This window comes from Nonomuraea sp. NPDC050310 (assembly GCF_040655795.1).
Taxonomy (GTDB): domain Bacteria; phylum Actinomycetota; class Actinomycetes; order Streptosporangiales; family Streptosporangiaceae; genus Nonomuraea.
On record NZ_JBFAKP010000021.1, the window covers coordinates 1 to 112,373 of the forward strand.

The 112,373-nt window shown below is 71.0% G+C and carries 109 protein-coding genes, 1 tRNA gene and 2 pseudogenes (1 of these 112 running past the window's edge); 62 read left to right on the forward strand and 50 right to left on the reverse strand.

The annotated features are described in order from the left end of the window. The first annotated feature begins 150 nt into the window (after positions 1–150). From AB0I67_RS33990 to AB0I67_RS34000, 3 genes are all read left to right on the forward strand, one after another. Positions 151–486, forward strand: coding sequence for a hypothetical protein (locus tag AB0I67_RS33990; protein WP_357932162.1), 336 nt, complete (start codon positions 151–153; stop codon positions 484–486). 350 nt (positions 487–836) lie between these two features. Then, on the forward strand, positions 837–2,345 hold the full coding sequence (locus AB0I67_RS33995) for a M28 family metallopeptidase (protein ID WP_357932164.1): 1,509 nt from the start codon (positions 837–839) through the stop codon (positions 2,343–2,345). Between the two features lie 106 nt (positions 2,346–2,451). Beyond that, on the forward strand, positions 2,452–3,348 hold the full coding sequence (locus AB0I67_RS34000) for a hypothetical protein (protein WP_357932167.1): 897 nt from the start codon (positions 2,452–2,454) through the stop codon (positions 3,346–3,348). Here the strand turns inward: AB0I67_RS34000 and AB0I67_RS34005 are convergent. The 4 genes from AB0I67_RS34005 to AB0I67_RS34020 all read right to left on the reverse strand — a co-directional run bounded on the left by AB0I67_RS34005 (position 3,345) and on the right by AB0I67_RS34020 (position 7,031). Continuing rightward, positions 3,345–4,235 (reverse strand): sigma-70 family RNA polymerase sigma factor, encoded by an 891-nt coding sequence (locus AB0I67_RS34005; RefSeq protein ID WP_357932170.1) that lies wholly within the window; start codon positions 4,233–4,235, stop codon positions 3,345–3,347. The two genes, AB0I67_RS34000 and AB0I67_RS34005, sit on opposite strands and share 4 nt — an antisense overlap. 64 nt (positions 4,236–4,299) lie before the next feature. Continuing rightward, positions 4,300–4,677, reverse strand: coding sequence for a VOC family protein (locus AB0I67_RS34010; protein ID WP_357932173.1), 378 nt, complete (start codon positions 4,675–4,677; stop codon positions 4,300–4,302). Positions 4,678–4,804: 127 nt separating this feature from the next. Continuing rightward, on the reverse strand, positions 4,805–5,773 hold the full coding sequence (locus tag AB0I67_RS34015) for a hypothetical protein (RefSeq protein ID WP_357932176.1): 969 nt from the start codon (positions 5,771–5,773) through the stop codon (positions 4,805–4,807). Between the two features lie 292 nt (positions 5,774–6,065). Continuing rightward, positions 6,066–7,031, reverse strand: coding sequence for an alpha/beta hydrolase (locus AB0I67_RS34020; RefSeq protein WP_357932179.1), 966 nt, complete (start codon positions 7,029–7,031; stop codon positions 6,066–6,068). Positions 7,032–7,205: 174 nt separating this feature from the next. On the opposite strand from AB0I67_RS34020, the gene AB0I67_RS34025 reads away from it, so the two are divergent. Continuing rightward, a complete protein-coding gene (locus tag AB0I67_RS34025; protein ID WP_357932182.1) occupies positions 7,206–8,081 on the forward strand; it encodes an SDR family oxidoreductase in 876 nt (291 codons plus the stop codon). 425 nt (positions 8,082–8,506) lie between these two features. Here AB0I67_RS34025 and AB0I67_RS34030 read toward each other — a convergent pair whose 3' ends face one another. Both AB0I67_RS34030 and AB0I67_RS34035 read right to left on the reverse strand, forming a co-directional pair. Beyond that, positions 8,507–11,107: a Tex family protein gene (locus AB0I67_RS34030; protein ID WP_357932185.1), complete on the reverse strand. Its 2,601-nt coding sequence runs from the start codon at positions 11,105–11,107 to the stop codon at positions 8,507–8,509. 40 nt (positions 11,108–11,147) lie between these two features. Continuing rightward, positions 11,148–12,350, reverse strand: coding sequence for an amidohydrolase (locus AB0I67_RS34035; protein ID WP_357932188.1), 1,203 nt, complete (start codon positions 12,348–12,350; stop codon positions 11,148–11,150). A 147-nt stretch (positions 12,351–12,497) separates the two neighbouring features. On the opposite strand from AB0I67_RS34035, the gene AB0I67_RS34040 reads away from it, so the two are divergent. Next, the gene (locus AB0I67_RS34040; RefSeq protein WP_357932190.1) at positions 12,498–14,117 is read left to right on the forward strand and encodes an ABC transporter substrate-binding protein; all 1,620 of its coding nucleotides are present in this window, start codon (positions 12,498–12,500) and stop codon (positions 14,115–14,117) included. Here the strand turns inward: AB0I67_RS34040 and AB0I67_RS34045 are convergent. After that, positions 14,109–14,465, reverse strand: coding sequence for a DUF742 domain-containing protein (locus tag AB0I67_RS34045; RefSeq protein WP_357932193.1), 357 nt, complete (start codon positions 14,463–14,465; stop codon positions 14,109–14,111). The two genes, AB0I67_RS34040 and AB0I67_RS34045, sit on opposite strands and share 9 nt — an antisense overlap. Further along, positions 14,458–16,335: a nitrate- and nitrite sensing domain-containing protein gene (locus tag AB0I67_RS34050; RefSeq protein ID WP_357932195.1), complete on the reverse strand. Its 1,878-nt coding sequence runs from the start codon at positions 16,333–16,335 to the stop codon at positions 14,458–14,460. The genes AB0I67_RS34045 and AB0I67_RS34050 overlap by 8 nt, the downstream gene beginning before the upstream one ends. 91 nt (positions 16,336–16,426) lie before the next feature. Here AB0I67_RS34050 and AB0I67_RS34055 point away from each other — a divergent pair, with 91 nt between their 5' ends. Then, positions 16,427–18,007, forward strand: a complete 1,581-nt coding sequence (locus AB0I67_RS34055) for an ABC transporter substrate-binding protein (protein WP_357932198.1) — start codon at positions 16,427–16,429, stop codon at positions 18,005–18,007. Here the strand turns inward: AB0I67_RS34055 and AB0I67_RS34060 are convergent. Next, positions 17,983–18,162, reverse strand: coding sequence for a hypothetical protein (locus tag AB0I67_RS34060; RefSeq protein WP_357932201.1), 180 nt, complete (start codon positions 18,160–18,162; stop codon positions 17,983–17,985). The two genes, AB0I67_RS34055 and AB0I67_RS34060, sit on opposite strands and share 25 nt — an antisense overlap. A 32-nt stretch (positions 18,163–18,194) precedes the next feature. Between AB0I67_RS34060 and AB0I67_RS34065 the strand changes: the two genes are divergently transcribed. Then, positions 18,195–18,824 carry a hypothetical protein gene (locus tag AB0I67_RS34065; protein WP_357932204.1) on the forward strand — a complete coding sequence of 210 codons (630 nt, stop codon included), beginning with the start codon at positions 18,195–18,197 and terminating at the stop codon, positions 18,822–18,824. Here the strand turns inward: AB0I67_RS34065 and AB0I67_RS34070 are convergent. Beyond that, a complete protein-coding gene (locus AB0I67_RS34070; protein ID WP_357932206.1) occupies positions 18,821–21,337 on the reverse strand; it encodes a LuxR C-terminal-related transcriptional regulator in 2,517 nt (838 codons plus the stop codon). The two genes, AB0I67_RS34065 and AB0I67_RS34070, sit on opposite strands and share 4 nt — an antisense overlap. A gap of 55 nt (positions 21,338–21,392) precedes the next feature. On the opposite strand from AB0I67_RS34070, the gene AB0I67_RS34075 reads away from it, so the two are divergent. Further along, positions 21,393–22,427 carry a hypothetical protein gene (locus AB0I67_RS34075; protein ID WP_357932209.1) on the forward strand — a complete coding sequence of 345 codons (1,035 nt, stop codon included), beginning with the start codon at positions 21,393–21,395 and terminating at the stop codon, positions 22,425–22,427. Here the strand turns inward: AB0I67_RS34075 and AB0I67_RS34080 are convergent. The 3 genes from AB0I67_RS34080 to AB0I67_RS34090 form a co-directional block, all read right to left on the reverse strand. Further along, positions 22,424–22,804 (reverse strand): RNHCP domain-containing protein, encoded by a 381-nt coding sequence (locus AB0I67_RS34080; RefSeq protein WP_357932212.1) that lies wholly within the window; start codon positions 22,802–22,804, stop codon positions 22,424–22,426. The genes AB0I67_RS34075 and AB0I67_RS34080 overlap by 4 nt on opposite strands. Next, positions 22,804–23,160: an RNHCP domain-containing protein gene (locus AB0I67_RS34085; protein WP_357932215.1), complete on the reverse strand. Its 357-nt coding sequence runs from the start codon at positions 23,158–23,160 to the stop codon at positions 22,804–22,806. The genes AB0I67_RS34080 and AB0I67_RS34085 overlap by 1 nt, the downstream gene beginning before the upstream one ends. 61 nt (positions 23,161–23,221) lie before the next feature. Beyond that, positions 23,222–23,587: a DUF1992 domain-containing protein gene (locus tag AB0I67_RS34090; RefSeq protein WP_357932582.1), complete on the reverse strand. Its 366-nt coding sequence runs from the start codon at positions 23,585–23,587 to the stop codon at positions 23,222–23,224. Between the two features lie 173 nt (positions 23,588–23,760). Between AB0I67_RS34090 and AB0I67_RS34095 the strand changes: the two genes are divergently transcribed. Further along, positions 23,761–24,606: a helix-turn-helix transcriptional regulator gene (locus AB0I67_RS34095; protein ID WP_357932218.1), complete on the forward strand. Its 846-nt coding sequence runs from the start codon at positions 23,761–23,763 to the stop codon at positions 24,604–24,606. A 101-nt stretch (positions 24,607–24,707) separates the two neighbouring features. Here the strand turns inward: AB0I67_RS34095 and AB0I67_RS34100 are convergent, their stop codons facing one another. The 3 genes from AB0I67_RS34100 to AB0I67_RS34110 form a co-directional block, all read right to left on the reverse strand. Further along, entirely contained in the window at positions 24,708–25,781 is a 1,074-nt protein-coding gene (locus AB0I67_RS34100) for a cobalamin biosynthesis protein (protein WP_357932221.1), read from the reverse strand. Next, positions 25,744–26,526 (reverse strand): phosphotransferase, encoded by a 783-nt coding sequence (locus AB0I67_RS34105; RefSeq protein WP_357932224.1) that lies wholly within the window; start codon positions 26,524–26,526, stop codon positions 25,744–25,746. Before AB0I67_RS34105 ends, AB0I67_RS34100 begins: the two co-directional genes overlap by 38 nt. 283 nt (positions 26,527–26,809) lie before the next feature. Continuing rightward, positions 26,810–27,412 (reverse strand): PadR family transcriptional regulator, encoded by a 603-nt coding sequence (locus AB0I67_RS34110; RefSeq protein WP_357932227.1) that lies wholly within the window; start codon positions 27,410–27,412, stop codon positions 26,810–26,812. Positions 27,413–27,544: 132 nt separating this feature from the next. Here AB0I67_RS34110 and AB0I67_RS34115 point away from each other — a divergent pair. After that, positions 27,545–27,618, forward strand: a tRNA-Arg gene (locus AB0I67_RS34115). A 234-nt stretch (positions 27,619–27,852) separates the two neighbouring features. Here the strand turns inward: AB0I67_RS34115 and AB0I67_RS34120 are convergent. Then, a pseudogene (locus AB0I67_RS34120) lies at positions 27,853–28,170 on the reverse strand (tyrosine-type recombinase/integrase); the annotation flags it as partial. A gap of 1,197 nt (positions 28,171–29,367) precedes the next feature. On the opposite strand from AB0I67_RS34120, the gene AB0I67_RS34125 reads away from it, so the two are divergent. The 3 genes from AB0I67_RS34125 to AB0I67_RS34135 all read left to right on the forward strand — a co-directional run bounded on the left by AB0I67_RS34125 (position 29,368) and on the right by AB0I67_RS34135 (position 31,723). Next, positions 29,368–29,892 (forward strand): recombinase family protein, encoded by a 525-nt coding sequence (locus AB0I67_RS34125; RefSeq protein ID WP_357932585.1) that lies wholly within the window; start codon positions 29,368–29,370, stop codon positions 29,890–29,892. A 420-nt stretch (positions 29,893–30,312) separates the two neighbouring features. Beyond that, positions 30,313–30,876 carry an RNA polymerase sigma factor gene (locus AB0I67_RS34130; RefSeq protein ID WP_357932230.1) on the forward strand — a complete coding sequence of 188 codons (564 nt, stop codon included), beginning with the start codon at positions 30,313–30,315 and terminating at the stop codon, positions 30,874–30,876. Next, positions 30,869–31,723, forward strand: coding sequence for a CU044_5270 family protein (locus AB0I67_RS34135; RefSeq protein ID WP_357932232.1), 855 nt, complete (start codon positions 30,869–30,871; stop codon positions 31,721–31,723). The genes AB0I67_RS34130 and AB0I67_RS34135 overlap by 8 nt, the downstream gene beginning before the upstream one ends. A 54-nt stretch (positions 31,724–31,777) precedes the next feature. Here the strand turns inward: AB0I67_RS34135 and AB0I67_RS34140 are convergent, their stop codons facing one another. Next, complete coding sequence (locus AB0I67_RS34140) at positions 31,778–34,822, reverse strand: S8 family serine peptidase (RefSeq protein ID WP_357932235.1); 3,045 nt, start codon at positions 34,820–34,822, stop codon at positions 31,778–31,780. An 899-nt stretch (positions 34,823–35,721) separates the two neighbouring features. After that, entirely contained in the window at positions 35,722–36,441 is a 720-nt protein-coding gene (locus AB0I67_RS34145) for a DinB family protein (RefSeq protein WP_357932237.1), read from the reverse strand. 246 nt (positions 36,442–36,687) lie between these two features. Between AB0I67_RS34145 and AB0I67_RS34150 the strand changes: the two genes are divergently transcribed. The 12 genes from AB0I67_RS34150 to AB0I67_RS34205 all read left to right on the forward strand — a co-directional run bounded on the left by AB0I67_RS34150 (position 36,688) and on the right by AB0I67_RS34205 (position 53,252). Continuing rightward, complete coding sequence (locus AB0I67_RS34150; protein WP_357932240.1) at positions 36,688–37,119, forward strand: MmcQ/YjbR family DNA-binding protein; 432 nt, start codon at positions 36,688–36,690, stop codon at positions 37,117–37,119. A gap of 1,276 nt (positions 37,120–38,395) precedes the next feature. Beyond that, positions 38,396–38,707: a hypothetical protein gene (locus AB0I67_RS34155; protein WP_357932242.1), complete on the forward strand. Its 312-nt coding sequence runs from the start codon at positions 38,396–38,398 to the stop codon at positions 38,705–38,707. Positions 38,708–39,092: 385 nt separating this feature from the next. Beyond that, a complete protein-coding gene (locus AB0I67_RS34160) occupies positions 39,093–39,683 on the forward strand; it encodes a sigma-70 family RNA polymerase sigma factor (RefSeq protein ID WP_357932244.1) in 591 nt (196 codons plus the stop codon). After that, on the forward strand, positions 39,680–40,216 hold the full coding sequence (locus AB0I67_RS34165) for a hypothetical protein (protein WP_357932247.1): 537 nt from the start codon (positions 39,680–39,682) through the stop codon (positions 40,214–40,216). Before AB0I67_RS34160 ends, AB0I67_RS34165 begins: the two co-directional genes overlap by 4 nt. An 884-nt stretch (positions 40,217–41,100) precedes the next feature. Then, a complete protein-coding gene (locus AB0I67_RS34170) occupies positions 41,101–41,520 on the forward strand; it encodes a hypothetical protein (protein WP_357932250.1) in 420 nt (139 codons plus the stop codon). An 11-nt stretch (positions 41,521–41,531) separates the two neighbouring features. After that, the gene (locus AB0I67_RS34175; protein ID WP_357932253.1) at positions 41,532–43,274 is read left to right on the forward strand and encodes an Hsp70 family protein; all 1,743 of its coding nucleotides are present in this window, start codon (positions 41,532–41,534) and stop codon (positions 43,272–43,274) included. Next, a complete protein-coding gene (locus AB0I67_RS34180) occupies positions 43,261–44,742 on the forward strand; it encodes a hypothetical protein (protein WP_357932255.1) in 1,482 nt (493 codons plus the stop codon). The genes AB0I67_RS34175 and AB0I67_RS34180 overlap by 14 nt, the downstream gene beginning before the upstream one ends. Next, positions 44,739–46,277, forward strand: a complete 1,539-nt coding sequence (locus AB0I67_RS34185; protein ID WP_357932257.1) for a hypothetical protein — start codon at positions 44,739–44,741, stop codon at positions 46,275–46,277. The genes AB0I67_RS34180 and AB0I67_RS34185 overlap by 4 nt, the downstream gene beginning before the upstream one ends. Next, complete coding sequence (locus AB0I67_RS34190; protein ID WP_357932260.1) at positions 46,274–46,513, forward strand: hypothetical protein; 240 nt, start codon at positions 46,274–46,276, stop codon at positions 46,511–46,513. Before AB0I67_RS34185 ends, AB0I67_RS34190 begins: the two co-directional genes overlap by 4 nt. A gap of 9 nt (positions 46,514–46,522) precedes the next feature. Beyond that, positions 46,523–48,052, forward strand: a complete 1,530-nt coding sequence (locus tag AB0I67_RS34195) for a tetratricopeptide repeat protein (protein WP_357932263.1) — start codon at positions 46,523–46,525, stop codon at positions 48,050–48,052. Beyond that, positions 48,049–49,716 (forward strand): toll/interleukin-1 receptor domain-containing protein, encoded by a 1,668-nt coding sequence (locus tag AB0I67_RS34200; protein ID WP_357932265.1) that lies wholly within the window; start codon positions 48,049–48,051, stop codon positions 49,714–49,716. Before AB0I67_RS34195 ends, AB0I67_RS34200 begins: the two co-directional genes overlap by 4 nt. Beyond that, on the forward strand, positions 49,713–53,252 hold the full coding sequence (locus AB0I67_RS34205; RefSeq protein WP_357932268.1) for a hypothetical protein: 3,540 nt from the start codon (positions 49,713–49,715) through the stop codon (positions 53,250–53,252). The genes AB0I67_RS34200 and AB0I67_RS34205 overlap by 4 nt, the downstream gene beginning before the upstream one ends. A 406-nt stretch (positions 53,253–53,658) precedes the next feature. On the opposite strand, the gene AB0I67_RS34210 is transcribed toward AB0I67_RS34205, so the two are convergent. Beyond that, positions 53,659–53,991, reverse strand: coding sequence for a hypothetical protein (locus tag AB0I67_RS34210; protein WP_357932271.1), 333 nt, complete (start codon positions 53,989–53,991; stop codon positions 53,659–53,661). Between the two features lie 375 nt (positions 53,992–54,366). On the opposite strand from AB0I67_RS34210, the pseudogene AB0I67_RS34215 reads away from it, so the two are divergent. Next, positions 54,367–54,471, forward strand: a pseudogene (locus tag AB0I67_RS34215) (IS5/IS1182 family transposase); the annotation flags it as partial. Between the two features lie 38 nt (positions 54,472–54,509). Here the strand turns inward: AB0I67_RS34215 and AB0I67_RS34220 are convergent. Continuing rightward, a complete protein-coding gene (locus AB0I67_RS34220) occupies positions 54,510–55,520 on the reverse strand; it encodes a helix-turn-helix domain-containing protein (protein WP_357932274.1) in 1,011 nt (336 codons plus the stop codon). Between the two features lie 120 nt (positions 55,521–55,640). Here AB0I67_RS34220 and AB0I67_RS34225 point away from each other — a divergent pair, with 120 nt between their 5' ends. Then, positions 55,641–56,483 carry an alpha/beta hydrolase gene (locus tag AB0I67_RS34225; RefSeq protein ID WP_357932277.1) on the forward strand — a complete coding sequence of 281 codons (843 nt, stop codon included), beginning with the start codon at positions 55,641–55,643 and terminating at the stop codon, positions 56,481–56,483. A gap of 32 nt (positions 56,484–56,515) precedes the next feature. Here the strand turns inward: AB0I67_RS34225 and AB0I67_RS34230 are convergent, their stop codons facing one another. Next, positions 56,516–57,151 (reverse strand): TetR/AcrR family transcriptional regulator, encoded by a 636-nt coding sequence (locus AB0I67_RS34230; RefSeq protein WP_357932280.1) that lies wholly within the window; start codon positions 57,149–57,151, stop codon positions 56,516–56,518. 251 nt (positions 57,152–57,402) lie between these two features. On the opposite strand from AB0I67_RS34230, the gene AB0I67_RS34235 reads away from it, so the two are divergent. Beyond that, positions 57,403–58,302, forward strand: a complete 900-nt coding sequence (locus AB0I67_RS34235; RefSeq protein WP_357932283.1) for an NAD(P)-dependent alcohol dehydrogenase — start codon at positions 57,403–57,405, stop codon at positions 58,300–58,302. 87 nt (positions 58,303–58,389) lie between these two features. Beyond that, positions 58,390–58,866, forward strand: coding sequence for a DUF6326 family protein (locus AB0I67_RS34240; RefSeq protein ID WP_357932286.1), 477 nt, complete (start codon positions 58,390–58,392; stop codon positions 58,864–58,866). A 26-nt stretch (positions 58,867–58,892) separates the two neighbouring features. On the opposite strand, the gene AB0I67_RS34245 is transcribed toward AB0I67_RS34240, so the two are convergent. The 5 genes from AB0I67_RS34245 to AB0I67_RS34265 form a co-directional block, all read right to left on the reverse strand. Then, positions 58,893–59,246, reverse strand: a complete 354-nt coding sequence (locus AB0I67_RS34245; protein ID WP_357932289.1) for a VOC family protein — start codon at positions 59,244–59,246, stop codon at positions 58,893–58,895. A 114-nt stretch (positions 59,247–59,360) separates the two neighbouring features. After that, a complete protein-coding gene (gene blaOXA, locus AB0I67_RS34250; protein WP_357932291.1) occupies positions 59,361–60,230 on the reverse strand; it encodes a class D beta-lactamase in 870 nt (289 codons plus the stop codon). A gap of 100 nt (positions 60,231–60,330) precedes the next feature. Then, the gene (locus tag AB0I67_RS34255; RefSeq protein WP_357932293.1) at positions 60,331–60,678 is read right to left on the reverse strand and encodes an STAS domain-containing protein; all 348 of its coding nucleotides are present in this window, start codon (positions 60,676–60,678) and stop codon (positions 60,331–60,333) included. Then, complete coding sequence (locus tag AB0I67_RS34260; RefSeq protein WP_357932296.1) at positions 60,675–61,769, reverse strand: cobalamin B12-binding domain-containing protein; 1,095 nt, start codon at positions 61,767–61,769, stop codon at positions 60,675–60,677. The genes AB0I67_RS34255 and AB0I67_RS34260 overlap by 4 nt, the downstream gene beginning before the upstream one ends. A gap of 18 nt (positions 61,770–61,787) precedes the next feature. Continuing rightward, on the reverse strand, positions 61,788–63,317 hold the full coding sequence (locus tag AB0I67_RS34265) for a PP2C family protein-serine/threonine phosphatase (protein WP_357932299.1): 1,530 nt from the start codon (positions 63,315–63,317) through the stop codon (positions 61,788–61,790). An 807-nt stretch (positions 63,318–64,124) separates the two neighbouring features. Between AB0I67_RS34265 and AB0I67_RS34270 the strand changes: the two genes are divergently transcribed. Further along, on the forward strand, positions 64,125–65,945 hold the full coding sequence (locus tag AB0I67_RS34270) for an ABC transporter ATP-binding protein (RefSeq protein WP_357932301.1): 1,821 nt from the start codon (positions 64,125–64,127) through the stop codon (positions 65,943–65,945). Positions 65,946–65,949: 4 nt separating this feature from the next. Here the strand turns inward: AB0I67_RS34270 and AB0I67_RS34275 are convergent, their stop codons facing one another. Continuing rightward, positions 65,950–66,834, reverse strand: a complete 885-nt coding sequence (locus tag AB0I67_RS34275; protein WP_357932304.1) for an alpha/beta hydrolase — start codon at positions 66,832–66,834, stop codon at positions 65,950–65,952. Positions 66,835–67,034: 200 nt separating this feature from the next. Between AB0I67_RS34275 and AB0I67_RS34280 the strand changes: the two genes are divergently transcribed. Beyond that, the gene (locus AB0I67_RS34280) at positions 67,035–68,084 is read left to right on the forward strand and encodes a hypothetical protein (RefSeq protein ID WP_357932307.1); all 1,050 of its coding nucleotides are present in this window, start codon (positions 67,035–67,037) and stop codon (positions 68,082–68,084) included. Positions 68,085–68,158: 74 nt separating this feature from the next. On the opposite strand, the gene AB0I67_RS34285 is transcribed toward AB0I67_RS34280, so the two are convergent. Next, complete coding sequence (locus tag AB0I67_RS34285) at positions 68,159–68,923, reverse strand: SDR family oxidoreductase (RefSeq protein ID WP_357932309.1); 765 nt, start codon at positions 68,921–68,923, stop codon at positions 68,159–68,161. A gap of 71 nt (positions 68,924–68,994) precedes the next feature. Between AB0I67_RS34285 and AB0I67_RS34290 the strand changes: the two genes are divergently transcribed. Continuing rightward, positions 68,995–69,612, forward strand: a complete 618-nt coding sequence (locus tag AB0I67_RS34290; RefSeq protein WP_357932312.1) for a helix-turn-helix domain-containing protein — start codon at positions 68,995–68,997, stop codon at positions 69,610–69,612. A 28-nt stretch (positions 69,613–69,640) separates the two neighbouring features. On the opposite strand, the gene AB0I67_RS34295 is transcribed toward AB0I67_RS34290, so the two are convergent. Together AB0I67_RS34295 and AB0I67_RS34300 are read right to left on the reverse strand one after the other, a co-directional pair. Beyond that, positions 69,641–71,071 (reverse strand): M81 family metallopeptidase, encoded by a 1,431-nt coding sequence (locus AB0I67_RS34295; RefSeq protein ID WP_357932315.1) that lies wholly within the window; start codon positions 71,069–71,071, stop codon positions 69,641–69,643. A gap of 41 nt (positions 71,072–71,112) precedes the next feature. Then, the gene (locus tag AB0I67_RS34300) at positions 71,113–72,249 is read right to left on the reverse strand and encodes an ROK family transcriptional regulator (protein WP_357932317.1); all 1,137 of its coding nucleotides are present in this window, start codon (positions 72,247–72,249) and stop codon (positions 71,113–71,115) included. A 203-nt stretch (positions 72,250–72,452) separates the two neighbouring features. On the opposite strand from AB0I67_RS34300, the gene AB0I67_RS34305 reads away from it, so the two are divergent. The 4 genes from AB0I67_RS34305 to AB0I67_RS34320 are packed head-to-tail and all read left to right on the forward strand — an operon-like array spanning position 72,453 to position 78,043. Beyond that, positions 72,453–74,180: a peptide ABC transporter substrate-binding protein gene (locus AB0I67_RS34305; protein WP_357932320.1), complete on the forward strand. Its 1,728-nt coding sequence runs from the start codon at positions 72,453–72,455 to the stop codon at positions 74,178–74,180. 2 nt (positions 74,181–74,182) lie between these two features. Next, complete coding sequence (locus AB0I67_RS34310; RefSeq protein ID WP_357932323.1) at positions 74,183–75,142, forward strand: ABC transporter permease; 960 nt, start codon at positions 74,183–74,185, stop codon at positions 75,140–75,142. After that, positions 75,139–76,017 (forward strand): ABC transporter permease, encoded by an 879-nt coding sequence (locus AB0I67_RS34315; RefSeq protein WP_357932326.1) that lies wholly within the window; start codon positions 75,139–75,141, stop codon positions 76,015–76,017. The genes AB0I67_RS34310 and AB0I67_RS34315 overlap by 4 nt, the downstream gene beginning before the upstream one ends. A gap of 16 nt (positions 76,018–76,033) precedes the next feature. Beyond that, the gene (locus tag AB0I67_RS34320) at positions 76,034–78,043 is read left to right on the forward strand and encodes an ABC transporter ATP-binding protein (protein ID WP_357932329.1); all 2,010 of its coding nucleotides are present in this window, start codon (positions 76,034–76,036) and stop codon (positions 78,041–78,043) included. Between the two features lie 24 nt (positions 78,044–78,067). Here AB0I67_RS34320 and AB0I67_RS34325 read toward each other — a convergent pair whose 3' ends face one another. Continuing rightward, positions 78,068–78,955, reverse strand: a complete 888-nt coding sequence (locus AB0I67_RS34325; RefSeq protein ID WP_357932331.1) for an endo-beta-N-acetylglucosaminidase H — start codon at positions 78,953–78,955, stop codon at positions 78,068–78,070. 281 nt (positions 78,956–79,236) lie between these two features. On the opposite strand from AB0I67_RS34325, the gene AB0I67_RS34330 reads away from it, so the two are divergent. Further along, positions 79,237–79,593, forward strand: coding sequence for a DUF2809 domain-containing protein (locus AB0I67_RS34330; RefSeq protein ID WP_357932333.1), 357 nt, complete (start codon positions 79,237–79,239; stop codon positions 79,591–79,593). Between the two features lies 1 nt (position 79,594). On the opposite strand, the gene AB0I67_RS34335 is transcribed toward AB0I67_RS34330, so the two are convergent. Beyond that, positions 79,595–80,449: a LysR family transcriptional regulator gene (locus AB0I67_RS34335; RefSeq protein ID WP_357932336.1), complete on the reverse strand. Its 855-nt coding sequence runs from the start codon at positions 80,447–80,449 to the stop codon at positions 79,595–79,597. A gap of 58 nt (positions 80,450–80,507) precedes the next feature. On the opposite strand from AB0I67_RS34335, the gene AB0I67_RS34340 reads away from it, so the two are divergent. Further along, positions 80,508–81,326 carry an alpha/beta fold hydrolase gene (locus AB0I67_RS34340; RefSeq protein WP_357932339.1) on the forward strand — a complete coding sequence of 273 codons (819 nt, stop codon included), beginning with the start codon at positions 80,508–80,510 and terminating at the stop codon, positions 81,324–81,326. A gap of 5 nt (positions 81,327–81,331) precedes the next feature. On the opposite strand, the gene AB0I67_RS34345 is transcribed toward AB0I67_RS34340, so the two are convergent. Continuing rightward, complete coding sequence (locus AB0I67_RS34345; protein WP_357932341.1) at positions 81,332–81,925, reverse strand: TetR/AcrR family transcriptional regulator; 594 nt, start codon at positions 81,923–81,925, stop codon at positions 81,332–81,334. Positions 81,926–82,002: 77 nt separating this feature from the next. Here AB0I67_RS34345 and AB0I67_RS34350 point away from each other — a divergent pair, with 77 nt between their 5' ends. Continuing rightward, complete coding sequence (locus AB0I67_RS34350; protein ID WP_357932344.1) at positions 82,003–82,380, forward strand: DUF4345 domain-containing protein; 378 nt, start codon at positions 82,003–82,005, stop codon at positions 82,378–82,380. Between the two features lie 17 nt (positions 82,381–82,397). On the opposite strand, the gene AB0I67_RS34355 is transcribed toward AB0I67_RS34350, so the two are convergent. Continuing rightward, positions 82,398–82,607 (reverse strand): hypothetical protein, encoded by a 210-nt coding sequence (locus AB0I67_RS34355; RefSeq protein WP_357932346.1) that lies wholly within the window; start codon positions 82,605–82,607, stop codon positions 82,398–82,400. On the opposite strand from AB0I67_RS34355, the gene AB0I67_RS34360 reads away from it, so the two are divergent. Continuing rightward, entirely contained in the window at positions 82,600–82,806 is a 207-nt protein-coding gene (locus AB0I67_RS34360; protein ID WP_357932349.1) for a hypothetical protein, read from the forward strand. The genes AB0I67_RS34355 and AB0I67_RS34360 overlap by 8 nt on opposite strands. On the opposite strand, the gene AB0I67_RS34365 is transcribed toward AB0I67_RS34360, so the two are convergent. Then, complete coding sequence (locus AB0I67_RS34365) at positions 82,760–83,437, reverse strand: helix-turn-helix domain-containing protein (protein ID WP_357932352.1); 678 nt, start codon at positions 83,435–83,437, stop codon at positions 82,760–82,762. The two genes, AB0I67_RS34360 and AB0I67_RS34365, sit on opposite strands and share 47 nt — an antisense overlap. Positions 83,438–83,502: 65 nt before the next feature. On the opposite strand from AB0I67_RS34365, the gene AB0I67_RS34370 reads away from it, so the two are divergent. Further along, positions 83,503–83,883 carry a hypothetical protein gene (locus tag AB0I67_RS34370; RefSeq protein ID WP_357932355.1) on the forward strand — a complete coding sequence of 127 codons (381 nt, stop codon included), beginning with the start codon at positions 83,503–83,505 and terminating at the stop codon, positions 83,881–83,883. Here the strand turns inward: AB0I67_RS34370 and AB0I67_RS34375 are convergent. The 3 genes from AB0I67_RS34375 to AB0I67_RS34385 form a co-directional block, all read right to left on the reverse strand. Beyond that, positions 83,823–84,413 carry an ATP-binding protein gene (locus AB0I67_RS34375; RefSeq protein ID WP_357932358.1) on the reverse strand — a complete coding sequence of 197 codons (591 nt, stop codon included), beginning with the start codon at positions 84,411–84,413 and terminating at the stop codon, positions 83,823–83,825. The two genes, AB0I67_RS34370 and AB0I67_RS34375, sit on opposite strands and share 61 nt — an antisense overlap. A 79-nt stretch (positions 84,414–84,492) precedes the next feature. Next, positions 84,493–84,780: a DUF6204 family protein gene (locus AB0I67_RS34380; protein ID WP_357932361.1), complete on the reverse strand. Its 288-nt coding sequence runs from the start codon at positions 84,778–84,780 to the stop codon at positions 84,493–84,495. Beyond that, complete coding sequence (locus tag AB0I67_RS34385) at positions 84,768–85,421, reverse strand: TetR/AcrR family transcriptional regulator (RefSeq protein ID WP_357932365.1); 654 nt, start codon at positions 85,419–85,421, stop codon at positions 84,768–84,770. Before AB0I67_RS34385 ends, AB0I67_RS34380 begins: the two co-directional genes overlap by 13 nt. A gap of 75 nt (positions 85,422–85,496) precedes the next feature. Between AB0I67_RS34385 and AB0I67_RS34390 the strand changes: the two genes are divergently transcribed. The 3 genes from AB0I67_RS34390 to AB0I67_RS34400 all read left to right on the forward strand — a co-directional run bounded on the left by AB0I67_RS34390 (position 85,497) and on the right by AB0I67_RS34400 (position 87,175). Beyond that, entirely contained in the window at positions 85,497–86,021 is a 525-nt protein-coding gene (locus AB0I67_RS34390; protein ID WP_357932367.1) for a DinB family protein, read from the forward strand. A gap of 40 nt (positions 86,022–86,061) precedes the next feature. Further along, a complete protein-coding gene (locus AB0I67_RS34395; RefSeq protein ID WP_357932370.1) occupies positions 86,062–86,469 on the forward strand; it encodes a Rid family hydrolase in 408 nt (135 codons plus the stop codon). Between the two features lie 79 nt (positions 86,470–86,548). After that, a complete protein-coding gene (locus AB0I67_RS34400) occupies positions 86,549–87,175 on the forward strand; it encodes a DedA family protein (protein WP_357932372.1) in 627 nt (208 codons plus the stop codon). On the opposite strand, the gene AB0I67_RS34405 is transcribed toward AB0I67_RS34400, so the two are convergent. Beyond that, a complete protein-coding gene (locus tag AB0I67_RS34405; RefSeq protein ID WP_357932375.1) occupies positions 87,156–88,190 on the reverse strand; it encodes an alpha/beta hydrolase in 1,035 nt (344 codons plus the stop codon). The genes AB0I67_RS34400 and AB0I67_RS34405 overlap by 20 nt on opposite strands. 80 nt (positions 88,191–88,270) lie before the next feature. Between AB0I67_RS34405 and AB0I67_RS34410 the strand changes: the two genes are divergently transcribed. Both AB0I67_RS34410 and AB0I67_RS34415 read left to right on the forward strand, forming a co-directional pair. Beyond that, positions 88,271–88,897: a GNAT family N-acetyltransferase gene (locus AB0I67_RS34410; protein WP_357932377.1), complete on the forward strand. Its 627-nt coding sequence runs from the start codon at positions 88,271–88,273 to the stop codon at positions 88,895–88,897. Beyond that, positions 88,894–89,778: a PaaX family transcriptional regulator C-terminal domain-containing protein gene (locus AB0I67_RS34415; RefSeq protein WP_357932380.1), complete on the forward strand. Its 885-nt coding sequence runs from the start codon at positions 88,894–88,896 to the stop codon at positions 89,776–89,778. Before AB0I67_RS34410 ends, AB0I67_RS34415 begins: the two co-directional genes overlap by 4 nt. Here the strand turns inward: AB0I67_RS34415 and AB0I67_RS34420 are convergent. From AB0I67_RS34420 to AB0I67_RS34445, 6 genes are all read right to left on the reverse strand, one after another. Next, a complete protein-coding gene (locus AB0I67_RS34420) occupies positions 89,768–90,982 on the reverse strand; it encodes an MFS transporter (RefSeq protein WP_357932383.1) in 1,215 nt (404 codons plus the stop codon). The genes AB0I67_RS34415 and AB0I67_RS34420 overlap by 11 nt on opposite strands. Further along, entirely contained in the window at positions 90,979–91,968 is a 990-nt protein-coding gene (locus tag AB0I67_RS34425) for an ABC transporter substrate-binding protein (RefSeq protein WP_357932386.1), read from the reverse strand. Before AB0I67_RS34425 ends, AB0I67_RS34420 begins: the two co-directional genes overlap by 4 nt. Continuing rightward, positions 91,965–92,750, reverse strand: a complete 786-nt coding sequence (locus AB0I67_RS34430) for an ABC transporter ATP-binding protein (RefSeq protein ID WP_357932389.1) — start codon at positions 92,748–92,750, stop codon at positions 91,965–91,967. Before AB0I67_RS34430 ends, AB0I67_RS34425 begins: the two co-directional genes overlap by 4 nt. Further along, positions 92,750–93,784: an iron ABC transporter permease gene (locus AB0I67_RS34435; RefSeq protein WP_357932391.1), complete on the reverse strand. Its 1,035-nt coding sequence runs from the start codon at positions 93,782–93,784 to the stop codon at positions 92,750–92,752. Before AB0I67_RS34435 ends, AB0I67_RS34430 begins: the two co-directional genes overlap by 1 nt. 107 nt (positions 93,785–93,891) lie before the next feature. Then, on the reverse strand, positions 93,892–94,527 hold the full coding sequence (locus tag AB0I67_RS34440) for a transcriptional regulator (protein ID WP_357932394.1): 636 nt from the start codon (positions 94,525–94,527) through the stop codon (positions 93,892–93,894). Then, complete coding sequence (locus tag AB0I67_RS34445) at positions 94,527–94,919, reverse strand: DNA-binding protein (protein ID WP_357932397.1); 393 nt, start codon at positions 94,917–94,919, stop codon at positions 94,527–94,529. The genes AB0I67_RS34440 and AB0I67_RS34445 overlap by 1 nt, the downstream gene beginning before the upstream one ends. Positions 94,920–94,977: 58 nt before the next feature. Between AB0I67_RS34445 and AB0I67_RS34450 the strand changes: the two genes are divergently transcribed. From AB0I67_RS34450 to AB0I67_RS34465, 4 genes are all read left to right on the forward strand, one after another. Then, positions 94,978–96,279 carry a PEP/pyruvate-binding domain-containing protein gene (locus AB0I67_RS34450; protein ID WP_357932399.1) on the forward strand — a complete coding sequence of 434 codons (1,302 nt, stop codon included), beginning with the start codon at positions 94,978–94,980 and terminating at the stop codon, positions 96,277–96,279. Positions 96,280–96,364: 85 nt separating this feature from the next. Then, positions 96,365–96,973, forward strand: coding sequence for a histidine phosphatase family protein (locus tag AB0I67_RS34455; RefSeq protein ID WP_357932402.1), 609 nt, complete (start codon positions 96,365–96,367; stop codon positions 96,971–96,973). 31 nt (positions 96,974–97,004) lie between these two features. After that, positions 97,005–97,706 carry a helix-turn-helix domain-containing protein gene (locus tag AB0I67_RS34460; protein ID WP_357932404.1) on the forward strand — a complete coding sequence of 234 codons (702 nt, stop codon included), beginning with the start codon at positions 97,005–97,007 and terminating at the stop codon, positions 97,704–97,706. 56 nt (positions 97,707–97,762) lie between these two features. After that, entirely contained in the window at positions 97,763–98,308 is a 546-nt protein-coding gene (locus tag AB0I67_RS34465) for a dihydrofolate reductase family protein (protein ID WP_357932407.1), read from the forward strand. A gap of 13 nt (positions 98,309–98,321) precedes the next feature. Here AB0I67_RS34465 and AB0I67_RS34470 read toward each other — a convergent pair whose 3' ends face one another. Beyond that, on the reverse strand, positions 98,322–98,714 hold the full coding sequence (locus AB0I67_RS34470; RefSeq protein ID WP_357932409.1) for a hypothetical protein: 393 nt from the start codon (positions 98,712–98,714) through the stop codon (positions 98,322–98,324). Positions 98,715–98,801: 87 nt separating this feature from the next. Between AB0I67_RS34470 and AB0I67_RS34475 the strand changes: the two genes are divergently transcribed. The 8 genes from AB0I67_RS34475 (at position 98,802) to AB0I67_RS34510 (ending at position 105,396) form a co-directional block, all read left to right on the forward strand. Further along, a complete protein-coding gene (locus AB0I67_RS34475) occupies positions 98,802–99,617 on the forward strand; it encodes a siderophore-interacting protein (RefSeq protein WP_357932412.1) in 816 nt (271 codons plus the stop codon). Positions 99,618–99,668: 51 nt separating this feature from the next. Next, positions 99,669–100,667 carry an ABC transporter substrate-binding protein gene (locus tag AB0I67_RS34480; RefSeq protein WP_357932414.1) on the forward strand — a complete coding sequence of 333 codons (999 nt, stop codon included), beginning with the start codon at positions 99,669–99,671 and terminating at the stop codon, positions 100,665–100,667. Further along, positions 100,664–101,653 carry an iron chelate uptake ABC transporter family permease subunit gene (locus AB0I67_RS34485; protein ID WP_357932417.1) on the forward strand — a complete coding sequence of 330 codons (990 nt, stop codon included), beginning with the start codon at positions 100,664–100,666 and terminating at the stop codon, positions 101,651–101,653. The genes AB0I67_RS34480 and AB0I67_RS34485 overlap by 4 nt, the downstream gene beginning before the upstream one ends. Next, positions 101,650–102,669, forward strand: coding sequence for an iron chelate uptake ABC transporter family permease subunit (locus AB0I67_RS34490; RefSeq protein ID WP_357932420.1), 1,020 nt, complete (start codon positions 101,650–101,652; stop codon positions 102,667–102,669). Before AB0I67_RS34485 ends, AB0I67_RS34490 begins: the two co-directional genes overlap by 4 nt. Next, positions 102,666–103,454 (forward strand): ABC transporter ATP-binding protein, encoded by a 789-nt coding sequence (locus AB0I67_RS34495; RefSeq protein WP_357932423.1) that lies wholly within the window; start codon positions 102,666–102,668, stop codon positions 103,452–103,454. The genes AB0I67_RS34490 and AB0I67_RS34495 overlap by 4 nt, the downstream gene beginning before the upstream one ends. 86 nt (positions 103,455–103,540) lie before the next feature. Continuing rightward, positions 103,541–104,059: an RICIN domain-containing protein gene (locus AB0I67_RS34500; RefSeq protein ID WP_357932426.1), complete on the forward strand. Its 519-nt coding sequence runs from the start codon at positions 103,541–103,543 to the stop codon at positions 104,057–104,059. A 92-nt stretch (positions 104,060–104,151) separates the two neighbouring features. Then, the gene (locus tag AB0I67_RS34505; RefSeq protein ID WP_357932427.1) at positions 104,152–104,502 is read left to right on the forward strand and encodes a hypothetical protein; all 351 of its coding nucleotides are present in this window, start codon (positions 104,152–104,154) and stop codon (positions 104,500–104,502) included. A 138-nt stretch (positions 104,503–104,640) separates the two neighbouring features. Continuing rightward, positions 104,641–105,396, forward strand: a complete 756-nt coding sequence (locus AB0I67_RS34510; protein WP_357932430.1) for an ABC transporter permease — start codon at positions 104,641–104,643, stop codon at positions 105,394–105,396. A gap of 37 nt (positions 105,397–105,433) precedes the next feature. On the opposite strand, the gene AB0I67_RS34515 is transcribed toward AB0I67_RS34510, so the two are convergent. Together AB0I67_RS34515 and AB0I67_RS34520 are read right to left on the reverse strand one after the other, a co-directional pair. Then, a complete protein-coding gene (locus AB0I67_RS34515; RefSeq protein WP_357932433.1) occupies positions 105,434–106,654 on the reverse strand; it encodes a serine hydrolase domain-containing protein in 1,221 nt (406 codons plus the stop codon). A gap of 3 nt (positions 106,655–106,657) precedes the next feature. Further along, positions 106,658–107,095, reverse strand: a complete 438-nt coding sequence (locus AB0I67_RS34520) for a hypothetical protein (protein WP_357932436.1) — start codon at positions 107,093–107,095, stop codon at positions 106,658–106,660. 93 nt (positions 107,096–107,188) lie between these two features. Here AB0I67_RS34520 and AB0I67_RS34525 point away from each other — a divergent pair, with 93 nt between their 5' ends. Then, positions 107,189–108,124, forward strand: coding sequence for a helix-turn-helix transcriptional regulator (locus tag AB0I67_RS34525; RefSeq protein WP_357932437.1), 936 nt, complete (start codon positions 107,189–107,191; stop codon positions 108,122–108,124). A 78-nt stretch (positions 108,125–108,202) separates the two neighbouring features. Continuing rightward, positions 108,203–109,306 carry a serine hydrolase domain-containing protein gene (locus AB0I67_RS34530; RefSeq protein ID WP_357932440.1) on the forward strand — a complete coding sequence of 368 codons (1,104 nt, stop codon included), beginning with the start codon at positions 108,203–108,205 and terminating at the stop codon, positions 109,304–109,306. Between the two features lie 68 nt (positions 109,307–109,374). On the opposite strand, the gene AB0I67_RS34535 is transcribed toward AB0I67_RS34530, so the two are convergent. Continuing rightward, complete coding sequence (locus tag AB0I67_RS34535; RefSeq protein ID WP_357932442.1) at positions 109,375–109,929, reverse strand: DoxX family protein; 555 nt, start codon at positions 109,927–109,929, stop codon at positions 109,375–109,377. Positions 109,930–110,135: 206 nt separating this feature from the next. Between AB0I67_RS34535 and AB0I67_RS34540 the strand changes: the two genes are divergently transcribed. Then, a complete protein-coding gene (locus AB0I67_RS34540) occupies positions 110,136–111,245 on the forward strand; it encodes an ROK family protein (protein WP_357932444.1) in 1,110 nt (369 codons plus the stop codon). A gap of 102 nt (positions 111,246–111,347) precedes the next feature. Continuing rightward, positions 111,348–112,373, forward strand: partial view of a right-handed parallel beta-helix repeat-containing protein gene (locus AB0I67_RS34545; protein ID WP_357932447.1) — the 5' portion only. The gene runs 999 nt beyond the window's last position; only the first 1,026 of its 2,025 coding nucleotides appear in the window; the start codon lies at positions 111,348–111,350; the stop codon falls past the right edge of the window.

Sequence of the window (112,373 nt, forward strand, 5' to 3'; positions counted from 1 at the left end):
TTTTTTTTTTTGTCTTTTATTTGTTTTTTGACTTGGCGGGGGCCCAATATTATTTCCAGCGGCCGTCGGGCCGCGGGGGGGGCCGCGGCTCGCCCCCCCACGACGCTGATCGCCGCCCAGCCGGCGGCCGCGGCCGCACCGGCCGTCTCGGTGGAGTTATCGGACGGTTCGCAGAGCCGGCACATCCGGCTCAAGCTCTACATCGGGCGCTGCAAGGACACCTGCCGGGCCAAGGTCCGCGTCACCAACATCTCCCGGAGCAACCTCTTCAACGCCCGCCTCACCCTCTCGGTGAAGGTCAACGGGAAGAAGATGGGCAGTTGCACCGACTACATCGGGGGGATCAACGCCAAGCGGGTGCGCTGGGCGGCCTGCACCATCCGGACCGCCAAGCTGGACAACTACTGGGACCGCTGGCTCGACGGCGACCTGAGCCGCTGGTCACCGTACGTCTACGCGGTCACCAACTACCGCTACTACGTGTGAGCCGGCGCTTCCTGCCCGGTTGACGACAAAAGCCGTCTGGCCGAAGGGCCAGACGGCTGGGTCGCGCCGGTCGGGTCAGGGAGCGGTGATCATCAAGGCGAGCCCGATCAGGACGACGATCGGGACGACCCAGACCACGGCCTCGGCAGCGAATTCCTTGTACATCGTCGCGCTCTCCCTTTTGCCACGCTTTGTCAGGCGCTCACATTCAGACTGCAGCATAGCGCCTGTCCGTATGTGGCCATGACCTCTAGCCCAAGGACGAATCTGCCTTTACCGTCCATCACAGATCTTGTCCGATCCGGGAGATGAGCATGCGCCTCTTACGTCTGAGAACCGCTGTCGCGGCCGTGGCAGCCGTGACCCTGTCCGCCGCCCTGGGCACCCCCGCCGAGGCGGGCACCCTCGACGACATCTTCGCGAAGATCCTCGTCAAGAAGGTGACCGGGGAGAACGTCCACAAGCACCTCGAGAAGTTCCAGGCCATCGCCGACGCCAACGGCGGCAACCGCGCCGTCGGCACCCCCGGCTACGCCGCCTCCAGCGACTACGTCGCCCAGACCCTGCGCCGCGCCGGCTACAAGGTGACCGTCCAGCCGATCAAGTACGTCGAGAACTGGGTCGAGAACACCCCCACGGTCTTCCAGCAGACCGCCCCCAACGCCAAGGCCTACGTGCCGGGCACCGACTTCTTCACCGTCAACGCCTCGCCCAGCGGCGACGTGACCGCCCAGGTCCAGGGCGTCGACCTCGCCCTGCCGCCCACGCCCACGCCCTCCTCCACGAGTGGCTGCGAGCGCTCCGACTTCACCGGCTTCGTCCGCGGGCGCATCGCGCTCATCCAGCGCGGCACCTGCCCCTTCACCCAGAAGCTGCGCAACGCCGACTGGGCCGGCGCCGCCGGCGTCATCATCTTCAACGAGGGCCAGCCGGGCCGCACCGACGCCTACGAGCTCCCGCTCGGCGAGTGGCGCGGCGGGCCCATGGTCTTCGCCGACTTCGCCGTGGGCCAGGAACTCGCCTCCGCACCCGGCGCCACCGTGCGGATCAAGACCGACACCACGACGACCTTCGGCACCAGCACCAACGTCATCGCCGAGACCCGCTTCGGCGACCCGCGCAACGTCGTCATGGTCGGCGCGCACCTCGACAGCGTGCCCGAGGGCCCGGGCATCAACGACAACGGCTCCGGCACCGCCGCCATCCTCGAGACCGCCCTCCAGCTCCGCCACATCCCGGTGCGCTACAAGGTGCGCTTCGGCTTCTGGGGCGCCGAGGAGATCGGCCTGCTCGGCTCCGAGCAGTACGTCCGCGGCCTGTCCCAGGCCGAGCAGGACCGCATCCGTGTCTACCTGAACTTCGACATGGTGGCCTCGCCCAACTACGCCATCAAGATCTACGACGGCGACGACTCCGACGGCGTCGGCTCCCCGGCCGGGCCGCCCGGCGCCGCCCAGATCGAGAAGCAGCTCGAGAGCTTCTTCGACAAGCGCGGCGTGGGCCACGTGGGCACCGACTTCGACGCCCGCTCCGACTACGACGCCTTCAACTGGGTCGGCATCCCCTCCGGCGGCATCTTCACCGGCGCCGAGGGCATCAAGACGCCGGCCGAGGCGGCGCTCTTCGGTGGTACGGCAGGCGCGCCGTACGACCCGTGCTACCACTCGGTGTGCGACACGATCACGAACATCGACAAGACGGCGCTCGACGTCAACTCCGACGCCATCGCCGACTCGACGGCCCGGTTCGCCTTCAACCTGCGGGCCATCCCGGACCGGTCCTCGACGGCGGCCCTGACCGCCGCCACCCCTGAGAGCCGGCCCGCCGTCGAGGGTTCGGACGACCACCGCCTCCGCTGACCCTCATCTGACAACGGTGCCCCGGCCCACCTTCGGGCCGGGGCGCCTTCAGGTCTCCCGGCGACCTTCCGCGGCCTGGCCCCAGCCGAGCGGTAAGGATGGGTTCATGACCGTCGACCTCGCCCGAGCCGCCACCTTCCTGGCCGGCCACGCCCGCGTCCTGGACCGCCGCCGCTTCGACCTGCTGTTCGTCCAGGACCACCCCGCCGACCCCGCACCCGTCCTGGCCGCCCTGGACGGCTACCGCAACCCCGACGGCGGCTACGGCTGGGGCCTGGAAGCCGACCTCCGCTCCCCGGAGAGCCAGCCCGGCGCCGCCCTGCACGCCTTCGAGGTCCTGGAAGACGTCGCCCCCGCCACCACACCGAGAGCCGTCGAGCTGTGCGACTGGCTCGGGTCGATCACGCTGCCCGACGGCGGCCTGCCGTTCGCCCTGCCCCTGACCTACCCCGACGCCAGCGCCCCCTGGTGGCAGAACGCCGACCCCACCGCCTCGGCCCTGCAGATCACCTCGGTCACCGCGGCCGCCGCCTGGCGCGTCGCCGCGCACGACCCCCGGGTCGCCGCCCACCCCTGGCTCGCCCGCGCCACCCGCTACTGCCTCGACGCCATCGCCGCCCTGGACGAGCAGCCGCCCGCCTACGTCCTGGCCTTCGCCATCCGCTTCCTCGACGCCGCCCACTCGGTCCACCCCGAGGCCCTCGACCTCCTGGAGGGCCTGGCCAAGCACCTCCCGCCCGACGGCATCGTCCCGGTGGCCGGTGGCACCGCCGACGAGGCCCTCCGCCCCCTCGACTTCGCCCCCCACCCCGGCCGCCCCGCCCGCGACCTCTTCACCCCCGCCCTCATCTCCGCCGACCTCGACCGCCTGGCCGCCCTCCAGCAGGAGGACGGCGGCTGGATCGTGGACTACGCCCGCATCTCCCCGTCCGGAGCCCTGGACTGGCGCGGCCACGCCACCGTCGCCGCCCTCCAAACCCTCCGAGCCAACGACCGCCTCTAGGCCCTGCCGCCTGCCGGACCCGGCAACCCCATCGCGGCCAGCTTGTCCGGGTCCACCACGATCGCGATCCCGGTGATCTGCTCCCCGCTCACCGTGAACGAGATCACTGAGAGCACCGTGCCGTCCTCCCGCCACGAGACGTATCCCGGTCGCCCGCCGACCAGCACGGCCTGGTAGCCGACCACGGCTCCGGACACCGACTTCGCCCCGGTCGCCACGGCGGTGGCCCCGAGGGTGACCACCCTGCCGCCCGGAGTGTCCACGGTCAGCCGTACGTCCGGATCGAGCACCCGCAGCAACGCCTCGAAGTCCCCGCCGGTCGTCGCCGCCCGGAAGGCCTTGACGACCCGCCACTGCTCCCGCCCCGCGACCACCGGCCGCTCGGCCTCGCGCACCTTCCGCCGGGCCCGGCTGGCGATCATCTTCGTGGCGTCCGCGGACTTGCCCAGGATCTGCCCTATCTCCGCGAACGGCACGCCGAACAGGTCGTGCAGCACGAACGTCACCCGCTCGGCGGGCCCGAGCACGTCCAGCACCACCAGCAGCGCGACCCCCACGGAGTCGGTCACCGCCGCGGCCTCCTCGGGCGCGCCGCCCTCGTCCACGGTGACCACGACCTCGGCCAGGCCGTCGCCGTAGGACGCCTCGTGTCGCGCCTGCCGGGATCGCAAGACGTCCAGGCTGATCCGCCCCACCACCGTGGTCAGCCAGCCCGCCAGGTTGCCGATGCCCGCGGCGTCCTGCCGTACCAGCCGCATCCAGGCCTCCTGGACCACGTCCTCGGCGTCCACGTGCGAGCCCAGCATGCGATGGGCGACCGCGCCCAGCCGTCCCCGCTGCGCCTCGAACGCCTCGGCCAGCAGTTCCACCCGACGGGCGTCAGTCACCTCGCACCCTCCTCAACTCCGCTTCCTGGTGGCCCGGCCAGGGCTCGCCCACATCCCTGCACTGCTACCGGCGAAGCGGCTGGCGAAGCGCGATCCGGTTCCCGTCCGGATCGACCGCCTCGATCCGCACCCCGAACGGGTAGTCCTCCGGCTCGGCCTGCTCGAACTCGACGCCCCTCTGGCGGAACACCTCGAAGTCCGCCCGCAGATCCTCGGACTCGAGGAACAACGCCGCGATCGCCGAGGCCTGCGCCTCCTCACCCTGCGCGCGGGGCCACAGCAGGATCTGCACCGGGCTGTCGCCCACCCCCACGGTGAGGAACCGCCCCTCCGGCCCCGGGAAGTCGAGGCGCTTCTCCAGCCCGAGCCCCTCGGTGTAGAACTTGAGCGCCCGCTCCTGATCGGTGACGTGGACCGTCACGTACATGATTCCTGTCAGCATTCTGATCTCCCGTCTCGGTGCGGTCCGACGGCCATGAGGGCCGGCGACCACCCCTATGACGGGCGAAGCCGTACAAAGGTAACAACCCACTTCTGGTACGGCTGGGCACGCCGCTCAGGGGTGCCCCTCAGAACGGGTCGGAAAGCCGGAGCAGGAGCGCGGCGGCGATGTAGCGGGCATGCCCGGTGATCGTGCGCGGGTCGTACCCGAGGGCCCGGGTCAGCGACTCGTGCTTGGCCTGCATCGTCGAGTGGTGCATCCCCAGCCTGGCCGCCGCCGACCGCACGCTGTCCGACTCGACCAGGACCCGGGCGATGTCGGCCGACCGCGGATCGAGGGCGGCCAGGGCCCGGACGTCGTCGTGCGGCTCCCGCGGGTCGTACGCCTGGGCGAGGATCAGCAGTGCCCCGATGTCGGTGGCGTCCACGACGGGGGACTTCGGGTCGGTGAGCCGGTAGGCGATGACGGCGCCCTCCCACGACTCGGGCGTCCGCTCGGCGTTGAGCCGCGGTCCGATCCCGGCGGGTTCGGTGGGCGCGAGGTCACCGGTCAGGTCGAGGGTGGCGCGCAGGATGCCGAAGCGGGTCGGCATCACGGTGGACGGCGCGCTCATGACGGGCGCGTCCGTGGCCGTCGCGATGAGCCGGATGCGCGCGTTCGGGCGGACCCGGAGCCTGGCGAGCGCTTTGGCGCGTTCGGAGACGGGTGTTCCGGCGTCGAGGGCGGTTTCGAGGGCGCCTTCCGGGTTGCGGCGCGCTTCGGCGAGATCGACGGCGAGGCCGAGCCGTTCCAGGATCATCTCGTCGTTGGCGTGGGGCGGGCCGACGCGTTCGAGCCAGACCGAGCCGCTGCGGGTGGTGCGTTGGAGCGAGCGGTGGATCTCGGTGTCGGTGACGTGCAGGCCGCGCGGGCTGTAGCGGGTGGTGCGGCCCCGCCGTTCGGCGCCGGCGACGACGCCCGACAGCACCGCGGCCCCGCGGAGCAGCCCGTCGAGGCCCGCTCCGCCCGCGTTCAGCGTGTCGAAGTAGGCGATGACCTTGAGCGTCTCACTCGCATCGGGGTCAAGGGCGGTGAGGCGTCCGACGAGATCCTGCATGTCTGCTCCCTCGGCCTGTCACCCCAACATACCCGCAGGTCGAGCGCGCCTCCGGGGCCCGTCCAAGAACCACGCCCACCGGCCCACCCTCCCGCCCACGGCCACCGGCGACCCCACAGCCACCGCCCGTCCACGGCCACCGGCCCGCCCGTCCACGGCCACCGGCCTGGCCGTCCACGGCCACCCTTCCGCGCGCAGCCACCCCTCCGGCCGCGGTCACCCTCCCGCCCACGGCCACCGGCCTGCTCTCGGGCGCTTCCCGAGGGCAGGCCGGTCACCGGCACTGCGGCGATCACTTACCGAGGATCTTGGCCACCCAGGCGTTCCGCGTGGAGACCGTCGCCTGGGCGAGGGCCGAGTGGGGGGCGGCGAGATCGTAACCGTGGAACCCGCCCGGCCACACGTGCAGCTCCGCTTGGCCACCCGCCTTCCACAGACCCATGGCGTACTCCACGTTCTCGTCGCGGAAGACCTCGGCCGAGCCGCACTCGATGTAGGTGGGTGGCAGTCCGCCCAGGTCGGTCGCACGAGCCGGGGCCGCGTAGATCGAGACGTTCTCGGTGCCGCGCCGCTCACCGAGCAGGGCGGTCCAGCCCATCACGTTGCTCGCCCGGTCCCACAGGCCGACGCCGTCCATCTGCAGGGTGGAGACGGTCTGGTCGCGGTCGTCGAGCATGGGGTAGATGAGGACCTGCCCGGCCAGCGCGGGGCCGCCCCGGTCGCGGGCCAGCAGGGCGGTGCCCGCCGCGAGCCCGCCGCCCGCGCTCGCGCCCGCGATGATCAATCGCCCGGCGTCGATTCCGAGCTCGGCCGCGTGCTCGGCGGTCCACACGAGACCGGCGTAGCAGTCCTCGACCGGGTATGGGTCGGGGTGCTCCGGAGCCAGCCGGTACTCCACGGTCACCATGACGGCGTCGTGGTCGACGATCCACCGCAGGGTGTCGTGCAGCCCGGAGAAGCGGCTCCCGGCGACCATGCCGCCGCCGTGCGTGTAGTAGATCCCCGGACCGAGCCCCGTGTGGTCGTCCCGGGCGATCACCGAGACGGTGATCTCGGCACCCTCGTAACCGGGGATGGCGACGTCGCGCCTGGTCAGCCCGGCGGCGCTCAGATCCTCGTCGGTGACGTCGTTCGACGGGTGCCGGCGCAGCAGCGGGATCATCTCGGCGGTCACGACCGGCGGTAGCTGGTCGGCGATGAGCGCGAGCGTGGCGTCCAGTTCGGGGTCGAACGGCGGTCGGGGAATGGCTTGCGACATGGGTTCCTCCACCTGGCCGCACCGGCGCGCGGCCTCCCTCCCATCATCCGAACCGGCCGCCAGGGTCACCCCCGCCAATCGTGGCAGGTCGGGGCCTTTTCCCCGCCGTTCGGCCGGTAACAAAGCGAGGCCCGCCTGCGACCGTGGAACCACACCTACGAAGAGGAGCTTGTCATGGTCTGGCCTGCAGGAGAGGTCGCCTTCGTCACCGGCGCGGCGTCGGGCATCGGGCTCGGCATCGCGAGAGCGCTGGTAGCCGCGGGGGCGAGCGTTGCGCTCGCCGACATCGACGGGAAGCGGCTGGCGGAGATCGCGCGCGAACTGACCGAGGCCGGCGGTTCGGTGGCCGCGATCGAGCTGGACGTCAGCGACGCCGCCCAGTGGGAGGCCGCGGCCGACCGGGCCGAGGCGGCCCTCGGGCCGGTCTCGCTGCTGTTCGGCAATGCCGGCGTCAGCGGCGGCGGCCGGATCGAGGACACCACGCTCGACGTCTGGCGCTGGGTCCAGAAGATCAACATCGAGGCGCAGTTCATCGGCGTCGCCACCTTCCTGCCCCGCTTCAAGGCGCGCGGCGGGCGGGCGCACATCCTCAACACCGCCTCGATGGCGGGACTGGTGCCCATGGTCACCCAGGGCGCCTACGTGGCCTCCAAGTTCGCCAGCGTCGGCTTCTCCATGGTGCTGCGGGACGAGCTGGAGGGCACCGGCATCGGCGTCTCCGTCCTCTGCCCCGGTACGGTCGCCACCCGCCTGGGCGTCACCGCCCCCGAGGCCGAGGCGAAGCTGCTGGGCGCGGACCTCGACGTCTCGATCGTCGAGCGCAACAGCGCCCTCCTGGCCACCGGCGCCGACCCCGACCAGGTCGGCAAGCAGGTCCTCGACGCCGTGCGTGACGGGCAGTTCCTGATCATCACGCACCGGGAGTGGGCGCCACTCGTCGAGCGCGTGCACGCCGAGCAGTCCCGCGCCTTCACCGAGTTCGAGGGCCGCCACGGCGTGGACGCAACCGCCCAGATGCTCGCCTCCGGCATCCACATCGACCAGGCCTAGGGGCGCCTACCCTGCATCCCTTCCAGGTTCGACATTCCGTCAGCCCGGCGCTCTTCAGGGCCGGAACTTCCTTAGGCCCTGCACTTATTGGGCCCTGTTCTTGGGCCCTGTTCCCTTTCCAGGCCAGCCCCCCTTCGGTCCGGGTTCCGCACGCCCGGTTCCTTCCGGCCTCGCCGTCTTCGACCCGAGCCCGCTCACGAGCCTCCCGCTTCGACGCAACTCTCGCTTCGATCGCAACTCCCGCTCTGCCTCGCCCAGGAGATCTCGGGCTGAGATCGCGTGGTCAACGGGGGTCGAAGGGGGCCGGGAGGCCCCCTGGGAAGACTGACCGAGCCTTTGCGCGCAGCGCCCCCGCGGCGAAGGGCCAAGCAGTTGGCAGCCGCGGCGAAGGGCCAGGTCGGTGGCCTTCGCCGCGGGGGAGGGGGCTAGGAGTCGGGGTTGGTGAGGCCGGCCTTGCGGAGGGCTTCGGCCATGGCGCCCGACGGGGCGGGGCGGCCGCCACGGTTGCGGTCGCCGCCACGGCGGTCAGAGGTGTCGCGGCGGTCGGACGGATTGCCGCGGCGGTCGCCGTTGGAGTCCCGGCGAGACGGGGAGTCGGCGCGCGCTGGGTCGGCGGTGCCACGGGAGCCGGCTGAAGTCCCGGCGCCCCGGGAGCCGCCGGCAGCGCCTGCACCACCCGCACCGCCTGCACCACCACCGGCACCGCCTGCACCACCCGCGCCCCGGGAGCCGCCTGGAGCGCCACCGCGGGGGTTGCCCGTGCCGCGGGGGCCGTCGGAGCGGGCAGAACCGCGGGGGACGCCGGAGCCTCGGGGGCCGGCACCGGCACCGGCACTGGCGCCGGCGGTGCCGCGGGAGGAGGGGGAAGAGGCGGCGTCGGTGGTGTCGTCGTCGAGGCGGAGGGTCAGGGAGATGCGCTTGCGCGGGATGTCGACGTCAAGGACCTTGACCCGGACGATGTCCCCCGACTTGACCACGTCACGCGGGTCCTTGACGAAGGTGCGGGACATGGCCGAGACGTGGACGAGCCCGTCCTGGTGGACGCCGACGTCCACGAAGGCGCCGAAGGCGGCGACGTTGGTGACGACGCCTTCGAGGATCATCCCCGAAGCCAGGTCGGAGATCTTCTCGACGCCGTCCTTGAAGGAGGCGGTCTTGAAGGCGGGACGCGGGTCACGGCCGGGCTTCTCAAGCTCGCCGAGGATGTCGGTGACGGTCGGCAGGCCGAAGGTGTCGTCGACGAAGTCGGCGGGCTTGATGCTGCGCAGGGCGGCGGTGTTGCCGATGAGGGACTTGAGGTCGCTGCCGACGGTGGTCAGGATGCGCCGGACGACGGGGTAGGCCTCGGGGTGGACGGCGGAGGAGTCGAGCGGGTCGTCGCCGCCGGGGATGCGGAGGAAGCCGGCGCACTGCTCGAAAGCCTTGGGGCCGAGGCGCGGCACCTCCTTGAGGGCGGTACGGCTGCTGAAGGGCCCGTTGGCGTCACGGTGGGCGACGATGCTGAGGGCCAGGGTGGAGCCGATGCCGGACACGCGGGTGAGCAGCGGCGCCGAGGCGGTGTTGACGTCGACGCCGACGGCGTTGACGGCGTCCTCGACGACGGCGTCGAGGGAGCGGGAGAGCTTGGTCTCGGAGACGTCGTGCTGGTACTGGCCCACGCCGATGGACTTGGGGTCGATCTTGACGAGCTCGGCGAGCGGGTCCTGCAGGCGGCGGGCGATGGAGACCGCGCCGCGCAGGGAGACGTCGAGCTCGGGCAGTTCCTTGGAGGCGTACTCCGAGGCGGAGTAGACCGAGGCGCCGGCCTCGCTGACGACGATCTTGGTGATGCCGGGCATGTGCTTGACCAGCTCGCCGGCGAGCTTGTCGGTCTCGCGCGAGGCGGTGCCGTTGCCGATGGCGATGAGCTCGACGCCGTGGCGCTGGGCGAGCGCGCCGAGGACGGCCAGGGACTGGTCCCACTGCCGCTTGGGCTCGTGCGGGTAGATGGTGGCGGTCTCGACGACCTTGCCGGTCTTGTCGACGACGGCGACCTTGACGCCGGTGCGCAGGCCCGGGTCGAGGCCCATGGTGGCGCGGGCGCCGGCGGGCGCGGCGAGCAGGAGGTCCTTCAGGTTGGTGGCGAAGACGCGGACGGCCTCGTCCTCCGCGGCCTGCCACAGCCGGGTGCGCAGGTCGATGCCGAGGTGCACCAGGATGCGGGTGCGCCAGGCCCAGCGCACGGTGTCGGCGAGCCAGCGGTCGGCCGGGCGGCCCTGGTCGGAGATGCCGAAGCGCGAGGCGATGCGCATCTCGTACTCTTCGGCCTCGTCGGGCTCCAGCGTGACGGAGAGGATCTCCTCCTTCTCGCCGCGGAAGAGCGCCAGGATGCGGTGCGAGGGCAGCTTGGTGAAGGGCTCGGCGAAGTCGAAGTAGTCGCTGAACTTGGCGCCCGCCTCCTCCTTGCCCTCGCGAACCTTGGCGGAGACCTGCCCGTGCGTCCACATGCGCTCGCGCAGGGTGCCGATGAGGTCGGCGTCCTCGGCGAAGCGCTCGATGAGGATGGCCCGCGCGCCCTCCAGCGCCGCGCCCTCGTTCTCCACTCCCTCCTTCACGTACGGCGAAGCCGTACCGAAGGGGTCGAGGGACGGATCGCCCAGCAGCGCGTCGGCCAGCGGCTCCAGTCCCAGCTCCCGCGCGATCTGCGCCTTGGTGCGCCGCTTGGGCTTGTACGGCAGGTAGATGTCCTCCAGCCGAGCCTTGGTCTCGGCCCCCAGGATCTGCTCCCGCAGCTCGTCGCTGAGCTTGCCCTGCGACTCGATCGACTCCAGGATCGCGGCCCGGCGCTCCTCCATCTCCCGCAGATAGCGCAGGCGCTCCTCCAGCGTACGCAGTTGCGTGTCGTCGAGGCCGCCGGTCACCTCCTTGCGGTAGCGGGCGATGAACGGCACGGTGGAGCCGCCGTCGAGCAGGTCGACGGCCGCGGTCACCTGCCCTTCGCGCACGCCCAGCTCGTCCGCGATTCGCTGCTGGATTGAGAGCACCACTCCGCCTTTCCGCAGGTGCCTGTCCGAAGGCCTTGCCCGGTCAATTGTGCAGGACCGAGCCACTCTTCACGACCGGGCTGTGGATAACCGTGCGCCCGGCGTGCATGACCAGGGTGCGCGGCGGCCGGGTGACGACGGCTTCGGCGGCGCAGGAGGCGGGGACCGCGACGAGGTCGGCGCGGTCGCCTTCGGCGAGCCCGTAGCCGCTCAGTCCCAGCACGCGGGCGCCGCCGTAGGTCGCGGCGCGCAGGGCGAGCTCGATGTCCTCGTCGCGGCGGAAGGCGCTGCGGTAGGCCAGGTGCATCGCCCGGTCCAGCATGTCGCCGCTGCCGTACGGTCCCCACAGGTCGCGGATGCCGTCGTGGCCGCAGGCGACGGTGACGCCGGCGGCGAGCACGCGCTTGAGCGGCGGCACGGGGAAGCTGTAGACCGCGGCGGTGACCAGGGCGACGTCCGCCTCCGCGAGGAGCCGGGCGAGGCGGTCCTGGTGGTCGGGCTCGATCTGCCCCAGGGCGTAGGCGTGGCTGACCGCGACCCGGCCGCCGAGCCCGAGCGCGCGGGTGCGTTCGGCGATCAGCTCCAACTCCCACGCGCCCAGGCTGCCGCCGTCGTGCAGGTGCAGGTCGAGGAGGGCGCCGTAGCGGTCGGCGAGGCCGAAGACGAGGTCGAGGTGGCGGACGGGGTCGCGGTCGACGCCCGCCGGGTCGAGGCCGCCGATCGCGGCCACGCCGTTCTTGAGCGCCTCCTCCAGGAGCTCGGCGGTGCCGGGGTTGACCAGCACGCCGTGCTGGGGAAAGGCCACCTGCTGCACGGACATGCCGGTGGCCTCGGCGGCCTCGGCGACGGCCTCGACGCCGCGCAGGCCGACCTCGGGGTCGATGTCGGTGTGCGTGCGCACGTGCGCCGTGCCGTACCCGCGCATGGTCCGGAGCAGGGCGGAGATGCGTTCGACGCTGGGGACGCCGAGCGGGCCGCGGCGGGCGAGGTCGTTGGCGATGCGGCCGGGGAGGGTGTCGTCGGCGGAGTGGGGGACCCACGGCCCGCCGTACAACGTCTTGTCGAGGTGGCAGTGCGCCTCGACCAGGCCGGGGAGCAGGAGCTGGCCGGTGAGGTCGATGACCTCGCCGGGCGGGGGCGGCTGGTCGGAGGGCAGGACCCGGGCGATGCGGCCGTCACGGATGAGGAGGTCGGCGGGTTCGGCGCGGCCCCAGATCAGGCCGCCGCGGAGCAGCACGTCACTCATGAATCGACAGTAACCACCCGGATCATGATTTATCGGCATCTGTGCAAGCTTGCGCCGATACGATCTTGACCTCCGGTAGCGAACCGGATGCAGGCCGCCGAACTCCGCGTGCCGTACAAGATCATGATAAATCGGGAAAGGACCTCAATGCGTTGGCATAAGGGATTACTCGTCAGCGCCTTGGCCCTGGCGCTCACCGCCTGCGGGGGCGGTCAGGTACGCGGCGCCGACCGGACCCCCCAACCGGCGGGGACGGCGACCGGAACCCCGGCGACCACCACCGCCGCCACCACCACAGCCACCACGAACGACGACACCTTCGTCTACGCGCCCAACCTGGACGTCGTCACCGACTGGGACCCGGCGACCTCGTACTCCAACGAGATCATCGCCATGGCCAACCTCTACGAGGGCCTGACCCGCTACAACGCCCAGACCCAGAAGCCCGAGCCGCTCCTGGCCACCGAGTGGAGCTCGGCCGAGGGCGGCAAGGCCTGGACGTTCAAGCTCCGCGAGGGCGTCAAGTTCCACACCGGCGCCCCGCTCACCGCCGAACTGGCGAAGAAGGCGATCGAGCGCACCATCGAGAAGAAGGGCGGCGCGGCCTACATCTGGGACGCGGTCCAGACGATCGAGGCGCCCGACCCGCTGACGCTGAAGTTCACCCTGAAGTACGCCACCCCGCTCGACCTGGTGGCCGCCTCCGGTTACGCGGCCTACATCTACGACCCGGCCGGGATCGACCCCGAGGGCGGCAAGGACGGCGGCAGCGGCCCGTACACGGTCGACACCTGGCAGAAGGGCAAGGAGACCGAGCTCACCCTCAAGGCCTTCGACGGCTACTGGGGCGGCTGGAAGCCCGAGCAGTACCGCAAGGTCGCCTTCCGCGTCACGCCCGAGGTCAACACCGCCTGGCAACTGCTGAAGAACGACGAGGTGAACTTCGTCCCGCGGCTCAACCCGCAGCTCTTCCGCCAGGCCGCCGCCGACGGCACGGTCCTGACCTCGCAGACGCCGTCGTTCCAGAACCTGCTCGTGCTGTTCAACACCAAGAGCGGGCCCCTGCGCGACCCGGCGATCCGGCAGGCACTGCAGCTCGCGATCGACTACGACGGCCTCGCCGCGGCGCTCAAGGGCGCGGGCGTCAAGGCCAGCGGGCTGGTCCCGGCGGGCCTGCTCGGCCACGTGCCCGGCCGCGAGCCGGTCTTCGACCCGGACAAGGCGCTGGAGCTGCTGCAGGGCGCCGGCTACGGCCGTGACGCCGACGAGCTCACCCTGACCCTGACCTACGCGCAGGGCGACGCCGACCAGAAGCTGCTGGTCACGCTGCTCAGCAACGCGCTCAAGCAGCTCAACGTCCGGCTCGACGCCCGCCCGATGCAGTGGAACGCGCAGTGGGACCAGGGCAAGAAGGGCGGCCAGGACATCTTCGTCATGTACTGGTACCCCGACTACCCGGACGCCTTCTCCTGGTTCTTCAACGTCTTCCGCAGCAAGGACTCGACCGAGTTCAACCTGACCTACCTGAAGGACGCCGAGATCGACCAGGCGATCGACGCGCTGCCGGAGCTGGCGGCGACCGACCGCGACGCGGCCCAGGTCTCCTACGCCAGGATCCAGGAGAAGATCCTGGTGGACCAGGCCGCCGCGGCCGTGCCGTACGTCCAGACCTACCAGCGGGCCTTCAGCGCCGGCCTGCGCGGGTACGCCGACAACCCGGCGTACCCGAACGTCGTGTTCTTCTACGACCTGTCGCGCTCACAGTGAGCGCAGCGCGCTGATCACGTCGAGCAGGATGCCCGGGTCCTCCATGGGCGCGGGCAGCTCGACCCGGACGAGCTCCTGGGCGTGCAGGTCGCCCACGAGCACGCGGACCACGCCGATCGGCAGCGCCAGCTCGGCGGCGACGTCGACCAGCCGGGTGGGCCGGATGCACTTCTGCAGGATGATCAGGTGCTCCGGCCCGAGGCCGGGCGGCGGCGCGAAGCCGCCCACGGTGGTGATGACCGCGATGAGGTCGATGGCCTCGCTGACCGGCACGGTGCGGCCGCGGGTCAGCAGGTAGGCCGGGACCACCGGCCCGGCCTCCTCGTCGAGCCAGCGCTCGTCAGTCATGGATCACCGCCTTGAGCGGAGCGGGGGTGATCACCTTGGCGGTGGGGATGAGCACGATCGCGGTGGTCCCTCCGTAAGACGATCCGCGCAGCGTCACGCGGATGTCGTTGCGCCTGGCGAGCCGGCCGACCACGAACAGGCCGAGCTTGTCGCCGTCCTTGAGGGCGTCGAACTCGGGCGGGTCGGCCAGGCGCGCGTTGTACTCGGCCAGCTCCTGCTCGCTCATGCCGAGCCCGTGGTCCTCGACGACCACGGCGAAGCCCCGGGCCGCCTGCTCGCCGCGGACGCGGACGGTGGCGGCGGGCGGGGAGAAGCGGGCGGCGTTCTCGATCAGTTCGGCGATCAGGTGGATGGTGTCGGCGACGATCGCGCCGTCGAGGTTGAGCCCGGGCATGGGCTCCACCACCACCCTGGTGTAGTCCTCGACCTCGGCCGCCGCGCCGCGGACCACGTCGTGCAGCGGCACCGGGCGGCTCCAGCCCCGGCCCGGCGTCGAGCCGGACAGGATGATCAGGCCCTCGGCGTGCCGGCGCATGCGGGTGGTCAGGTGGTCGAGGCGGAACAGGTCGTCCAGCGCGTCCGGGTCGGTCGCCCGGTGCTGCATGGTCTCGAGCTGGATGCGCTGGCGGTGCAGCAGGGCCTGGCTGCGCCGCGACAGGTCGCGGAAGACCCGCCGCACGCCCTCGCGGAGCTGGGCCTGCCCCACGGCGGCCTCGACCGCGGTGCTCTGCACCATGGCGAAGGCGGTGCCGACGTCGGCGATCTCGGCGGTGCTGCTCCTGATCTCGATGTCCGGGACCTCGACCGAGGCGCCCTCGCGCAGCTTGGCCACGACCTGGGGGAGCCGCTGCTCGGCGACCTCCAGCGCGGCCCGGCGCAGCTCGGCCAGCTCCTTGGACAGCCGCGCCGCCTGGCGCAGCGAGATGATGATCGAGACGATGACCAGCAGGAGGCCGGTGCCGCCGATGAGGATGGCGCGCAGCACCACCGAGTCGGCCACCGGCTCGGCGCGGGCGGTGAGCGTGGCGCCGGCGTGCATCTCGGCCTCGCCGAAGGTGCGGACCAGCTCCTTGCTGGTGTCGGCCCAGCCGGCCGGGACCCGGCCGTCCATGATCTGTTGCTCCATCGTCCGGACCCGCTGGTAGAGGGGCGAGGTGACGATGCCGAGCTGGATCTCGCGCAGCTCCGGGTCGAGCTCGGCCAGCGCCTGGTCGATCATGAAGCGGCGGTTGCCGACGAGCTGGGTGAAGGCGGTGCGCTCGGCCTCGGTGGTGGGGCCGGCGCCGATCGCCTGCTCGCGGGTGAGCAGCTCCTTGGCGTACCCGAGGGTGATGACCAGCCGGGACTGCTCGTAGATCGGGATGTCGTTGATCATCGCAACGCTGCGGTGCAGGGCGAACAGCGAGTCGACGATGGTGTTGTAGGAGTCCATCGCGTGGTAGCGGTCGAGCGCCGCGGCCTCGATCTCGCCGCGCACCTCCTCCAGCCGGTCGAGCTGGGTGAGCGTGGCCCTGACCTGGGCGCCGATGGCGGGGGAGGCGTCCATGGACAGCGCGGAGCGGGTGCGCAGCCGGTCACGGGCGTCGTCGGTGGCGGCGCGCTGCAGCAGGAAGGCCTGCCGGTCGACGTCGGCGTCGGTGCGCCCGCGCGAGCGCAGCAGCCGGACCGCGGCCAATCGCTCGTGCTGCAGTTCGCGGACGAGGTGGTAGGTCGGCTGTCGCAGGTTGGTCCAGAGGGTCTCGTAGGCGCGTAAGCCCAGGGACTCTTCGACGGTCAGCGTGGCCAGCACCCCCCAGAGGACCAGCATGGAGATGATCGGAACGAGCAGCAGGCCGATGATCTTCGCCCGGATCGTGCGGCTGCGGCTCATGGCACCTCGCTGGTTTGATCAGTAGAGGATAGCAAGACGATCACCACAAGTCCCGTTTTCTACGGACTTGTGCGATAGGTTGCCGAGCATCATGGAGGCCCGGGAATCGCGGCGCCGCCGCCTCGTGGCCGGCGTCCTTGTCGTGCTGCTGGCGATCGCCGGCTGCACCTCCGGCGCGTCCATGGAACCGCAGCCGTCGCCGGTCACCCGGGTGCCCCAGTTCGTGTACGGCAAGACGCTCGACGTGATCACCGACTGGGACCCGGCCTGCTCCTACTCCAACGACATCGCGGCCCTGCAGAACATCTACGAGACCCTCACCGTCTGGAACCCGGTCACCACCAGCGCCGGCCCCCGCCTGGCCACCTCCTGGCGCTCCTCGGCCGACGGCCGCCGCTGGACCTTCCAGCTCCGCAAGGACGTGCTCTTCCACACCGGGCGCAAGCTCGACGCCGACCTGGTCAAGGCCTCGGTCGAGCGCACCAAGCGGGCCAAGAGCGACGCGGCCTACATCTGGGACCCGGTCGAGGCGGTCCGGGTGGACGGCCCGCTGACCGTCACCTTCCTGCTCTCCTACGCCGTCCCCTTCGACCTGGTCGTCTCCGCCGGCTACGCGGCCTACATCTACGACCCGGCCGGGATCGACCCCAAGGGCGGCAAGGACGGCGGCAGCGGGCCGTACAAGATCGGGTCCTGGCGCAAGGGCGAGACCGCCGAGCTGGTCCTGGAGGCCTTCGACGGCTACTGGGGCGGCTGGGACGACCGCCCGCACTACCGGCGCGTGCTGTTCCACGTCTCCGGCGACCAGAGCGAGCACTGGCGCCGCCTGCTGCGCGGGGAGACCAACTTCGTGCCCCGGCTCAACTCCCGCCAGTACGGCAGAGCCACCGCCACCGGCGGCGTGCGCACCTCACGCACGCAGTCGTTCCAGATCCTGATGCTGCTGTTCAACACCAGGACCGGCCCGCTGGCCGACATCCGGCTGCGCAAGGCGCTGCAGAAGGCGATCGACTACGACGGCCTCATCCGCGCGCTGCGCGGCTCGGTCTCACCGGCCAGCGGCATCGTGCCGAGAGGCCTGTCCGGCCACCAGCAGGGGCTGCGCCCGAGCCGCGACCTCAAAGCCGCCGAACAGTTGCTCCGCCGCGCCGGCTACGGCCCCGGCGGCCGGCCGCTCACCCTCAGCCTCACCTACGCCGAGGGCGACGACGACCAGCAGCTCCTGGTCACCTCGCTGACCCGGGCGCTGCGCCGGCTCAACGTGCGGCTGGAGGCGCGCGCGATGCCCTGGATCGAGCAGTGGGAGCAGGGCAAGAAGGGCGGCCAGGACATCTTCGTCATGTACTGGTGGCCCGACTACGCCGACGCCTACTCCTACTTCGGCTCGGTCTTCCGCAGCTCGGAGCAGCCCACCTTCAACCTGACCTTCGCCGCCGACGCCGAGCTGGACCGGCTGATCGACTCGCTGCCGGTGCTGTCGGCGACCGACCGCAAGGGCGCCGAGCGCGTCTACGCCAAGCTGACCGGGCGGATCCTGGACGACCTGGCGCTGGCCGCGGTGCCGTGGGTGGTCAACTACCAGCGGGGCTACTCGCTGGGCATCCAGAGCTACCACGACAACCCCGCCTATCCCGAGGTGGTCTTCGTCTACGACTTGAAGCCCTCGGCCTGAGCGTCGACCTCGCTCACCTTCTCGCGCAGCCGTACCCGGATCTCGTCCGGCGTGTAGGCGCGCCGGCGCCGCTCGGCCCGGGCGATCACCACGCCGGTCGCGGCCACTCCGGCCATTCCGGCCAGACCCAGAATCTTCCACCAACGAACGCGCATGCGCCCACGCTACCCGTGCTTAGTCTTGATGCGTGCTCACACTAGACGAAGCCGTCAACGAGACCCGCACCGGCGACCTGTGGGTGTTCAGGGGCCGCTCCGTGCCCGACCGGGCGATCCAGACGATGACCAACAGCCCGGTCAACCACGTCGGCATGGCCATCGTGGTCGAGGACCTGCCGCCGATGATGTGGCACGCCGAGCTCGGCAAGTCGCTGCCCGACCTGTGGGCGGGCACCCACCAGCGCGGGGTGCAACTGCACGACCTGCGCGCCGCCGTCACCGTCTGGGGCAACCGGTACGGCCAGCGGGCCTGGCTCCGCCAGCTCGAACCGCTGGCCAGTCCCGAGATGGAGGACGCGGCCCTGCGCACGGTGGCCAGGCTCGACGGCACGCCGTTCCCGTCGACCGCCCGCCTGGCCGGCCGCTGGTTCCGCGGCCGGGTCCCGCAACTGCGCAAGCCGCCGCGCGAGCGCGTGCTGGAGAGCGCCTACTGCGCCGAGGTCGTGGCGGTCACCTACGAGGCGATGGGCCTGCTCCCGGCCGAACGGCGCACCAACTGGTACGACCCGGGACGGTTCTGGAGCGGTGACGACCTCGAACTGCTCGGCGGCTACAAGCTGGGCAACGAGATCACCGTCGGCGTCCCCCGGCAGGACTAGAACGCGCCGATCATCGCGCTGAGCTCGCCCCGGTCGCGGGCGCCGGTCTTCTCGTAGACCGCGCCCAGCGTGTTGGCCACCGTCCGCACCGACACGACGAGGCGTTCGGCGATCTCCCGGTTGCTGAGCCCCTGCGCCGCCATCATCGCGATCTCGCGCTGGCGCGGGGTCAGCCCGGGCACCTCCAGGTCGGTGAGGGCGACCGTGCGCGCCCCCTGGCAGGCGCGGGCGAGCTGCCAGGCCCGGGTGGTCGCGTTGCGGGCGGCCCGCGCCTGGCCCTCGCGATGGTGGGCGAGCGCCGCCTGAGCCCCGGCCTCGGCGGCGAAGAGCAGGAAGCCGAGCTCGGCGAACTCCGCCGACACCGCCGCGAGCTCGGCCGCGCCGCGGGCCTGCGCGTGCCTGGCCAGCAGCGGCAGCAGCCGCCCCTCCATCGGCCACGCGGCCAGCCGGTCGGCGACCAGCTCGGCCCGGCCCAGCCGGACCACGTCGTGCAGCGCGAAGGGCACGAAGCACGGCGTCGTCTCGTCGGCCAGCTCCAGCGCCGCCCGCACCGCGCCGGCGAGATCGCCGCGCGCGGCCAGCGTCCAGATCCGGGCGAAGGCCACCGGAGCCGTCACCGGCGGCCCGATCGGCAGGGCGCGCCGCTCGGCCTCGGCCAGCCGTTCCTCGGCCGCCGACGCCTCGCCGCGCAGCGCGTGCGCCAGCGCCAGCTCGCCTAGGCAGGGCCCGGCGAAGGCGGCCCGCTCGGGCAGCCGCGTGACGATGTCGCGGGTGAAGCCGAGCGCGTCCGCCAGCCGGCCGCGCAGCCGCGCCACCTGCGCCTGCCGCGAGCCGAAAGTCTGGATGGCGCGTGGCCAGGTGCCGAACTCGCCGCCCAGCCGGTAGCCCTCCGCCGCCGCCTCGCCCGCCCGGTCGAGCTCGCCCATCAGCAGGTGCGCCGCCGCGGCGCTGTCGAGCACGGCGGCGGTCATGCTCGGCAGGTCGCCGCCGTACCGGGCGATCTCCGCGCGCATCTCGGCCACCTGCGCCAGGCACTCCTCCAGCCGGCACTCGGCCAGCAGCAGTCCCGCGCGCGTCGTGCCGTGGGCCAGCCGCCCGCGCGGATGCACGATCCGCTCGCTCGTGACCCGCTCCAGCCGCGCGCTCGCCGAGGCCAGGTCGCCGCTGAAGGTCTCCAGCGAGGCGCGGGTGCCGAACGCCGCCTGCCGCTCCTCGGCGCCGGTGATCCCGGCCTCCGCCTCGTCCAGCACCGCGAGGGCCGCCTCGCTCCGGCCCAGGCCCCAGAACAGGTTGAACGAGCGGGTGATGGCGCACTCGATCCGCCGGTCGTCGTCCATCTCCCGCGCCCAGGCGGCGGCGTAGACCTCCTCCGACTCCTCGTAGCGGTCGAGGTAGAACAGGATCGCGGCCAGCGCGAGCTGCGCCTCCAGGCCGCCGCCCGCCTCGGTCGCCGCCCTCGCCAGGCGCAGCGCGAGATGCAGGTCCCGGGTCGCGCGGGCCCGCTGGCAGGCCCGCAGCAGCAGGTCGGGATCGCGGGCCGCGCCGCCGTCCAGCCGCCAGACCGCCACCCGCAGGACGTCCTCCCGGCGGCGCAGCCCGGTCGCGGCCACCGCGTCGGCCAGGCGGCGCATCAGGCCGCGGGCGCGCAGCGTGCCGCAGCCGGCGCGGATCACCTCGCCGTAGAGCGGGTGGGCGAGCCGGACGCGCAGGCGCCTGCCGTCGTGGTCGACGGTGACCAGGTGCCGGTCCTCCAAGCGCTCGACCGCCGCCTCGGCGGTGAGGGCGGCCAGCGGCTCGGCGCCGAGCGGCTCGCCGTACGCGAGGTATTCGAGGACCTCGCGCTCGTCGGCGGTGAGCCGGCCGATGCGGCCGGCGATCGTCTGGCGCAGCGAGGGGGTGATGGACGGCTCGCGCGCCCAGCGCCACAACTCGCCCGAGCGCTGGAGCACGCCGGAGAGCACCAGCTCGTGCAGGTAGAGGGCGTTACCGCCGGACGCGCGCCACAAGCGGGCCACCGACTCGCGCTCCACCCGCCCGCCCATCGCCGCGTCGAGCAGGTCGGCGGTCTCCTCCAGGGTCAGCGGCCCGAGGTCGAGGCGCGGCAGCAGGTCGTCCTTCCACAGCGCCCGCACCGCGTCGGGCGGCGTCGTCTCGGCGCGGACCGTCACCACCACTCTGGTACGGCGGTGCACCACCAGATGGTGGACCAGCGCGGCCGAGGCGGCGTCGAGCAGGTGGGCGTCGTCCACGACCAGCAGCGGCGCGGTGATCGCCGAAGCCGCCCAGCCCAGCGGGTTGCCCCCGGGACTGTCGGTCGGCAGGAGCGGCGCGAACGCGCCCAGCGGCAGCTCGGCGGCGGCCTCGGTGGCCCGCACCCACGCGGCGCCGGAACCCTCGACGGCCTGCGCGGCCAGCCGGCTCTTGCCCGCGCCGGGCGGCCCGGCCACCACGATGCCACCGGCCGCCGACCGGATGGCCGCCAGTTGCGCGTCACGACCGCGGAAAGGCCACACACTTGAGTATCGCTTACTCATGCGGCCGGCCGCCGGGGAAAAGGATCGTCGAGGTATGAGCAGCTTGCAGGAGGTCGTGCGGACCCACGTCGGAGACCCCGCGGCGCGGATCGCCACCCAGCACGTCGAGCACCTGGGGCACACCGCGTTGTCGACCGCCGAGCTCCGCCGGATCCACGGGACCACGACCGACGGCCGCCCCTGGTCGGTGGTCGCCAAGTCGATCCGGTCGATGCGGCACTGGCCCGAGCTGGTGGCGATCCCGCCGGAGCTGCGCGAGCGGGCGGTCGAGGGCTACCCGTGGCGGGCCGACGCCGACGTCTACCTCTCGCCGCCGCCACTGCCGGAAGGGCTGCGCCTGCCGGAGGTCTACCTGGTCGAGGACCTCGGCGACGACCGGCTGGTGCTCTGGATGGAGGACGTACGGCAGGCGGCGGGGGAGTGGGACCTCGAGCGCTACCGGCGGGCGGCCCGGCTGCTCGGCGAGCTCGCGGCGCTGCGCCCCTCGCCCGACATCGACGCCGGCATGCGGATCTACCTGGGCGGGGTCGTGACGCACGCGTTCGTGCCGATGCTGCGCGAGCCGGCCTTCTGGCAGCAGCCCCTGGTCGCCCGGAACGCCGACCCGCTGCTGCGCGCCGACCTGCTGGCCCTGGCCGGGCGCATCCCCGACCTGCTGAAGCTGTCGGAGGGCCTGCCGCACTTCCACGGACACGGCGACGCCGGCCCGCAGAACCTCCTGGTCCCGGCGGAGGGCCCGGCCGAGTTCGTGGCGATCGACTGGAGCTGGCCGTATCCGGGCGTCGCCGGTTTCGACCTGGGCCAGCTCCTGGTCGGCCGGGCGCACGACGGCGAGGTGGACCCGGCCGAGCTGGCCGCCATCCACGACACCATCCTGCCCGCCTACGCCTCCGCGTTGCCGGGCGTGGACGTCGAGACCGGATACGTGGTCTCGCTGGTGCTGCGCTCGGCCTGGACCGCGCTGCCGCTGGACCGGGCGGGCGAGGCGGCGACGCCGGCGACGGAAGAGTTCTTCCGCCGCCGGGCCGGCCTCGCCCGCTTCATCGCCGACCTCGGCCGGAGCCTCTAGCCGGTGCGCAACGTGCTGATCGGGCGCAACGCCATCCTGATCAGCGCCAGCGCGTTGTCGTCGCCGGCGATGCGGTTGGCGCTCAGCTCCCCGCAGGCGACGCACTCATGGATGATCATCCATTCGCCGTCCTGCCGGACCGACAGGCTCAGCGCCGCCATCCGGCCCCGGCAGCGGGCCTCCCGGTCACCGGGTCGCCGGCGGTCGAGATGCACGCTGGTCAGGCAGTGCGGGCAGTGGTTGCGGTGCGCGGTGCCGGGGGCGGCCAGCGGGACGTCCATCCGGCAGCCGACACAGCGGAACGCCCCGCCGGCCGCCTCACGGACCAGCGGTTTGGGCTGCTGGGGGCGGCTCTGCCGTACCTTCTTGCGCGGCATCACAACACGCCCAGCGTTTCGAGCGGGAACGGCGGCTGCGCCAGCGGGCGGACCGCCATGCGCAACAGGATGAGCTGGTTGTCGTCCCCGCGGACGGGTGAGGAGGTCAGCTCGCCGCAGCCGGAACACCGATGGATGAGCATCCAGTCGCCGTTGCGCAACACCGCGATCGAGATCGGGGCCATGCGCGAACGGCACTCGGACGGCCCGCCCTGGACGTGGTCCGTGACGTGCAGCGAGTGGAGACAGGTGGGACAGTGATCGCGCCGCACGCCGTCGGGCGCGAGCGTGGTCACGGTGAGACCGCACCGGGTGCAGGTGAACGTGCCGGTGCGGGAAACAGTCTGGTCAGGCAACGCCGGAGCTCCTTGCTCATCAGAGAGAAAAAGGCAAGGGCGGCCGAGCGGCCAAGCGTCTTCAGTTGGTACGGCAGGGCGCGCTCGGCGCGAGCCGGGGCATGGGCCATCCTTCAGGTCCGGATCCGACGGTGCCCTGGGAGGCTAACAAGCGGCCGGCGCCGGGCGCGATCGGTTTTTCGCGGGCCCGTGGATCAGCGGCGGTGTCGTTCGCGCCACTCGCGGGCGATCTCGAGTGCCTGCTCGGCCTCCTTGCGCTGGGCCAGGGTGGGCGGGAGCGGGAAGGAGAGGTTCTCCGAGCGCAGCTTCTGCTTGATCCACCACAGCTGTCGCCAGGGATCGGCTTGCCGGTGCCGGGCAGGTTGTCGAACTCGCCGCGTTCGGTGGCTTCGCGGATCTGGCGGTCGATCCAGGTCTTGAAGGGCATGCCGGGTGGCTTGCGTCCCGTCACCGTCTCAGGCTACCCAGCGTTCCGATATTCGAGGAATGTCCCTTTTGTTGGAAACTTCCTCTGGGTTCACTTCGGAAAAGAGGAAATTTCGCATTATGCCGCTGTGCTTGCCGTACGCTTCTCTGGCCGTCCAGCGGAGGTAATCAGCGGTGATCGCACAGACCTTGATCGGTCAGCAACTGGCACGCTTACGCGTGCACCGAGGTCTGCGCATGGAGGAGGCCGCCGCCGCCGTCGGGCTCACCCACGCCCGCGTCGCCGCCATCGAGACCGGCCGCCACGAACCGCAGGAACGCGAGGTCGCCGCCCTCCTGGAGCACTACGGGCTCCAGGACTGGCACGAACGCCAGCACCTGCTCTCCCTGGTGCGCGGCGAGCGCGAACCCGGCTGGTACGACCGTCCCGAAGTGCCCATCTGGCTCTCGGCCGCCTGCGCCTCGGAGGACCGGGCGAGCCTCATCTACAGCTACGGCCCCCACTACCTGCCCGCCCTGCTCCAGACGCGTGCCTATGCCGAGGCCGCCGTCCGGGCGGTCCAGCACCCCGGCGCCACCACCGAGCAGATCCGCACCGGCGCCGACCTGATCATGCGCCGCCAGGAGGTGCTGCGGCGCGAGGACGGACCCGCGCTCTGGGTCGTCCTCGACCGGCGCACCCTGCTCGACCCGCCCCTGGCCAACGTGGACGCCCGGCTCGACCAGATCGACGCGCTCATCGCCGCGGCCAAGGAGCCCCGCATCACCGTCCAGATCGCCCGGCCCAGCACGGTGACCCAGTACCTCTACAACGGCGCGCCCTTCACCCTCACCCGCTTCCCCGAGCGGCACCGCGAGGACCTGCTCGCCCTGCACCTGCTGCACGGCTCCAAGCTGATCAGCGAGCCCGCGCTGGTGGAGGACTACCACATCGCCTTCGCCCGGCTGTACATCTCCGCGCACCCGGTGGACGCCACTCCCGACGTGCTGGGCGAGATCAGAGCCTTGGTCGCCGCCTGAGCCCTCTTGCGGCGGCGGCTGTTCCTCTTAGGGCGGTGGCTGCCACGGGCTTCCTCTTACGGTGGCAGCTATTACGGCCTGCCCTCATGCGGCGGTGACTGTTACGGGCTGCCTCTTAGGGCGGCGGTCGCTGCGGCCACGCCCCTTGCGGCGGTGACCGCTACGGCCAGCCCGGCTGCGGCGTAGGAGACCTTTCTGACCAGCCGTACGGCAGGCCGGATGTCGCGCACCTCCGGCTTCCGCCCCTCGCCCATCTCCGGCCGGTGCTCGACCCGCTCGCCGTACACGTTGGTCCCGCCCAGGGTCAGCCCCAGCGCCCCGGCGAAGGCCGCCTCGCACCGGCCGGAGTTCGGGCTCGGATGCCGGTGCCCGTCCCGGCGCAGTACCTTCAGCGCCCCGGCACGATCCGGCCCGGCGGCGACCGCCAGCAGCCCGGTCAGCCGCGCGGGCACCAGGTTGGCGACGTCGTCCAGCCGCGCCGCCGCCCACCCGAACCGCTCGTAGCGCGGCGAACGGTGCCCGACCATGGCGTCCAGCGTGTTGATCGCCCGGTAGGCCAGCAGCCCAGGAACCCCCGCGACCGCACCCCAGAACAGCGGCGCGACCACGGCATCCGACGTGTTCTCCGCCAGCGACTCGACCGTGGCCCGCGCCAGCTCGGGCGCTTCCAGCGCGGACGGGTCCCGCCCGCACAGATGCGGCAACCGTTCGCGCGCCGCGCCCAGGTCGTCCGCTTCCAGGTGACCGGCCATCAGGGTGCCCTCCCTGGCGAGGGTCGTCCCGCCCAGCACCGCCCAGGTCGCCGCCGCCGTCAGCAGCGTCCTCACCGGCGCCGGAGCCCGCTCGGCCAGCACCCCCAGCACCGTCGCCGCCCCCACCAGCACCGCCACGTGCACCACCCCATTGGGCCGGCGATCCGCGTACAGCCGCCGCTCCAGCGCCGCCGCCGCACTCCCGAACAGGGCTACGGGATGCGCCCGCCGAGGATCCCCGAACACCGCATCCAGCACCACCCCGAGCGCGATCCCCACCGCTCTTTCCCGCGCCCGCCTGTCGTGCGCCGGTCTGTCGTGCGCCCGGTTTCCTTGGGTCCGGTTTTCCTGCGCCCGCGTCAGGCCCAACCCGTCCCGCTGCCTACTAGATGAGATGTGCACGAAGCTCATCTTCGTGCACATCCAGCCAGGCCGACGCCCGCCGGATCCGCGCCCCCGCCCCGCTGTCCCACATCCGCGCCCACGCCGGCTCCTCCGCGGCCCGGCTCCGCATCACCTGGTAGGAGCGATGAAACCGCGTCCGCGCCAGATCCAGCAGCCGCCGCCGATCCCGAGCCGCCAGCCCATAGGCATCGCAGAACAACCGCAACCGAGGCCCCACCTCAAGCGGACGCAACAGAGGATGCCGATCCACCGGATCCGCGATCGGCGCCCAATGCCGCACCGTCGTCACAATGTCGAACAACCGCGTCGTCGGCCGCGCCAAATCGAAGTCGATGAGCGCTACCGGAGTGCTTCCCCGAAAAATCGTATTCTCCGGCGTGACATCGCAATGCCCGATCACTTCCGGCGTCCGATCGTCATTCGACCCTTTGGACCACCCGTGCGGCGAGAGCGAGAACCCCTGCGTCGCGTCATGAAACTCCCGCAACAACCCCGCCAGCCCCTTGAGCGCCTCATCACTCGCACTCTCCGCCGTCAGGCCTGCCATACCCGGGATGAAGCTCACCACCTCACGCCCGGCCTCATCCACCCCCAGCAGCCGCGGCGCCCCCTCGAACCCGGCAGCTTCCAGATGCTCCAGTAAGGCATGCACCTTGGGCGTCCACGCGCACACCGGCCTCCGGACGGTGTCGCCGATCCGCACCACCCCGTCCGTCACGTTCCCGCCGCTCAACGGGACCTCGCACACGAGCGCCGTGACCATGGCAGAAGAGAATAAACCAGGACTCCTCCCCGCGCCCGGCATTTCCCCCGGCCCGCTTCCCCCCTTTCAGCCCCGCCCCAACCTCCCGCCACCGCAACCCGTCCGCCACCGGCAGACCGTCCCCTACGTCAGCCCACGCCCTCCCCGCCCGGTCCGGCCGCCGCACCCGGCCAGGGCGAACCGCCGGCCTCACCCTCCCGCCACCGGCAAGCCGTCCCCTTCGTCGGCGGTGCTCCCATCGGCCGGTTCAGCCATCGTGCTCAGCCAAGGCAAACCGCCGACCTCACCCCTCCCCAGCCTCCATCGGCAACCCATCCCCGATCCGCCGATGCCACTCCCGCCACATCTCCAGCCCATCGAGCGACCCACCCCGGATCTCCTCGACCAGCCCTCCCACCCACTCCAGCTCAGCCCGCCGCAACACCACCACATACTCCGCCTCGATCATCAACAACCGAGGCAGCCCATCCTTGACCGCCATCCCCCAAGCCGCCTCCGCCTGAGCCAGCCCCTGCTCCAGCCGAGCCCGCCGCTCCTCCAGCAACCGCACCGCCACCCCCGGCTCCAGCACCGGCAACAACGACAGCCCAGCCTCGAACCCCGTGTACTCCCGCACCGGCACAGACACCAGCTCACTCAGCCAGTCCTGCAGCTCCAGCTTCCCCGCCTCGGTGATCTCATAGATCGTCCGCTCAGGCCGCCGCCCCTCCCGTACGACCTCCTTCACCCGCACCAGCTCCCGCTTCTCCAGGCTCTGCACCACGGAGTAGAGCGTGCCGAAGTTCAGCTTGATGCTCTCCTCCTTGCGCCTCTCCCGCATCGTCGCCGCCAGCTCATACGGATGCATCGGCCGCTCGAACAGCAGCGCCAGCACCGCCAACGCCAACGGATTACTTCTCGACCTAGGAGCCATCGTGGTGAGCCCTCCTCGAATACTCGGCTTCGAGTATCGTCGCAGACGGCGTACTCCGCTATCCAGTTCGTGAGCACGCGTGGGATCATGCACAATGATGCCTGAGCGCCCTTAGCTCAGCTGGATAGAGCACCGGACTTCTAATCCGACGGTCGCAGGTTCGAATCCTGCAGGGCGCGCTTTGATTATGGCTCTGACCTGCGAAAACACGTAGGGTCGCATCCACTGGAACATAGTTCTAGGCGCTCTGTGCTCCAGTCGTGCTCGCCCGTACCAACCCTGAACACATCATGATCATCAAGCTTCCGGGCCCGTGTTAACCGCCTTCTTCTGCGTAACGAACGGTCTCGTTCCGCCATGCTTCCAGCGGAACTAAGCCGTCACTTCATCCGGCCGACTCTCCCTCGTGCGGGCTACCTGTGAAGCTGTCGCACGACGCCTCCCTCGCGTTCGTCGCCCAGCAGCAGTGCCGCGGTCTTCTCCGCCGCTGCCATCGCCACTTGAGGGAACACCGATGTGTAGGTGTCGGCGGTGAAAGCGCTGGAGGTGCGGCCCAGCGTCTCCTGCACCACCTTGATATCCACCCCCGCGGCCAGCATCAGCGATGCCGCTCCGTGCCGGAGATCGTGTAGCCGGATCGGCGGCGGCCCTGCAAGGCATGCCAGCCACAAGAACTGGTCCGACACGTGCTGCGGATGCAGGCGGTCTCCGTCGGCCTGGGTGAACACGAAGCCGGTCTGCTTCCACGCGTCCCCTGCCGCGAGCCGTTCTTTCTGCTAGCGCCGTTGGTGTTCGCGCAGGATCGCGACCGTTTCGGCGTCCAGCGCGATGGTGCGCATCGAAGCGTCAGGCTTGGGCTCGCCCTCGTGGATCTGCCCGGCCAGTTGCACGACCTGCCAGGCGATCCGCGCGGTCCCGGCATCGAGGTCGACCTCCTTCCAGCGCAGACCGCACGCCTCACCACGGCGAAGTCCCCGCGCCGTGATCAGCCGATACAGCGCGAACAGGCGATGGGCCCGAGCCTCTTCCAGGAACAACCGCGTCTGCTGCGGCGTCCACACCATCACCGGCGACGGGCGCGCCACCCGCACGTAGGCATCGATCGGATCCGCTCGCCGTCCGCCACGCCGCTCCCGCTCCGCCGTCCGGTAGGCGCGAAACTTTCGGTGCCATTCCTCGACCCGATCCCCGGTCCACACCAGCGCCTTCGGGCGGGCACTGGCCGGCATCTCCAGCACCGCCGCCGGGTTGAAGTCGATCAGCCGATCCTGGCGGATGGCCACATTCAGCGCATGCCGGAGCGTCGCCCGGATCCGGTGCATCGTGGCCGTGCTCACCGCACGCCGATACTTCACACTCGTGCGCACCTCGCGATCGGCGCTGGCCCGCCGCTCGGCGATGACATCGTTGAACTCTTCGATCTGCTCGAACATCCCTGCCACGTCACCGACCCTGAGCTGATCCAGCCGGATGAGCCCCAGGTGCGGCGTCAGATACAGCCGGATATGGCTTTCATGCGAGCGCCGGGTCGTGACTTCGATCTTCCGCTTGCGTTTGAGGAACTCCTCCAGCCACGCCGCGACCGTCACGTCCTGGGTCAGATCCTGCCGGGTCCGCACCCTGCGCCGCACGACCTCGACGCTGGGCAGTGCTCCAGTTTCGGCCAGGGTTCGCTTGATCAGATCCGCGAACTGATTCCGGATCCGCACCTCGGCAGGGTCGGCCAGCGCCAGCAGCTCACGTACCTTGGCCAGTTGCTCGTTCGCGGCTTCCTGCGTGGCGAATCCGCTGCGGCGTAGCGGTCCCCGGCGCTTCCGGACCTTCCCGAGGACTTCCTCGCAGCCTTCCCCGCCGTACGGTCCGAGATCAGCATCGGCTACGCCCGCATCTCCACCCGCGGCCAGAGCCTCGACCGCGAAATCGACGCCCTGACCGCCGCCGGATGCCGCAAGATCTTCGCCGACAAGAAGTCCGGCAAGACCGCCCACCGCCCCGAACTCGAGGCCTGCCACGCCTTCCTGTCGCCCGGCGACACCCTCGTCGTCCCCGAACTCGCCCGCTACGGCCGCTCCCTGCACGACCTCATCACCATGGTCGGAAACCTCCGCAAACGCGACATCGGCTTCACCAGCCTGCACGAGCAGCTCGACACCACCACCCCCGGCGGGCGCCTGGTCTTCCACGTCTTCGCCGCCCTGGCCGAGTTCATCCGCGAACTCATCATCGCCGGCACCCACGAAGGCCTGGCCGCCGCCCGCGCCCGCGGCCGCACCGGCGGCCGCCCCACCGTCGTCACCCCGGAGCTACTCAAGGCCGCCCGCGACCTGCTGCCCGACCCGGGACGGTCGGTCACCTCGATTGCCAACCTGCTGGGCATCTCGGTCGGGACGCTCTACAACCACATCCCCGACCTTCAAGAACTTCGCTCAGGACAGCAATCGACCCTCGCCTAGAGGAGCATGGTCACAGGAAGTGTGTTGGTAGGCCCGCCGGTAAGAATCGCGCCACACGGCCCAAACGAACGGCATCACCGCAGGTCACGGTGCGCGACTGCGCCACCCTCCGAGGACGGGTTTCGGTCCGGACGTTCGAGGATGAGTCAGGCGCGGCAGTGCTCGATAACGCTGGACCCGGCATTTCCGCAGGTCGCGGCTCGCTAACAGCATTCATGTCAAGTCGTCCGGGAGCTCCCGGTTACGCACCGTCGCTTTGGGGCGTGCGGCGCGATTCTTACCAGCACCCCTATGGGCATCTCGGCACGGAGCATCCTGCACGAGGTTGGTAAGCCGGAAGAAAGTGCGGGCGTGCAGCGAAGGGTGGGATGAGAGTGATGATCACCATCTGGAAGGCACACACATGACGGAGACGGGCACGTGACCGCCGACGTGAGTGAACAGGTGACCGACGCCGACCTCGTCGCCGCCTACCGGCGCGACCCCGAGTTGTTCACCGCCGTCTACGACCGCTATCTCCGCGACATCTACCGGTACGTGGCCGGACGCCTGGGCACCCAGGTGGCCGAGGACATCACGGCGGAGACGTTTCTGCTGGCGTTCGATCGGCGTGACCGGTTCGACCCGGAAGTGGGCGGTTTGAGGCCGTGGCTGTTCGGGTTCGCCACGAATCTGGTGGCAAGGCATCGCCGTAAGGAGGCTCGCCGGTACAAGGCGCTGGCCCGGCTGGACCCTGCACCGGTCGTGGAAGGGCACGAGCACCGGGTCGTCACCTCCGTGAGCGCGCAGCCGTACCTGGCTATGGCCCTCGCCTCGCTGAACGGTGGCGAGCGTGACGTGCTGCTGCTCATGGTGCTGGGGCAGCTCAGTTACAGCGAGATAGCCCAGGCGCTCGGCATTTCCCTCGGCACGGTGGGTTCGCGGCTCAGCCGGGCCCGCGCCAAGATCCGGGCCCTCAACGACAAGGAGACGACCCATGAATGACCTGGAAGAGATCGCCCAGATGCTGGCCGAGCCGGAGCCGTCCGCTGGGATGGTCGCGCGCGGCAGGGGCCGTCTCCTGCGCAGGGCGCGACGGCGCGTGAGCTGGTTCGTGCCGGGGGTCGCCCTGGTCGCCGCTGGGGCCGCCGCGGCGGTCGTGATCGCCACGGGAGTGCCCGCGAACGACGGCGCACCGGTCACGGGCAAGGAGGTCCTGCTCCTGGCCGCTGTCAGTGCGGAACGTACGACTCAGGGCTCCGGGACGTACTGGCACGTCACGCGTAAGGCGTTCACGGCGGACAGCCCGCCGATGGAGAGCTGGACCAGGCGTGACGGCAAGCGGTGGACCAAGGGCGGGCCAGGGGATCCCGTCCACGACGTCATAGCGGCACCGGCCTGGAAGACGCTCAGACTGAAGGGCGCCGACATCGGTTTCGAGGATCTCGAAAGGCTACCGACGGACCCGGAGGCGCTGAAGGAGTGGATCGCGGAGCGCAAGGGCGACGAGAAGGACATGTCCGCGTCGGAGATCAGCGGCGATCCCACCTTCACCCTGCTCGCGCTGATCACCGAGCTGCCGACCCCCGCGGAGGTCCGCTCAGCGGCGTTCCGCGCGCTTGCCGCGACCCCGGGGGTCGAGAACACGGGTGCGGTCGAGGGCGGACAGCACCTGCGCTTTCCCTCTCCCGACGGCGGTCAGGACATTGAGCTGGTCGTCGATCCGGACCAGGCCCGGGTGACCCGCGCCAACCTCGTCATCGTCGACGACGGTGACGTGTTCTGGAGCTCCAATTTCATCGCCGTGACCACCGAGTGGACGGACCACCTTCCTCCGGTGAAGAAGAGCTAGACGCGGGTCCGCCCTCGGGACGCAACGCCCGAGGGCGGACAAGCCCCGCCTGGCTCAGCCGACGGCGTACGCGCGGGTCACGGTCTGGATGACGCGGTTGCCCGCCTTGTCGGTGACCGTCGCGCGCAGCGAGACATGACCCGGCGCGGTCGGATTGGCCAGCTGCGTAGTCCAGCCCGTTCTGGTCGCCTGGACGTGCACCGGCCGCCACGTCCGCCCGTCGTCGGCGGACGACTCCAACTTGATCGAGGTGACGGCCGCCCGGCGGGCGCCGGGAGCCCGCTCGACCCGGATCGGCACCGTGGTCCGTGATCCGGGCTCGGCGTGGTTGGCGTCGTCGAGGCCTTGGGGTGCGTAGCGCACGGCCATCAGCGGCAGGGATTCCGGCTTCGCCGTACGGGAGGAGCGGAAGGTCCAGACGGCATCGACGCCCGTGGACAGCCCTGCTTCCGGTCGCCGGGAGGAAGCGGTCAGCGTGTAGGCCGTGTTCGCCTCGGGCAACGTGGCGGTGAGCGAACACCGCTCGCTCTGGCAGCCGTTGATGTCGGTGGTGGCGATCTCGTTTCCGTTCATGGCGAGGGTGAGGGTGCCGGTCGCGGTTTCGTCCATGCCGGTACGGCCGGTGCCCGCGCTGGTGTACAGCCCGTGGGCGGGGAAGTCCAAGGTGTCACCGGTACGGCTGCCGCCGGAGACGGCGAACGAAGGACCGATCACCGCGGCGTTCCAGACCTGGGTGAAGCCCTTGTCGCGCACCGGGCCAGTGCCGAGCTCGACCAGGCCACCCGTGCTGAATTCGTCGCTCCACGCAAGCCCAGGGGTGAGATACCGCGTCAGGCTGCTCGGCAGGGGGATGCCCGAAGTGCGCATCATCCCGGAGAGGTCGGTGCCGGGCAGTACCGCCCCCGAGTACAGCGTGCCGGTGGCGCCGGGGACGGATGAGCGGTAGGTCTCGGTCGCCTTGACCATGTCCCTGGTGCGCGCGGCGTAGCCGGGGTTGTCGGGGAAGCCGCCCGCCCGATGGTCCACGAGGTCGTAGCGGTACGGGGTGGGCGTCGTGTCCTTCTTGGTCCAGACGGTCTGGGCCTGGTAGACGAAGCCCGGTTGCCGCATCGGAACGACGTGCAGGCCACCGGAGTAGTTGGCGGATATCTGGGTCCACCATGGACCGTTGACCATGGCCAGATCGAACCCCCGGCCGGGGACGGCGGTGGGGTCGTCGACCGTGAACGCGGCCTGCCTGGCCTTGCGGCCGTCGACCGTCAGCGGCACGTCGGCATCGTTGATCTCGAACGGCTGGTGCGCGATCGTCAGGCTCGAGTCCTTGCGCTCGTAGATGTCGGTGTAGAGATTCCAGCGCCCCTTCGGCAGTCTGATCCTGGCCACGTTGCCGTGGAAGACGAGGTCGCGCGCGGTGCCGGTCGCCTGGTCGTAGACGAAACTCCGTACGGCGTCGGCGGCGGACCCGTCCCTGGCCAGGACGGTCACCGTGGCGTCATAGGACTCCGGTTCCACGTAGGCCCCGGCCGGTGTGCGGACCACCGTGTCACCGGCCGTGGCGGTGATGACGCTCGGATAGTCACCGGGGCTCTTGCCCTCGGCGTCGATCGTCACCGTGACCGACGCCTGCCCACCCGAGGGCACCTCCAGCCGCTGCGGCGACAGGGTGAGCACCTCCGAGTCTGTCGCGAGGTCCAGAGTGACGGGCGTGGCTCCGGTGTTGGTGTAAGTGATCTTTCCGGTGGCGCGCCGTTCGCCAGGGTGCTGCCAGGGGAACGCGGCCCACACGCCGGTGGGGGCGGCGATCAGCGCTTGGCTTAGCGCGCGGGGTACGTCCACCCTGCCAGTGCCCTGCTGGTACGGCGTGGCGGCGCCGGTCGGCCTGGCACTGCCGACGAGCGCGGCCTTGAGTTGCTGCCCGCTCCAGGCGGGGTGGCGCTGGGCGAGGATGGCAGCCGCTCCCGCCACGTGCGGACTGGCCATCGACGTGCCGCTCATCGCCACATGGGTTCCGTCGGCGGTGCCCGACGCGGCGGCGGCGACGATCTCCAGGCCGGGGGCGGTGACGTCCGGCTTGACCGCGTGATCGCCGGCTCTGGGCCCCGTGCTGGAGAACGGGGTCACCTGGTCGGAGCGGTCCACCGCGCCGACGGTCAGCGCGGCGTCCGCGCTGCCGGGAGTGTTCACCGTACCCGTGCCTGACTCGCCGTCGTTGCCGGCGGCCACCACGAACAGGGTGCCCGTCTGCTGCGACAGGGTGTTCACCGCCTGCTCGACCGGGTCGAGGCCGGGTTCGTCGGGGCTGCCGAAACTCATATTGACGATCTTGGCCTTGACCTCGGTGGCCGCCCACTCCATCCCGGCCAGGATCGCGGAGTCGGTGGGCCCGGCGACTCCACCCACCTTGCCGAAGGCGATGCGGGCGCCCGGTGCCACGCCGCGATGCTTCTCCCCGGCACCCGCGACGATCGAGGAGACGTGCGTGCCGTGCCCGAGGCGATCGACGATGTCAGGCTCGTCGGAGAAGTTCCGTGACTGGGTGACCACGTCCTTCAGATCGGGATGCGCGGGGTCATATCCGCTGTCGAGCACGGCGACGGTGACGCCCTGCCCGGTGAAGCCCTGCTGCCACGCCTCGGTGGCGCCGATCTGCCTGGTGCTGCGGTCCAGAAAGTACGAACGCCGGCCATCCAACCAGATCCTGCTCTTGCCCGCCGCGAGCGTGGACACCCCGCCGAGCAGGCTCCGCCACGCCTCTCCTGCGCTCTTCTTGGCCACCCGCTGTGACGTCATGCCCAGACTGGTCAGCCGCCGTGTCGTCGCGGTGCCCTTCAGTGCGGGGGCGGCACCCTCCCTCGACTGGGTGATCAACGGGATGTCGGCCGTGTCCGCATCGCCGTAGCGCCATTCGAGCAGCTGGGTGACATCGAACAGCCGCTCGTCCAGCACCCCCTGGGCGACCAGGGACGCGGCGTCTGAGGGGACGACGTACAGGTGCCCGTTGCGGTAGCTGGAGGAGAAGTGCACCTCCCGGTCCCCGCCCGGCTCGACCCGGAACCTCTTGCCCGCGACCACGACCCGGTCGCCGGTCAGGAGCGTCACACTGCCCGCCGTACCGGAGCCCGGTTGGCCGGAACCCCCGTTCTCGGCTGTGACGGCTCCCGGTGTCGCAGCCACCCCCAGCGTCGCCGCCAGGACCGCTGCCGCCAGTCCCTTGCTCAACGTCATTGACCCTCACAAGACTAGAAATGGATCACTTTCCTCCCCTGTTCGCCGAAGGTCGTACTCTTCTTCCATGACCGCCGGCCCGGCAGTTGACCTGGACCGCACGTGAAGTTCTAGCGTGGACGGCACTACAGCCAGCACATCCACGGAGCCACCATGCGGATCAGCACCATCCTGCCCGTGGCACCGACCGGTGCCCCGACCTCGCCATGGGTGATCGGCTAACCTCGCAATCCAGAGCCCGGCGACCGTGGAATCCACGCCGACCTGCCAGCCGATCAGGCCCGCAGCATCGGCCAGCGCCTGCAACCGAGTCAGGATGTGCTGCCAGACCCCAGCCCGCTGCCAGCGGCGAAACAGGCTGTAGACCGCCCGCCAGGAGCCGTAGCACTCTGGCCTGCCAGTAGGGGTCCTGGTAAGAATCGCGCCGCACGCCCCAAAGCGACGGTGCGGAGCCGGGAGCTCCCGGACGACTTGACATGAATGCTGCTAGCGAGCCACGACCTGCGGAAATGCCGGGTCCAGCGTTATCGAGCACTGCCGCGCCTGACTCATCCTCGAACGTCCGGACCGAAACCCGTCCTCGGAGGGTGGCGCAGTCGCGCACCGTGACCTGCGATGATGCCGCTCGTTTGGGCCGTGTGGCGCGATTCTTACCGGCGGGCCTTCAAGGGCGGCGCACCTCTCCGAGCTCGCCGCCCTCCCGGCGGGCCGCCCGCACCTGGCTCAGGCCCGCCGGATGCTCGAGAAAGTGCCGCGTGAGTCTGTAGCCGGTCCTACTCAGCGTCCTGTGCCTCGATCAGGTCGAGATCGCGGACGCAGAAGCCGTGGTGCTCGAAGGTCTCGTTGAGCACCGTGCCGAGGCACCGCCGCACCGAGCGGCCCCGGGCGTATGGCGGCCAGACATCGTCGTCGGGCACCGGCGCTCGCCCGGCGAGCTGCTCAGCGGTGACCTTGTCGAGCCAGGCCTCGAGCTCGGCGGCCTGTGCGTCACGCACGCTCACGATCTCGTCTAGGGACGGATCGAGCGAGAGGTCAAGCCCGTGCGCTCCACGGTAGGGCTCGACGGTCGTCCCGATGCCCATCGGCGTGAACAGCTCCGTCGAGCCCAGGCAGCAGCGGCGGAACCACGAGTCGTGGACGAAGACCAGGTGGCGCATCGTCTGCACGGCCGACCACTCGCCGTTCACGCTGCGGCGCTCGATGCCGGGCGTACGACGGATTCGCTCGATCGTGGCGGCCCAGCCGGCATGGAGCTGACGCGCTGCCTCGCGCAGCTCGGCAGGGTCCTCGGAACGGATCAGCAGCCGCACCGGATTACGCCGGTCGAGCTCTGCCTCGACGTACTCGGTGACCTCGACCCCGTTCACCACAAGATTGGTGATAAGCCCGTCGATCACGGCGTCCTGCATGACGACGCCGATCAGGCGTGCCCCGGTCAGATCGCACTCGCGGAACTCTGCACCGTGCAGGTCCTCGTCGACATATCGTTTCATGCTCCGCACGCTAGAGCCGAGTACTGACAAACTGGCCTCCCTGACCACGCGACCTCCATCCCATGGTGCGGTCGGCTCTCCCCAACATTGATCATGGTTCCAGCCCTCAAGTGCGGTCACTTCCCACGAACGAAACCACCCGCGCCCGACCAATGGTCAGGACAGGGCTTCCGGTGCGATGGCGACGTGGTTCAGACTCTTGGCGGGCATCATGCACGAGAGCACCGACAATTTTCGGAGACGCCGATGCCGGACAGCCCCAACGTGCCGGACGACGTCCTCGACCGCCTCCGCGCGCTGTGCCTCGCACTCCCCGGCGTCTACGAGGAACAGGCCTGGGTCGGCACCCGTTGGCTGGTCCGCAAGAAGACCTTCGCCCACGTCCTCGGCATCAGCGACGAGTACCCGCCCGCCTACACCCGCGACGCGCCGTTCGTCGGGGATGCCACCGTCCTGACCTTCCGCGCCGACGGTGCCGAGCTCGCCGTGCTCGTCGGCACCGGCCACCCGTTCTACAAACTGAGGTGGCACCCGCAGGGCGTGGGCATGGTGATCGAACCGGACGCGGACTGGGACGAGCTCGCCGAGCTGCTCATCGAGAGCTACTGCCTGCGGGCGCCGAAGAAGCTGGCGGCACAGGTCCCCCGGCCGGGTCTCGCAGCCGGCGGACCTGGCTGAACCACAGGCGTCAGCGAGCTCGTAGTGAGGGACGTGTCGACGTACTTCCTCGAATGCGTGCTGGGTACGGCAAGACGCACAACTCTTTCCGCGCTACCGCGAAGTCGGTGGATCAGGGTGTCAACACGGGCGCGCCTGCGTAGGAAGGGGCGACTACGCGATCCACACCGACGGGTTGACATCAGTGGCTGGACCTCTGCACCCAGCACCCAGCACCGAGCCCCGTCACGGAGCCGACACAGGCAGACCTGGCCCTCAGCGCTGCTACTTCTCACCGACATTTCTCGACAGCATCGGCCCTCAGCGCTGTCCAAACTGACCCGCAAACGCTGTTGCCAGTCACCGACGAAATCACAGGGGTGACGCCGAACACCGCGGCGGCCGCGACCAGGCCGCCGGCACGCGAGCTCGGCGCCGCGGTATAGGAGCTGACCAGCGAGAACGCTTGCTGACCTCACCAGCCCGCCCGAGGCCTCAAAGCAAGTCTGTGCAGAGTCTGCCGAAGGGCTCTATTGTCTCGGCGCACGCCCACATACGCCTGCCTCTGCGCACCTCGGAAAGGGTTTGAGCGGCGGTTCTTCCTGGCTCGACCCAGGCAGGCAGGCCCCGCTCACCAGTGTGAGGCCATGCGAGGTGCACCTCGGTGCCCACGGGAACGCCGAACACCCATCCGGTGTAGACGTCTGAGCCCTCCGGCAGCTTGAGCAGGCAGAGCCAGCCCGTCAGATAGCGCGACCACCTGACGGTTTCCCAGCCCCGGAGATGGCACTCGACCGGCGACACCCGGGCATGGGAGGCAGACGCTTGGGCGGCGGGTACGGCAGCCGCTGTGCAGGACAAGATGCTTGCGGCGATGGTGGCGGTGATGAGTCGTCGGCGGATGTTCATGAGTGGCTCCTTCTTCGTAGTGCACCGGTTGCTGCATCCGGTGTCACGACCTCCACGCATCAGCAAAGCTGTGCGGCAGAGGTGTCCAACAGAGCTGCGGACGGACTCGGACGGACCCGGACGGAGGAGTGTCAATATGCGGCGGCACCGGTCAGCGGCCGGACCGCGACACGCTGACCAGGGACGACACCGAACACCGCGGCGGCTGCGACCAGGCCGCCGGCACGCGAGCTCAGCGCTGCGGTGTAGGAGCCCAGCCCGGGCTGGGGATCTCGTCAGGACGGGTCTGGCGGGCGTTGATGAGGTCGCCGCCTGCCTATGGCCGGTCGACTGCCAGACCTGCAACCGGCCACTCGGCACCGAGGCGCCGTCGCTGGTGGTCAACGACATGATCCTGTTCGCGGTGGCCAGCCTGCATCACCCGCGCTGCCGGGCCTCGGAATGGCGTGAGCAAGGCCACCACGCCATCAGCGGCGACTTCGTGTCTTGGCGCGCCCGAGCCATGATCGTGCCTCTGATGCATGGCGACGAGCCTGCCCCGCGGCCGATGCTGCTGGTCAACCCCGGCCTGGAGTCGATTTTTCTGAGGCCGGACGAGCAGGGTGGCTGGCAGGTCACGGTAGGAGACGTGTTCCACGCGGCCGGTCTGAGGCCCCCGGGCTCGGCCGATCAGCACAGGTTGCCCATTGGGGTGGCGTAAGCGGCGAATACCCCGATCCGGCAGGAAACGATCTTCCCGGCGCCACCGCACCTCGCCGAACGCGCGAACTCCTCCAGGCCGGGCATGGATCCTCGCTCCGTCCTCGAGGCCGTCATGGGTCATCATCGGGCTGATGACGAGCTCGGCGGGGCACGTGAGGCCGCCTGCCCAAGGGTGCTCCTCCGCGATGGCCGTCGCGCCTGCTGGCCCGTGCATGAGCGCCACGTACCAAGCCGATCGTTAATCCAGCCACTCCAGGGATGAAACAACCCCTCCCAAGGCGCAAGAACCTCACCCGTCCCGCCAACAGCCGTTCCCGATCATGGAGAGCTGCGGCCACTTTGTAGCGAGGCCCGCCGGGCCGTAGAAGGAGCAGCAGCACCCGATGAGCGAAGGGCCAGCCGACCCCCGAAGGCGGCATACGACGACCGCGGCCAGCACGCACGAGTCCGTGCGTTCGGCCTTCATCTCTTTCATGGAGAGCGAGCACGCCCGCCTGATCAGGTTCCTGATGTGCACCGGTGCGTCCATGGAGGACAGCAAGGACGCCGTCCAGGATGCGTTTCTCGACACATGGAAGTTGCTGATCACGCAACCGGCCGCCTGGGTCGCGATCGAGGATCCGCGACTGTGGATCCGCCAGGTGGCGCGCCGGGCGCTCGCACGGCCGCGCGGTCAGCGGCGGACCCAGGCGCCAACTGTGCCAATCATGACCGGATTGCCCGGCCATGACCCGGTGGTCGAGGACGGGACCGAGCAGGTGGTGGTGACGTCTGATCTGTGCGCCGCCCTGCGGAGGCTGCCGCCGGACCAGCGACTGGCGATGGCCTACTACCTGGAGGATCTGACGCACCCGGTCATCGCCGAGCAACTGGGCATCACCGAGCAGCAGTCGCGCGACCTGATCAAACGAGCCCGTACGGCGCTGCGTGTCGCCCTGAGTGCCTACCACGGCGAGAGCGGGGATCAACTGTGACGGACGACGAGTTCGACCAGATGCTGAAGAACTCGGGAAGGGCGCTTGAGCAAGAGATCGGCGCATGCACCGACACGGGACCGGCGCTGGAACGCCTGCTGGACGTCGTGCCCGATCCGATCGGCCTGTCCCTGACCCATGCCCGGCTGGCGGACGTCACGGACGATCTGCGTTATGCCGATTTTCTCGCCAACGCGCTTACTGGGGCCTTCCCAGCCTCGGAGAAGATACGAGACACGGTCACGGCCGTCGCGAAGGCTCTGGACCTGGCATCATCCGAAGAGACCAAGTCGATGCCTGAGCTGGTGCTTCTGGTCGCGATCGCGGTCGGGCGGACCTTCAAGACCGTCACCTCACTGGCCGACGACCGCGATGCCGTGATCGCCCGGCTGCTGCTGAACGTGCTCGCCCGAGCCCTGGCGAAGGCCGGCGACCTGTCGGTCGACCTGGCGGAAGCCGTACCGAGCCCCGATCAAGCCGACTTCACGGACCCCGGAGGGGCGTACTGGCTGTTCGGGTTGCACCGTCTGTAGGGCGGCCGGGAGGAGAAGCCGGTCGCCAGGCCGGTCGTGTCGGCGAATATTCACGGTGGTGGTCCGCTCGGAGTGCGTGGGTTGGTCCTGTGCGGCTCAATATCGGTGGATCTTGCACCCCATGATGGCGATGCCAAGTATGAGGAAGGCGGCACAGGCGGCGGCGACAGTGGGGTTGTTCGGCGTGGACAGATTTCTCCGAGGTGAGCGGACGGCCGTAGCCGTCGTCTTCACTGGGCGGCGCTGACAGGTACGGCACGGGCCGGACAAGTTCGCAGGCGAGGTGAGCACAACGACACCCCTCTCGCACGAGCAGCCTCGCAGATCAGGAGAAGCCGGGCGGCGAGGTCCACGCAGGGAGGCTGGGTTCTGACGTCGACGAGGTGGGCCGTGAACCTCTGGTTGAACACATAGGCCCTGAGCGTTGTGAGTTGCGCTCACTTATCCATAGGTTTCAGCCACGCGCGCCCTACCGCACCCCAGCCGACCTATGACTCCTGCCTGTCGGCCACGCTGCTGCCTTGCGGCTCAGATGCGACAGTCAAATTCGCCCGAATGGGTGACGGGTTTTCGGGCGGTCGTCGCAGCAGTTTTCGGCTCGTGTGCTGCAAGGACCATTTGGGAAATTGCAAGATCATTTGATCGTGCAGACGTATGGACAGAGGCCCTGGAGCAGGGCGAGCGTGGCTGGATGGGTGGCCAAAATCCTCAAATGGCGCACCAACCGCTTTATTGGCAGACATCGGTCTATATCTGGACGTTGCACCAGCGCAAAATATCGTTTGATGGCGACCAAATGAGCTAGAAGACACATTTGGTTGCCCTGCCGGAAGGTGCTCTTCATAATGGGTGACGCTCAACCCCACAAGCTCCGGGGGAGGCCGTTGCGCTTGTTTTCCACGCCTTTCGTCCTGCCTACCAGAACCGACTACTCCTTTCTGGATCTCGGCCCGGAGGCCACTGCCGACGAGATCCGGGACGCCTCGAGCAGGCTCGACCAAAGACTGCGGCGGGAGAAGGCCTCCGAAGAGGAACTCGCCCGCGCCCACGCGATCCGCCTGGAGAGTGGTGACGACCGGGACGAGTACGACGCCGCTCACCCGCCACTCTCCCTGCTCAAACTGCTCCCCACCTGGGATCCCATCTTCGACGACCACTCTGCCGCGATCTTCGTGCTCCGCCGTTCGATCGAGGATCACCTCACCGGCCGCAACGAGGCGGTCTACCGGCCGTCCGACCTGACTCGCACGGACTTCACAGCCGACCACGCCCCCAATCCGCTGCTCGACGGAGAAATCCGCTGACGGGAGACGCCATGCCGGGCTCGCTCCACCGTGTAATCGGAATCGACTTGGGAACCACCTACTCGGCCGTCGCGTCCTATGACCCCGACGAGTACTTCCCTGAAATCATCGCCGACCCGGGCGTGGCCGGCGGAGCGGGCTTCGCCACCCCGTCCGTCGTCCGATACGTCCCCGACACTGGCCTGGCCATCGTCGGCCACAACGCCAAGAATGCGATCACGGGCTCTGCCGACGACGCCCAGACGATCATCGAGATCAAGCGAGAGATGGGATCGACCTTCACCGAACGCTCCCTCGCCCAGTTCGGCGCGGCCAAGCGCTTCAAGGTCGACGACCCCGTCCGGGTTCCGATGGGGAAGGAGTGGCTGCGCCCGCAGGAAGTCAGCGCGCTCATCCTGATGAAGATGAAGCTGATCGCGGAAGCCGAGCTCGGGGGGACCATCAACGACGCGGTGGTGACCGTACCCGCTTACTTCACCGAGCGGCAGAAGAAGGCGACGGAGGAGGCGGCACTGCTCGCGGGCCTCTACCCGCGGCAGCTGATTCCCGAGCCGACCGCGGCGGCCATCGCTTACGGCGTGGATCGCGCCGACACCGAACAGCAGATCTATCTCGTCTTCGACCTCGGGGGTGGCACCTTCGACGTGTCGATCATCGAGACCCGCGAGAACGCCATCGACGTCCTCGCGACGGCGGGCGACCAGCGCCTGGGCGGTGGTGACTTCGACGACGCCCTGGTGGAGATGCTGCTCGGCGGCAAGACCGGCCTGTCCGAGGACGACCGGCTCAAGACCAAGATGGCCGCGGAGACGGCGAAACGCGCTCTGTCCCTCGACACCTCCACCACTGTGGAGTTGCCCGGCGGCGAGACGCGGGAGCTGACGCGCGCCGAGTTCGAGAAGGTCATCGAACCGGTCCTGGACCGGTCGCTCCTCCAGGTCGAGGAGGCGCTGCGGTTCGCCTCCGACAGCAAGGGCGTCGGCCGGGAGCAGATCGATGCGATTTTGCTGGTTGGAGGCTCGACCCGGATCCCGCGGGTCAAGCAGATGCTGCTCGACCACTTCGAGAAGGGCGACGACTTCGTCCGTAGCGACGCCGACCCCGACACCCTCGTCGCCCGCGGCGCGGCGATCGTCGCACATGGCTTCGCGCCGTCAGAGAGCTTCGACCTGAGCGCGCGCCCGCCGTCGAGCCTGGTCAACGACGATCTCGACGACGAGCTGAGCGTCAGCCTCATCACCGAGCACACGCTGGGCCTCGCGGTCCAGGGCGACCGCTCCGATCCGTTGATCCAGCGCGGTACGCGAATCCCGGCGAGCCAGCAAAAGATCTACACCAACCCCGATCACGCCCAGCAGATCAGCGTCGTCGTCTACCAGGGCGAAGGTACCTACACCTACGAGAACACCCTGGTGGGAACGATCTATCTCGATGACGTCGAGCCGCGCCCGGAGGGCTACCACCGCTTCGAGGTCGAGTACACGCTCACCATCAACGGCCTGCTCGAGGTACGGGTGAAGCACCTCAACACCAACCGGGAGTTCGAGGCCCAGTTCGAGCGGAGCACCGAGATCGGCCGGCACGACGAGCTGGCGGAGCGGGCCGAACTGCTCCGCGGACTGTTCTCGGCGGAGGTCCAGGAGCAGGCGGCTCCGCCCGTCGAGATCAAGCCCCAGTCGACGCAGTTCGACGAGCTGACCATCCCGCCGCCGTTCACGGCGGGAGAGGGCGGCGCTTCGCATGACGGCCGCTGAGACCGACGAACCGGTCCCCCTCGGCCAGGCGATGTGGGGGCGGCTCCTCAGTGCTCCGTACCGCCGTAGGTGTGACCGTCTGATCCCGGCCGAGCATCTCACCGGCGACCACCGGGCGGCGCTCGCCGCCCGGCGGGAGCGGGCCCGGTTCCCCGGGATTGCGCCGCTGTTGGCTGCCGAAGGCACCGAGGTGGTACGGGACGACGACGGCCGCTTCAACGACATCGTCAGGTACGAGGTGTCCATCGACGGGACGCTGGGCCAGGCCATCGACGGCGCACGTCCGGCCGACCGGTTGGCCGCCGTCGCGATGGCGCTGCGCGCCCTGCCCGGTTGGTGGCAGCGGGTCGAGGGGATGCTGCCCGGAGAGGCCGACATCGTCTTCTCGCACGGGAACGTGTTCCTTCTGGAGTTGCCCGCGTGGGGGGCACCGCCACTCGCCGCGTTGATGGAGGTGCGCGAACGGATCCCCTACCTCGCGCCCGAGATCGTTCGTGGCGACGGCGGCCCGGACCGGGCATCGGACCTGTACGCACTGGTCGTCATGGCGTTGCGGTGCTTCGTCGAGCTGCCCAGTGCGGAGCCGGGCCGGATGCTGCACTGGGCGGCCTCGGGGAGTCTCGACGAGTTGCCGAGCCGGCTGCCGCTGTGGGCCAGGGACGTGTCGGCGGTCAGAGACACCCTCTCCTACCTGCGGGGCGTGCTCGCCCTGGGGCGGGAGGAGCGGGCCGTCCTCGATCCGGCCGAGGTCGCCGACCGGCTCGACCGGTGCCGCGAGGCGATGAACCCGCTGGTCGCCGTCCGGCAGATCAGGGAGACGGGTAACCCGGAGGGTGCGCTGCACCTGGCGTACACGATCCGGCTGACCGAACCGTCCTACGAACTGCTGGTGCTGGCGGGAGAGCTGGCCTACCGGCACCTGCACACGCCCCAGCCGATGGAGGCGTGGGACCTGCTCGAGCAGGCCGTCCAGCTGGAGCCGGGGCGCAGGGAGGCGTATCTGGCGCAGTTCGACCTGGTCAACCGGTTCGCCCGGCGGCTCGCCAAACAGCTCTCGGAGGCGATCGATCCATCGTTCGCGGAGCGGATGGACGCCACGATCCTCCGGGCGTTCGAGCACCTGCCACCGGAGGGCAAGGACGAACGCACGCACGAGCTGGTCGTCTATCTGTTGTCGCGGGGCAGGGCGAACCTGGCCAACGAGGTCATCTACGGACGGCTCATGCGCGACGACCGGCTCCACTGGTGGCTGTTTGACCTGATGGTCGACTATGCGCGGTCGTTCATGGCCCTCGGCCGCCACAGGGACGCCGCCCAGATCGCCGAGACGGCCCGGCTCGGCCTGATCAAAGTCCGGGAGAACCGCTCGATGAGCGATGAGAAGATCCACGGGTACGGCCGGAAACTCTCCGAACTCCAGCGCGATCTTCATGATCACCGGCAGGCCCGGGCGGAGGACGACGCGTGAGCGCCCAGACGGTGACGATCGTGATCCTCGCGACGGTGATTGTCGCGGGTGCCTACTACTTCTTGGTCGCGCTGCCGGGCCGGTGGCGCCGGCCGCTGGAGTCGGCGACAGGGTTGCTGTACAGCGGTGAGCGCGCCGACTTCGAGACCGCCGACCGGCTCGTGGGCGAGGCGTTGAACGCCGGCCCGAGGGGCCGCGCGCTCGCCGACGCGCGGTTCGTCCAGGCGCTGGTCCGGGCAAGGCTCGGCGAGTATGAGCCCGAGCAGTACGCGGCCGCGTCGACGGCGGTCGCGGCGCTGGTCGAGTCGTCGGGCTACACCGAGGAGACCGCCTTTCTCGACCTGTGGCTGCGCTCCAAGCAGGAGCAGCACGCGAAGGTCTGCGACCTGTTCGAGAAGCAGGAACGGCTGCTGCGGCACCGCCAGGACGCCCGGGTCATCGCCTCGGTCTCGTTCCTGCGGCAGGGCGTCGCGAGCTGGCGGCGTCGCGAGCCGCAGGGCGCCCTCCACTACTTCGGGAAGGTCCGGGAACTGGGCGAGCTCGCGAACGAGGTGCCTGAGCACGTGAACGACCTGGAGCTGGTCGAAGGCATCCAGGCCGTGTTCGACGAACGACCTGCGGATGCCGAGCGGTGCTTCACCAACGCCCGGGACCGATCGGAGCGCGAGGGGGCATCGAGCGCGCAGGCCGAACTGGGCCTGCTGGTCTGCCGCTGGAGAGCGGGCGACAGAGAGGGCGTCGACGCACGGCTCGGCCACGTACTGAACGCGCTGGACGCGGACCGCGCCGACGACCAGGCCCTGACGAAGCTGTTCGCGCACACGGCGCTGTTCCACGCGGTCACCCTGCTGTACGAGCTGCGCCGGCCGGAGCGGGAGGGCACCGGGGTCGAACCGTCGCTGGCGGACCTCCTCGACAGCCGCGCCCGGCAGGCCACCATGGCCGATCCTGATTACGGTGACGCGTTCCTCGTCGCCGGTGTCTTCCGGTACTTCGTTCATGGGGCCGACCCCGAGCAGCGGGAGAGGGCGGTCAGCCTGCTGGAACAGGGGTTGGAGACCGGGCGGCCGATCCTGCTGCGGGAGGTACGAGAGATCGTCGAGTTCGAGCGGGCGCTCGGCTCGGAGGAGACGGGCCTGGCCCGCTACCTGCAGCTGATCTCCGAGCTGGTCGCCGACCCCGGCCTGGACGAGGCCCGCAGGGCGGAGCTGCGGGCGCTGGAAGCCGATCCTCGGCTGTCGCCGTACCTCCTCGCCGAGCAGGTTGACATGGACCGCCCGGTGATGGCCGAGCCCACGCTGCGGGCTCTGCGGGAACGGCGCGACCTGACCAGGACTCGGATGCGCGGGATCGTCGGGCCGAAGTACCGCAACAACCCAGAACAGCCCGGGATGGACGGGCTGAAGGAGCAGATCGAGCAGGTCGAGGAGGCGGCGCGTCACTTTGAAGGCGCCGTCGAAAGCCTGCAGGAGGCCGAACAGGGACTGATGCTCCACGCTGCGGAGTACCTGCTGAGAGAGGAGGGGCCCGCGTGAACCCGATTCCGCTGAGACGACGCGTCCGGCCTGACCGGGCGCTGCTGATCGAGGGCCTCGAACGCGTCGAGTACGTGGAGGACGCCGAGGACCGGCGGCTGTTCGAGCAGGCGGACTTCGGCCGGGTGCTGCCGCTGCTGCTCAGGCTTGACCAGGAAGCGCTGTACGGCCTCTGCAGGGACACCGCGCGGCACCTGCTGGGACGTGACCCCGACCAGGCCGACCTTCCATTCTGAGGAGTCCCCGTGCCCGAACCGCAGAACCTGGTGCCGTTCAGCCATGGACACACGCTGCGCACGCCCCGGCTGGCGCCGCCCGCGCGCGCCGCCGAGGTTGACCTGACCGAGGAGCTGAACCGGATCCGCCGCGAGCTGCACGACGCGGGCAAGGATGAGATCCCCGTGCTGCGCGAGCTGGGCGAGGGGGATGTCCCGCTCACCCTGGAGTACTCCTCGTACGAGGACGGCCTGATCGAGGATGCCAAGGCCAATCTGGCGGCGGGGAACGTCGAGCTGGCGCGTGCTCAGGTCGACGAGGTGCTGGAGCTGGTGCCGGGGCACCACGAGGCCCGCCATCTGCTGATCCATTGCCTGATGCGGCAGGGGGACGCGTTGGGCGCGTTGGAGGAGCTGGAGTCACTCCGCCTCGACAGCCCCGAGCCGGAGCTGGCGGAACAGCTCGTCGAGCTGCGGGGGGCGCTGCGACGGCGGCTGACGGCGGAACTGCTCGCCGAGCCGGACGAGCGGCGGCTGGTGACGTTCCTCTCGTACGTCCCGGAGGAGGGCGCGTGTTGGCTGGAACTGGCGGTGCACAGGGCGCTCGCCGGTGAGCTGCGGGCGGCGCTGGAGGCCGCGGAGACGGGGGCGCGGGCCGCCGACGACCGGGAGCACCGGTGGTCGCTGACGAATCTGGCCTGGCAGGTCAGGATGGCGATGCTGCGGGAGATGATGCCCCAGCTGATGCCCTTGCTCCACGCTCGGGAGTTCGACCGGGCGCTGCGCGCGCTGGCGGGGTTGGGCCCGGACTGGAACGCGTTCGAACCCGTCCAGGACCTGGCCGCGCACATCGTACGGCTCGGCCGTGGAGAGGTGTCGCCGCCTCCGCTGTCTAGCGAGCGCACCGATGTCCTCTACTTGCTGCTCGCCGACGACGATCTCGCGCAGGCCTACAAGCGCTTCGAGGAGGATCGGTGGCTGGAGGCGCTGACGATCGTGGAGCGGACGATCCTGCTCGTCCCGGCCGATCCGCAGACCAACCTCATGCTCGGGTTCTGCCTGGTGCTGACGGAGGGCGATCTCGACCGGGCCGAGCGCGCCGCCAGGACGGCGGCCGGCGCGGAGTCGCCCCAGCCCGCGCAGGCCCTCTTGGCGATGATCACGATGGCGCGGCTTTCGCGGGAGAACAAACGGATCTTCGACGGCATCGGCGACGCGCTGACCTGTCCGATCTCGCGGCTGAACGCGGCGGCCGAGCAGATGCGCGCGCTGGAGGACCGGGCCGGCCGGTTGATCCGCGAGGTCCCGCGCGAGGACCGTGCGCCTGTGGAGGAGCTACGGACGGCGCTACGGGAGAACGCCGTCCAGTTGGAGCTGGCGGCCCTGTCGCGGCTGCTCCAAGAGTTGACGGCAGGCGGTCGGCCTCGGGGGCGTAGGCGGGACTTCGACGAGGTCATCCGGACCTGCTCCCGGCTGAGCAGGGAGACCGCGAACCGGGATGTGAGGCAGACCCTGGGCCAGATCGATCAGGTCGCGAGAAGGTTCAGGGAGCACGCGTGATCGGTTGGGACGTGTTCATCAGCCATGCGGGGGCCGACTCCATCGCCGCTGGGCGGCTGCGCGACGAGCTCCTCACCTGCAGCACGCTGGACGGGCGCAGGCCGACGGTGTTCCTCGACACGTCCCCGGACGGCGTCCTGCCCGGCGAGAACTGGGTCACCAAGCTCGAGGAGGTACTGCGCAGCACCCGGTTCTTCGTGCCGCTCTACTCCGAGTCGTACTTCGAGCGGCAGATGTGTGAATGGGAACTCCAGTCGGCGTTCACGCTGACTCATAGCGGCCAGATCAAGATTGTCCCAGTGCTGATCAACAGCAGCGCGATTCCGTCGGTGCCGATGTCGGTCTCCAGGATCCAGTGGCAGGACGCCCGCGACCCCATCTGGTTCGACCGCGTCCGAGATGCGCTCGATCTCCTGCCCGGGCGCCCGTTCGTGCGGCTGCGCTTCGCGAGTGCGGAGCCGCCGGCGCAGACGGTCAACCTCACCCTGCCGGAGATCCTCGTCGAGGTGATGGGCGAGAACATCCCGGAGGTGGAGGTCGTCGCCGAGACCCCGAGCGGCAGGACACGGCTCGTGGGGACCACGGTGCGGCCGGTGCGCGGCCGGCGAGCGTCCTTTCCCGATCTGTCGTTCCCTGACGTTCACGAGCGCGTCCAGATCGTCGCACAAGCCCCGGGGTGCGAGAGCACGACCAGCGACTGGTTCCGCGTCGACCCCGTCAAGGGGCTGCCGAAGAAGGCGGAGAAACTGCCGACTCTGGCAATGGCGGGCAGGCCGTTCTTCCTGCCGGATGGGGAGCGGGTTGCCGTGGTCGGCCCCGCGGGGTCGGCCCTGTTCGAGCCCGATGGGTCCCTGATCGTCGGCATGGGCCACGCGGCCGACCTTCCGAAGGTCTCAGCGGTGGGCGACGGTCGGTTCGCGACGGTCGCCTGGTCGGGCCAGGTGGTCATGCTGACGGCCGAGGGCAGGTCGGTGGAGCTGAGGCTGCCTGGGCGCGGCACGCTGAACATCCCGTGCGCCGCCGAGTTCGACGGCCCTGACCTGATCGTCGGCATGTGGAACGGGACGATCTGGAAGATCCCCGGTGACGGCGGGGACCCGATGGCTATTGCGCACCGGCCGGAGGGCGCTCAGGGGTTCACCTGGTCGCACGGTTCGCTGTTGATCGTCGGGATGGACGGGACGGTCCGGCTGGCGGGCTCGGAGGAGCTGGAGCGCCGCTTCGAGCGGGTGGTTCTCGGATTCGGCACGCTGCAGAACGGCCATCTGCTGGCGGTGGGGGAGAAGCGGCTGCACCGGCTGAACCCGCTCACCCGGACGACCGTCGAGCTGAAGCCGCTGCGAGGCGCGCACGTGGACCACCGTTTCACCTCCGATGGCGTGGCCGTCCTGGATGAGTACGGCTCAGGGGTGCTGGTGAGCTCGGAGCTGTCCGTACGGCGGGGCTTCCAGGCAGCGGCGGGCGCTCGATTCCTCGGATCGGACCACGACGGCGAGGTGATGGTCTTCACCTACCCTGGCGGCTCCTCGGCGTTGATGGTGTCCGGCCGGGTGGTCTTCATGTCGGCGGACTCGCCCATGGCGGTCTCCCCTGACGGTTCGAAGATCGCCCTCGCGGACGACGCCGGAGTCCGGATCATTCCCAGAGAGGGGCTCGGCCGGTGACCGAGAACGATCCGAGCAGGCTGAGGTTCATGGCGGAACACCTGTGGGAGCTCCGCTCGGGAGGGGAATCCCTCACTCCCATGCAGTACGAGGCCCTGGTCGAGGCGATGTTCCGGATCGCGGTGCACCCTTCGACACCGGTTCGCGCGGCGATCGATCTGCTGTTCCGCTGCCAGTCCCTGGATCCCGGCAACCCGAAGTTCCCCTACCACCTCGGGTTGATCGAGTTACGGCACGGACGGCTGATGGAGGCGAGCGAGTTCCTCCTCCTCGCGGCGGAGCGATCACCGACGAGTCACCGGATCTGGGCACACGTCGCCTACGCACAGCGCCGTCTCCACGAGGAGCACGTGGGACGTCCGGGGTACGCGGGCGCGTTCCGCAAGCGGGCCGAAGCGATCTACGCGGCGATCATGGAGGGGGCCGACGTCCCGGACCCGGGGCCCGATCCCGGTGGCCCGGAGCCGGTCCCGCATGTGCGGACCGCGGTCCCCCGGATTTCCGGTGCGGGGGAGTGCCGGTGGAGCGGCGTGTACGACCTCGACTTCGAGGATCGGTTACAGGCCACCCCCAATGAGCGGTCCAGGGATCGGTTGGCCGGGTCGCTGGAGGAGGTCGTCCGACGGTCCCTGGGACGCCCGGACGGGGCGGCGCGCGCTGCGGTTCTCGGCGTGGCCTGGCTGCTGCGTGGCTACCCGCCCGAGACGCTGCGGCGCGTGGTGGAACCGCTGCGGTTGCCGAGCGCGGCGTTCCAGTTGCTGAGCGATGTCATCGACGTGTACGGGCTGCCCGAGGCCGAGATCCCCGAGAGGCTGGCGTGTCTGCTGAAGGCAGGACGACTGCCAGGGCTTCTGGCAACGCTGCTGTACCGGCATCTCCTCCTGCGCAGTCCGCTGGAGTTCCCCGATCTGAACACTCACCGCGTGGCCAGGGAACTTCTCGCGGCGGCGCGCGATCCACATCCGGCCGAGGCCGCACAGTGCGTGTCCGGACTGCTGGCCGCAGTGCGTGCCCTGGCGCCTGCGCCGGTGCGCGCGATGCCCGAGGACACGCCGAAAGGTGAGACGGGGACGGCCGCAGAGCGCCTGATCGCCCTCGAGGACGAGCTGCGGCGATTCTGGAAGCTCCACGGCGAGCTCCTGGCGCTGGCGAAAGAGGTGGCGAAGTCCTCGAACCCGAAAGACAGCCAGGAGCGCGCCCGGCTCGCCGGTGACGTCGCCGCGCTGACCAGCGCAGTCGACCTGCTTGCGGACGGAGCGGTACGGATGATGGCCGAGACGGACGAGCTGGAGAAGGCCGACCGTGGCGACCTGTCGCCGGAGGAGTTCCGGGAGCGGCGCGCCGCCCTCAAGAGCAGCCTGCAGAGTCCCGACAAGAACAAGCCGAACGCCCAGTTGAAGCGGGCCAGGGGCAGGCTGGACAAGACGTCGACGCTGGCCGGGGGCGAGCCGACGCCGACCGACGAGACGCGCAAGCTGCTGACGGCGGTGCGGGAGTGCTTCGCGGAGCCGCCTTCGGCGAAGAGCCCGGAACCGGTTGAGCGGGTCGTCGCCGTGGATTCCGGCCTCCCGCCGCGCGAGCAGGTCGCGGCCGCGCTGGCGCTGGCTGACGAGGTGATGGCGGAGGTGTTCACCCGGGCGCGCGCCGCCGTCGGCGATGCGGTGGAACTGGAGCCCCTGCGTCGCTACATCGCGGGTCGCGAGGCCGAGACGCTGCACCGGACCGGCCAGCGGGTGCAGGCACGGCGGGCCTGGAGCGTTATGCTCCGCCGCCGGCCGTTCGACCAGGCCGTTCTGCACGATCTGGCGGTGGCGCAGACCGTCGGTGGTGATCCGGCGTCCGCAGCTGCGGCGTGGGGCGCGTGCTTGGAGGCGCTCTACCTGAAGGCGCTCATCGCCGATGATCCACGTGAGCATGCGCGGGAGCGCGCTGAGATCCACGCGACGCTGGCGGGGGCGTTCGGCACGGCGTCGCTGCTGGCCTCCCGCGACACCGGCGAGGAGGGCTACAGGGAGATCACGACAGCGCTCTCCGGGACGGGCCGGGTCGGCGCCCACAACGCGCATCTGCGTCTGGAACTGCTCAACCGGCGCCTGCTGGGTCGGGGCGACCGGTTGAGATTCGGGATCAGCCGCCCGGACGCCGACGGGGAGCTGCCGCAGGAGACGAAGGCCCGGTTGGAGGAGGAGATCCGGATCGCCTGTGCGTCCTTGCGTGGCGGGACGGGTGAGAGGTTCGCCGAGCTGTGCGTACGCTCCCTGTCGGAACCGTCGGTCCCGTTGAGCTCCCAGGCCAAGGAAGCGGAGGACGAGGCGCACGCCGGCATCGTCGAGTCGTTGTTCCGTAGCAAGCACAGGATTCGCAACGCCCTGGTGAGTGACCGCACCTGGTGCGTGTCGGTCTACTCAGGCGACGTCGTAGCCAGCCTGCGGGAGATCGACCGGATCGCGCTCGATCCTGACGACGCTGCGACGCTGGCGGTCGTGCAGCGCATCGACTCGGGGCGCGACCCGGCCGACAACGTCAAGGAGATCAACGATCTCGCCGAGCTCGCCACCAGAGTGGCGCTGTCGACGATGCGCACGGAGGCTCAGGAGGACGATCCGCTGTTCCCGCGCCGCTACCGGGGGACGGGGGAGTCCTGGGTCAGGGTCGGTCTGCCGGAGAAATACATCAAGGTCATGGACGACCCGGACATGGCGCACACGCCGGCGGTCGTTCAGGCATTCACGGCCGCGAACACCCACCGGCAGAACAGGGACGGCCCCGACGACCTCGACCGCCAGACCAGGACCCTCCTCGGCCACGCGATCACGGCACTCACCCGCTGGACCGCCCGGCTGGAGGGCGCCTCCGGCCCGCCCGTCATGAAGTCGACCCTGCTCAGCATGCTCGGCGACCACAAGGCGGCCTACGCGACCCTCGACACGGCGCGGGAACTCGCCTTCTCGCCCACAGGACGGACCAGGATCGCGCGCAGCCTCGTCGAGGTCGACCTCGACGCCAAAAACTTCGTCTCCGCGTGTGGCCGACTGCGCGACCTGCTCGCCGAGGCGGAGACCGAGGACCTGAAGCGCCTGCTGGCCGTCGCCTACAACTACTGGATCGGCGAGGGACCCCCGGGGCCCGACCCGGCGGACATCACCAGGGACTTCGGCTCCTGGACGGATCACAGATCGGTGCGGGACCGCCGCACTCTGGTCACCGCCGCCACGCTCAACCGGCTCGAGAACGCCGAGGGCATCATGATCGCCAACGCGATGGAGCGGCTGCTGGCGGCCGATCCGGACAACCGTGAGGCCGAGTTCCATTTGCTGGCCAGCGGCCGGGTCAAGCAACTGCAGGAAGCCCGCCTACGGGAACGTGACGCGGTAGGGCTGGAGCGCCGACGGCACTACGACGCGCGCCGCCTGATCATCGAGCAGTGCACGGCAGGTTGTACGGCCTATCTGGCCAAGGAGGACGATCCTGAGGACCCCGGCGCCGCCCGGCGCAGAAGGGCCCTGACGGACTTGCTCACCAAACTGCGCAGATAGCCCCGGAACGGCTTCGCGTGGGCCGCTGACCTTGCTGCCTGCTCAGGTGGGCAGGCTCTGGGTGACGGCGTATCCGGCAGCGCGCTCAAGCTGGTATTTCGTCGAGTCGACCAGGCAGCTCCGCGGTATTCGTCGATTGCCCGCCGACTACTGCGGAAGGAGACGGAGTGCCGAACGTGACCAGGTGGTGAGTGCGCAGGACGGATGGTGAGAACCGTGCCTGCGCCGCCAGGGCCGCCTGGTCGGCCAGTCCGGTCTCGGCCGGAATACGGCTCTCTTGAAGCGGTCCAGGTTGCTCGCTGAGCCAGACTCTCGGGCTGGCGACGCCACGTCGCCATGGGTGTCCCAGCGGCCACTGAAACAACAGTGCGCGCACTGGAGGGGTGGCAGCTACGAAGACAACCGATCATTGACAGTTGGCCGGATCCTGGCCTTGGCGGTCGAACTCTTCCCGCGTGATCGCAGCGTCGTCCCACGCGGGCGGTGACCGTCTCTCGTTGTACCGCTGGACCAGCACCCATCCCGGCTTGAGCTTTGCCACGCTCTCGGCGGAGAAGCTGACATGGTTGGTGTTGACTTGGGTGGTGCCTCGCCCCTGGTAGCCGAACGCGTGATAAAGCACCCCCGGGTGCAGCACGAACGGTTTCGGCTCCACCGCCCAGCCATCATCTGGAGCGTCCAGGCGGACGGACGCGCTCTGCCCGCGCAGAGCCGGTGCGATGAAGTCCACGTCGTCCACGACTGTCGCTGCTGACGAAGGCCCGGGCATGGTGCTCCGCGAGCCCGCGGCGTCCTCGTGGTGGGAGATATCGACCCCTTCCGAAGCCGCGCCACCGCACCATGCCAGGACGATGATCGGATGCCCGTGGACCGTGATCAGATTGCTTCGCAACCGTAGCAAGGGCTGGCCGGCAATTGGGGGCCACCTTGGATGTCGCCGGAACGGACGACTACGCACCTGGCCGTGAGTCTGGCGACCGGCGACGCGAACACGTGCTCTGATCTCTCGATGTAGCCGCTGCCTTGTTGCCGAAGCGTCGGCGCCGTTTCCGTCATCCGAGGCACAGGCGGCTGGATGACCGGCTGGCGTTGCTGGGCGTCTTGTTCGTGCTGCCTGCACCAGGTCGTGCTCGATTGGCTGCGCGCAGCCGACGCGCTCGACTTCTCTCGGGTCGCGGTGGATTCCTCGCCGATCAGAGCCTTCCGAAGGGGGCAGAGATTGGTTCGTCTTCGGTCGGCCGAGGACGGACCGGCAGCTTACGCACCTGGGACAACTGTGGGTCCTGCTCGGGTGGACTTCGCGCGTACGGTGCGTGGTGAGGTGCCGTGCCAGCGCTGGGTGGCGCGGCGCAGGGACCGGGCGTCGCTGTAACCGACTCGGTCGGCGATGGCGTCGACGGTGAGGTCGGTGTTCTGCAGCAGGCGGACCGCTCTGCTCTGCCGTACTGTCTCGAGTTCGGTCCGCCAGGTGGTGCCTTGCTCGGTCAGGCGGCGCTGCAGTGTGCGGGGGCTGAGGGACAGGCGGGTGGCGACCGTACGCAAGGAGCAGTCGCCGTCGCGGAGCGCGGCGGTGACGGCGGCGCGGAATTTGTCGTGCCAGGTTGAGGCTGGGCGTACGGCACGCAGGACGAGGTTGGCGTGCTGACGTAGCACCGTGGCCAGGCCGGGTCTGACGTATGGCAGAGGCGTGGTGAGGTCGGCGGTGAGGAAGGTCAAGGTGTTGGATTCGGCGGCGAAGGCGAGGTTTCCGCTGCCGAACAGGTTGACGAGGTCGTCGTGATGCCGGGGGGCGGCATGGGTGAACCCGGCGTGCCGGGGTGTGACGGTTCTGGCGGCGGCGCGGCGTAGCTGTTCGAGGACTACGCCGAGGCCGAACTCGATCCGGGTGGCGGCCACTGCCGGAGGCAGGCGGGTGGTGGAGCTGTGGCGTACGGTGGTCAGCTCGCCGTTGTCGATCACCTCGATCGACTCGGTGGCCGGGTCGGCGAGGAGGGGGAGGTAGCGGGCGGCGTCTCGCAGGCCGTCCAGGAGGGTCTCGCCGCCGCTGAACAGTTGGCTCCACAGGCCGACGCCCTGGTCGGGCAGGGCGCGGACGAGTTGAGCGGCGGTGACACCGGTCAGTTCCTGCCAGAGCGAGTCGGTGAGGGACGCGGGCACTCGCACCAGGTCGTCGTGGAGTTCGCCGGCGAAGGGCGCCAGTGCGGCGTTCGCGCCTGCGGCGCCGGCCAGTAGCCGGGTTAGCTGGGTCGACACGGTGCCCTCGATCACAACGACGAGCTTATGTGGATGGCGCCTCTCGTCCGCTTTGTGGCGCGTTCGGGCCGCATCCTCCTGGCAAGGGCCCGCTAGCGTGGGTGGCAGCAGAATGCGTGGCGAAGGAGTTCGAGCGTGCGTGAGGTGAAGGCGGCCGACGGCCGTACCCTGGCCGTCGAGGAGTGGGGGGAGCCCGGCGGCAGGCCAGTCGTGTACACCCACGGCACGCCTATGAGCCGTCTGGCGCGCTACCCGCACCCTGAGCTGTTCACCGAGCTGGGCATTCGGCTGATCACCTATGACCGGCCCGGTTTCGGGCGGTCCACGCCGCACGGCGGACGCCGGGTGGTGGATGCCGCCGACGACATCCGCGCGATCGCCGACGCCCTCGGACTCGACCGCTTCCCCGTGTTCGGGGTCTCCGGAGGTGGTCCGCACGCGCTCGCCTTCGCCGCTCGCCATCCGGACCGCGTCACGCGCGCCGCGTCACTGGCGAGCTTGGCGCCGTGTGACGCGCAGGGGTTGGACTGGACGGGCGGCATGATGGAGAGCAACCGTCGCTCCTCCGAGGCTGCGCTGGTCGGCAGGGACGCTCTGGTCAAGCTGTTCGCCGAGGACGAGGAGAGCGACAGCCCCGCTGCGTTGCTGCCGCCCGCCGAGCAGGCGGTTCTGGCCCAGCCCGAGGTTCAGGCCATGCTCGGTGCGGCTTTCGCGGAAGCCGTACGGCCCGGCAAGGAGGGGTGGATCGATGATGAGTTCGCCCTGTACGGCCTGCCGTGGGGGTTCGATCCGGCGGTGATCGGTGTGCCGGTGCGGATCTGGCACGGGTCTTTGGACACGGTCGTCCCGGTGACGCACGGGCGGTGGCTGGCGGGCCGCATCCCGTCCGCGACGCTCATCGAGGCGGACAACGCGGGTCACGCCGGTCATTTCGCTGCCACGCCTGCCATGCTGCGGTGGCTCCTGGACGGCGTCTGAGGCGTCGGGCCGGCGGCGGTTCGTGAGGGTCGCTAGGCGGAGGTTCTCAGGGGTTCGAGGGCGGCCAGGACGAGGTCGAGGCCGAAGGTGAACTCCTCCCTGGGGTCGTAGCCGGCGGCGACGAGCGCCGCGGCGGACTCGTTGAGGTAAGGGAACTCGTCCGGAGGAAGCTGGGGCAGGAAGACGTCCTCGGTCAGGTTCGCGAGCTCATCGGCGGTGTCGAACGGCAGGCTGGCCTCCTGCAGGGCGAAGCCGTAGACGTAGCTGTCGAGCAGCCAGTTGGCGTGCGTCGCCATCAGGATCGGGAAGCCGGCTCTCCGCAGGCAGGCGGTGACGGCCTCGCGGTGGCGGAGGTTCGCGGGGCCCGGCGTGGTCCGTGACTCCATGAGGCCGATCGCCCACGGGTGGCGGGCGAGGACCTCTCGGGCGGACACCGCCCGCCGGCGCATCGCCGTCTGCCAGTCGGCCTCCTCGGGCGGGAGCTCGATCTCCTCGAAGACGGCGTCGATCATGGCGTCCAGCAGCTCCGTCTTGCTCGCCACGTAGTGGTAGAGCGACATCGCGCCCGCGCCGAGCGCGCCGGCCAGGCGGCGCATGCTCAGGCCGTCGACCCCCTCGCTGTCGGCGAGCCGGACCGCTTCGGTCACCACCCGCTGCTTGCTCAGCACCGTGTCTGATGCGATCTGGCGGTGTTCCCTCGCAGGCACGGGTCTCCTCGCTCTCGACGGCTTGACAATAGTACAACGTACGATAATAGTACAGCGTACGACGTACAGCGTACGAACGCGGTGAGGGGGCTTCTGTGGGAGAACACGAAGCGAATGCCGGAGCACGCCTGGGGCCGGGGATGATGCGGGCCGCCGTCCACCACCGTTACGGCCCGCCCTCGGTGCTCCGATCGTCCGAGGTGCCCCGACCGGTGCCCGGTCGGGGCGAGGTGCTCGTCCAGGTGGGCGCGGCCTCGGTGCATCCCGGCGACTACTTCGTCCTGACCGGCGAGCCGTACGTGGTGCGCCTGGCGTTCGGGCTCCGCCGGCCGCGCCACGGGATCCCGGGCAGGGACCTCGCCGGCGTGGTGGCAGCGGTCGGGGAGGAGGTCACCGCGCTCCGCCCCGGCGACGAGGTGTTCGGCTGGAGCACCGCCGGAACGCTCGCGGAGTACGCCTGCGTCCCGGCGGACCACCTCGTGCCCGTGCCCGCCGACCTGCCGGTCGTGGAGGCGGCGGCGGTACCCACGTCGGCCACGACGGCGTTGCAGGCCTTACGCGACGTCGCGAACGTGCGACCGGGCCAGGCGGTGCTGGTCACGGGCGCGTCGGGCGGCGTGGGCGGCTTCGCCGTACAGATCGCCAAGGCGTTCGGCGCCGAGGTGACGGGCGTGTGCAGCACGCGCAACGTCGACCTGGTCCGGTCGCTCGGGGCCGACCACGTCGTCGACTACACGCAGGCCGACTTCACCCGCACCGGGAAGCGCTACGACGTCATCCTCGACAACGTGGAGGCCCAGCCACTGGCGGCTGTCCGCCGGGCGCTGGCGCCCACCGGCACCCTCATCCCCAACAGCGGACGCGGCGGGCGCTGGTTCGGTCCCCTCGGCCGCATCGTCAGGGCGCACGTGCTGTCCGGGTTCACCCGGCAGCGGCTGAAGCCCTTCCTGTCGGTCGAGAAGCGCCAGGACCTGCTCACCCTGGCCGAGCTGCTCGCGACCGGGCAGGTCAGGCCGGTCATCGACCGCACCTACCGCCTCGACGAAGCGGCCGACGCCCTCCGGCACGTCGCGGCCGGCCACACCCGAGGGAAGGTCGTCGTCACCGTCTGACGACCGGACCGACGTCAGAGCGACCGAATTCCGTGCGTCCCCTCCCGATACGAAAGTGCGTCTCCTCCCGATACGAAAGAAGGACCGATGACCGTCCGGACGAAGACCCCGACCCTGCTCGCCAACCCGCCGATCCCCGTGCAGGCCAAGCTCGCCGCCGCGTGGACCAGCTTCATGTTCCTCTACATCTACGTCGACTACTTCCACCTCTACAAGCCCGGCACCCTCGCCGACATCCAGGCCGGGGTGGTCTTCGGGTTCACCATCAGCCCGGCGTTGCTGACCATGTTCGTCGCGTCCGTGGGGATCCCTAGCCTGATGGTGATGCTCTCCATGACGCTTCCAGCCCGGGTGAACCGCACCGTGAACCTGGTCGTGGCAGCGCTCTACATCCCCTACTCGGTGATCAACGCGCTGGGGGAGTCCTGGGAGTGGGCCTCCTTCTACGGCCTCTCCATCGGCATCGAGGTGCTGCTCCTGGCCTTGGTCCTGCGCTCCGCGTGGACCTGGCCCCGGACCCCCGCCGTTTCCGCCGATCCGGCGACGACCGGCCTCCGGCGGTAGGGACCCGAGCAACACGCGCTGCCGGCTCAGTGCTTCCGCTCGCCCAGGATGCAGAACTCGTTGCCCTCCGGGTCGAGGAGGGTCACCCAGTGCTGCTCGTCCTGCACGGTGTCGGCGCGCCGGGCGCCGAGGGAGAGCAGCCGGGCGATCTCGGCCTCCTGGTCGTCGGGGCGGAAGTCGGGGTGGAGCCGGTTCTTCGACGTCTTGCCCTCGGGGACCGGCACGAAGAGCAGCCCCGGCAGCCGGTCCGGCTCGGGCCGGATCTCGATGATCTCGTCCGTCTCGTCGACCACGACCCAGCCGAGAGCCTCCGCCCACCAGCGTCCGAGAGCGACGGGGTCGGCGGAGTCGACGATGATCTGTTCCCATTCCAGTGCCATGGGCTTGAGCTTAGACAGGACCGGTGGCCCGGCCCTGGAAGGGGTCCAGGAAGTACGGCAGGCAGCGGGCCCGGCCAGCCCGCGCCGGCCCGCCGTAACGACGACGGGTAACCCTTATGCCGTGGGCAGGACGTTCAGCCGCTGCAGCAGCTCCCGCGCCAGCGTGGCGCGCTTGGCGGCGTCGCCGTCCTTCGCGATGTCGATGTTCAAGGCGAAGGTGTACGTGCGACCGGCGCGCTCCACCCACCCGGTCCACCAGCCCGTGCCGGGCCCGGGCGCGTTCTGCCACCCTGACTTGGCGTACAGCGCATATCCGTCCTTGCTCTCCTGCAGGATCAAGTCACGGACGGTCCGCTGGTGCTCGCGGCCGGCCGGTAGGCGCTCGGCGGCCAGGCGGGCCATGAACCGGCTCTGCTCGACCGCCGAGATCTTCAGCGGCCCGTCCAGCCAGAACCGGTCCACCACCGTCCCGGTCTCGCGGTTGCCGTAGCCCAGCCGGTGCAACCACTGCCGCTCGCGCTGGAGGCCGATCCGCCGGGCGATCACCTGGAAGGCCGCGGCGTTGGAGACGCGGACGGCCTCGCGCATGCTCATGTCCTGCTCCCACTCGGGGAACGGCTGCGGCGTGCCGTCCCACGGGATCACTTCGTCGGGGCTCTTGACCACGCCGGTCTCCAGCGCGACCAGCGCGTGCGGGACCTTGAAACTGGAGGCGGGGACCAGCGGCGTCTCGGCTCGCTTGCGGTTCACCACGGTGGTCGTCCTGGCCGAGACGTCCAGCAGCGCGAACGTGCCTCGGACCCCGGCCTTGTCGAACACCGCGCGCAGGTCGTCGCGCACCGTCGTGTCCGGCCGGACCGTGGCGATGACGGGGACGTCGGCATGGGCGATGCCCCCGGGCACGGGAGCGCCGAGGAGGGTGAGCGAGGTGAGGACGATGACGCCCAGCCCGGAGCGGAGGGCTTGGGGGAGTGCCTTCTTCATGCGCAGAAGATCATCACACGATAGAGATGCTGTCCAATATCGATATCAAAAGACGGCCGATATCGGATCTCGCATAGATGCTGGTAGAAGCCCCGTGGACCTAGGTGTCCGTCGCCGGGGCGCCGGTGAGGTATTCGTAGGTGCCGCTGATGTCCAGCAGCCGCTCCAGCACCAGGGGGCGCTTCTCCAGGTGCAGCCGCGTCCCGGCCGCGCCCGCGCGCTGGTGGATCCGCAGCAGGGTGGCCAGCCCGCTGGAGTCGCAGAACCCCATGCCGCCGCAGTCGAGGTACAGATCGCTCAGCTCGGCGCCGTCGAGCGCGGCGAGGGCGGCGGCCATGAGCTCGTCCGCGGTGTTGTAGTCGAGGTCGCCGTCGATGGTCAGGCGTGCCGTACCGGGTCGGGGAGAGGTCAGGACGAGGCTGAGCGGATCAGGGGCGGAGGTGGTCATGTGCTCTTTCCACGGACGGGGACGGTGCTGATCTCGGGGGAGGCCGCTCGTACGGTGTCCCGCCCGTGAACGATCAGGGCCGAGGCTCGCGGGAAGTCCTCCAGCCGCCCGCCCAGGATCTCGAGGGCGGGCAGCAACGAGACGGCGGGGACGCCCCTGGCGCTCAGGACGCCGGCCGTCCAGGCGAGGAAGCGGCCGAACAACTCGGGATCGTTCACGTACAGCGCGGCGGTCAGGAAGTCGACGATGTGCGCGACGTCCTCCGCGGTGTGCCTGCGCTGCCGCGGGGTGTAGTCGGCCATCGCGGGGATGCGGGCCTCCAGACCGGCCATGACCTCCCTGACCAGGGACCGGGCCGAGCGGCTGACCAGGGTGTACTCCTGGTCCTCCAGATGCGGCAGGTCGTCCACGGCCAGGCGGGCGGCGGGCGGGCGGGGCAGCGGGCCGGCCGCGAGCCGGTCCGCGGCGGCGCGACCGTGCGGGGCCCAGGCGTCCGCGCCGAGCAGCCGGGCGTAGCGGCCGTCCGGCCCGAACGCGGCGCCGCCGACCATCACCGGCGTGCCGGTCGCCTGGCAGGCGGTGATCGCGGCGTGTGCCGTGGGCAGCCGCGTCGGGATGGAACTGGACAACGCCACCACGTCACAGGCCGTGCGGTGCAGATGGGAGATGAGCTGCGGGGTCGGCATCTGGGCGCCGAGGTAGTCGACCTGCCAGCCGCGCAGCCGCAGCACCTCCGACAGGATCCGGGCCGGCATGGCGTGCCACTCGCCGTCGATGCAGGCGACGGCGATCCGTCCCGCGGTGGGGCCGCTCGCGGCGGCGCGGGCCGACGGGTGGCGGGCGAGCGCGGCCAGCACCCGTTCGTTGACGGCGGTCGCCGTGTGCTCCTGGGCGACCGTGATCCGGTTGCTCTCCCACTCCCGGCCCACCCTGGCCTGTACGGGGGCGACGACCTCCAGCAGCAGACTCTCCAGGGAGAGGTCCTGGTCGAGCGCGGCCAGCGCGGCGTCGGTGGCGGCGTACTCGTCGCCGGACACGGCGGCGCTCCAGAGTTTCTCGCGCCAGGCGGAGAACCTGTCCGCGTCCGTCATCCTCGTCCCCCCTCGCGCTCAGTGGACTCCGCGCGGTGCTGTGATGGCGATGACGGCCATGTCATCGTGAGCGCCGCCCCCTACCCACTGAGAGGACAACATCTCCACCCGTTCGGTGATCGCCTCGGGTGGCATGTCGGCGCACTGCCGCAGTTCCTCCATCAGCCGCTCGTCACCGAACATCTCGTCGCCGAGCGGGCCGCCCTTCGCCTCGGTGATGCCGTCGGTGTAGAGCAGGCAGGTCTCGCCGGGTTCGAGCACCACGGTGTCGGTGACGCTGCTGATCCGGTCGATCATGCCGATGAGGGTGCCCTTGGTGTCGGCCACGTCCACGCGTCCGTCCTTGCGGATGATGAGCGGCGGGGCGTGTCCCGCGCTGGTGACCCGCAGGCGGACGCGGTCGCCCGTGCGCTGGATGGACGCCAGGACGAGCGTGACGAACCGGGTGCTGGTGCCGCCCTTGAGCAGTACGCCGTTGAGCAGTTCGAGCACCCGCTGGTGGTCGCCGGCCAGCGGCAGCAGGGCTTGCAGGGTGTGCCGGATCTTGCTGGTGAGCACAGCGGCCTCCAGGCCCTTGCCGGCCACGTCGCCGAGTACGGCAAGCGTCTCCTGGCAGGGTTCCGCCGCCGGATGGACGTCATAGAAGTCACCCCCGACCAGCGCGGCGTCCTCGGCGGGCCGGTAGCGGGCGGCGAACTCGACGCCCTGCAGGTGCCCCACGCGGGGCGGCAGCAGCTCGCGCATCAGGGTCTCGGTGATGCGGGTCTGCTCGGCGTACAGGCGGGCGGCCGACATGGCGGCTCCCGCGCGGGCCGCGAACAGCCGGGCGAAGACCTCCTCGCCCTCGGAGAAGCAGGCGTGCTCGCTGGTACGCAGCAGCACGAGCGCGCCCGCGGGGACTCCGTGGCCGGGCAGCGCGCTCACCACCATCGAACCCACCTCGTGGAGCCCGTCGCGGGTCAGCCAGCCGGGAGCGGCGGCGGGGTCGATCCAGCGGGACGGCAGGGGAGGGTAGCCCTGCAGAGCCTCGGCCAGGCCGGGTACGGTCGCCGGATCGACGAGCGCCTCGTCGCGGACGACGACGCCGTCCGGGCCGCAGTAGGCCAGCGGGTACCGGTGCCGATGCGGCGGCAGGATGACCATGGCGGCGTCGGCCAGGTGGCGGGCGGCCAGCCGGGCGGTCACCTCCATGCACCGGTCGAGGTTCAGCGAGGACAGCAGCTCGCTCGACGCCTGGTCGAGGAAGGCCGTCCGCTCGCGTTCGACGCGGAGCGCCTGGGTGGTGTGGTCGAGGCCGGTGACGTCTACGAGCCACCAGACGGTGAGGTCGCCTTCGCGCACCGGGCGAGCCTCGAACAGGGTCTGCCCGATGAGCCCGCGCGCCCACGTTCCCTCAGCCCGGCCGTCGGACAGCCAGGCGGCGCCCGTATCGGCCGGCGCCGTACCGGGAAGAGCGCCGGGCAGCAGCCCCAGCGCCGCGTCGTTGGCCTGGACGATGACGCCTGCGGCGTCCGTCACCAGGACGGGGAAGGGGGCGCGGTGCCACACGGTCTCAAGGACGTGTCGTCCCGTGTCGCTACTCAGACTCGTCACAACAGCAAGCCCTCAGCCAGGGGCTCTGCCTCCCATAGAACGGATATAGACGCTTTTGTATGGCTTAGCCCCACTATACGCGGGACCAGCCGACCGCATCCGCATGATCCGCACCCCTCGACCGGTGGCGAGCGTGGGTTCCCTGGTCGGGTCCGGCCGGACCGGTTCCCGGGTTTCCGTACGGCCCTGGCCCGGTAGGTTCGCGCGGTCAGGTGGGAGTTAGGCGGGGGTCAGGCGGCCGTTAACCGGCGCTTTAAGAGCACCGAGTCCCCACGCGGTCGGGCGCGTCCCGTAGGCCGCGGGAATGGCGTGCAGCGGGCGGCTTACATAGGTGGGTTTGCCGCGCGCATTGGACACCACCTCATCTATTTATTTCGGCTTTACGCCAGCCCTGTCTAGCGGCCGGAAACGCTGACCAGAACGACCTTCCGCCCAGCGAGGGCAGGGCACGCGATCGCATGCCACAGCGCCCGATTCGCGTTTCCGGGCCGTTTATGGAACACACCGCCCAGAGCCCCGACCTCAAACCTCTGCCCAAATACTCCCACAAAGCGCGATATCGCCCCGAGCGACTGTTAGCGTCCTGTTTGTCGGCAAACGTCGCACCTTCGTGTGGGTGCACGCTCAAAGGAGGGGAATCATGGCTCCTGTCAGTTTCCCTACGCATCACTGGGATGACTGGGGATGGGGCGGCTGGGGCCGCCGGCGGAGACGCTGTCGTCGCCGTCGCTACTTCTGCGGATGCAGGCGACGGAGGTGGTGGTGGTAGCCACCACTGGGGAGGGTCGGCGGATTTCCCGTCGGCTCTCCCTCTCTGCTCGGCCGGGGGCGCGATCGGCGTCGCACGGTCCGGAACTGGCGCCCGCGGTCCTGATCCGCAGGGCCTTCGCCGAGTTCTGGCCCGACACGCGAGGCGTTCGCCGGCTGTTCGTCCTCGGCGGCGTCCTGGCCATCGTGGCCGCGTTGTGCGAGGTCGCGGCCATCGGCCTGTTCGCCGTCATCACCGACGAGGTGCTCGCCCGGCAGGACCTGGGCGCCTTCTGGACTCCGGCGCTCACCTGGCTCGGCCTCGCCGTACTGGCGGGACTGGCCGCCTTCGGCGGCGCCTACGTCACGGCGCTGGCGGCCGAGCGCTTCCTGCTCAGACTGCGCGACCGGGTGTTCGCGCACGTCCAGACGCTCACGCCGGACTTCTTCAACAACCGGCGGCTGGGCGACCTGATGGCCAGGCTCACCGACGACATCGAGGCCATCGAGACGCTGGTCGGCTCCGGCCTGATCAAGGCGTTCACGACGGTCGTCAGCGTGATCGTCTTCGCCACGGCCGCGTTCATCGTGCGCTGGGACCTCGCGCTGATCACGTTCGCGCTCGTCCCCGGCTTCATCATCATCTCCAAGCTGTTCGCCGCCAAGTTCCGGGTCGCGGCGGCGCGCGAGCGGCAGAGCAACGGCATGATGAACAGCGTCATCGAGGAGAGCCTGTCGAACCAGACCCTGGTCCAGGCCTACAACCGGCAGGACGCCGAGGCGAGCCACCTGCACCGGCAGGGCGAGACCTGGCTGCGGGCCAACATGTCGCAGGCCTGGCTCTCCGGACTGTACGGCCCCGCCGTACAGGTGCTGGAAACCATCTGCATGATCATCATCCTGGGCTTCGGCGCGTGGGAGATCGCGGCCGGCCGCCTGACGATCGGCGGTCTGCTGGCGTTCGCCGCCTACCTGGCCTTCCTCTACCCCGCCGTCCAGAGCCTGGGCGAGCTGGCGCTCAACGTCTCCGAGGCCGCGGCCGGCTCCGACCGCGTGATGGAGGTGCTCGAGGCCCGCCCCGGCGTGCGCGACATCCCGACGGCCAGGCCGCTGACCGGCCCCGTCGCCGGACGGATCACGTTCGAGCACGTCGACTTCACCTACCCTGACCGCACCAGGCCCACGCTGGCCGATCTGTCCTTCACCGTCGAACCCGGCCAGACCATCGTCTTCACCGGCCCGAGCGGCGCCGGCAAGTCGACGGTGGCCAAGCTGCTGCTGCGCTTCTACGAGCCCTCCGGCGGCCGGATCCTGCTGGACGGCACGGACATCCGCGACTTCACCAGCGCCTCGCTCCGCGACCAGATCACCATCCTGCAGCAGGAGAACCTGCTGTTCTCGGGTACGGCACGCGACAACATCGCGTACGGCAAGCCGGGGGCGACCTTCGAGGAGGTCGTGTGGGCCGCCAAGCTGGCGGACGCACACGACTTCATCAACCGGCTGCCCGACAAGTACGACACACCGCTCGGGCAGCGGGGCCGGCTGCTGTCCGGCGGCCAGCTCCAGCGCATCGCGATCGCCCGGGCGTTGCTGCGGGACTCGCCGGTGCTGGTGCTCGACGAGCCGATGACCGGCCTGGACGCGGCGACGGCGGCCCGGGTGATGGAGCCGATGCGCCGGCTGATGGCCGGGCGGACGACGATCCTGATCACCCATGACCTGCGGCACGTGCCGCAGGACGCGGCGACGATCGTGCTCGAACCGGTACGGGGGCGGGTCAACGGGATCCGGCTCAAGCACATGTCGTCCGCGTTGTCGCGGCTGAGCCGGTGACCGCTCAGCCGTTGAGCACCTCGCGCAGCTTGCGCGCGAACGCCTCCGGCTGGCCCGCGTAGCCGTACTCGCCGCCGATGAAACCACCGTGGTGGCTCGGGAAGACCGTGGCCTCCTGGCCCAGGAATTCGGCCGTGGCCACCGCGGTGCGGCCGGTGAGCGTCTCCGCGGACTCCTCGCCCACGGCGATGACGACCCGTGTCGGCGCCGCGGCGAGCGCCTCGACGTCGGGCCGGTAGCCGGCGACCGCGGCTGAACGGTCGGACAGCAGCGGGTCGTCGCGCGACCCGTCGTCCTCGACCGGCATCCCGAAAGCGGCCGGATCCGGCGCTGGCTGGGCGAAGTACGCGTCGGTGAACTCGCCCGTCCACTGGGTCATCGCTATGAACGCCGCCATTCCGGCGCCCCAGCCGCTCTTCTGGTACGCCTCACGGACGGCCGCACCCGCCCGCTCGGCCGCCTCGGCGTCCGGCAGCAGCGAGACGAGCGGCGGCTCGTGCGCCACCAGCGTGACGACATCCTGCGGGTACGCGGCGACGAGCGCGAGCGCGGTCACCGCACCTCCGCTGCTGGCGAACATGTCGACCGGCCCCGCGCCGAGCGCCTCGATGACGGCGTGCACGTCCGCTGCCTGGGTGGTGGGCGAGTGGTCGACCCTGCCGTCCCTGCGCACGCTGCGGCCGAGCCCGCGCGGGTCGTACGTGACCACCGTGCGCTCGGCGGAGTGCTCGGCCAGCGAGGTGAAGCCGGCGGCGTCCATCGGCTGACCGATCATGAACAACGGCGGCCGCCCGTCCGCCGTGGGCAGCGGGCCGCGGACGTCGTAGACGAGGTCGGCCTCGTCGGTCTTGAGCGTGTGCGTGATCATGCCGGTGTAGACCCCTTCCACGTCGGGAACCTTCTCGGACCCTACTCCGGGGGTCCGACAAAACCGGGAACGCTGCGGGCCGCCGCGGCGCGCTGGCTACCGCGAATTGGTCGAGGTTCGTGGCTGATGTGGGAGGGGGTGGGCCGGTCCAAGCGGGTTCCCATCGTGCCGCAAGTCCACCCACGAATGATCGCCTCCTACCCTTCGGAAAAGGACGAGACATGCGGGTATGGAGTGTCTTGACGGCGGTGGCCGCGTTGCTGCTGGCCGGGGCGGTTCCGGCTCGGGCCGAGGCCGGGGCCCTGGAGGAGGAGCGTCCGACGGTGTCGGTGGTGGCGGGCGCGGTCCAGCCGCCGTCGTACGCCGGCGTGTGCGCGCCGGGCGTGCCGTTCACCACGACCGCCACGATCACCGCCGACGGTCCCGGCCTGGTGACCTACCAATGGGCCGACGTCTGGGCGCAGTGGAACCACATCGTCTTCACCGAGGCCGGAACGCATGCCGTCACGGGGATGATCAGACACTACGACGGCTTCGGCCCCCGGACCCGGACGCTCATCGTCAAGGGAGCCAACCAGGCCCAGGCGAGTGTCTCCTACCAGGTCTCGTGCGTCGACCCCGTCCTCAGCCGTCCGCAGATCCAGCCCGCCCCGATCTACGTCGGCCGCTGCGGCACCGATGTCGTGCACACCGTCAGTGCCCAGATCAGCTCGCCGATCGCGCAGACGGTCCGCTACCGCTGGAGCGCCTACGACGACCGGCCCCTGCCGGGCGGCCTGGGGGACGAGCGCGAGATCGTCTTCACCGAGCCCGGCACCAAGACCGTCAGCGCGCCCTTCGAGCGCCAGCCCGTCCCGCAGTACGACGGGGGCAGCTCGATCCAGGTGCAGGTGCTCACCCCCGCCCCGATGACAGGCGCGAACACGCAGGAGTACTACCGGACGGTGTGCGTGAGCGCTGAGTTCACCGAGATGACCCGCACCGCCGGCAACTGCCGCACCGGCACGCCGTACAAGTACGTGATGAGGGGTTACGTCGAGAGCAGCGCCATGCGCACCCTGTCCTACGCCTGGGCCCGCTACGACAGCTTGGAAGGGGTGTGGACGCGAGACGCGTGGACGTCCCTGTCCTTCGCCGGCGCCGGCCGGCGGAACGTCAGCAGGACCTGGCTCTCGGCTGACGGCGGGTCCGGTGTGTGGCGGCTCGAAGTCCTCGGCACCGACGGCACCGTCGTCTCGCAGAGCCGCCCCTACAGCATCCCCTGCGTCTGACCGGCCAGCCCGGCCGCGTCCTTGGCAGGGGGATCTGAGCCGGGAGGAGCAGGCACGGTGCCGAGGCCGCGGCGTCAGGTGCGTGGGCCCAGGAACAGGCCGCCGCTGGCGTCGACGGTCTGGCCGGTGATCCAGCGGGCGGCGTCGGAGGCGAGGAACGCGACCACGTCGGCGACGTCGCCGGCGTCGCCGAGACGGTCGAGCGCGGTCGATCCGGCGATGAAAGCGGCCAAACCCGGCGGTTCGAAGACGGCGGAGTTGGCGGGCGTTCTGGTGGCGCCGGGGGCGACCGCGTTCACGGTGATCCCGCGGACGCCGAGTTCGTTGGCCAAGGTCAGAGTCATGGTCTCGACGGCGCCCTTGGTCATGGCAAAGGACGTCTGGGCGGGGTTGGCCATGCGGGTGGCGACTGACGAGATCGTGATGATGCGTCCGCCGTCGCGCATCAGGGGCAGCGCCCGCTGGATGATGAAGTACGGTGCCCGGACGTTCACCGCGAAGAGGTGGTCGAACTCGGCCCGGGTCGTGGTTCCGAGCGGGCCGGCGGGTGGAGCCGCGGCGTTGTTGACGACGATGTCGAGCGGCCGTCCGGCCAGGCCGGCCTCGACTCCCGCGAAGAGCTGGTCCACGTCGCCGTCCACGCCCAGCTCCGCCTGGACGGCGAGGGCGATGCTGCCGCCGCGCTCGATCTCGGCGACCGTCGCCTTCGCGCCGTCCTCGTCCGTGCCGAAGTGCACGATCACCGTCGCGCCCCTGGCCGCCAGCCGGGTCGCGATCGCCTGGCCGATGCCGCGAGAGGCTCCGGTCACCAAGGCGGTTCTGCCGTTCAGGTCGTCCATGTGCGCCGCCGCTCCCGTCTGTTAGTGACTACCTGATTGGTAGTCACTATCGCGGTGGTAGTGTCTATCACATGCCTGAGGAGCCCTCAACCCTGCGAGCGCGACGACGAGTGCAGACGCAGCGCACGATCCAGGCGCATGCGACCCGGCTGTTCCGTGAGCGCGGATATGACGCGACGACCATGAACGACGTCGCCGAGGCGGCCGGTGTGTCGCCCATGACCGTCTACCGGCACTTCCCGACCAAGGAAGACCTCGTGCTGAGCGACCAGTACGGCGAGCTGATCGCGGAGCGGGTGGCCGCCTCGCCCGCCGGTCAGCCCCTGGTTCGCCGCATCGGTGGGGCGCTCGTCGCGGCGGCCGCCGCCCTGGCCGGCGACGACGCGGCGGCGGATCGGCGGTTCCTGCTCGTCCGCCTGCAGCTCATGATCGCGACGCCTGCGCTGCGGGCGAGGCATCTGGACAACCAGTACGCCCTTCAGCAGGCCATCCTCGGTGCTCTGGAGGATGGCGACGCCGACCCCGACGCGGCGTTCGAGGCGCAGGCGGCGGCCAGTGCGTGCCTGGCCGCTCTGCACACGGCGATGGTGCGCTGGGCCGAGGACGACGGGCGGACCGATCTGCCGGGCCTGGTCGGCAAGGCCCTCGCGGCAGTCTTCGGCGATGATGTGGCCGGCCCCGCACGATGACCCGGAAGCCGGGGCGCGGCTTCCTCCGCTAAGAGCTCAGCGCAGCGTCGGCGTCCAGCGGGAAGATCGGCCGCTGCAGGTTCCGGTACGGCAGGCGCTGCAGGTCCTGGTCCACGCCTCCGGGGGTGAGGGCCAGCATCCAGTCGGCCGCCGCCTCGAAGAGCTCGGGCTCCAGGTAGCCGATCTTGACGGTGACCAGGTCCACCTCGGCGACGTCCACGCCCAGCAGCCGGTAGGACTCCAGCAGCCGGTACTGCATGCGGCGCGAGGTGAGGAACACGCTCAGCCCGCCGATGCGGACGCTGACCACACGACCGCCGTCCGGGTCGTCGGCCACGGCCTCCAGGACGCCCTCCAGCAGCAGCGGCCCGGGCGGGCGCGAGTCGATGCGGCCGCCGGCGCGCACAGCGACAGGCGAGCCGATCGGCAGGTGGCCGATGCGGGCCACGGCCTCGGGGTCGAACAGCGAGGCGAAGACCGCGCGGACCGATCCGCCGGCGATCTCGGGCCGGGCCAGCATCCGCTCCAGGGCGTAGGTGACGTCGTCCGCGCCGCCCGCACCGGGGTTGTCGCCGGAGTCGCTGATGAAGTACGGCCGGGCCGCGCCGTCCTTGAGCGCGGCGTCCAGGCACTCGTCCATGGTGGCCGCCGGCGCGACGAAGGCGAAGTCGTCGCGGGCGTCCCAGAACGCCTGCCCCAGCTCGCGGGCGGCCTGCTCGGTGGCGGCGGCGTCGGTGCCGGTGGCGACGACCGCGCCGGTGCAGCGCGGCTCGTCGGCCCAGGCGAAGCCGATCCAGATGGCCGCGTCGATGACGCCGGGCCTGGCCTCGATCTCGGGGATGCGCGCGTACAGCCCGCGGGCGGGCTCGACGCGGGTGCTGGTCATCTCGCCGGGCAGCAGGATCGGCACGTGCACCAGGGACTTGTGCGGGCGCCGGCCCAGGCGGAGCGCGTCCACCAGGTTGCGGGCGGCGCGCTCGCGGGTCTCCCACACGTCCACGTGCGGCGCGGTGCGGTAGCAGGTCAGCAGGTCGCAGCCGGCGAACAGGGTGGGGGAGACGTTGCCGTGCAGGTCCATGGCCGCCGACACGAGGGGTTCGGCGCCGATCACCTCGCGGATCGCGGTGATCAGGTCGCCTTCGGCGTCCTGGCGGCCCACGACGCTCATCGCGCCGTGGATGTCCAGCAGCACGCCGTCGAAGCGGCCGTCGGCCAGGCCTTCGACGATCTCGGCCCGCCACGCGTCGTAGGCGGCGGGCTCGACGGCCCCGCCGGGCAGGGCGCGGGCGTGCACGAGCGGCACCCATTCCACGTCGGCGGCCCACGCGTCGCCGCGCCAGCCGTACCGGTCGAGCAGGGCCTGGCCCCGGGTGACGTCGAAGTCGGCCGCGCCGCTCAGGTGCGGGGAGAAGGTGCTGGACTCGATGTGGATGCCGCAGATGGCGATGCGCAAGGACACGGTGCTGCTTTCTGCTTTCTACGAGTTCGCTCGGGGAGGTGCTAGGCCGGGCGGAGGTCGGCCGACTCGCGCAGGAGCCGGCCGAGCCCGATCAGTGCCGCGTCGCGGCCGGCCAGGCTCGCCTCGATGGACAGCGTCTGGGTCAGGGGCGGCAGGCAGCGCTCGTAGAGCATGCCTCGGACCGCCGCCACGTAGACGTCGAGACTCGACAGCGAGCCGCCGATGACGACGCTGTCGGGGTTGAGGAAGTTGACCAGTCCCGACAGCGCGACGCCGAGCAGCCGGCCCGCATGCCGTACCAGAGTGACCACCGCGGGGTCGGCGTTGACGGTGGCGGCGATGACGTCGCGCGTGCTGGTCACCGGCAGTCCGCGCCCGGCCAGCTCGCGGGCGAGCGCGGCGCCGCTGGCGGCGGTCTCCAGGCAGCCGCGGCTGCCGCAGGAGCACTCGCGCTCGCCGCTGTCGGCCACCCGCACGTGGGTGACGTCGCCGCTCAGGCCGCGCCCGCCGCGGTAGACCTGGCCGCCGCTGACGAGGCAGCCGCCGATGCCGGTGCCGGCCTTGACGTAGATCATGTCTCCGGCCTCGCGGCGGGCGACGTGCTCGCCGATCGCGGCGGCCTTGGCGTCGTTGTCGACGACCACGGTCGCGTCGAAGCGGTCGCGCAGGTCGGTCTGGGCGTCGTAGCCGCTCCAGCCGGGCATGCGCGCCGGGCCGATGAGCCGGCCGTGCGGGAACTCCACGGGCCCGGGCAGGGCCATGCCGACGGCCAGGAGTCGCTGGTCCGGCGCCTGGGCGCTCCTGAGGCGCTCGAAGATCGCGGTGACCTCGTCGAAGATCGCCTTCGGGCCTGCTCCTATGTCGACGGGGGACTCCTCGGCCGCCAGCAGGACCCCGGCGGGCGAGCAGAGACCGACGCGGGCGTGCCGGGCGCCGAGCTCGGCCACGGCGAACACGCCGCCGGCCTCGCGCAGCCGGAGGATCTTGGGCCGGCGCCCTCCGGTGGAGACGCCGACGCCCTCCTCCAGGATCGTGCCCTCCTCCAGCAGGCGGCGCACCACGCTGGAGACCGTCGATGGAGCCACCTGCAGGGTCTCCACCAAGTCCGCGCGGGAGGTGGCCTTGCCGCTGGCCAACAGGCCCAGCGCCTGCTCCCGCAGATTGGCGGGCTCCGACATACCTCTCCTCCCTGACGGACACGTTGGTGTCCATCATCGAGCACGAAGACGATCACCGAAAGATGTCTCCGCCGCGGACTCTATCCCGAAAAAAGCCGACTGAACAAAGTGGATTTTTCGCATTGACTTAGGACTTGTGCCTCTATACATTCTCCGGCTGAACGGCCCCTGGAGGGCACACCCGCGTCTCGACGAGGAGAACCATGGGGACGAGAACCCGCATCGTGTGCGGCGTGGTGGCGATCGGACTCGGCCTGACCGCCTGCAGCGCGGGCGCCGGCAGCAGTTCGCAACAGGGCGGCGCGCAGGGCAAGGACACCGTGACCGTGGCCTTCCGCACGCCCAACTGGATCCTGCCGATCTCGGCCCCCGGCTTCACGCAGGGCGAGAACGACATCTTCTCCACCGCCCTGTACCGCAAGCTGTACGCCTACAAGCTCGACGGGTCCAGCGCCGACAACGTCGACCCGCAGCGCTCGCTGGCCGAGCCGCCCGCCGTCAGCGACGAGGGCAGGACGCTGACCATCACGCTCAAGGACAACACCTGGTCCGACGGCAAGCCGATCACCACCAAGGACATCCAGTTCTGGTGGGACCTCGTCACCACGAACAAGGACAAGTGGGCCTCCTACCGGCCCGGCGGCTTCCCCGACAACATCGCCGACTTCAAGGTCAAGGACGGCAAGACCTTCTCGCTGACCACCAAGAAGGCCTACAACGCCGCCTGGTTCGTCGGCAACCAGCTCAACCGGATCGTCCCGCTGCCCCAGCACGCCTGGGACAAGGGCGACCCCAAGAAGACCTTCGAGGAGCTGACCGCCGCCGCCAAGGACCCGAAGACCTACGCCACCAACCCGCTGTGGAAGACCACCAGCGGCCCGTGGAAGCTGCAGAGCTACGTGCCCAGCGGCGAGGTCGTCCTGGCCAAGCAGGACACCTACTCCGGTCCTGACAAGCCCAAGCTGAACAAGATCGTGCTGCGCCCGTTCACCGGCGACGACGCCGAGTTCAACGTGCTGCGCGCCGGGCAGATCGACTACGGCTACGTCCCGCCGGCCAACCTCTCGCAGCGCCCCTACCTGGAGTCCAAGGGCTACAAGATCGCCCCCTGGTACGGCTGGTCGATCACCTACCTGCAGCTCAACTTCAACAACCCGAAGAACGGCGCGCTGTTCAAGCAGCCGTACCTGCGCCAGGCGCTGCAGATGCTCGTCGACCAGCCCACCATCAGCAAGGTGATCTGGTCCGGCATGGCCTCGCCCACCTGCGGCCCGGTCCCGGCCAAGCCCGGCACGCCCGGCGGCCAGGGCTGCGTCTACCCGTTCGACCCGGCCAAGGCCAAGCAGCTGCTGGAGAGCCACGGCTGGAAGGTGACCCCCGACGGGCAGACCACCTGCGAGGACCCCGCTCTGTGCGGTGAGGGCATCGCCAAGGGCGCCCCGCTGAGCTTCACCGTCACCAGCCAGTCCGGCTTCGCCGCCACCTCGAAGATGTTCGCCGAGATCAAGTCGAGCATGGCCAAGGTCGGCGTCCAGCTTGCCATCAAGGAGGTCCCGGACTCCGTCGCGGTCACCCCGGCCTGCAAGCCGGAGGAGTCCAAGTGCGACTGGGACATGTCGTTCTTCGGCTCCCAGGGCAGCTGGTACTACCCGGCCTTCGCCTCCGGTGAGCGCCTGTTCCAGACCGACGCGCCGGTCAACCTCGGCAGCTACAGCAACCCCGAGGCCGACGCGCTGATCGAGAAGGCGCAGTTCTCCGCGGACGCCGGCGCGCTGCAGGAGTACAACGACTTCCTGGCCAAGGACCTGCCGGTGCTCTGGATGCCGAACCCGGTCTACCAGATCTCGGCCTACAAGTCGGGGCTCCAGGGCGTCGAGCCGCAGGACCCGATGAACCTGATGTACTTCCAAGACTGGTCCTGGAAGAGCTGACCTTGACCCGGTACCTCCTCACCCGCCTGGGCCAGGCGCTGGTCATCGTGATCCTGGTGACGCTGATCACGTTCGTGATCCTGCACCTGCTGCCCGGGGGCGCGGCGCGGGCCATCCTGGGCAAGGAGGCCACGCTGGAGCAGATCGCCGCCTTCAACCACGAGATGGGCTACGACCGGCCGCTGTGGGAACAGTACGCGCTGTACCTGCGGCGGCTGGCCGGCGGCGACCTGGGCTACTCCTTCCAGCTCAACCAGTCGGTGGCCGAGGCGCTCAGCCAGCGCCTGCCCAAGACCATGCTGTTGTCGCTGGCCTCGACCCTGCTGGCGGTCGTGGTGGCCGTCCCGCTGGGCGTGATCCAGGCGGTGCGCCGCAACCGGTGGCCCGACTACACCATCAACGGGCTGTCGCTGCTGGCCTACGCCACGCCGATCTTCTTCATGGGCCTCATGATGATCATCCTGTTCTCGCAGGTGTGGCCGGTGCTGCCGCCCGAGGCGCCGCAGGGCTTCACCATGGCCGAGGTGCTGGCCGACCCGGCCGGGCTGGTCCTGCCGACGCTCACGCTGGCGATCCTCACGGTGGCCGTCTACTCGCGCTACATCCGCTCGTCCATGGTGGACAACCTCAACGAGAACTATGTCCGTACGGCCCGCAGCAAGGGCCTGTCGGAGCGGCGGGTGATCGTCGGGCACACGCTGCGCAACGGCCTGTTCCCGGTCATCACGCTGCTCGGCATGTACCTGCCCGCGCTGTTCAGCGGCGCGCTGGTGGTCGAGCGGCTGTTCAACTACCCGGGCATGGGGCTGCTGTTCTGGCAGGCGGCGCTCAAGCGCGACTATCCCATCCTGCTCGGCGTCACGCTGCTGATCTCGGTGGCCACCGTGGTCGGCGCGCTGGTCGCCGACGTGCTCTACGCCGCGGTCGACCCGCGGGTGCGACTCAAGGCAGGCCGTACATGACCACTGAGCAAGAAGAGGCGCCCGTCGGCGGGATGTGGCGCCAGGGCCTCGAGGTCTTCCGCGAGAACCGGCTGGCCCTCGTGGGCGTGGGCATCTTCGTCCTGCTGGCGGCCTTCTGCTTCCTCGGGCCGCTCTTCTACGCGACCGACCAGGTGCACACCGACCTGACCAAGGTCTTCCTGGCCCCCGGCGTGGACGGTCACCCGCTGGGGACCGACGGCGTCGGCTACGACCAGCTCGGCCGCCTGATGCTGGGCGGCCAGACCTCCATCGTGGTCGGCCTGGCGGCCGGCCTGCTGGCCACCGTGGTCGGGACCGTGTGGGGCGCCATCGCCGGGTTCGCCGGCGGCTGGGTGGACGCGGTCATGATGCGGGTGGTCGACGCGATGATGTCGATCCCGGCGCTGTTCCTGTTCATGCTCATGGCCTCGATCGTCACGCCGACCGTGCCGATGCTCATCGTCATCATCGGCGCGTTCGCCTGGCTCGGCCCGGCGCGGCTGGTGCGCGGCGAGGCGCTGACGCTGAGCACCCGCGAGTACGTCATGGCCATGCGCGGCATGGGCGGCACCGGCGGGCGGGCCGTACGCAAGCACATCATCCCCAACGCCATCGGCACCGTGATCGTCAACGCCACCTTCCAGGTGGCCGACGCGATCCTGTACGTGGCCTACCTGTCGTTCCTCGGCCTGGGCGTGCCCCCGCCCGCGGCCAACTGGGGCGGCATGCTGTCCGACGGCCTGTCGGACACCTTCAGCGGCCACTGGTGGCTGCTGTACCCGCCGGGGATCGCCATCATCCTCATCGTCCTCGCCTTCAACTTCATCGGCGACGGCCTGAGGGACGTCTTCGAGGTCCGCCTCCGGCGGCGTTAGCAGGAGGTTTTCGCACATGGAGGCACCCGACCAGCCGCTGCTGCGGCTGCGCGACCTCAGCACCGACATCGCCCTGCGGCGGGGCACCGTACACGCGCTCGACCAGGTCAGCCTGGAGGTCAGGCAGGGCGAGACGCTCGGCGTGGTGGGCGAGTCCGGCAGCGGCAAGACCATGACCGTGCTGTCGATCATGGGACTGCTGCCGACCGGCGGCCGGGTCGTCGGCGGGGAGATCCTCTTCGACGGCCGCGACCTGCGCGGCCTGGCGGACGCCGAGCTGCGCCGGGTGCGCGGCGTCGAGATGGGCATGGTCTTCCAGGACCCGCTCACCTCGCTCAACCCCACCATGCGCATCGGCGCCCAGGTCGCCGAGCCGCTGCGGGTGCACCAGGGCGTGAGCAAGGCCGAGGCGCGCGAGCGGGCGGTGGAGATCCTGCGGCGCGTGGGCATGCCCCGCCCCGACAAGATCGTCGACGACTACCCGCACCAGCTCTCCGGCGGCATGCGCCAGCGCGTGGTCATCGCCATGGCGCTGATCCGCTCGCCGCGCCTGCTCATCGCGGACGAGCCCACCACCGCCCTGGACGTCACCACCCAGCGCCAGATCCTCGAACTCATCGACGACCTGCGCGAGGAGTTCAAGATGGCGGTGATCCTGGTCACCCACGACCTGGGCGTGATCGCCGGGCGGGCCGACCGGGTCGCCGTCATGTACGCCGGGCGGGTGGTGGAGACCGCCACCACGGCCGAGCTGTTCCGCGCGCCGCGGCACCGCTACACCGAGGCGCTGATGCGGGCCCTGCCCGAGTCGGCCGAGGACGGCCGGCTGTACAGCATCCCCGGCCTGCCGCCGGACCTGTCGCGCCCGCTGACCGGGTGCCGGTTCGCGCCGCGCTGCCGCATGGCCACCGACGAGTGCCGCACCACCGACGTCAGGCTGATCGAGGCGGGGAACGGGCACGACTACGCCTGCCTGCACCCGGTCACCGAGCCCGTCGCGATCACGGCCTCGGCCGGGACGGCCAGGGTCGCGGCCGAGGCCGGGACCGCCGGGCCGATCCTGACCGTGCGGGACCTGGTCAAGGAGTACGAGGCGGGCGGCGCCGGCCTGCGCCGCGCGGCCGGCCGGGTCAGCGCCGTGGCCGGCGTGTCGTTCGACGTCCAGCCGGGCGAGACGCTGGGCATCGTGGGCGAGTCCGGCTGCGGCAAGTCCACCGTCGGCCGCCTGGTGGCCGGCCTCGAAGCGCCCACCGGCGGCCGGATCGTCGTGGACGGCGCCGACCTGGCCGTGCTCGACCGCCGCGCCCGCCACGGCATGCACCGGCAGGTGCAGCTCATGTTCCAGGACAGCTACGCGGCCATGAACCCGCGCATGCGCATCGACGCCATCCTCACCGAGCCGCTGGAGATCCAGCAGGTGGGCGACGCCGCCTCGCGCCGGGCCCGGGTGAGCGAGCTGCTCGACCAGGTCGGGCTGCCCCGGCGGGCGCTGGAGCGCTACCCGCACGAGTTCTCCGGCGGGCAGTTGCAGCGCATCGGGCTGGCCAGGTCGCTGGCGCTGAACCCGAGGCTCATCGTGGCCGACGAGCCGGTCAGCGCGCTGGACGTGTCGGTCCAGGCGCAGGTGCTCAACCTCATGCGCGACCTGCAGCGCGACCTCGGCCTGTCGTACGTGTTCATCAGCCACGACCTGTCCGTGGTCGACTACATGGCCGACCGGATCGGCGTGATGTACCTGGGCAAGCTGGTCGAGGTCGGCCCGGCGCACCAGGTGGTCCGCCACCCGCGCCACCCGTACACCCGGGCCCTGCTCGACGCCGTGCCGGCGCCGGAGCCAGGCCGCACGCCCAGCCCGGACACGACCATCCGCGGGGAACTGCCGAGCGCGCTCAACCCGCCGTCCGGCTGCCGGTTCCGCACCCGCTGCCCGCTCGCCCAGGACATCTGCGCGACCGAGCCACCGCTGGCCGGTGACACGCACCAGGTGGCCTGCCACTTCCCGCTGGGCTCCGCCGTACCCGCCTGATCCGCAGGCGGGTACGGCCGGCCGTCAGGGCCGGTAGACGGCGGTGCTCCCGTAGAGCCTGCTGGTGAACGCCGAGATGTAGGAGGCCGTGTTCGCCGCCGTGAGGTTGTAGGTGAGGAAGGCGCCGTACCCCTCGTTGACCGTGCGCTGGGCCAGGCGCGCGGCGGTGGACGAACTGGTCGCGGAGAACGACACCGCGGCCGGGGAGAGACGCGACCTGGAGCTCGGGCCGCTCGGCACCGACCAGGTGCCGTACCACGGGTTCCAGGCGTAGTCGAAGGTGTTGGCGATGCTCACCCCGTTGTAGCTCAGGCGGTCCGAGGCCGGGCCGATGTCGTACAGCGTGATGAGCTTGTCCGGCAGCTTCTGGCGCAACGCCGAGACCAGGTAGACGAACGAGAAGGCGTTCGGCTGGCCGGTGCCGTTGTTGCCGTAGCCCGCGTACTCGTCGTCGAAGTCGATGCCGTCGAGGCCGTACCTCCGCACCGCGTCGGCCAGTTCCTGGGCGAACGCGTCGGCCGCCTGCCGGGTCGGGAAGTTCGCGAAACCGGCGCCCTGGTGGTTGCCGAGCACGGACAGCAGGACCTTGATGCCCTTCTCCTGCAGCGGGCGGACCTCGGTCGCCACGTTGTCCAGCACCCGCTGCACGTTCTCGTTGAAGTGCAGGTAGGCGCTCGTGCCGTTGTAGTTGATGTTGGCGGCGAAGATGACCGCGATGTCGAACACCTGCGCGCCGTTCCTGGCCAGCGTGTACTTCGCGGCGTTCGTCATGCTCTGGCTGTTGACCTCGATGTACACGACCGAGATCGGCCCGGTCTTCGCGCTCGGCCGGCGCTCGGCGTGCGCCGTGGCGGGTAACGCGACACCGGCGGCGGCTGCGGCCAGGCCGGTCAGGAGGGTCCTTCTCCGCATCAGCGATCCACTCATCGATCGGCTCCTCATCGTCGGGAGCGGACAGGGGGTTGCTATATCGGTTAAGCCCAGCTCGCCGCCCGTGTCAGCGCCAGGCGGGGATAGTGAGGTAAACCGGTATAGTGCCCCGATCATCAACAGCCCGGAGCCCGCTGTCAAGGTGTCACCGGCACGCCGATCGCTGAGAGGCGCTGAACGGCGAGCGCCACAGAGGCGAGCCTTATGATCGGCTTCGTCCTGATCGTCGAGATCGAGAAGACGTCAATCACATGCGCCGTGCCATGGTCCTTCTGGGTGGCGCCGCCCTCGCGGTCGGCGCGTTCGTGCTTCTCTACCAGGGCCCGGGGCAGCCGTTCGTCCGCGGTTATGTGAGCGACGTCAGCGCCACCATGCTGGTCTACGCGGTTCTCGGCCTGGTGTGGCGCACCACCACCGCCGCGCGTCGTGCGCTGGCCACGGCGGCGGTGGCCGTCGCGGTCGAGGTGTACCAGATGGTCGGCACGGCCCCGCCGGGCGTGGGCGGTGTGCTGGTCGGGGCGTTTCCCGATCCGTGGGACCTGGTCGCCTACGCCGTCGGGGTGGTCGTGGCTCTGGCTTGGGAGAGGGCGTCGGGCCGATCAGCGCGGCCGAGTCACTGACTCACGGGCTGGCCAGGTCGAGGAAGGCGCGGGCGGCCGGTCCGCAGTCGGTCGGGGACAGGACGGCCAGGGCCAGCGTCCGGGTGAGCCGCGGTTCGAGCGGCCGGGTCACGACCGCGCCGAGCTCGGCGGGCAGGCCGAGCGTGGGCACGATGCTGACGCCCAGGCCGGCGGCGACCATCTCGAGGATGGCGGACTGGCCTCCGGCCTCGTAGGCGATGTCGAGCTCGGCACCGGCCCGGCGGGCGGCGTCGGTGATGATGGGCCGGCAGCCCGCCGTGGTGAGGATGAACGGCCGCCCGGTCAGGTCGGTGATGTGGAGGGTCTCCCGCCCGGCCAGGTGGTGTCCGGCCGGCACCACGGCGACCATCTCGTGGGTGCTGAGCGGGATGGTGTGCAGGCCGGGGGCGGGCAGGGTGACCACGCCGACCTCGGCCGCGCCCCCGTGCAGCCAGCCGCGGACGTCGTCGTCGGCCCCCTCGAACAGGCGCACCTGGACCTGCGGGTGGCGATCGGTGAAGGTGCGCAGCAGGCCGGCGATGAGGGTGCCGGTGGCGCTGGGCAGGCTGGCCAGGCGCAGCGGCCCGGTGACCTGGCCGGCGGCGGCTGCCACCTCAGGGCGGATGAGGTCGAAGTGCCGCAGCGCCTCGCGGGCGTGGGTGTGCGCCCGGCGGCCGGCCTCGGTGAGCGCGATGCCGTCGGGGTGGCGGACGAACAGCGGGGCGCCGAGTTCACGCTCCAGGCTGGCGATGGCGCGGCTGACCGCGGGCTGGGACATGCCGATCAGGTCGGCCGCCGCGGTGAAACCGCCGTGCTCGGCGACCGCGATGAGGGCGCGGAGCTGCGTCAACGTCATGGGGCCATATCTTAAGCGGTATTTGACCGTTTCCTCCCATTCCCCGATGGTTATGGCCATGCCTACACGCGAAACGATCGAAGTCGACGGCCGGAAGGCCAGCTATCTGACGGCGGGCGAGCACGGCCCGCAGGTGTTGCTGCTCCACGGCACCTACTGGAGCCGGGTCTGGCTGCCGGTGCTGGACGACCTCGCGGCGGCCGGGTTGCGGCCGGTCGCCGTCGACCTGCCCGGCCTGGGCCGCTCGGAAGGGGAGCTGACCCTGGAAACGGCCACGGTGCCGGCGCTGGCCGCCTGGGTGTCGCGGTTCGCGGCGGCGCTCGGCATCGACGGGCCGGTGGGGGTGGCCGGGCACGACATCGGCGGCGCGATCGCCCAGCGGCTGCTGGTCGGCGGCGAGCTGCCGGTCGCCCGGCTGGCCCTGGTGAACTCGGTGAGCTACGACTCCTGGCCGGTGCCCGGCGTGCGGCGCTTCCGGGAGCCTGCCGTGGTCGCCGCGACCAGCGTGGAGGAGTTGCTCGCCGCCCGGCGCGTCGCCGTGTCCACCGCCCTGGCGCGGCCGGTCTCCGAGGCGGAGCTGGCCGACTACCTCGACCCGTGGCGCGATCTCCGCGTGGGGAGGTCCTGGATGGCGCTGGCCGGAGCGGCCGACTGCCGGTACACCCTTGAGCTCATGCCCGGCCTGGTCGCCTCCGATGTGCCGAAGCTGCTGGTGTGGGGCGAGGACGACACCTTCCAGGAGGTCCGCCACGCGCAGCGGTTCGCCGACGAGGTCCCGAACTCCACGCTGGTCCGGGTGCCCCGGGCCGGTCACATCCCGATGGAGAACGACCCGGCGCTGGTCGCCCGCGCGCTGGCGGAGTTCTTCCTGGCCTGACGGTGTCACTCCGCCGGCGGGGGCAGCAGCGGGCCGAGAGCGCCCAGGGCCGCGCCGACGCAGATGTCGCGCAGTTGGTCGCGGGTGCACGTCTCGCGGGTGAGCCAGTCGACGCACAACACCTGGACGAAGACCAGCCACGCCTTCAGCACCCCGGAGACCGCCTCGCGGGCGTCGTCTCCCGCGAGGGGAAGGACGCCCAGGATCCGTTCCCTGAGCACGTCCAGCTCGTTCGCCATGATCGTCTGGATGACCGGGTCGCCGGCGAGGACCCGGTTCGCGGCGAGGACGGCGTTGCGGTTGGCCACGAAGTAGTCGAGATGGACGTCCATGCCCTGGACGAGCTGCTCCCGCAGGGACTGCGCGGGATCGAGCCGGGTGTCGGCGAGGAGCTGGTCGGCCGCCTGCTGGTAGACGGCGGCGAAGAGGGCCTGTTTGTTCGGGAAGTGCCGGTACAGCAGGGCCCGCGAGATGCCCGCCTCCTCGGCGACCTCCTCCATCAGCACGTCGGCGTACGGGTGCCGGGCGAAGAGCCGCGCGCCGACGGTGAGGAGCTGGGCGCGCCGCTCGTCGGGCGTGAGGCGCTGGCGAGGAGGCATGGGGAGAAGTCTAGTTGACACGCGTCTACTAGCGCGGCCATCTTGGTAGACACACGTCTACTAAGTCGGGAGAGATCATGGCCAAGGCGCTCCGCTTCCTCACGGTCCTGATGGGGTGGTCGTGTGTCCTGATCGGGCTGCTCCACGTCGCGCTCGGCAACGCGGCGATCCCCGGAGCGGCTGACGCCGGCGCGACGATCGACAGTTGGGGGCGTTTCATGGGCGCCGCCTTCACCGGCTACGGCCTGGCCTGGCTGTGGGCCGCCCGCCGGCGGCCCATCCCGGCCTCGGTGGTGCGCTGGCTGGCCGCCGTCTTCCTGCTGGGCGGGGTGGGGCGGCTGCTGTCGCTCGCGGTGTACGGCAGGCCGCACGGGTTCCAGGTCGTGCTGGCGGTGATCGAGCTGGTGCTGCCCCCGGTGTTCTTCTGGCTGGCCGACAAGGAAGAACGCGCCTGACGTCCTGCCGCGGGCGTTCAGGCGGAAGCGTGCCGTTCCGAGGTGACGGCGTGGCTGGAGAGGAGGGTGGCGGTGGCGAGGCTGCCCCAGAGCGCGACCGGCCGCGGGGTGCGAGAGCGGTGATGACCGAAGGTAGGACACGGTGGCACCACCCCGGCGAGCGCCAGCACGGTCCGGCGGGGGAAGCGGGACAGCGCGACGGCGACCGGGACCTGCCGCGTGACCACCAGCACCGTGTTGGCCACGAAGACGGCCGCCGTCCACACCGGCGAGGCGGGCAGCTCGGGGATGACCGGGGAGGCTGTGCCGTACGCGCCGCCGCGGAGCTACCTGGCCGTCGTCGCGACGGCTGTGGGGCTGGCGGTCGTCCCGGCCCGCCTCACCCGGCGGCTCCACCCGGCCGAGGCGCTGGGGACTCGCGAGTGATCCCGGCCGGCTCGGGGAGCGGGAAGAGTGTGAGGAACCGGGACACGACGCCGTCCGGATCGTCGAAGGCGTGCTCCTGGCCGTCCCACAGGGCCGCGGCCAGGGTGCCGGGGTCGGTGTCGAGGGTGGCGTCGGGCCGGTCGCACTCGCCGCGGACGGCTTCGAGATGGCCGTCGGCGATACGGACGCGGAACCGGTGCTCGCCGAGGTGCAGCGCGATGCTCGCGTGGAAGCCGCGCGCCGCGCGAGCGTCGAAGAGCGTCTTGAGCGACAGGACGAGCGAGTCAGGGCCGATGGGCGCATCGGTGCGCAGGGCGGGCGAGCGGCTGCTCCAGCGGCCGAGCTCGAGGATGAGCGGTTCGAGCTCGGCCCCCCAGCCGGTCAGTTCGTAGACCCAGGACGCCGCCGGGGGCGGGAGCTTGCGACGCTCCACGATGCCCGATTCGCTCAGCTCGCGCAGGCGCTGGGTCAGCATGTCGGCGCTCGCGCCCGGCAGCCCCGCGCGCAGGTCGGTGAACCTCTTGGGGCCCAGCAGCAGCTCGCGCACGATCAGCAGAGCCCAGCGCTCGCCCAGCAGGTCGAGGCCGTGGGCCACCGCGCATCCGTCGTCGTACTTCCGCCTGCCGGTCATGGAGCCCAGTTTACGTCCGAGTGGATGGTTGTTTTTTCCAACTAGATAGTCGTAGAGTCCTACCTATGCCACAGTTCCTGATCGAGGCGCCCACCGGGATCGCCGACGACGCCAAGCGCAAGATGATGACCCTGATCACGGAGGCGATCGACGCCGCCTACCGGATGCCGGACGTGCGGATCTGGCTCCGGGAGTACGAGCCGGGCAACGTCGCCCAGGACGGCAGGATCGGCGCCGAGCCGATCCGGCCGCTCTGCTTCCTCGAAGCCCCCGAGCTGTCCAGCCTGGAGGCCAAGGGGGCCATGGCCGCGAAGATCCACGCCGCGGTCGCCGAGGCCTACGAGGGGCTCGCCAACACCGACGAGACGCTCATCCTGATGAACCACTACCCGCTGGAGAACGCGGGATGGGGAGGCCGGCTGCTCTCGGCGGGCAGCTCGACGTAGACGGTGGTGCCGGGCGGGGAGACGATCCGGCACTGGCCGCCGTGCGCCTCGGTGATCGCCTTGACGATGGCCAGCCCGAGTCCCGTGCCGTCCGAGCCGTCCTCGTGGAAGCGGTCGAACGCCCGCCCGAGGTCGGCCTGCTTGGCGTCCCGGCGGACCCGGGTGGCCGGGTGCAGGGTCCAGGTCTGCACGAAGCCGTCCTTGCTGGTGACCGTCACGCTGGTGTCGGTCTTGGCGGTGAGGGTGCCGCGCTGCCAGGTGTAGCCGATGAACGCCGTCCCCTTGTCGCGGACGGTCGCCGAGCCGTGTAACCCGACGACGAACAGGTTGTAGCGGCTGCGCAGCCCCGGCCCGCGCAGGGTGCGGTCCGCGGCCAGGATCTGGTCGGTGATCGTGGTGACGCCGTCCGGCAGGGGAGAGGGCTCGACCTGGACGGTGGGCGACGAGGCTGCGGTGGCGCTCGGCGACGTGGCCAGGGTCATCGACGCGACCGCGGCGGCGGCCAGGCCGAGGGCGAAGGTCTTCTTCATGAAGATCAGCCAAGTGGGCCGGCTGGGATCGGCCGGGGAGAAGCCTGGGAAATCCATGAGAGCCCGCCCGCCGGGATGTTCACGGTCGCCGTCGGACCTTGATCGTGCGCATGTCCGTCACGGCGACCTGCAGGATCTCGTGCGCGTACCCGTGCGCCTCCAGGGCGGCCATCGCCAGCAGGGCCGCGTCGTCATCGTCGTCGTCCGGCCCGGCGGGCACCTGGCAGCGGAAGGTGAAGGCCGACCCGCTAGCGTCGCAGGTGAACGTGCCCGCCTCGGTGTAGGCGGGGCTGCTTCCCGCGGCCACGGCGGCCCGCTCGGCGGCGTCGAGGCCCTTGAACTTGCCCCTGATCGTCACTCTGAACACGGTCGTTCCTCTCGTACGGCATAGCCCAGCACCCGCTCGCCGAGCAGGCTCTCCATGACGTCCAGCAGGTCGAGGACCGCCTCGGCGATCGCGTCGGGCGGCTCGCCCGCGGCCGTCCGCCCGCCGATCTCGGACATGACCAGCGCGTGCAGGGAGCCGATGTGCCAGGCGACCGCGCGCGGCAGCGGATCGCCTTCGGGCGCGGCGGTCTCCTCGGCGAGGACGGCCGTCAGCTCGTCCGTCATCCGGCGGCCGAGGTCCTCCAGCCGGGCGGACAGCGTGGGCGCGGCCCGCATCATCTCCAGGACGCGCCCGAACCCGGCGCTCAGCCCCACGCGCCGCTCCCGGCCGCGCACCTCCGCCCGGAGCCGTGCCAGCACCGCGCCCATCGCGGACTCGCCCGGCGCGCGCTCCCGCACGATGTCGGCCAGCCGCTGCGGGGAGGCCTCCTCCGGCGGCAGGACGAGGTCCTCCTTGGACTCGAAGTAGTTGTAGAGGGTGTTGATCGACACCTCGGCGGCGGCGGCGACCTCGGCGATGGTCACGTTCTCGAAGCCGCGCTCCACGAACAGGCCGAGGGCCGTCTCGTGGATGCGCTGCCGGGTCTGCCGCTTCTTGCGCTCCCGGAGTCCTTCCTGCATAGGAGGACTCTACTGCAAATTTGCAGTGGATTATTGTTTTGCAATGGATGCACGGCCTCTGTCATTCTCGACCGCATGCCTGGATCCCGCTGCGAACTGCTGCGCTGGCAGTTCGACCTCACCTGGTCGCTGTTCGACCACCACCTCCAACTGCTGCAGCCGGCGGATTTCCTGTGGGAGCCGGCCTCCCTGTGCTGGACCGTGCGTCCTGACTCCGAGGGGGTCTGGAGGCCGGACTGGGCGGAGACGGAGCTCGATCCCGTCCCGGTGCCGACCATCGGCTGGCTGAGCTGGCACATCGGGTGGTGGTGGAGCGTGACCCTCGATCACCTCGACGGCCGTGAGCCCCGGGACAGGACCGCGATCACCTGGCCCGGCGACGGGACGAGCGCCGTCGAGTGGTTGCGGGACCTTCGCACCCGGTGGCTGGCCGTGCTGGACCGCCTCACCGACGCCGACCTGGAGGCTCCTGCGCCCCCCTTCCCGTGGCCGCCGGACTCCGAGCAGACCGTCGCCCACGTGCTCGCCTGGGTCAACGCCGAGCTGATGAAGAACGTCAGCGAGATCGGCCAGCTCCGCCTGCTGAGAGCTGCTTCCTGACCGTTGTTCCGCTCCGACGAGAAGAGAGAGTTGTGCGGCCATGTCGAACGTCACCTTGATCCGCTCCGCTGCGTTGTCCGACGTCGCGGAGTACGCCTACGCGGCCACGGCCCCCGCCGGGTCGCGCTTCATCTTCCTCGCCGGAGCCTGTCCCCTCGACGAGGACGGCTCGACGGTGGCGATCGGGGACTACGCGGGCCAGGCGGCGAAGGCCGTCGAGAACCTGCGAACCGCTCTCACCGCCGCCGGTGCGACATTGGAGGACGTCATCAGCACCCGGGTCCTGGTCGCGTCGACCCGGCAGGAAGATCTGGGCACGGCCTGGCGGGTGGTCCGTGACGCGTTCGGCGAGCACGACGTGCCGAGCACCCTGATGGGTGTCACCGTGCTCGGCTACCAGGACCAGCTCGTCGAGATCGAAGCGGTCGCCGCCGTGCTCGACTCCTGATACGCGGCTTTCGTCCCCGTACCTCTATGGTGCCGGGGAGCGTAGATCATGGATGGACCGGCGGAACTGGGGGCGGCGCGTGGACTGGATCACGGAAGTCATTCACGTGATCAGCGATCTGCCCTTCCCGGCGCTGGGCGCGGTGGCCGGGCTCATGGCGTTCGCCGAGTCCGGCCTGGGCCTCGGGTCGGTCTTCCCCGGCGAGACGGGCGTGCTGCTGCTGGGAGCCGCCGCTGTCACGCCCGCGCGATTCGTCGTCCTGCTCTTGCTCGTCGCCCTGGGCGTGACGGCGGGTGATCACGTCGGCTACCTGCTCGGCCGCCGTTACGGCGAGCGGATGCGGGACCTGGCGGTGGTGCGGCGGCTCGGCGTGCGGCACTGGGACCGGGCCACCGGGGCGCTGCGCCGCTACGGGGCGGCGGCGGTCTTCCTCACCCGGCTCATCCCCGTCGTGCGCACCCTCACCCCGGCCGCGGCCGGCGCCGCCCAGTTGCGGTACCGGAGCTTCCTGCCCGCCTCGCTGGCCGGATCGCTGTCGTGGTCGGCGCTGTACGTGACCCTGGGCGCTTTCGCGGGGGCCTCCGCGGTGGAGCTGGAGAGGCTGCTCGGGCGCGCGTCCTGGATTTTGCTCGGCGCCCTGATCGTGCTCGTCGTGGTGGTGGGTCTGATCCGGCGCAGGCGGACGCTCAGTAAGAAGCGGGGCTGACTTCGGTGAGGAACCGGCGCTGGCCGTCCAGGAACCCGTCCGCGAACAGCGAGCGAGGGGCGAGGAGCGCGGTGAGCGTGACCAGGAGGTCCGACTGCTCCACGGACTGCTTGAGCAGCGAGTGGGTCGCGTCCGGGAAGTGCCTGACCGTCAAGGCGCCACCGGGGTCCAGGGCCTGGCGGTAGCCGCGCTCGGTGTCGGCGATGTCCACGTTGACGTCGTGACCGGCCAGGACGAGCAGCACCGGGATGCCGCGCAGCGCCGGGAGGTCCCGGGTGGCGTCCGCGGTGTGGTTCTTGGCGATGAAGCCCCAGCGGCCGGCGGTCATGCCGTTCGCCTCGCCGCCCATGGCCGTGACGAACTCCGCGAAGCTCGCCCCGCGCCGCAGCAGCCGGCGGACGGTGTCGCTCCTGGTGACCTCCGCCTGGATGCGCGCCGGTGAGGCGCCGTCGGCCCGCAGCTCGGCGAGGAGGTTGTAACGCCCTTGCCGGAGCCAGTTGATCGCGGGCGAGACGGCGATGACGAAGCTCACCGGCGTCCTGGCGGCGATCTTGGGCAGGACCCAGCCCGCCTGGCTGGCGCCCCAGAGCCCGATCCGGTCGCCGTCGATGTCCGGGCGGGTGCGGGCCCAGGCGATCGCGGCGGCCGCCTCGTCGGCCCGGTCGTCCATGGTCTGGCCGAGCCAGTCGCCCGGCGCGCCCGCGACGCCGGGTTTGTCCCAGGACAGCGAGGCGTATCCGGCCTTGGCGTTCGCCTCCCACAGGGGCTTGTAGCCGTCGGCGTGGGTGGCGTCGACCGGGCCGTCGCCGTGGATGTACACGACCAGACCGTGCTGCTTGCGCCCGTCCCTGGGGGTGGCCAGCACGCCCTTGAGGGTGTGACCGCCGTGGCGGATCGAGACCCGCTGCTCGTCCATGGCGTAGGAGTTCTGCCACAGCACCACACCGGCCGCGATCAGGGCGGCCAGGAGTGACCACAGGGCGAAGCGGGTGACGCGCCGGATCGTCGAGGACATGGGGTGACCGCCTCCGTATAGGTGTTTATCCTAAACTATCGCCCAAAGAACGATCGTGGCACATCTGATAGATTTGCTCCGTGGGACACGACGTGTCAGGGGACGGCACGGTGACCGTACGGCGGGGCCTGCCGTACGGGGCCGAGCGGCGGGCGGCAGAGCTGTACTGGGACGCCTTCGGCCGCAAGCTCGGCCCCGCCCTGAACCCTCCCGGCAAGGCGGTGCCCCTGATCGCCGCGCACCTGAACGCCGATCGCGCGGTCTGCGCGCTCCTCGACGGCCGGCTCGTCGGCCTCGCCGGATACCAGCTCGACGGGCGCTCCTTCACCGGCGGATCGGCCGGCGACGTGCTGCGCGCCTACGGGCACCTGCGCGGACTGCACCGGCTCCTGATCCTCGCCCTGTTCGACCGGAGCCCGGCCCCCGGACAGCTCGTCATGGACGGCCTCGCCGTACACGCGGAAGCTCGCGGCCGAGGAATCGGGAGCCTGCTGATCGAGGAGGTGGCCGCACTCGCGGCGGAGCAGGGCTGCCGGGAGATCAGGCTGGACGTGATAGACACCAATCCGCGGGCCAGGGCCCTGTACGAGCGGCGCGGCTTCACGGCCGTGCGCACCGAGCACACGCCCTACCTGCGCCGGTTGCTCGGCTTCGGCGCGGTGACCACCATGCGCCGCCCGATCCGCACAAGAGGGGAGGAACGGTGAGCGCTGATCCCGACCAGGTCGAGGTCCCCACCCGTGTGCTCGTCCACGCCCTGATCCGCGAGGACGGCACCGTCGACGCGGAGGAGCTCTACTCCGTCGCCGGCACCCTGGGCATGAGCGACCAGCAGGTACGGCTGTGCATCAAACGCCTCGTCGCCGAAGGCCGGTTCACCCACGAGGGCCGGGGCCGCAAGGCTGAACTGCGCGCGACCGCGGAGACCACGCGCGCCCTCGCCCCCAACGCCGACTTCCTGCGGCACGCGTTCGACCAGGACGCCGGGCTCGCTCCCTGGGACGACGTCTGGCACCTGGCCGCCTTCGCGGTGCCGGAATCGGCGCGCCCGGTCCGGGACGCCCTGCGCGAGACGCTGGTCCACCTCGGCGGCGCCCCGCTTCAAGGCGGATTGTACGTCTGCGCCAACGCCTGGGAACCGTACGTCGAGGAAGCGGCCCACCGCCTCGGCGCCCACGCCGCCCTCACCCTGTTCACCTCCACCGACCTGCGCCGGGGCGACACCCGGGAGCCCGCCGAGCTCGCCCGGCGGCTGTGGCCCCTGGAGGAGATCGCCGCCCGCTACCACCGGCTGAGCCGCATCGCCGAGCCCCGGCTCGCCCGGCTCACCGGCTCCGGCGGACTGTCCTCCGCCGACCTGCTCACCATCGACGTCGAACTGGCCGCCGAGCTCACCCGCGCCATCGAGCCCGACCCGCTGCTGCCCCCTCAGCTCCTGCCCCAGCTCTGGCCGGGCACCCGGGCCCGCGAGTGCGTCGCCCAGTGCTGGGCGGCCCTGTACGAGCGCGACCGGGGTGCGGCCCGCCCGGCCCTCTTCCGCCTCTACACCGAGATCGCCCGGGAGGCGGCCGCCCGGGTCACGCCCTGACGGCGGAGAAACGGCGGCTGCTCGGCACCAGGGCCGCCAGGGCGGGCGCGGCGAAGCAGACGAGCGCGCAGCCGGCCAGCACCGGCCGCCAGCCGAAGGCGTCGACCGCCGGCGCCAGGAAGGCCAGCCCGGCCGGGGCCAGGCCGTAGGAGAGCAGGAAGTCCAGCGACGACACCCGGGCGAGCAGGCGCGGCTCGATCTCGCGCTGGGTGGCGGTGAACCACGGCACGTTGAACAGCTCGATGCCCAGCCCGGCCACCGCGTAGGCGGCGAACACCACCGCCGGGTGGAGCGGCAGCAGCAGGCTGAGCGGGGCGAAGCCGTACAACGCCAGCCCGGCCAGCGCGGCCCAGCCCTCCTCGCGCGGTCGCCGCCGCGTCATCAGCACGGCTCCGGCCAGCGCGCCGAGGGTGTAGGCGGTGAGCGCGCCGGCCAGCACCGCCTCGGTCCCGTAGAGGTCGCGACCGGCCAGCGGCAGGGCCACGCCGGTGGCGGAGTAGCCGGTGAAGATCACCGCCGAGAGGGCGGCCAGACCGGCGAGGAACCACGGGTGCCGCCGCGCCTCGGCGACGCCCTCGCCGAACTCGGTCCAGAACGGCGCCCGCTCGGCGGCCGGCTCCGCCGTACGCGTGCCGCGCGGTGGCAGCAGCGCGGCGATCAACCACAGGGCGCCGGTGCCCAGCAGCAGCGCCCCGGGCTCGACCACGACTGCCAGCAGCGCCGTGGCCGCCGGGGCGAGCAGGGTAGTGAGGCGGACGGCCAGCGTGATGGCGGCGTTGGCCGGCTGCCGCCGCTCGGCGTCCACCACCTCGGCGGTCAGCGCCTGGAAGGCGGGCCGGCAGGCCCCCTGCCCCGCGCCGACCACCGCCGCCGCGACCGCCATGAGGAGCACCGAGCGGCCCAGCCCGAGCGCGACGAACGGCGTCGCGAGCGCGGCCAGCGCCCCGGCCGCCAGGACGACCGCCCGCCGCGAGTGCCGGTCGGCCAGCACGCCGCCGGCCGGAACCGCGACCAGGAAGCCCGCCGTCCGCGCGGCCAGCACGACGCCGAGCCCGGCGGCGGTCAGGCTCCGGTCGAGGACGGCGAGGCCGAGCACGAACGGCATCGACCAGGTCGCCAGCCCGGAGGCCGTCGTCCCCGCCCACAGCCGCAGGAACGCGGGTTCCCGCAGGATCGACCGCCCGGAGGGGGAGGCCAGGGTCATCTGCCCAGCCCGCGCAGGTAGGCGGCGAAGCCTTCCAGCCCGTCGATGTTGCGCGGCCCGCTGATGCCCTCGTTGTAGTCGAGGACGTAGAAGCGGTCGTTCACCACGGCCGGCAGCTTGCTGGTGGTGGGGAACTCCTTCAGGAACTTGATCTTCTCCGCCGCCGGCCGGTCGCCGTAGTCGAGGATGATGATGACCTCCGGCTTCGCCTCGACCACGGCCTCCCAGGTGACCTCGCCCCAGCGGGCGTCCAGGTCGCCGAAGACGTTGCGGCCCCCGGCGAAGCGGATGATGTCGGTCGGCGGCACCTGGCGGCCGGCGGTGAAGGGCTTGTCGGTGCCGGAGTCGTAGAGGAAGACCGGCAGCGGCTCGCCGTCCTTGGGCGCCTGGGCCCGCACCGCCTCGACGCGCTGGCGGTAGCCGGCGACGAGGGCGCGGGCCCGGTCCTCGACGCCGAAGATCTGGCCGAGCCGCTGCAGATCGGTGTAGAGCCCCTCGAAGGGCGTGACCCGCTCGGGGTGGCCGGGGTAGTTGAAGCAGGACTCGGCGTGCATGAAGCTCTGGATCTTCAGGCCGTCGAGCAGGGCCGGGGTGATGCCGCGCTGGTCGCTGAAGCCGGACCGCCAGCCGGCCACCACGAAGTCGGCCTTGGCGTCGACGACCAGTTCGCGGTTGAGCAGGTCGTCGCTGAGGAACTTGACCTTGGCGTACTCGGCCGCCCACGGCGACTCCGACACCGGCGGGTTGGCGGGCGGCATGACGTAGCCGTGCACGTGCTGGGTCAGGCCGAGGGCGAACATCTTGTCCGCGCTGCCGGCCTCGTAGACGACGGCCCGGCGCGGCAGGGTGTACTCGACGTCCTGGCCGCAGCGTTTGACCGTCACCTTCCTCTCGGCCGTGGCGCCCTGGACCTGCGCGCCGCAGGCGGTGAGCAGGAGGAGGCCGGTCAGTGCGGCGGCGGTCGCCGAGCGGGTACGCGTGATCACGCGGGGGTTCCTTTCATCGCGGTCAGGTCGTAGAGGACCTGGGGGACTCCGGTGAGCGGGTGCGGCACCACGCTCGCCTCGACGCCGAACACCTCGCGCAGGAGGGATGGCGTGAGCACCTCGTGCGGCGGGCCGCAGGCCACGAGTCGTCCCGCGGCCAGCACCGCGAGCCGGTCGCACGCGGCGGCGGCGAGGTTGAGGTCGTGCAGGCTGACCAGCACGCTCAGCCCGGCGCCGCGCAGCATGGCGAGCAGCCGGAGCTGGTGGTGCAGGTCGAGGTGGTTGGTGGGCTCGTCCAGGATCAGGACGCGCGGCTCCTGCACGAGCGCGCGGGCGACGAGCACCCGCTGGCGCTCGCCGCCGGACAACGACAACACGCCGCGCCCGGCCAGGTGCGCGACGTCCATGCGGGCCATCGCCCGGCGGCACAGCTCGTGCTCGGCGGGGCTCAGCGCCTGGTTGCCGCGCAGGTGCGGGGCCCGGCCGAGCGCCACGATCTCGGCCACGGTGAAGTCGAGGTCGGCGTGGCCCTCCTGGGTGAGCGCGGCGACCCGCCGCGCGGCCGCGCGCGCCGGCATCGCGTTCAGGTCCTCCCCGTCGAGGCGTACGGCGCCGCCGACCGGCCGAAGCGCGCGGTACACGGAGCGCAGCGCGGTCGTCTTGCCCGAGCCGTTGGGTCCGAGGAGCCCCACGACCTCGTCCGGCCCGACCGTCAGCGACAGCTCCCGGACCAGCCGGCGCCCCGCGACGGAGACCGAGACCTCTTCCAGCGACAGCGTCATCAGCGACCGCCGAACAGGTAGCCGCGGCGGCGGAGCAGCGTGACGAAGACCGGCACGCCCACCAGCGCGGTGATCACCCCGATGGGCAGCTCGCGTGGCGCCATCAGGGTTCTCGACGCCAGGTCGGCCCAGACCATGAAGATCGCGCCGGCCAGCGGGGCGACGGTGAGCACCCGGACGTGCGCCGCGCCCACCCACAGCCGCACCAGATGCGGCAGCACCAGCCCGACGAAGCCGATCGCGCCGCTCACCGCGACCATCGCCCCGGTGGCCAGCGAGACCAGCACGAACAGCTTCAGCCGCAGCCGGTGCGTGTCCACGCCGAGGCTGGCCGAGGTCTCGTCGCCCAGGGCCAGCACGTCGAGCCGGCGGCCGTCGCGGCGCAGGAGCAGCGTGGTGGCCAGGACGACCACCGCGACCACGGGCAGCACGCCCCAGGTGGCCGCGCCGAACCCGCCCATCGACCAGAACAGGACCGTGCTGGTGGCCTCGCCGTCCGGGGCGAAGTAGACGATCAGGCTCATCACCGCCTGGAAACCGAAGGCCATCGCCACTCCGGTCAGCACCAGGCGCAGCGGCATCAGGCCGCCCTCACCGCGCGAGGCCAGGTAGACCAGGGCCGAGACGAGCAGCGCCCCCAGGAAGGCTCCGGCCGAGACCGCGTAGACGCCCAGCGCGGCCAGCCCGCCGAACACCCCCACCAGCACCGCCCCGGCGGATGCCCCGGAGGAGACCCCGAGCACGAAGGGGTCGGCCAGGGCGTTGCGCACCATGGCCTGGATCGCCACGCCGACAGCGCTCAACCCGGCCCCGACCAGCACGGCGAGGAGCACTCTCGGCGTGCGGACCTGCCAGATGATCTGGTAGGCCGTCACCTCGTCGGCGGTGATCGCCCCGCCGGTCAGCGCCGCCCACAGGTAGCGCAAGGTCTGGCCGGGCGGCACGCTCGCGGCGCCCAGGCCGATCGCCAGCAACGCCGACACCCCGAGGGCGCCGGCCAGGAGGGCGACGGTCAACGCGGAGGGGGACCTCAAGAACGGCTCCAGGGAATGGGAATCATTTTCACAAACCCTAGCACCGGAAATGGTAACGGTTTTCACAACCGAGTAGCCCGGCGACAGGCTGCTCGGTGGCGGATAGGTCAGACCTCCGTGTGCCGATCGATGCCGAGCGTGGCGATCAGGTCCTCGTGCAGCTCGAACCAGACCCGGTGGCAGGAGTCGACGTCGGTGCGATCCACCCAGGCGATGTCCCCGGCCTGGGCGCGCGCCAGCGCAGCGGCGAACCGCGCGTCGTAGCCCCGGAATCGGCTCAGCAGGCCCGCGAGCCGGTCCGTGAGCGGGGCGAGCGCGTGGCCGACCTGCGCGAGCTCGTCCAGGACCCGGGCGTCCCAGGCCGGATCGGTGTGGTCGTTGGTCGCGAGCCGGTCCCCGGCGGCGGGCCGGAGCTGCCAGTCGGTGCAGGCCCGCTGCAGGCGCGTGTTCAGCGGCAGGAACTCTCGGTAGACGGCACGGACCTCGTCGCCCCCGCCGACGGCGGCGAGTTCGGCCGCGAGCAGGCGCTCGTTCTCGGCGCGGCCCCGCTCGGTCAGCGACCAGCCTCCGGTGCCGGCGAAGGCTGAGTGCTGGACCCGGCCGTAGGCCTCCGCGTCGTACAGCAGCTCCTTCGTCTCGGCCGCGTCGAGCCCGTAGCGGGCCGCGATCACGGGGGTGTCGGCGAAACCGGTGATGCGTACGGCATGCAGCACCAGCAGGTCGGGGGCGGAGTCGTGCGTCATCAGTCGGCGTCCTGTCGTGCCGTGAGGCGGTTGTAGTGCTGCTGGCAGGCCTGCGGGGAGTTGAACCCCATCGCCTGCGCCATCTGGGCCCAGGTCAGTCCGGCGCTCCTGGCGATGAACAGCAGGGCGGATTCGAGCCCGTCCACCTCCGCGCGGGCGGCGGGCAGGAGGGCGAGCGCGCTCAGCGCGTCCTCCGGGGTCAGCTCGGCCTGGCGCCAGACGGCGAACTGCACGAGGTCGACCGCCGACGGCGGGACGGGCGGCGGGCGCCACGGCCGGGGTTCGAGCGCGTCCGCGCCCCGGGTCAGGAGGCGCTCGCGGGCCTCCTGCTCGCGGCGGGCCTGGGCCTGGTCGTCCTGCGCTGCAGGGGTGAGCTCGTGCTTGCGCGGCATGGGACCATCGTGCACAATCAACAAAATGTTGTCAACAAAAGGTTGATGAGGGGGATGAGTGATCGTAGCTCTGGCCGAGGCCGTCGCCGGCACCTGCGGGGGCAAGGCCGGTGCGCTCGGCGCGTTGATCCGTGCTGGGCTGCCGGTGCCCGGGGGGTTTGTCGTGCCGTTCGCCGCGTACCTGGCCGCTGTCCGTGGGCTGGACCTTCGGGAGCCGTCCTCGGTACGGCAGGCGATCGAGGCCCGGCCGCTCGACGCCGCCCTGGTCGAGGCGCTGGGGCGGGCGCTCGATGAGCTCGGTGAGCACGGTGAGCTCGGCGGCCCGCCGGTGGCGGTTCGGTCGTCGGCCGCGAACGAGGACACCGGTCTTGCCTCGGCGGCTGGGCAGCACGAGAGCTTCCTGGGGGTGCGGGGCGTGGATGCTGTCGCCGAGGCTGTGCGGGGGTGCTGGGCCTCGCTGTTCACCTCCCGGGCCGTCGGCTATCGGGGTGGGTCTGGTGAGGGTGAGCTGGCGATGGCCGTGCTTGTTCAGCGGCATCTGGACGCCGAGGTGTCCGGGGTCATGTTCACGCCCTCTCACCCGGGTGGGCCGACCGAGATCGAGGCGTCCTGGGGGCTTGGGCCCAGCGTCGTCGAGGGCCGGGTCACCCCGGATTCCTATCGGGTCGCCGGGGACGGGGCGGTTCTGCGTACCCTCGCCGACAAGCGCACCCGCCTTGACCGGCGTGGCGGCCAGCTCGTGGTGAGTGACGTGCCGGCCTCCTCGCGGCGGCGGGCGGCGCTCAACGAGGCGACCGTCGCGCGGCTCGCCGGGCTGGGCGCGGAGATCGCCGCGCTCCGGGGCGGGCCGCAGGACATCGAGTGGGCCCTCGCCGACGGGCACCTGTGGATCCTCCAATCCCGCCCCATCACCGCCGCCCTCCCCGGACCGCCGGCCCGACCCGCTCCTTTGTCCGCCGCCCTCCCCGGACCACCGGGATCCCCGCTGGACCTTCGGGCCGCCACCCTCCCCCCACCGGCTGCTGCGGTCGGTGTGCTCGTGGGGACGGGCGGGAGTCAGGGGGTGGTGACCGGGACGGCGCGGATCGTGCGCGGGCCTGCGGACTTCGGGCGGGTGCGACCGGGGGACATCCTCGTCTGCCCCTACACCGACCCGGCCTGGACACCGCTGCTACGCGTCGCCGCGGGCGTGGTCACCGAGACCGGGGGCCTGCTCTCGCACGCCGCTATCGTGGCCCGCGAGCACGGCATCCCCGCCGTCCTGGGAGCCCCGGAGGCCACCACCAGGCTCCGCGACGGCAGCGCCATCACCCTCGACGGCACCTCCGGCACCGTCACCTACCCGGCGACCGCAAGCTGACGACCGCCCCCACCGACCGGAAGCCGACGACCGCCCACCCCCACCGACCGAAAGGAGACGGGGACGCCCCGCGTCCCTCACCCCTATGGCGACTCGACACCTCTACCTGGCCCGCCACGGCGCGGCCGACGCGTTCGGCAACCTCACGGACGCCGGGCACCGGCAGGCCGCCCTGCTGGGCCGGCGGCTGGCCGGGGTACCGGTCGACGCCGTCTGGCACTCCCCGCTGCCCCGCGCCGTCGCGAGCGCCACCGAGCTGGCCCGGTCCCTGCCGGACGTCCCGGTGGCCGAGGTCGCCGAGCTCGTCGACCACGTGCCCTACATCCCGGACACCACCGAGATGCCCCGCGAGTGGGCCGGCTTCTTCGACGGCTACGACGACGCCGAGGCCGCCTCGGGGCAGCGGCTCGCCGAGGCGCTGGTCGACCGGTTCGCGAAGGCCACCGACACCGACACCTACGAGGTCCTGGTGACGCACGCCTTCCAGATCGCCTGGCTCGTACGGCACGCACTGGGGGCTCCGCCGTACCGGTGGCTGGGTCTGAACAGTGCCAACACCGCGCTGACGATCATCGAGTACGCCACCGGCCTGCCGCCCACCCTCGTGATGTTCAACGACATGAGCCACCTCCCGCCCGACCTGCGCTGGACCGGCTTCCCGGACAGCGGCCGCCGGCTCGTCGACCGCCCGTGACGGCGGCCTCGCGGGCGGGCAGACTGGGCGGATGACGCTGGAAGTCGAGAGCCGGCCGTCGGACTCGCCGTACATCGAGCGGGTGTGGCGGAGCCGGAGCCACGCGGTCGACCGGATGTCCTCCGTGGCCACGCCGTACTGGGACCTGGTGTTCTGGGAGCACCGCGGCCAGGTCCACGCGTCGGTCCAGGGGCCGGAGTCGCGGGCGAGCCTGGCCCCGGTGCCGGAGGAGGCCACGTTCTTCGGCATCGTGTTCTCGCTGGGCAGCTCGATGCCGCACCTGCCGGTGCGGGACCTCGTGGACGGTTCCGTGGTGCTGCCCGGCGCCACGCGCAGGTCGCTGTGGCTGAAGGGCTCCACGTGGTGCCGCCCCGGTTACGGCAACGCCGAGGAGTTCGTGCGGCGGCTGGTGCGCGAGGGCGTCGTCGAGCGGGACCCGGTCGTGGCCGCGGCCCTCGACGACCGGCCGCCGGACGTGTCCGACCGCACCCTCCAGCGGCGGTTCGCCGCCGCCACCGGGCTCACCGGCACCGCCATCCGGCAGATCGAGCGCGCCCGGCGGGCCGCGGTCCTGATCGGGGAGGGGGTGCCGGTCCAGGGTGTGATCGACCGGCTCGGCTACTTCGACCAGCCGCACCTGGCGCGCTCCCTCGCCCGCTACATCGGGCGGACCGCCACGCAGCTCGGCGACCCGGATCCGGCCCGGCCGCTGTCGCTTCTGTACAAGACCTGAGGCCGCCTCCCGATCTACCCTCTTCCCCACCAGCACCGACGGTTGAGGAGCCTGCCATGGCCAAGATCATTTCCAACTTCTTCATCGCCCTGGACGGCGTGGTCGAGTCCCCCGACCAGTGGCACTTCCCGTACTGGAACGACGAGATGGGCGCGGCCGTCCAGGCCGGCATGGCCGACTCGGCGGGCATGCTGATGGGCCGCGTTCTCTACGAGGAGTGGGCCGCCTACTGGCCCACCGCCGAGGCCGACGCGGAGATCGCCGCGATCATGAACGACTCGCGCAAGTGGGTCGTCTCCAGCACCCTGGACAAGGCGGAGTGGGCCAACACGACGCTCCTCCGCGGCGACGTGGCCGCCGAGATCCGCAGGCTCAAGGCGGAGGTGGAGGGCAACATCCAGATGTCCGGCTCCGCCACGACGGTCCGGTGGCTGCTCGCCAACGGCCTGCTCGACCAGCTCAACCTCCTCGTTCACCCCATCGCCGTCGGCCACGGCCGGCGCCTGTTCGAGGACTCCGGGACGCAGCCGCTCAAGCTGGTCAAGTCGGAGACCTTCGAGACGGGCGTCCTCAACCTGTCCTACGTCCCCGCCGCCGGGTGAGCGCCCCGCCGTCCTACAGCCGCCCGTCCCGGACCAGCGCCAGCGTCATGTCGTAGAACGCCAGGATCGAATCCCCCGGCCCCTCCTCGAACTGCTTGCGCGCCTTGCTGATCGGGAAGGCCCAGTTGCCGCTGGGGAACTCGATGCCCCAGCCATGCTCCTCGTCCTTGGCCCACCGCCCCGGCGTGGCCTCGACCAGGCACGCGCCGAGGAAGCACCCCACGACCGACGGCAGCGCGCCCAGCTCGCCGGGAGCCAGCCGGGCCCGCTGCCGCTCGACGAAGCCGTCCACCCACTCCACGGACGCCCGGTCCAGCCCGAAGTCGTGGTCGCTGGCGGGAGCGCACTGCGCGATGAACAGGTCGACGTTCGCCTGGATCCGGCGTAACTGATCTTCAAGCTCCATGCTCGGCAGGCTAACTCCTCGCGGGGATCGTCGCGCAACTGGATTTAGGATAGCCTCACCTAACTTTGCCTTTTCCAGGGAGGATCCATGGGCGCGCCCCGAATCGTCGACCGTGAAGGATATCTGGACCGCATCGCCGAGGTGCGAACCGGGGAGAGTGCCCGCCAGGTGGCCTACCCGATCAAGATCCGCGAGGTCGAGGTGATCCGCACCGCGATGATCGGGGAGCGGCTGATCCGGGTGACGTTCGGCGGCGAGGGCACGGCCGGGTTCGAGGCGCACGCCCCCGACGAGCACGTCAGGCTGATCTTCCCCGAGGCGGACGGGACCCTGCGCGTCCCCGGGCAGGACGGCTTCATGCTCGCCTGGCCCAAGCCCTTCCCGACCACCCGCAAGTACACGGTCCGCCGTTACGACCCGGCGACGGGGGAGCTCGACCTCGACTTCGTGCTCCACGGCTCGGGGGTCGCCTCCGACTGGGCGCGTACGGCGGAGCCGGGCGCGAAGGTGCACATCGCCGGTCCGCCCGGCGGGCTGGTCGTGCCGCACACCTATGACCGGTACCTGCTGGCCGGTGACCTGACCGCGCTGCCGGCGATCGCCCGGTGGCTGGAGGAGATGCCGCGCACGGCCGCGGGCTGGGCGTTCATCGAGGCCGAGGAGGAGATCGAGCTCGCCGCGCCGGAGGGGGTCGAGGTCCGCTGGGTCGGGCCGGGTGAGCTGGCGCGTGCCGTACAGGAAGTGGGGATCGAGGGACGGGTCTTCGTGTGGGCGGCGGGCGAGGCGGGGGAGCTGAAGCCCCTGCGCCGCTGGGTGCGCGAGGAGCTGAAGCTGGCCGCCGACGACTACGACATCACCGGCTACTGGAAGCGTGGCGCGACCGACTACAGCGACGATCATTGATCTTCTAGTAAGGTTAGGCTAACCTAATTTTGCCTGCCTGAGGGAATACCCATGTCTGTACGCCGGACGCTCGCTCCCGCGCTGCTGCTCGCCGTCACCCTGGTCGCCGCGGGCTGCGGCACCGGATCGGCCGACGAGCCCGCACCCGCCGCGAAGGCGGCCACCCGGGTCTTCAAGCTCCCCGACGGTGAGGTCACCATCCCCGCCGACCCGCAGCGCGTCGTCGCGACCGGCTACGCCGTACCGGCCCTGATCGAGGCGGGAGCGCCGCTGGCGGGGATCTCCTCCTGGAAGCGCGGGCTGCCGATGATGGACGACAAGGCCCGCGCCACCTACGACAAGCTGCCGAAGGTGGCCGGCGAGACGGCGGCCGAGACCAACTACGAGGCCATCGCCAACGCCAAGCCCGACCTCATCGTCATCGGCGTCCCCAAGCCGGTCCTGGCCGACATCGACCTGGACCGGCTGCGGTCCATCGCGCCCGTCGTGACCATCGGCCCGACCATCCCCTCGGCCTGGCGCGAGCTGTCGCAGAGCCAGGCCGACGCCGCGGGCGCCCTGGAGGGCTTCGACACGGTCAAGGCGGCCTACGACGCCAAGGCCGCCGAGCTGAAGAAGAAGTACGAGAAGGTGCTGCCGCAGCTCAAGCTCGCCCACGTCGGCTCCTACGGGCAGGTCGACAAGGGCGCCTTCCACCGCGAGTTCAACGGCTCGTGGGGCACCAACATCGCCAACGACATCGGCGCGAACTACTACGGCCAGGTCAAGGTGAAGGGCGGCGGCAGCAAGGACGTCAGCGAGTACCCCTCGATCGAGGAACTCCCGGCCGCGCTCGGCGAGGCCGACGCCGTCACCTACTCCGTCGGCCCGGACGGCAAGCCGCTGCCCGCCGTGCAGTACGTCCTCGACTCCGAGCTGTGGAAGCAGCTCCCGGCGGTGAAGGCGGGCAAGGTCTTCCCGGTCCGCTACACCGAGGCGGCGACCTACGGCCAGGCCCTGCTCGCCCTCGACGCGCTCGACCAGTCATTGGCTCCGCTGGCCGCGCAGTGATCTCCCCCGAGATCTCCCGAACCCTGGTGCTCGTCGCCGGGCTGGCCGCCCTGGCCGCGGTGGCCGTCGTCAGCGTCGGGATCGGCGCCCACGGCGTCGCCCCCGCCGAGGTGGTGCGCGCCCTGGTCGCCTTCGACGGCTCCGGCGACCACACCATCGTGCGCGACATCCGGCTGCCCCGCGCGGTGGTCGGGATCGGCGTCGGCGCCGCGCTCGGCGTGGCGGGCGTGCTCGTCCAGACCCTGTCGCGCAACCCGCTGGCCGAGCCCGGCATCCTGGGCGTCACCGCCGGGGCCGGGTTCGCCATGACCCTCGGGGCGGCGCTCGGGCTGAACGTCTCCTCCTCGGCCGAGCTCGTCCTGGCCGGCGCGGGCGCGGCGCTCGCCGCGGTGCTGGTGTACTCCGTCGGCCGCACCTCGCCGCTGCGGCTGGTGCTGACCGGCGTCGCGCTGAGCGCCGTGCTGGCCGGGATCTCCCTCGGGCTGCGGCTCATGGTCCCGGACGTCTTCGACCGCTTCCGCTTCTGGTCGGTCGGCTCGCTGGCCGGCCGCGAGAAGGACCCGGTGCTGCTGCCCCTGCTGCTGATCGGCCTGGCCGTCGTCGCGGCACTGCTGCTGGCCCGGCCGCTCAACGCGGTCGCGCTCGGCGAGAACGTGGCGCGCACGCTCGGCGCGAACGTCTCCCGGGTACGGCTGGCCGCCCTGGCCTGCATCACCGTGCTGGCGGGCGCGGCGACCGCGGTCGCGGGGCCGATCCTGTTCGTCGGCCTCATGGTGCCGCTGGCGCTGCGGCCCCTGGCCAAGAGCTCCGTCCCGTGGCTCACCGCCTACGCGGCGGTGCTCGGGCCGATCCTGATGCTCGTCTCCGACATGGGCTCGCGGGTGCTCCTGCCGACCGGCGAGGTGCCGGTGGCGATCGTCACCGCCTTCTTCGGCGGTCCGGTGCTCATCTGGGCGGTCCGGCGGTACGGGGCGGGGACGCTGTGAGCGCGCTCGCCCTGCGGGCAGGACGCCGCGCGATCCTCGTCGAGCGCCGGACGCTGACCGCCTCGGCCGCCCTCCTCACCGCCCTGGCCGGGCTCGCGCTGCTCGGCCTGTGCCACGGCGCCTCCTGGGCGACGCCCGGTGAGGTCCTGGCCGCGCTGGGCGGATCGGGCGACTCGGTCGTGGTCATCCGCGACTGGCGGCTGCCGCGCGTGCTGGCCGGACTGATCTTCGGCCTGGCCCTCGGGGTGGCGGGGGCGATCTTCCAGAACCTCACCCGCAACCCAATGGGCAGCCCCGACGTGATCGGCCTCGACGCGGGCGCCTACACCGGCGCGCTCGTCGTGATCACGGTGTTCGCCGGCGGCCCCCTCCTGCTGGCCGCGGGCTCGGTGGCGGGCGGCCTGGCCGTGGCGACCGCGATCTACCTGCTCTCCTCCGGCGGCGGGCTGTCCGGGCTGCGTCTGGTCGTGATCGGCATCGCGGTCAGCGCGATCGTCACCGCCCTGAACTCGTGGATCGTGCTGCGTGCCGAGCTGGAGGTGGCGATGGCGGCGGCCGGCTGGCACGCCGGCTCGCTCAACGGCGTCGACTGGGCCGACCTGCCCGTCCCGTTCGTCATCATCGGGACGCTCCTGGTGGTGATGGCCGGCTCGGCGCACGCCATGCACCAGGCCACCCTGGGCGACTCGGTGGCCGCCGCCACCGGGGTCGGGCTGCGCCGGCTGCGGCTGCTGATGGTGGTCGTCGGCGTCGGCTGCACGGCCACCGTGACCTCGGTCGCGGGGCCCATCGTCTTCATCGCGCTGGCCGCCCCGCAGATCGGCCGCCGGCTGGCCGGCGCGGCAGGGGTGCCGCTGCTGCCCGCCGCGCTCACCGGCGCGCTGCTGCTGATGGGCGCCGACCTGGCCGCCCAGCTGCTGCTCGCCCCCGAATCCCTGCCCGTCGGCGTCGTCACCACGGCGATCGGCGGCTGCTACCTGATCTGGCTGCTGGCCAAGGAGGTGAGGCGCCGGTGACCGAGGTCCGCCTGCGCGCCCAAAACCTGGAGTTGCGTTACGCCGAACGGGTCGTCTCCACGCGGCTCAGCCTCGACGTGCCCGACGGCTCCTTCACCGCGATCGTGGGCGCCAACGCCTGTGGCAAGTCCACCCTGCTGCGGGCCCTGGTCCGGCTGCTCCGGCCCGCCGAAGGAAGCGTTCAGCTCGACGGCCGCGATGTCGGCTCGTACGCGCCGAAGGCGCTCGCCCGCTCGCTCGGCTTCCTGCCCCAGGACCCGCTGGCCCCGGAGGACATCAAGGTCCGCCAGCTCGTCGGCCGCGGGCGCTTCCCGCACCAGCCGCTGCTGGCGTTCTGGTCGGCGGCCGACGAGGAGGCGGTCGCCGAGGCCATGGAGACCGCGGGCGTCTCCGGCCTGGCCGACCGGCCGGTGAACGAGCTGTCCGGCGGCCAGCGGCAGCGGGTGTGGGTGGCCATGGTGCTGGCCCAGCGCACGCCGTACCTGCTGCTGGACGAGCCCACCTCCTTCCTGGACCTCGCCCACCAGTACCGGCTGCTGGCCCTGCTCGCCCGGCTGCGCGACCAGGGCCGCACGGTGATCGCGGTGCTGCACGACATCAACCAGGCCTGCCGCTTCGCCGACCACCTCATCGCGATGAAGGACGGCCGCGTCGTCGCCGAGGGCGCGGCGACGCGGATCGTGGACGCGGCGCTGATCAAGGACATCTTCGACCTGCCCTCGGTCGTGGTGCCCGACCCGGTCACCGGCACCCCGATGATCGTGCCCACCCTCGACCTCCACTGACCCGATGGCACGGGGTGGAACGGTGCGGAACGCCTTGGGGGTGAGGGCGCGGGGGCGCGCCCGATCATCCGAACCGGAGGCATCACATGTCCATCACACGGGGAGCATCTGTCCTGGCTGCCGCCGTCGCGGCGGCCGGACTTCTCGCGTCCGCCCAGCCGGCGCAGGCCCTGGGCTACTTCAAGATCGTCAGCTCGGCGAGCGGGATGTGCCTGCAGCCCGACCCGAGCGTGCCCGCCAACTCCGACGCCCGCATCTTCCAGGCCAAGTGCGACGGCAGCGCCGGCCAGAACTGGCTGCCGCTCCAGGTCAACAACAGCACCACGACCTACCGCTTCGTCAACCAGCGCACCGGCTGGTGCCTGGAGGCCCGCGAGGGCGCCGTGAACCTGGGCCGCGTCGACCAGTGGCCGTGCAACAGCATCAGCAACGAGCGGTGGGTGTGGCACGGGTCGTTCAACAACTCCACGCCCAAGCAACTGCGCTCCGCGGTCAGCGGCACGCGCACCCACTGCATCGACGTGCCGGGCGGCTCCCCGACCGTGCCGGTCAGCGTCTTCCGCTGCAACGGCAGCGCGGCCCAGCTGTTCTACATCCGCCCCTGACCACCTGACCCAACGCGCACCCAACACGCGGCTCCTACCGTGTCGTCGTCCGGACGCGACCTGCCGTCCGGGCCCGACCTAAGGAGCAACTCATGCGTGCACTGATGAAGCTGGCCGGTGCGGGGATCGCCGTGGCGTCGGCCTGCGTGCTGGTCTCCTCGACCCCCGCGCAGGCCGGTTCGTACACCTGCTGGCTCAACGGGAACGACACGTGCAAGACCGCGAGCCTGTCGCCGACGAACGGCGCCATCATCATCAAGGTGAGCGGCGACGTCAGCGGCACCGCCTGGGACGCGATCAACAACGTGCCGGTGGGATCCGTGCACTGCTACTCGGCTGACACCATCTGCGGCAGGAAGATCACGGGGTTGACGCACAAGTACTACATCAAGGTGACCTCGAACAACTTCTGGGACAACGGGTGGGGCTCGATCGCGAGCTAGGCAGGTCCCTGCCCGGCGCCCGGCCCAGCGGCGGAGGGCCGCCAGGCGAGCCGGGTGTCCGGGGGGAAAGGCGGCGAACGAGGTGCCGGTGGGGGAAGGCGAGCGACCAAGCGGGGTGCAGGCAGCACAATGCCTGGCGTGGGCTCCTCTTCTCTGATCACCATCACCCCGCTCCTGCCGGTCGTGCTGTTGCTGCTCGTGGTGCTGGGGGTCGTCGTCGCGTGGCTGGGGCGGCTCGGCCATGCGAAGGCGGTCCTGACCGCCAGCTTGCGGGCGGCCGTCCAGCTCGGGGCGGTGTCCGTGCTGATCACCTGGGTGGTGCAGTACGCGGGCGCGGTGGCGGGCTTCGTGCTGCTGATGTACGGCGTGGCCGCCCTCACCGCCGGGCGGCGCATCACGCGAGGCCCGCGCGCCGGGTGGGCGGCGCTGCCGATCGCGGCGGGGACGGCGCCGGTGGTCGCGACCCTGGTGATCAGCGGGGTGATCTCGCTGGACGGCATCGTGCTGATCCCGGTGGCAGGCATCGTGCTGGGCGGCTGCATGACCGCGACCACGCTCGCCGGCCGCCGGGCCGTCGACGACCTGCGCCAGCGCCGGGGCGAGGTGGAGGCGGCGCTGGCGCTGGGCCTGCCGCCCCGGGAGGCGGCGCTGGAGATCTGCCGCCCGGCGGCGAGCCAGGCCCTGGTCCCGGCGCTGGACCAGACCCGGACAGTGGGCCTGGTCACGCTGCCCGGCGCCTTCGTCGGGATGTTGCTCGGCGGTGCGACGCCCATCGAGGCCGGCGTGGTGCAACTCGTCGTGCTCGTGGCCCTGCTGGCCGCCGAGGCCGTCGCCACGCTGGTCACCGTCGAGCTGGTCGCGCGCGGCCTGTTCACGGACACGCAGGACGCGTGACCTCCGGTCAGAAGTACGCAGGACGCGTGACCTCCGGTCAGAAGTACTGGGGGGACAGGTCACCGGCGGGCCAGGTCTTGATCGCCTGAGCGGCGTCGAAGAGCTCGCCGTGGAAGGCGTCGAAATCGGGTGACCCCGACTCCTCGCGCCGGTTGAAGGTGGCGCACAGCGCGATCCCATTGTGGCTCCGGCTCAGCACGGCGAAGGCGCCGGGCAACGACCCCGAGTGCATGAGCTTCAGCCCGCCGCCCACGGGGGTGACGCCCCAGCCGCCGCCGTACCAGAAGTCGCTGCCGAAGGGGCCGCCCACCGGACGGGCCAGCAGCGTGGCGACCGAAGCGGGGGTGAGCACCGGGGTGGCGCCGTCGAAGATCCGCGTCAGCCGTACCAGATCGACCGCGGAGGTCGTCCAGCCGCCCGCGGAGTCGCTGTTGGCGTAGTTGGTGCCGCCGTAGGGGTAGGGCACGACCGTGCCGGAGTCGTCGAGCACGGTGGTGACCCGGTACTTGGAGAGGTAGGGCACCTCGCCGGTGCCCGCGTTCGTGGTCAGCCTCGGGCGGCTCACGCCGAGCGGGGCCATCACCTTGGTCTTGACGTACGTCTCGTAGTCCTGGCCGGAGACCTTCTCGATGATCCGGCCCAGCAGCAGGTAGTTGTAGTTGTTGTAGGAGTAGCGGGCGCCCGGGTCGTGGTCGAGCGGGCGGGCGGTGGCGTAGCGGAGGATGTGCTCCATGCCGATCGGCAGCGGCACGCCGAACTCCTCGGCGATGGCGCGGTCGGAGAACAGGTAGTCACGCCCGGCGGCGGCCTTGTCCCAGCCGCCGAGATGCTGGAGCAGGCGGCGCACGCTGACTGTGACCAGCCGGGGATCGGCGGCGAGCGAGAGGCCGAGCAGGTCGGCCACCGAGTCGGACAGCCGCAGCCGGCCCTCCTGGACCAGCCGCATGATCGCGGCGGCGGTGAGCTGCTTGCTGAGGCTGGCGACCCGGAACAGGCTGGTCGGCTGGACCGGGGTCTCCGCCGGGCCGTACGAGCCGTAACCGCGGGCCAGCACCAGCCGGCCCGCCTTGGCGACGGCGAGCTGCGCGCAGGAGATGTCCCGCTCGGCGATGAAGGCGCGCAGCAGCGCGTCGAGGGGTGCGAGTTCGGACGGCAGGTCCCCGGTGACCGGCGTCGAGGCGAGGGCGGCGCGGGCGGGCAGGGCGCCGAGCGCGAGCGTGGCCGCGCCGGCCGTGAGCAGGGTGCGTCGGGTGATCATGGCTTATCCCTGCGGGCAGAGGGCCGGGGTGGTGCGCTGGCCCCACTCGTGATCGCCCCACTGGGTCGCGCCGAAGACCTGGAAGCAGGGCTTCGTCCGCTTGACCGCGAGCCTCGCCGAGCGCGCCGCCTCGTTGTCGGTCCGGACGCTCGTCCACGTGGTGCAGCCGGAGCCCGCCGCCGCGCACTGGCGGAGCGCGACGAGCATGCGCTTCCTGGTGTACTGCGACTGCGCGGTGGTGGTGACGTAGGCGCAGATCGTGGCGTTGGAGGCCGTGTAGAACACGTCCAGGTAGGTGCCGATCACGTCGTTGGTGCGGATCTGCTCCCGTGCGATCCGCTGGCCGTAGCACTGCGGCAGTTCCTGGGCCGACGCGGGCACCGCCGGGACGGCGGTGAGCGCCGCGACGACGGCGAGGCCGCCGATCTTGAGGACGTTCATGCGGCAGAATCATGCGCGACGATCAGGTTGATCACACACCTTGGCCACGTCCCGCGATCAATGCGATCAAAGGCCCCATCAGGAGGTTGACCGGTGCCGGAGGGTCCGCGGCGCGGCAGGCGCAAGAAGCCGCTCGTTCACGACGGCACCCCGGTGACCGCCTTCGCGCTGGGGCTGCGGGAGTTACGGGCCCGGGCGGGCGATCCGCCCTATCGGACGATGGCCGAGAAGACGCACGTCGCGGCGAACGTCCTGTCCCAGGCCGACGCCGGGCATCGCCTGCCCACGACGGAGGCGCTGGTGGCCTACGTCCGGGCCTGCGACGGCGACGTCGAGGAGTGGACGGTACGGCTGACGCGCGCCCAGGCGGCGCAGGCCGCCCTCGACCGTCCCGAGCTGCCCGCGCCCATTGATCAGAGCCCGCCCACCCCCGAGCCGACCAATTCCCGCCCGCGCCCCCGTGTGAGTGCCCGCCTGCTGCTGCCGATCGGCGGCCTGGTCGTCGTGGCGGCGGTGGCCGGGCTCCTGCTGTCGGGCCTGTGGCCGCGCGGCGTGTGGCCCCGGCCGCCCGCGCCCCACCCGCCGGCGCCGCCCGTCACCCCCGCGGCCGCCTCGTGCCGGCCCACCTGGTCCTACATGGAGTCGGCCGAGATTTTCTTCCTGCCCTGCATCGAGCGCAGGCCGGAGGGCCTGCTCGTCTCCGCGCTGGCCAAGCCGGTCGCGCGGGGCGTGGTCGAGGGCGGCGTGACGGTGTGGGTCTGGCCGATGAACCTCAAGGAGAACCTGCTGCGCTCGCGCGAGTACCACCTGACCAGGAACCGGTTCACGCTGCGCCACTGCCTGCTCGACTTCGACGGCGGCGACGAGATCAAGACCTGTGGCCCGTTCCTGGTCCGGCCCGCCGACCAGGGGACGCTGTACGCGGCGTCCGGCACGGCCGACGAGGACCATGATCAGGTCCCGCCGGGCTGGTCCTCGTCCTCGTTCACCGGCACGCAGAGCCCCGCCGTCGAGTGGCGCGCCCGCTAGGCGCCTGGTCCTTGAGGAGGAGCAGGTCAGGCCGATCGCACGAGCCGGATCCGCGCCGGTGGCCGACACACTGGGCGCATGAGAAGCACAAGAGCCGTGACGGCACTGGTGATGGGGGCGGTGCTGGTCGGCGTGGCGCCGGCGGCGACGGCGGCGGCGGCGACGGCACAGCGATGCGACACCGGCGCGCTGAAGAAGTCACTGGACGCGCTGGTGCGGGCGGGTGACACGCCGGGCATCCTCGCGACGGTCAGCTCCCCGGCGTGCGGGCGGGTGTCGCTGAGCAGCGGGGTGGCCGACCTCGGCACGAAGCGGAAGCTGCGCGGGGACGAGCGGGTCAGGATCGGCAGCGTCACCAAGTCGTTCACCGCGACCGTCGTGCTCCAGCTCGTCGCGGAGGGCAAGATCGACCTGGACCAACCGCTGACCCGGTACCTCCCGGACCAGAACGTCACCGTGCGCGACCTGCTCCGGCACACCAGCGGCCTCGGCGACTACACCGCCTCCGACGAGATCGACGCCCTGCGCGACCGCTACAAGCACTTCGAGCCGGAGGAGCTGTTCGCCATCGGGCTGCGCATGCCCCGGTCGGACCGGCCCTGGAACTACTCGAGCACCAACTACGCCCTGCTGGCCATGATCGTGAAGGAGGCCACCGGCCACGACATCGGCGCCGAGATCACCCGCCGGATCATCAAGCCCCTGAAGCTCACCCGGACCTGGTGGCCGGGCGACAACCCGCGCATCCCCGGACGGCACGCGCACGGCTACGTCTACGACGAGGGCCGGCGCTACGACACCACCCGCTGGAACATGTCGTACGGCGGAGCCGCCGGCGCCCTCGTGTCGACGCCCGCCGACCTGAACCGCTACTGGGCCGCGCTGCTCACCGGCAAACTGCTGCCCCCCGCCCAGCTCAAGGCGATGCGCGCCACCGTACCCGCCGACCCGGCCCGGATGTGGCCCGGCGCCAACGCCGGCCTCGGCCTGTACGAGACGAAGCTGAAGCACTGCGCGGGCACCTGGGTCGGGCACGGCGGCGGCGCCAACGGCTACCGCACCATCGCGGCCTCCAGCCCCGACGGGCGCCGCCAGGTCACCCTCGCGATCAACCGGCACCCGAGCGAGATCACGCCCCAGCTCCTCGACCTCGCCGACGCCACCCTCTGCGCACTCCGCTGAGGAAACTGCGCTGAGAAACGGCAGAGCGCGGGCGGTGGTGCTCGCCCGCGCTCTGCCGTACCGGTTGGTCAGAACTGTGTGTGCGTCATCGAGTACCACGTCGGGGCGAAGACCAGCAGGACCATGCCCACCAGGACCACCACCGACTTGACCACGCCCCGGGTGGTCAGCGCCGAGGCCGCGACCGGCCGCAGGTTCCACCGCCCGACCGCGACGAACGCCGCGACGCCGCCCAGGACGAGGTTCGCCGGGATGAGCCCGAACTCGCCGCGCAGCAGGTGGAAACCCGCCGCGAGGACCATCGTCAGGGCCAGCCCGGCCGCCGCGAGCGGGGTGAGCTTCGGCTGTACGCGGGTCATCGCCGGCAGGATGAGGCCGATCCCGCCGAGCACCTCGACGACGCCGATGAAGACGATCAGCGCCTGCGGCACGGCGGCGTACCAGGCGACCGCCTGCGGCGCGGCGGCGTAGAGGGCGTCGTCGGCGAGCAGGACCTTCCCGAACCCGCTCCCGGCGAAGAAGAGCCCCCACAGTCCCTGGAGGGCCCACAGGACGCCGTTCATGGTCGGCTTCTTGCTCCGGGTCCGGCCGGGCAGGAGGGTGGCGGTCTGGGTGGCGTTCATCGCGGTGCTCCTTCGGGGAGGTCGTCGTGCTGACGATTCCGAGGATGCTCGCCCGGCTTGATACATCCACGATGGGCCGGCGATGCGCCGCGATTGTGCTCCGGCCGCGCACTGGAAATGATGGCTGTTTCCATTTGTCGCGTCCATCGAGGGGGAGCCGCATGCGGGTGCGGGGCAGTGACACGTCCAGGCTGAGGCGGATCAACATGGTCACCACCCTGCGCGCGTTGCGCGGCCAGCGGGCGATCGGGCTGACGGAGCTGGCCGGGCGGGCCGGGTTGTCGCGGCCGACGGTCGAGGGCCTGGCCGAGGACCTGCTGGCGGTGGGGTGGCTGGCCGAGGTCCCGCCGGAGACAGGGCAGATGGGGCGGCCCAGGAGGTTGTTCCGGTTCCGGGCGGAGGCCGGGTACGTGCTCGGGGTGGACGTCGGCTCCTACTCGGTGCGCGCGCTGGTCTGCGACCTGGAAGGGCAGGTGGCCGGCCGGTCGGTGGTGCGGGTGGCCGGGGAGGCGGGCCGGACGGCCAGGCTGGAGGGCGTCAGGAACGCCGCCGCCGGGGCGCTGAAGGACGCGGGACTCGACGCCGGGCGGCTGATGGCGGCCTGCGTGGGCACCACGGGCGTGGTGACCAGGGCCGGGGTGGTCAAGCTGTCGGTGGCGCTGCCCGAGTGGACGGGCGTGGACCTGGTGGGCGAGCTGGGCGGCGAGTTCGGCCCGGTGGTCCTGGTCGAGAACGACTGCAACCTGGCGGCGCTGGCCGAGCGGTGGAAGGGCGTGGCGACCGGCATCCAGGACCTGGCGTTCGTGTTGTCGGGCGTCCGCACCGGCGCCGGGCTGCTGATCCGCGGCGAACTGTACGGCGGAGCCCGCGGCATGGCCGGCGAGATCGGCGCGCTGCGGCTGGTCGGCTGGCATCGGGCACCCTCGCACCTGGCCGGCTGCCCGGGCCTGCCGGAGGGGACGGCCGCGGAGGAGGTGGCCGGCCTGGTGTTCGCGGCCGCCAGGCAGGGCGACCCGGCCGCGCGCTGGGCGGTCGAGCAGTACGCGCACGACCTGGCCGAGGGCATCGCCGCGGTGGTGCTGACGATGGACCCCGAACTGGTGGTGATCGGCGGCGGCGTCTCCCGTTCGGGCGACGTGCTGCTGGAGCCGTTGCGCCGCCACCTCGACCCGCTCTGCCTGGAGCCGCCCGCGCTGGCGGTGTCCACCCTGGGGGACCAGGCGGTGGTGCTCGGCGCGGTCCGCCACGCGCTCGACCACGTGGACGCCCGGCTCTACGACGTGGACGCCGCGCTCCCCGAGGCGCACACCGGCTGACGCCGCTTCCGGATCCCTTGACGGAGACGCCTGGGCCGCTACATATTTAACCTCGCTTCGTTAATAAGTCGGCTCAGCAGAGAAGCGGCACAGAGGAGCACCATGGCAAGGAGTGCACGTCTGGCAGGAGCGGCCTTAGCGCTGGTCCTCGCCGGAGCCGGGTTGACCGGACTCGCCCGGTTGACCGTCCCGCCCCCCGCCGCGCACGCGGCCACGAGCACCTACTACGTCGACCCCGCCGGCGACGACACCGCCGACGGCCGCACCCCGGCGACGGCCTGGAAGAGCCTCGGCAAGGTCAACGCCCAGACCTTCCAGCCCGGCGACACTGTCGGCTTCAAGGCCGGCGGCCAGTGGACCGGCCAGCTCGCGCCCAAGGGCTCGGGCACCAGCGCCGAGCCCATCACCATCACCTCCTACGGCACCGGCGCCAAGCCGCTGATCGCGGGCGGGGGAGCGGTGGACGCCGCGGTCAAGCTGCAGAACCAGCACGACATCGTGGTCAGCGGCCTGGAGGTGACCAACACCGGCTCCGGGACCACCCCGCGCATCGGCATCGGGGTCAGCGCCACCGACGCCGGAGCCGTGCCCGGCATCACCATCCGCGGCAACCACGTGCACGCCATCCAGGGCGCCTCCTCGGGCAACCAGTCGTCCAACCCGTCGGCGGGCGGGATCATCGTCAGCGCCCGGGGCAAGAACGTCCCGACCTACTACCAGAACCTGCTCATCGAGGGGAACGAGGTCGCCGACTCCCGCTCCTACGGCATCGTCACCTGGTCGCAGTGGATGCAGCGCGAGGGCTGGACCTACCTGTGGGAAGACCTCATGGGCATCCCGGCCGCCGACTACCGCCCGTGGACGCCGAGCACCGGCGTGGTCGTCCGGGGCAACCACGTGCACGACATCTCCGCGGGCGGCATCACCGTCATGCAGGCCGCCGGGGCGCTGATCGAGCACAACCGGGTGCACAAGACCGCCCAGAACCACGGCAACGTCGGCATCTGGTGGGCCGGCACCGACGACACGGTGGTGCAGTTCAACCAGGTGTCCGGCACCAAGTACTGGGGCCTGGCCCACGACGGCAACGCCTTCGACGCCGACGCCTCCGCCCACCGCAGCCTGGTG

Coding starts and splice junctions, on each gene's coding strand:
- AB0I67_RS34000 (WP_357932167.1), top strand. CDS start 2,452: ATGACCGTCGACCTCGCCCGAGCCGCCACCTTCCTGGCCGGCCACGCC.
- AB0I67_RS34010 (WP_357932173.1), bottom strand. CDS start 4,677: ATGCTGACAGGAATCATGTACGTGACGGTCCACGTCACCGATCAGGAG.
- AB0I67_RS34015 (WP_357932176.1), bottom strand. CDS start 5,773: ATGCAGGATCTCGTCGGACGCCTCACCGCCCTTGACCCCGATGCGAGT.
- AB0I67_RS34020 (WP_357932179.1), bottom strand. CDS start 7,031: ATGTCGCAAGCCATTCCCCGACCGCCGTTCGACCCCGAACTGGACGCC.
- AB0I67_RS34025 (WP_357932182.1), top strand. CDS start 7,206: ATGGTCTGGCCTGCAGGAGAGGTCGCCTTCGTCACCGGCGCGGCGTCG.
- AB0I67_RS34035 (WP_357932188.1), bottom strand. CDS start 12,350: ATGAGTGACGTGCTGCTCCGCGGCGGCCTGATCTGGGGCCGCGCCGAA.
- AB0I67_RS34040 (WP_357932190.1), top strand. CDS start 12,498: ATGCGTTGGCATAAGGGATTACTCGTCAGCGCCTTGGCCCTGGCGCTC.
- AB0I67_RS34045 (WP_357932193.1), bottom strand. CDS start 14,465: ATGACTGACGAGCGCTGGCTCGACGAGGAGGCCGGGCCGGTGGTCCCG.
- AB0I67_RS34050 (WP_357932195.1), bottom strand. CDS start 16,335: ATGAGCCGCAGCCGCACGATCCGGGCGAAGATCATCGGCCTGCTGCTC.
- AB0I67_RS34055 (WP_357932198.1), top strand. CDS start 16,427: ATGGAGGCCCGGGAATCGCGGCGCCGCCGCCTCGTGGCCGGCGTCCTT.
- AB0I67_RS34060 (WP_357932201.1), bottom strand. CDS start 18,162: ATGCGCGTTCGTTGGTGGAAGATTCTGGGTCTGGCCGGAATGGCCGGA.
- AB0I67_RS34075 (WP_357932209.1), top strand. CDS start 21,393: ATGAGCAGCTTGCAGGAGGTCGTGCGGACCCACGTCGGAGACCCCGCG.
- AB0I67_RS34080 (WP_357932212.1), bottom strand. CDS start 22,804: ATGCCGCGCAAGAAGGTACGGCAGAGCCGCCCCCAGCAGCCCAAACCG.
- AB0I67_RS34090 (WP_357932582.1), bottom strand. CDS start 23,587: ATGCCCTTCAAGACCTGGATCGACCGCCAGATCCGCGAAGCCACCGAA.
- AB0I67_RS34100 (WP_357932221.1), bottom strand. CDS start 25,781: ATGTGCACGAAGATGAGCTTCGTGCACATCTCATCTAGTAGGCAGCGG.
- AB0I67_RS34105 (WP_357932224.1), bottom strand. CDS start 26,526: ATGGTCACGGCGCTCGTGTGCGAGGTCCCGTTGAGCGGCGGGAACGTG.
- AB0I67_RS34135 (WP_357932232.1), top strand. CDS start 30,869: ATGAATGACCTGGAAGAGATCGCCCAGATGCTGGCCGAGCCGGAGCCG.
- AB0I67_RS34145 (WP_357932237.1), bottom strand. CDS start 36,441: ATGAAACGATATGTCGACGAGGACCTGCACGGTGCAGAGTTCCGCGAG.
- AB0I67_RS34150 (WP_357932240.1), top strand. CDS start 36,688: ATGCCGGACAGCCCCAACGTGCCGGACGACGTCCTCGACCGCCTCCGC.
- AB0I67_RS34155 (WP_357932242.1), top strand. CDS start 38,396: ATGATCCTGTTCGCGGTGGCCAGCCTGCATCACCCGCGCTGCCGGGCC.
- AB0I67_RS34160 (WP_357932244.1), top strand. CDS start 39,093: ATGAGCGAAGGGCCAGCCGACCCCCGAAGGCGGCATACGACGACCGCG.
- AB0I67_RS34175 (WP_357932253.1), top strand. CDS start 41,532: ATGCCGGGCTCGCTCCACCGTGTAATCGGAATCGACTTGGGAACCACC.
- AB0I67_RS34180 (WP_357932255.1), top strand. CDS start 43,261: ATGACGGCCGCTGAGACCGACGAACCGGTCCCCCTCGGCCAGGCGATG.
- AB0I67_RS34240 (WP_357932286.1), top strand. CDS start 58,390: ATGACCGTCCGGACGAAGACCCCGACCCTGCTCGCCAACCCGCCGATC.
- AB0I67_RS34245 (WP_357932289.1), bottom strand. CDS start 59,246: ATGGCACTGGAATGGGAACAGATCATCGTCGACTCCGCCGACCCCGTC.
- blaOXA (WP_357932291.1), bottom strand. CDS start 60,230: ATGAAGAAGGCACTCCCCCAAGCCCTCCGCTCCGGGCTGGGCGTCATC.
- AB0I67_RS34255 (WP_357932293.1), bottom strand. CDS start 60,678: ATGACCACCTCCGCCCCTGATCCGCTCAGCCTCGTCCTGACCTCTCCC.
- AB0I67_RS34260 (WP_357932296.1), bottom strand. CDS start 61,769: ATGACGGACGCGGACAGGTTCTCCGCCTGGCGCGAGAAACTCTGGAGC.
- AB0I67_RS34280 (WP_357932307.1), top strand. CDS start 67,035: ATGCGGGTATGGAGTGTCTTGACGGCGGTGGCCGCGTTGCTGCTGGCC.
- AB0I67_RS34285 (WP_357932309.1), bottom strand. CDS start 68,923: ATGGACGACCTGAACGGCAGAACCGCCTTGGTGACCGGAGCCTCTCGC.
- AB0I67_RS34290 (WP_357932312.1), top strand. CDS start 68,995: ATGCCTGAGGAGCCCTCAACCCTGCGAGCGCGACGACGAGTGCAGACG.
- AB0I67_RS34300 (WP_357932317.1), bottom strand. CDS start 72,249: ATGTCGGAGCCCGCCAATCTGCGGGAGCAGGCGCTGGGCCTGTTGGCC.
- AB0I67_RS34305 (WP_357932320.1), top strand. CDS start 72,453: ATGGGGACGAGAACCCGCATCGTGTGCGGCGTGGTGGCGATCGGACTC.
- AB0I67_RS34315 (WP_357932326.1), top strand. CDS start 75,139: ATGACCACTGAGCAAGAAGAGGCGCCCGTCGGCGGGATGTGGCGCCAG.
- AB0I67_RS34320 (WP_357932329.1), top strand. CDS start 76,034: ATGGAGGCACCCGACCAGCCGCTGCTGCGGCTGCGCGACCTCAGCACC.
- AB0I67_RS34325 (WP_357932331.1), bottom strand. CDS start 78,955: ATGCGGAGAAGGACCCTCCTGACCGGCCTGGCCGCAGCCGCCGCCGGT.
- AB0I67_RS34330 (WP_357932333.1), top strand. CDS start 79,237: ATGGTCCTTCTGGGTGGCGCCGCCCTCGCGGTCGGCGCGTTCGTGCTT.
- AB0I67_RS34335 (WP_357932336.1), bottom strand. CDS start 80,449: ATGACGTTGACGCAGCTCCGCGCCCTCATCGCGGTCGCCGAGCACGGC.
- AB0I67_RS34340 (WP_357932339.1), top strand. CDS start 80,508: ATGCCTACACGCGAAACGATCGAAGTCGACGGCCGGAAGGCCAGCTAT.
- AB0I67_RS34345 (WP_357932341.1), bottom strand. CDS start 81,925: ATGCCTCCTCGCCAGCGCCTCACGCCCGACGAGCGGCGCGCCCAGCTC.
- AB0I67_RS34350 (WP_357932344.1), top strand. CDS start 82,003: ATGGCCAAGGCGCTCCGCTTCCTCACGGTCCTGATGGGGTGGTCGTGT.
- AB0I67_RS34365 (WP_357932352.1), bottom strand. CDS start 83,437: ATGACCGGCAGGCGGAAGTACGACGACGGATGCGCGGTGGCCCACGGC.
- AB0I67_RS34370 (WP_357932355.1), top strand. CDS start 83,503: ATGCCACAGTTCCTGATCGAGGCGCCCACCGGGATCGCCGACGACGCC.
- AB0I67_RS34375 (WP_357932358.1), bottom strand. CDS start 84,413: ATGAAGAAGACCTTCGCCCTCGGCCTGGCCGCCGCCGCGGTCGCGTCG.
- AB0I67_RS34385 (WP_357932365.1), bottom strand. CDS start 85,421: ATGCAGGAAGGACTCCGGGAGCGCAAGAAGCGGCAGACCCGGCAGCGC.
- AB0I67_RS34390 (WP_357932367.1), top strand. CDS start 85,497: ATGCCTGGATCCCGCTGCGAACTGCTGCGCTGGCAGTTCGACCTCACC.
- AB0I67_RS34395 (WP_357932370.1), top strand. CDS start 86,062: ATGTCGAACGTCACCTTGATCCGCTCCGCTGCGTTGTCCGACGTCGCG.
- AB0I67_RS34405 (WP_357932375.1), bottom strand. CDS start 88,190: ATGTCCTCGACGATCCGGCGCGTCACCCGCTTCGCCCTGTGGTCACTC.
- AB0I67_RS34420 (WP_357932383.1), bottom strand. CDS start 90,982: ATGACCCTGGCCTCCCCCTCCGGGCGGTCGATCCTGCGGGAACCCGCG.
- AB0I67_RS34430 (WP_357932389.1), bottom strand. CDS start 92,750: ATGACGCTGTCGCTGGAAGAGGTCTCGGTCTCCGTCGCGGGGCGCCGG.
- AB0I67_RS34440 (WP_357932394.1), bottom strand. CDS start 94,527: ATGACGCACGACTCCGCCCCCGACCTGCTGGTGCTGCATGCCGTACGC.
- AB0I67_RS34445 (WP_357932397.1), bottom strand. CDS start 94,919: ATGCCGCGCAAGCACGAGCTCACCCCTGCAGCGCAGGACGACCAGGCC.
- AB0I67_RS34455 (WP_357932402.1), top strand. CDS start 96,365: ATGGCGACTCGACACCTCTACCTGGCCCGCCACGGCGCGGCCGACGCG.
- AB0I67_RS34460 (WP_357932404.1), top strand. CDS start 97,005: ATGACGCTGGAAGTCGAGAGCCGGCCGTCGGACTCGCCGTACATCGAG.
- AB0I67_RS34465 (WP_357932407.1), top strand. CDS start 97,763: ATGGCCAAGATCATTTCCAACTTCTTCATCGCCCTGGACGGCGTGGTC.
- AB0I67_RS34470 (WP_357932409.1), bottom strand. CDS start 98,714: ATGGAGCTTGAAGATCAGTTACGCCGGATCCAGGCGAACGTCGACCTG.
- AB0I67_RS34475 (WP_357932412.1), top strand. CDS start 98,802: ATGGGCGCGCCCCGAATCGTCGACCGTGAAGGATATCTGGACCGCATC.
- AB0I67_RS34480 (WP_357932414.1), top strand. CDS start 99,669: ATGTCTGTACGCCGGACGCTCGCTCCCGCGCTGCTGCTCGCCGTCACC.
- AB0I67_RS34500 (WP_357932426.1), top strand. CDS start 103,541: ATGTCCATCACACGGGGAGCATCTGTCCTGGCTGCCGCCGTCGCGGCG.
- AB0I67_RS34505 (WP_357932427.1), top strand. CDS start 104,152: ATGCGTGCACTGATGAAGCTGGCCGGTGCGGGGATCGCCGTGGCGTCG.
- AB0I67_RS34515 (WP_357932433.1), bottom strand. CDS start 106,654: ATGATCACCCGACGCACCCTGCTCACGGCCGGCGCGGCCACGCTCGCG.
- AB0I67_RS34520 (WP_357932436.1), bottom strand. CDS start 107,095: ATGAACGTCCTCAAGATCGGCGGCCTCGCCGTCGTCGCGGCGCTCACC.
- AB0I67_RS34530 (WP_357932440.1), top strand. CDS start 108,203: ATGAGAAGCACAAGAGCCGTGACGGCACTGGTGATGGGGGCGGTGCTG.
- AB0I67_RS34535 (WP_357932442.1), bottom strand. CDS start 109,929: ATGAACGCCACCCAGACCGCCACCCTCCTGCCCGGCCGGACCCGGAGC.
- AB0I67_RS34540 (WP_357932444.1), top strand. CDS start 110,136: ATGGTCACCACCCTGCGCGCGTTGCGCGGCCAGCGGGCGATCGGGCTG.